This window comes from Anabaena sp. UHCC 0399 (assembly GCF_034931465.1).
GTDB lineage: Bacteria > Cyanobacteriota > Cyanobacteriia > Cyanobacteriales > Nostocaceae > Trichormus > Trichormus minutissimus.
Window position 1 is genome coordinate 1 of record NZ_JAYGGZ010000018.1, and the last position, 87,241, is coordinate 87,241.

71 protein-coding genes and 3 pseudogenes are annotated in these 87,241 nt (G+C 41.0%); 30 read left to right on the forward strand and 44 right to left on the reverse strand.

Translation table 11 applies throughout. The features are described from left to right. Positions 1–120 precede the first annotated feature (120 nt). The 3 genes from VB693_RS11850 to VB693_RS11860 form a co-directional block, all read right to left on the reverse strand. Positions 121–321, reverse strand: coding sequence for a hypothetical protein (locus tag VB693_RS11850; protein ID WP_323266446.1), 201 nt, complete (start codon positions 319–321; stop codon positions 121–123). Between the two features lie 458 nt (positions 322–779). Then, positions 780–2,555: a WD40 repeat domain-containing protein gene (locus VB693_RS11855; RefSeq protein WP_323266447.1), complete on the reverse strand. Its 1,776-nt coding sequence runs from the start codon at positions 2,553–2,555 to the stop codon at positions 780–782. A 393-nt stretch (positions 2,556–2,948) separates the two neighbouring features. Continuing rightward, entirely contained in the window at positions 2,949–3,314 is a 366-nt protein-coding gene (locus VB693_RS11860) for a hypothetical protein (RefSeq protein ID WP_323266448.1), read from the reverse strand. Between the two features lie 139 nt (positions 3,315–3,453). Here VB693_RS11860 and VB693_RS11865 point away from each other — a divergent pair, with 139 nt between their 5' ends. Together VB693_RS11865 and VB693_RS11870 are read left to right on the forward strand one after the other, a co-directional pair. Beyond that, positions 3,454–4,131, forward strand: coding sequence for an SDR family oxidoreductase (locus VB693_RS11865; protein WP_323266449.1), 678 nt, complete (start codon positions 3,454–3,456; stop codon positions 4,129–4,131). A 45-nt stretch (positions 4,132–4,176) separates the two neighbouring features. After that, a complete protein-coding gene (locus VB693_RS11870) occupies positions 4,177–4,932 on the forward strand; it encodes an ABC transporter ATP-binding protein (RefSeq protein ID WP_323266450.1) in 756 nt (251 codons plus the stop codon). A 200-nt stretch (positions 4,933–5,132) separates the two neighbouring features. Here VB693_RS11870 and VB693_RS11875 read toward each other — a convergent pair whose 3' ends face one another. Together VB693_RS11875 and psbP are read right to left on the reverse strand one after the other, a co-directional pair. Beyond that, positions 5,133–5,726, reverse strand: a complete 594-nt coding sequence (locus VB693_RS11875) for a nucleoside triphosphate pyrophosphatase (RefSeq protein WP_323266451.1) — start codon at positions 5,724–5,726, stop codon at positions 5,133–5,135. Positions 5,727–6,005: 279 nt separating this feature from the next. Further along, positions 6,006–6,551, reverse strand: coding sequence for a photosystem II reaction center PsbP (psbP, locus tag VB693_RS11880; protein WP_323266452.1), 546 nt, complete (start codon positions 6,549–6,551; stop codon positions 6,006–6,008). A gap of 122 nt (positions 6,552–6,673) precedes the next feature. On the opposite strand from psbP, the gene VB693_RS11885 reads away from it, so the two are divergent. Continuing rightward, positions 6,674–7,309 (forward strand): hypothetical protein, encoded by a 636-nt coding sequence (locus VB693_RS11885; protein WP_323266453.1) that lies wholly within the window; start codon positions 6,674–6,676, stop codon positions 7,307–7,309. On the opposite strand, the gene VB693_RS11890 is transcribed toward VB693_RS11885, so the two are convergent. The 20 genes from VB693_RS11890 to gloA form a co-directional block, all read right to left on the reverse strand. Then, the gene (locus VB693_RS11890) at positions 7,310–8,701 is read right to left on the reverse strand and encodes a PP2C family protein-serine/threonine phosphatase (RefSeq protein ID WP_323266454.1); all 1,392 of its coding nucleotides are present in this window, start codon (positions 8,699–8,701) and stop codon (positions 7,310–7,312) included. 666 nt (positions 8,702–9,367) lie between these two features. After that, the gene (ftsY, locus tag VB693_RS11895) at positions 9,368–10,939 is read right to left on the reverse strand and encodes a signal recognition particle-docking protein FtsY (protein WP_323266455.1); all 1,572 of its coding nucleotides are present in this window, start codon (positions 10,937–10,939) and stop codon (positions 9,368–9,370) included. 253 nt (positions 10,940–11,192) lie between these two features. Beyond that, the gene (gene nusB, locus VB693_RS11900) at positions 11,193–11,822 is read right to left on the reverse strand and encodes a transcription antitermination factor NusB (protein ID WP_323266456.1); all 630 of its coding nucleotides are present in this window, start codon (positions 11,820–11,822) and stop codon (positions 11,193–11,195) included. A 113-nt stretch (positions 11,823–11,935) separates the two neighbouring features. Beyond that, on the reverse strand, positions 11,936–12,709 hold the full coding sequence (locus VB693_RS11905; protein ID WP_323266457.1) for a DUF502 domain-containing protein: 774 nt from the start codon (positions 12,707–12,709) through the stop codon (positions 11,936–11,938). A 743-nt stretch (positions 12,710–13,452) separates the two neighbouring features. After that, positions 13,453–14,349, reverse strand: coding sequence for a glycosyltransferase family 2 protein (locus tag VB693_RS11910; RefSeq protein ID WP_323266458.1), 897 nt, complete (start codon positions 14,347–14,349; stop codon positions 13,453–13,455). A gap of 126 nt (positions 14,350–14,475) precedes the next feature. Next, positions 14,476–15,315, reverse strand: a complete 840-nt coding sequence (locus VB693_RS11915; RefSeq protein WP_323266459.1) for an HpsJ family protein — start codon at positions 15,313–15,315, stop codon at positions 14,476–14,478. A 206-nt stretch (positions 15,316–15,521) separates the two neighbouring features. Further along, positions 15,522–16,181 carry a TIGR04282 family arsenosugar biosynthesis glycosyltransferase gene (locus VB693_RS11920; protein WP_323266460.1) on the reverse strand — a complete coding sequence of 220 codons (660 nt, stop codon included), beginning with the start codon at positions 16,179–16,181 and terminating at the stop codon, positions 15,522–15,524. Positions 16,182–16,210: 29 nt separating this feature from the next. Continuing rightward, positions 16,211–16,768, reverse strand: coding sequence for a type II secretion system protein (locus tag VB693_RS11925; RefSeq protein ID WP_323266461.1), 558 nt, complete (start codon positions 16,766–16,768; stop codon positions 16,211–16,213). Between the two features lie 27 nt (positions 16,769–16,795). Next, entirely contained in the window at positions 16,796–17,758 is a 963-nt protein-coding gene (locus tag VB693_RS11930; RefSeq protein ID WP_323266462.1) for a glycosyltransferase, read from the reverse strand. After that, positions 17,755–18,753 carry a hormogonium polysaccharide biosynthesis glycosyltransferase HpsE gene (gene hpsE, locus VB693_RS11935; RefSeq protein WP_323266463.1) on the reverse strand — a complete coding sequence of 333 codons (999 nt, stop codon included), beginning with the start codon at positions 18,751–18,753 and terminating at the stop codon, positions 17,755–17,757. Before hpsE (VB693_RS11935) ends, VB693_RS11930 begins: the two co-directional genes overlap by 4 nt. 43 nt (positions 18,754–18,796) lie before the next feature. After that, positions 18,797–19,750, reverse strand: a complete 954-nt coding sequence (gene hpsE / locus VB693_RS11940) for a hormogonium polysaccharide biosynthesis glycosyltransferase HpsE (RefSeq protein WP_323266464.1) — start codon at positions 19,748–19,750, stop codon at positions 18,797–18,799. 191 nt (positions 19,751–19,941) lie between these two features. After that, a complete protein-coding gene (locus VB693_RS11945; RefSeq protein ID WP_323266465.1) occupies positions 19,942–20,652 on the reverse strand; it encodes a pilus assembly FimT family protein in 711 nt (236 codons plus the stop codon). 38 nt (positions 20,653–20,690) lie between these two features. Continuing rightward, positions 20,691–21,710 (reverse strand): hormogonium polysaccharide secretion pseudopilin HpsC, encoded by a 1,020-nt coding sequence (gene hpsC, locus VB693_RS11950; protein WP_416233385.1) that lies wholly within the window; start codon positions 21,708–21,710, stop codon positions 20,691–20,693. Between the two features lie 60 nt (positions 21,711–21,770). Continuing rightward, the gene (hpsB, locus tag VB693_RS11955; RefSeq protein ID WP_323266466.1) at positions 21,771–22,487 is read right to left on the reverse strand and encodes a hormogonium polysaccharide secretion pseudopilin HpsB; all 717 of its coding nucleotides are present in this window, start codon (positions 22,485–22,487) and stop codon (positions 21,771–21,773) included. A gap of 30 nt (positions 22,488–22,517) precedes the next feature. Next, positions 22,518–27,023 carry a hormogonium polysaccharide biosynthesis protein HpsA gene (gene hpsA / locus VB693_RS11960; protein WP_323266467.1) on the reverse strand — a complete coding sequence of 1,502 codons (4,506 nt, stop codon included), beginning with the start codon at positions 27,021–27,023 and terminating at the stop codon, positions 22,518–22,520. Positions 27,024–27,623: 600 nt separating this feature from the next. Further along, on the reverse strand, positions 27,624–27,860 hold the full coding sequence (gene rpmB, locus VB693_RS11965) for a 50S ribosomal protein L28 (protein ID WP_190703272.1): 237 nt from the start codon (positions 27,858–27,860) through the stop codon (positions 27,624–27,626). 281 nt (positions 27,861–28,141) lie between these two features. Continuing rightward, positions 28,142–30,109, reverse strand: a complete 1,968-nt coding sequence (gene htpG / locus VB693_RS11970; RefSeq protein WP_323266468.1) for a molecular chaperone HtpG — start codon at positions 30,107–30,109, stop codon at positions 28,142–28,144. Positions 30,110–30,243: 134 nt separating this feature from the next. Continuing rightward, a complete protein-coding gene (locus VB693_RS11975; protein WP_323266469.1) occupies positions 30,244–31,596 on the reverse strand; it encodes a glycosyltransferase in 1,353 nt (450 codons plus the stop codon). A 101-nt stretch (positions 31,597–31,697) separates the two neighbouring features. Continuing rightward, positions 31,698–34,340, reverse strand: a complete 2,643-nt coding sequence (clpB, locus tag VB693_RS11980) for an ATP-dependent chaperone ClpB (RefSeq protein ID WP_323266470.1) — start codon at positions 34,338–34,340, stop codon at positions 31,698–31,700. 558 nt (positions 34,341–34,898) lie between these two features. Further along, entirely contained in the window at positions 34,899–35,333 is a 435-nt protein-coding gene (gene gloA, locus VB693_RS11985; protein ID WP_190703284.1) for a lactoylglutathione lyase, read from the reverse strand. A gap of 349 nt (positions 35,334–35,682) precedes the next feature. Between gloA and eno the strand changes: the two genes are divergently transcribed. Further along, positions 35,683–36,975: a phosphopyruvate hydratase gene (gene eno, locus VB693_RS11990; RefSeq protein ID WP_323266471.1), complete on the forward strand. Its 1,293-nt coding sequence runs from the start codon at positions 35,683–35,685 to the stop codon at positions 36,973–36,975. A 65-nt stretch (positions 36,976–37,040) separates the two neighbouring features. Here the strand turns inward: eno and argC are convergent, their stop codons facing one another. After that, complete coding sequence (argC, locus tag VB693_RS11995; RefSeq protein ID WP_323266472.1) at positions 37,041–38,099, reverse strand: N-acetyl-gamma-glutamyl-phosphate reductase; 1,059 nt, start codon at positions 38,097–38,099, stop codon at positions 37,041–37,043. 455 nt (positions 38,100–38,554) lie between these two features. Here argC and ribBA point away from each other — a divergent pair, with 455 nt between their 5' ends. Next, positions 38,555–40,210, forward strand: a complete 1,656-nt coding sequence (gene ribBA, locus VB693_RS12000; RefSeq protein ID WP_323266473.1) for a bifunctional 3,4-dihydroxy-2-butanone-4-phosphate synthase/GTP cyclohydrolase II — start codon at positions 38,555–38,557, stop codon at positions 40,208–40,210. 68 nt (positions 40,211–40,278) lie between these two features. Here the strand turns inward: ribBA and VB693_RS12005 are convergent, their stop codons facing one another. After that, entirely contained in the window at positions 40,279–41,472 is a 1,194-nt protein-coding gene (locus VB693_RS12005; protein WP_323266474.1) for a site-2 protease family protein, read from the reverse strand. A 304-nt stretch (positions 41,473–41,776) separates the two neighbouring features. On the opposite strand from VB693_RS12005, the gene VB693_RS12010 reads away from it, so the two are divergent. Beyond that, positions 41,777–44,044 (forward strand): FdhF/YdeP family oxidoreductase, encoded by a 2,268-nt coding sequence (locus tag VB693_RS12010; protein ID WP_323266475.1) that lies wholly within the window; start codon positions 41,777–41,779, stop codon positions 44,042–44,044. A 163-nt stretch (positions 44,045–44,207) separates the two neighbouring features. Here VB693_RS12010 and VB693_RS12015 read toward each other — a convergent pair whose 3' ends face one another. The 3 genes and pseudogenes from VB693_RS12015 to VB693_RS12025 all read right to left on the reverse strand — a co-directional run bounded on the left by VB693_RS12015 (position 44,208) and on the right by VB693_RS12025 (position 48,460). Next, a complete protein-coding gene (locus VB693_RS12015) occupies positions 44,208–44,426 on the reverse strand; it encodes a hypothetical protein (RefSeq protein WP_323266476.1) in 219 nt (72 codons plus the stop codon). A 204-nt stretch (positions 44,427–44,630) separates the two neighbouring features. Next, a pseudogene (gene nrdJ, locus VB693_RS12020) lies at positions 44,631–45,701 on the reverse strand (ribonucleoside-triphosphate reductase, adenosylcobalamin-dependent); the annotation flags it as partial. A gap of 305 nt (positions 45,702–46,006) precedes the next feature. Continuing rightward, positions 46,007–48,460 carry an LAGLIDADG family homing endonuclease gene (locus VB693_RS12025; RefSeq protein WP_416233386.1) on the reverse strand — a complete coding sequence of 818 codons (2,454 nt, stop codon included), beginning with the start codon at positions 48,458–48,460 and terminating at the stop codon, positions 46,007–46,009. A gap of 347 nt (positions 48,461–48,807) precedes the next feature. Between VB693_RS12025 and VB693_RS12030 the strand changes: the two genes are divergently transcribed. From VB693_RS12030 to VB693_RS12040, 3 genes are all read left to right on the forward strand, one after another. Then, positions 48,808–49,389 (forward strand): Npun_F5749 family FMN-dependent PPOX-type flavoprotein, encoded by a 582-nt coding sequence (locus VB693_RS12030; protein ID WP_323266477.1) that lies wholly within the window; start codon positions 48,808–48,810, stop codon positions 49,387–49,389. A gap of 65 nt (positions 49,390–49,454) precedes the next feature. Then, on the forward strand, positions 49,455–50,036 hold the full coding sequence (locus VB693_RS12035; RefSeq protein WP_323266478.1) for a Crp/Fnr family transcriptional regulator: 582 nt from the start codon (positions 49,455–49,457) through the stop codon (positions 50,034–50,036). Between the two features lie 70 nt (positions 50,037–50,106). Continuing rightward, the gene (locus tag VB693_RS12040; RefSeq protein ID WP_323266479.1) at positions 50,107–50,538 is read left to right on the forward strand and encodes an ester cyclase; all 432 of its coding nucleotides are present in this window, start codon (positions 50,107–50,109) and stop codon (positions 50,536–50,538) included. A 159-nt stretch (positions 50,539–50,697) separates the two neighbouring features. On the opposite strand, the gene cysE is transcribed toward VB693_RS12040, so the two are convergent. Further along, complete coding sequence (gene cysE, locus VB693_RS12045; protein WP_323266480.1) at positions 50,698–51,459, reverse strand: serine O-acetyltransferase; 762 nt, start codon at positions 51,457–51,459, stop codon at positions 50,698–50,700. A gap of 224 nt (positions 51,460–51,683) precedes the next feature. On the opposite strand from cysE, the gene VB693_RS12050 reads away from it, so the two are divergent. Continuing rightward, a complete protein-coding gene (locus VB693_RS12050) occupies positions 51,684–52,952 on the forward strand; it encodes an FAD-dependent hydroxylase (RefSeq protein WP_323266481.1) in 1,269 nt (422 codons plus the stop codon). Between the two features lie 44 nt (positions 52,953–52,996). Here VB693_RS12050 and VB693_RS12055 read toward each other — a convergent pair whose 3' ends face one another. Together VB693_RS12055 and VB693_RS12060 are read right to left on the reverse strand one after the other, a co-directional pair. After that, positions 52,997–54,076: a HaeII family restriction endonuclease gene (locus VB693_RS12055; protein ID WP_323266482.1), complete on the reverse strand. Its 1,080-nt coding sequence runs from the start codon at positions 54,074–54,076 to the stop codon at positions 52,997–52,999. A 2-nt stretch (positions 54,077–54,078) separates the two neighbouring features. Further along, positions 54,079–55,122, reverse strand: a complete 1,044-nt coding sequence (locus tag VB693_RS12060; protein ID WP_323266483.1) for a DNA (cytosine-5-)-methyltransferase — start codon at positions 55,120–55,122, stop codon at positions 54,079–54,081. A 353-nt stretch (positions 55,123–55,475) separates the two neighbouring features. Between VB693_RS12060 and VB693_RS12065 the strand changes: the two genes are divergently transcribed. Beyond that, positions 55,476–57,677, forward strand: coding sequence for a transglycosylase SLT domain-containing protein (locus VB693_RS12065; RefSeq protein WP_323266484.1), 2,202 nt, complete (start codon positions 55,476–55,478; stop codon positions 57,675–57,677). Positions 57,678–57,935: 258 nt separating this feature from the next. Here the strand turns inward: VB693_RS12065 and VB693_RS12070 are convergent, their stop codons facing one another. Continuing rightward, positions 57,936–58,790, reverse strand: a complete 855-nt coding sequence (locus tag VB693_RS12070; protein WP_323266485.1) for a M48 family metallopeptidase — start codon at positions 58,788–58,790, stop codon at positions 57,936–57,938. A gap of 250 nt (positions 58,791–59,040) precedes the next feature. On the opposite strand from VB693_RS12070, the gene VB693_RS12075 reads away from it, so the two are divergent. Next, a complete protein-coding gene (locus tag VB693_RS12075; RefSeq protein ID WP_323266486.1) occupies positions 59,041–59,571 on the forward strand; it encodes a DUF4330 domain-containing protein in 531 nt (176 codons plus the stop codon). Positions 59,572–59,729: 158 nt separating this feature from the next. Here VB693_RS12075 and VB693_RS12080 read toward each other — a convergent pair whose 3' ends face one another. Both VB693_RS12080 and VB693_RS12085 read right to left on the reverse strand, forming a co-directional pair. Further along, positions 59,730–60,056: a hypothetical protein gene (locus VB693_RS12080; protein ID WP_190703334.1), complete on the reverse strand. Its 327-nt coding sequence runs from the start codon at positions 60,054–60,056 to the stop codon at positions 59,730–59,732. Positions 60,057–60,087: 31 nt separating this feature from the next. Continuing rightward, positions 60,088–61,806, reverse strand: coding sequence for an NFACT family protein (locus VB693_RS12085; protein ID WP_323266487.1), 1,719 nt, complete (start codon positions 61,804–61,806; stop codon positions 60,088–60,090). Between the two features lie 204 nt (positions 61,807–62,010). Here VB693_RS12085 and VB693_RS29040 point away from each other — a divergent pair, with 204 nt between their 5' ends. The 3 genes and pseudogenes from VB693_RS29040 (at position 62,011) to VB693_RS12095 (ending at position 64,200) form a co-directional block, all read left to right on the forward strand. Then, positions 62,011–62,175 carry an element excision factor XisH family protein gene (locus tag VB693_RS29040; protein WP_416233387.1) on the forward strand — a complete coding sequence of 55 codons (165 nt, stop codon included), beginning with the start codon at positions 62,011–62,013 and terminating at the stop codon, positions 62,173–62,175. 22 nt (positions 62,176–62,197) lie between these two features. After that, positions 62,198–62,704: pseudogene (locus tag VB693_RS12090) on the forward strand (IS1 family transposase); the annotation flags it as partial. A 725-nt stretch (positions 62,705–63,429) separates the two neighbouring features. Further along, positions 63,430–64,200 (forward strand): hypothetical protein, encoded by a 771-nt coding sequence (locus tag VB693_RS12095; RefSeq protein WP_323266488.1) that lies wholly within the window; start codon positions 63,430–63,432, stop codon positions 64,198–64,200. On the opposite strand, the gene VB693_RS12100 is transcribed toward VB693_RS12095, so the two are convergent. Next, positions 64,184–65,050 carry a phosphate/phosphite/phosphonate ABC transporter substrate-binding protein gene (locus tag VB693_RS12100; RefSeq protein WP_323266489.1) on the reverse strand — a complete coding sequence of 289 codons (867 nt, stop codon included), beginning with the start codon at positions 65,048–65,050 and terminating at the stop codon, positions 64,184–64,186. The genes VB693_RS12095 and VB693_RS12100 overlap by 17 nt on opposite strands. 286 nt (positions 65,051–65,336) lie before the next feature. Between VB693_RS12100 and VB693_RS12105 the strand changes: the two genes are divergently transcribed. Together VB693_RS12105 and VB693_RS12110 are read left to right on the forward strand one after the other, a co-directional pair. Next, the gene (locus VB693_RS12105; RefSeq protein WP_323266490.1) at positions 65,337–66,236 is read left to right on the forward strand and encodes a Tll0287-like domain-containing protein; all 900 of its coding nucleotides are present in this window, start codon (positions 65,337–65,339) and stop codon (positions 66,234–66,236) included. Between the two features lie 216 nt (positions 66,237–66,452). After that, positions 66,453–66,833 (forward strand): hypothetical protein, encoded by a 381-nt coding sequence (locus VB693_RS12110; protein ID WP_323266491.1) that lies wholly within the window; start codon positions 66,453–66,455, stop codon positions 66,831–66,833. A 288-nt stretch (positions 66,834–67,121) separates the two neighbouring features. Here VB693_RS12110 and VB693_RS12115 read toward each other — a convergent pair whose 3' ends face one another. Next, positions 67,122–68,513: a serine/threonine-protein kinase gene (locus tag VB693_RS12115; protein ID WP_323266492.1), complete on the reverse strand. Its 1,392-nt coding sequence runs from the start codon at positions 68,511–68,513 to the stop codon at positions 67,122–67,124. A gap of 258 nt (positions 68,514–68,771) precedes the next feature. Between VB693_RS12115 and VB693_RS12120 the strand changes: the two genes are divergently transcribed. Further along, on the forward strand, positions 68,772–69,026 hold the full coding sequence (locus VB693_RS12120) for a hypothetical protein (protein WP_190703351.1): 255 nt from the start codon (positions 68,772–68,774) through the stop codon (positions 69,024–69,026). Further along, on the forward strand, positions 69,026–70,276 hold the full coding sequence (locus VB693_RS12125) for a murein transglycosylase A (RefSeq protein ID WP_323266493.1): 1,251 nt from the start codon (positions 69,026–69,028) through the stop codon (positions 70,274–70,276). The genes VB693_RS12120 and VB693_RS12125 overlap by 1 nt, the downstream gene beginning before the upstream one ends. A gap of 91 nt (positions 70,277–70,367) precedes the next feature. On the opposite strand, the gene VB693_RS12130 is transcribed toward VB693_RS12125, so the two are convergent. Continuing rightward, positions 70,368–71,237: a DUF5895 domain-containing protein gene (locus VB693_RS12130; RefSeq protein WP_323266512.1), complete on the reverse strand. Its 870-nt coding sequence runs from the start codon at positions 71,235–71,237 to the stop codon at positions 70,368–70,370. A gap of 199 nt (positions 71,238–71,436) precedes the next feature. Next, a complete protein-coding gene (locus tag VB693_RS12135) occupies positions 71,437–71,964 on the reverse strand; it encodes a WD40 repeat domain-containing protein (RefSeq protein ID WP_323266513.1) in 528 nt (175 codons plus the stop codon). A 288-nt stretch (positions 71,965–72,252) separates the two neighbouring features. Here VB693_RS12135 and VB693_RS12140 point away from each other — a divergent pair, with 288 nt between their 5' ends. After that, positions 72,253–73,527, forward strand: coding sequence for a sulfite exporter TauE/SafE family protein (locus VB693_RS12140; protein ID WP_323266494.1), 1,275 nt, complete (start codon positions 72,253–72,255; stop codon positions 73,525–73,527). Next, positions 73,502–74,119, forward strand: a complete 618-nt coding sequence (locus tag VB693_RS12145; RefSeq protein ID WP_323266495.1) for a hypothetical protein — start codon at positions 73,502–73,504, stop codon at positions 74,117–74,119. The genes VB693_RS12140 and VB693_RS12145 overlap by 26 nt, the downstream gene beginning before the upstream one ends. 151 nt (positions 74,120–74,270) lie before the next feature. Here VB693_RS12145 and VB693_RS12150 read toward each other — a convergent pair whose 3' ends face one another. Further along, positions 74,271–75,527 carry a WD40 repeat domain-containing protein gene (locus VB693_RS12150; protein WP_323266496.1) on the reverse strand — a complete coding sequence of 419 codons (1,257 nt, stop codon included), beginning with the start codon at positions 75,525–75,527 and terminating at the stop codon, positions 74,271–74,273. 155 nt (positions 75,528–75,682) lie between these two features. Between VB693_RS12150 and VB693_RS12155 the strand changes: the two are divergent. The 3 genes and pseudogenes from VB693_RS12155 to VB693_RS12165 all read left to right on the forward strand — a co-directional run. Next, positions 75,683–75,886: pseudogene (locus tag VB693_RS12155) on the forward strand (transposase); the annotation flags it as partial. Between the two features lie 370 nt (positions 75,887–76,256). After that, entirely contained in the window at positions 76,257–76,823 is a 567-nt protein-coding gene (locus VB693_RS12160; RefSeq protein WP_323266497.1) for a DUF6658 family protein, read from the forward strand. An 80-nt stretch (positions 76,824–76,903) separates the two neighbouring features. After that, a complete protein-coding gene (locus VB693_RS12165) occupies positions 76,904–77,497 on the forward strand; it encodes a hypothetical protein (RefSeq protein ID WP_323266498.1) in 594 nt (197 codons plus the stop codon). Between the two features lie 113 nt (positions 77,498–77,610). Here the strand turns inward: VB693_RS12165 and larC are convergent, their stop codons facing one another. Next, a complete protein-coding gene (gene larC, locus VB693_RS12170; protein WP_323266499.1) occupies positions 77,611–78,912 on the reverse strand; it encodes a nickel pincer cofactor biosynthesis protein LarC in 1,302 nt (433 codons plus the stop codon). A gap of 355 nt (positions 78,913–79,267) precedes the next feature. On the opposite strand from larC, the gene VB693_RS12175 reads away from it, so the two are divergent. From VB693_RS12175 to VB693_RS12185, 3 genes are all read left to right on the forward strand, one after another. Continuing rightward, positions 79,268–79,927, forward strand: coding sequence for an L-threonylcarbamoyladenylate synthase (locus tag VB693_RS12175; protein WP_323266500.1), 660 nt, complete (start codon positions 79,268–79,270; stop codon positions 79,925–79,927). A 356-nt stretch (positions 79,928–80,283) separates the two neighbouring features. Beyond that, positions 80,284–81,498: a HetZ-related protein gene (locus VB693_RS12180; RefSeq protein ID WP_323266501.1), complete on the forward strand. Its 1,215-nt coding sequence runs from the start codon at positions 80,284–80,286 to the stop codon at positions 81,496–81,498. 366 nt (positions 81,499–81,864) lie between these two features. Further along, positions 81,865–82,335 (forward strand): PD-(D/E)XK nuclease superfamily protein, encoded by a 471-nt coding sequence (locus VB693_RS12185; RefSeq protein ID WP_323266514.1) that lies wholly within the window; start codon positions 81,865–81,867, stop codon positions 82,333–82,335. On the opposite strand, the gene VB693_RS12190 is transcribed toward VB693_RS12185, so the two are convergent. Then, positions 82,332–83,165, reverse strand: coding sequence for a DNA adenine methylase (locus tag VB693_RS12190; RefSeq protein ID WP_323266502.1), 834 nt, complete (start codon positions 83,163–83,165; stop codon positions 82,332–82,334). The genes VB693_RS12185 and VB693_RS12190 overlap by 4 nt on opposite strands. A 291-nt stretch (positions 83,166–83,456) precedes the next feature. Here VB693_RS12190 and VB693_RS12195 point away from each other — a divergent pair, with 291 nt between their 5' ends. From VB693_RS12195 to VB693_RS12205, 3 genes are all read left to right on the forward strand, one after another. Then, positions 83,457–83,663, forward strand: coding sequence for a DUF751 family protein (locus VB693_RS12195; protein ID WP_190703384.1), 207 nt, complete (start codon positions 83,457–83,459; stop codon positions 83,661–83,663). Between the two features lie 206 nt (positions 83,664–83,869). Continuing rightward, entirely contained in the window at positions 83,870–84,268 is a 399-nt protein-coding gene (rbfA, locus tag VB693_RS12200) for a 30S ribosome-binding factor RbfA (protein WP_190703386.1), read from the forward strand. Positions 84,269–85,208: 940 nt separating this feature from the next. Next, a complete protein-coding gene (locus tag VB693_RS12205) occupies positions 85,209–85,445 on the forward strand; it encodes a DUF4327 family protein (RefSeq protein ID WP_011319422.1) in 237 nt (78 codons plus the stop codon). A 357-nt stretch (positions 85,446–85,802) separates the two neighbouring features. Here the strand turns inward: VB693_RS12205 and VB693_RS12210 are convergent, their stop codons facing one another. Then, complete coding sequence (locus VB693_RS12210) at positions 85,803–86,519, reverse strand: hypothetical protein (RefSeq protein WP_323266503.1); 717 nt, start codon at positions 86,517–86,519, stop codon at positions 85,803–85,805. Positions 86,520–87,241 lie beyond the last annotated feature (722 nt).

Below are 87,241 nucleotides of genomic sequence, written 5' to 3' on the forward strand. Positions count from 1 at the left end.
TTGTCCCTTATCCTTGCGCCCAAAAGCTAGAGTTGCAACTCCTACCTGTTCAACTTTCTCTATCATGCGCTGGATCGTTCGAGTGCTTTTACCCAGAGCTTTCGCTGCATCTGCGATCAGCTATGCGGGGCGGAACGCCATCGCCTCCCTACGAGCTGCTTTGTTAGGTGCTTGACGAATAGCATCTATCAAGTCCACTTTTTTGAGATATTCTGGTGATTCTTCGTTAACTAGCAGATACTCTGTTTCTTTTTCCTCAGTTTGTGCTGTGTCTTCAGTCTCAAATACTGAAAAGGCTTGACTGGTAGACTTTCTGGGCATAAGCTATTCTTGAAAAATATGACATAATTTACTTTAAAATTTTACACTATTTATGACATCATTTGATTTAAAAATTTTGATTGAGTGATTTGATGACAAAAATTCTTTAAAGTGGACAATAATTATTTAATGGACATCTCGGTTCATTAACAAACTTATTAAACTAGATCAAAATATACAGCAATTCCCATTTACCTACAATACACAACAGGGACACAACATATTGTGTCCCCATAAAGTCGCCTACTTGAGCAGCAACACGGAAAATAGGTTGTTTCATTGTCTACATTCAAGACAAATTTGAGAGCAACGGAGTTCTGAGTTAGATGAACGAGTATCAAAGGCTCGTCAACGGAGTTCTGAGGTAGATGAACGAGTATCAAAGACTCGTCAACGGAGTTCTGAGGTAGATGAATGAGTATCAAAGACTCGTCAACGGAGTTCAGAACCGGATAAGTCTAACTCCTTTGCCAAATTTTAATGGTTTTATCCAAACTCCCACTGACCAACATCTCGCCCGAACTGGTAAAAGTCAGCGCGGTGACAATATCAGTGTGACCTGTAAAGGTAGCTAATAACTCGCCGGAGTCAAAATGCCATAACTTGATAGTTTGGTCAGCACTGCTACTAGCAATAATTTGTTCATCGGGACTAAGCGCGATCGCATACACTTTATCTGTATGTCCCTTAAGAGTGCGAATTAATTTACCACTCTCCAGATGCCAAATTTTAATAGTCTGATCCCAGCTACCACTGGCCAGCCATTGACCATCTGCACTAATTTTCAAAGCACGGACAATGTGACCGTGACCCGTGAGGGTATGTAGGGGTTCTTTGTCTTTGAGATTCTTTGTATTCCAGGGTTCTGAGGTGTGCCAGACTTTGATTTTACGATAGCTACCGGTTACTAAAGTTTGACCGTCACGGCTTAACGCCAAAGAATGAGCAGCCGTATCATCTAAAGACAGGATGGCTTTTACCTGACGACTCATCAAATCCCAAAAGAAGATTTTCCGGTCATCCCCACCAGTGGCTAACATTTGTCCATCGGGAGTGAAAGCAACGCAGCGCACCACGCCATGATGTTTGTGCAGAATATCTATTAAATCTAATGCGCCTGTATGCCAAATTTTAATTGACGAATCTGCACCACCACTCACCAACATCTGTCCGTCTGCACTAAAAGCTAGGGAACTAATTTCATCTATTAGTCCAGAAAACACCCAAGGATATTCTGACAAAGTATCGATTAAATCGCCCTTGCTTAAATCCCATAACTTAGTCTCTCCATGACTACCACTAGCCAATATCGGTGTAATTATGCCGTTGTCATACTTAGAATTAAAAGCTAAACAATTAATTCCTTTAGTATGTCCTTTTAACGTCTGCCAACATTCCCAATCACCAATAATTTCTTTTTTAGGATGGTCTGATGATACAGTTTTAATTGTTTCAGGGATGGTTCTTTCAACAACTATTGGCAAGATATCTTTTTTAATATCTTTTTTAAGACTTAATGATTCTAAATACCAACTTAAACCCCCTGCATACAACAAGTTACTAGGAGCAACATACATTTTGGGTTCTGTTAATCCGATTTGATGGGTGGGTAAAAAGCCAGCAATCACAGCTTGTTTTTCACAACCCAACTTACCCGTAGATGGATAAAATAGACACAGAAAAACTAATACTTGGTGATGTCTTAAATCATCTTGAGTGACTGACCACCTGATTTTATCTTTCTTAATGCCATTAAAACTTTCACCATCAGCAACATAAACTTGTACACTCAATTTAGGGTTATCTGCTAACAAGTAAGTAAACTTACTTTCACCCCGCAAGTTCCCTTCATCGTCTAGCACCATATTCTGCGCGGTGTCTTGGGGAATTTTCTTTAGTAGCTTCCCTAGACGCGTGCTGATAATGCGATCAACAATTTGCTCGCGCAAAATATAATCTTCCGCTTGCTGCTGGAAATATGTCGGAAAAGGGATCGTCCAGTCAGGGGGTTCGGGATATTCGGGGGGTATGGGAGGCGGATTTTTCGCCAGGATTTTGGCTTGTTGGCGAGAAAATTCGATAATTTTTGCCAACGGCTCTCCACAAAATGCCATCACTTCGCTGTGACACCCTCTAACTTGACTTTCTAACAAAGATAGATCGTAAGTTTTGGGTTTTTTCACACGTTGAAGGAAGTCAGCCTGTTGAGCTTTGAGTAAGCTAATCCAATCCATCTGCATTCCTGCGGCACAATGTTGCATACTTAAGGTAAGCTATACCAATGCAATGACTCAAGTTTATAACTTCTAGTTAATTAAAAATTCCGTAATCCTCGCAGTCTAATAGAACACAATCAAAGGCAGAATTTGCAGAGAGTATCCACCATAAAGGATGAAGACCCTTGATTGAGAACGGGACTGAAGTATTGAGAATTTAAATGATGTCCGTCAATTCTAACTAACCTTAACAATAAGATACTGTTGCCCTAGAAACAGTTATATTTCTAAAGACAATTATTCTTGAAGATGATTAAGCCTCAACATAAAAAGCTGATTTAAAAGTAACCTAATGTTACAAAAACAAATAGATATACTAATTTGTTATGTTGTGATACATTTTCATCAATTTTAAGTTTTATGTTCCGGCGTAGAGGATTGAGTACCTGCGTTGTAAGTGTTATTCGATTCTAGTTGTTTAATTTTTCTGTGCAAATCAAACTCTTCACTACTGACTATTGTTTCTAGATTGGCGATTCTTTGCTCTAATATCTCTATCGGTTGGCCTGATAAAGATTTGGATGGTGATTTTTTATCATCAGAACGCCAGACAGCGACAGTACCAGCAACTGCACCGCCAATAGCTGCTAACGGGAGGATGGGGCCACTTCGAGTCACAGCCGATAGTGGAATACAAATGGCGAAAAGACCAACTGTCATTCCCCAAATTTTCGAGGTAGCAGCAACCCTGATATCTTCCTGTGGTTGTTTAGCCATAAATTTTGCCAAGAGGATTTACTTAACTAGATTCGCACAATCGCCGATAAAAATACCTCCCACATTAGGGTTAAATATAATTACGCCTCCACCTCTGATACAATCCTTTGAGCGTAATTGATTTTTATTCAAAATTCCTATGACAAGTACATCTCACATTTTCCTTGTAGGAGCTAGTCGCGGTGTTGGTAAAGAAATTGCCAATTACTTGAGTAAACAGAATATTCAAGTCACCGCACTGGTCAGAAACGAAACATCTCGTGCTGAACTCGAAGCAATGGGAGTTGAGGTAGTTGTAGGAGATGCCTTAAATATAGATGACTTAGAAAGTTCTATTATTACAGACAAACCGATTCACGCTGTTATCAGTACACTAGGCGGTTTACCTACAGACCAAGAAAAACCAGATTATTTAGGAAATAAGAATATCATTGATGCCGCAGTAAAAGCTGGCGTAGAGAAGTTTGTTCTAGTAACTTCCATTGGGACTGGTAATAGTGTCGGTGCTTTGTCTCCCCAAGCTTTAAACGCACTGCAAACAGTTTTAGTAGAAAAGGACAAAGCAGAACAGCATTTAATTGCTAGCGGACTCATCTACACGATTATCCGTCCTGGTGGGCTAAAATCAGAGCCAGCCACAGGTAACGGTGTGTTAACGGAAGATACACGCATTGTTGGGAGTATCCATCGCGCAGATGTAGCAGAGTTAGTTTGTCGCTGTTTAAGTTCCGAGAGTGCTAATAATAAAATTCTGTCAGCAATAGATAAGAAGATGCTCTTTACACAAACAGAGTTTGTTGAGTTTAAACTAGATTAGTTGGGGACTGGGGACTGGGGAATAATAACTAATAACTATTGATCTATGCCAAATACTATTTCAATTACTGATTCACTAGTTCCTAATCCTGTACCGAAATCAACAATCATTCGGTTAGAAAACATCTTTAAAATTTACGGTAGAGGAGAAACTGAAGTTAAAGCCCTCAATGATGTAAATCTTGTCATTAATGAGGGTGAATACTGTTCCATTATGGGGCCTTCAGGTTCAGGTAAATCTACAGCTATGAATATTATTGGTTGTCTAGATCGTCCTACCACAGGACATTACTATTTAGATAACGTCGATGTGGCGCAAATGAATGACGCAGACTTGGCACATATCCGCAATAAAAAACTGGGGTTTGTCTTCCAACAATTCCACCTATTACCCCAACTCAGTGCATTAGAAAACGTGATGCTGCCAATGGTGTATGCTGGTGTCAATCCTAGCGAAAGAAGCGATCGCGCCGCCGAAGCACTCACCAAAGTCGGTTTAGCCAATCGCATCAACAACAAACCCACTCAACTATCAGGCGGACAACAACAAAGAGTAGCGATCGCCCGTGCTATTGTCAATCGTCCCGTTGTCCTCCTAGCCGATGAACCTACCGGCGCACTCGATTCACACACCACCCAAGAAGTATTAGATATTTTTACCGAACTTAATACTAGTGGTATCACGGTAGTTATGGTGACACACGAACCAGAAGTTGCCCGTCAAACCCGGCGTATTGTCTGGTTTCGGGACGGTCAAGTTGTACATTCCCACCTCATACCTGAAGAATTAAGTAATTCGTAATTCGTAATTCGTAATTCGTAATGGACTAACGTCCCGCTACGCTAACGTAATTCGTAATACTCGCAAAGCGAGTTCGCGGAGCGTTACGCAGTAAAGCAAGCTACGTAATTCGTACTTAGACAGTATTAATTACAAAAATTTTTTCCTGTCACCTGTCACCTGTCACCTATCTACGCCAATAAAACTGAATTCTCTACTAATTATTGCCAATAGTCTGTGACTTCGTAACCTAGTTCTTCTAGCATTTGCCGGAGTAGGGGTAAACTAAGCCCGATAACGTTGCTGTGACAACCTTCTATTTTTTCTACAAATAGACTACCAAAACCTTCTAGAGCGAATGCACCAGCACACTTGAGGGGTTCACCTGTAGCTACATAGGCTTGAATAGCGCGATCGCTAATTTGAGCAAAATATACTCTTGTCACCTGACATTTAACTACAGTGCGGTTTTGGTCAACGTCAATCAAAACATGACCTGTGTATAAATCGCCAAAGCTACCCCGCATTAATTGCCAACGTGCGATCGCTTCGGCTGCATCTGCTGGTTTGCCGTGAATCTTACTATCGATTGCTAATACTGAATCACAACCCATAATCAACCCTGATGCAAACTGCGGTACTACAGTTTCCGCCTTGCGTTGAGCCAGAATTTGAACTAAATGTCCAGGTTCAGTGATTTGAACTTGTGACTCATCAAAATCACTAGGACTGACTATTGGTTCAATCCCAACAGTTTGCAGCAAGCGTCTTCGCGCTGGGGAAGCAGAGGCTAGTACGAATTGGGGAATTTTCATTAGATTTTTGGGTAAGAGTCAAACAATTTTAGATTTTGGATTTTAGATTTTAGATTGACTATCTTCTCTACGAGAGGCTCTGCGAACGCACCGCGTCTCGTAGAGACTATTTGAGATTTGTTACGACCACAAGGGACAGGGCTTTGACTCAAACTAATCCAAAATCCAAAATTTAAAATCTAAAATTCGGAGAGTCAACACTCATTAGTTACTCTACCTTAGTCTCCAATGCCCTATTCCCCATTCTCCATCCCCCATTCCCCATTCCCCATTCCCCATTTAATACACAGAAAAAGAATTGACTACATCTTTCATCATGTTTTTAACTTTTTGCCAGCGTCTTTCGGGAATAGAGGCATTAAAGGTAAAAAGTTTACCACGGCTCACAGCAACACTAGTCACGTTGTGCCGTTTTTGCTGATCGGGAAGTGTTACCAAATACTCAAGAATATAATATATTTTTCCATCAGATTCTTGTTCTAGGGCATTAACCAATTCAGCCGAACGTCCAGAATCAGGAGGTGCTAAAGCTGACTTACCCAACTTGTATCCTACTTCCGTTGGCGTTCCTAATTCTTTTAATGTTTTGTTCTCTGGCACAGGACTAATGATCACAGAGACATTTTCTGATATCTCAATTAAATCGTGAAACACAACATCAGGGCCATTGGCAACTTTCACCGGCAACCAGCCATTAGGATATAAAAATTCATAGCCATCAGTTGTGTCTACAAAGCTTTTGAATCCGGCAGCAGAGGCAACATCAGGATTACTGAAGCTGAAACTTAACACCAATAGCAAAATAAATACAAGTCTTTTCCACATTTTTACAGTTTCCTTTCGGCTGGAAGCAACACAAGCAAGCATAATTTCTCATTTTCATTGTCCCATCAACTGTGTCGCTTCGCATCATTTCGCTCTCTTAGTAGATGAGGATCACTAACTATATGCTTACCACTAACGAATTACGCTGGTTTCATCCTGGTACGCTCCCATCAGATATTCTGGTTTGGTTTCAGCAAAATTGTTTGATTAATCAATTGCAACCACCAGAAGTAAGAGAAGATGTGTATCTATATACCCCAGGATCTGATTTTTTGGGAATCAAACTCCGACAAGGTAAGCTGGAAGTCAAATGGCGCAAAGCAGAACTGGGTATAGTTGATTTTGGTAAATTAGTAAGAGGAAAAGCCGAAACATGGGCTAAATGCTCGTGTAGCGATTCCACGGGGGAAATTTTTCAGCCTGCAAGAGTTTTAGGAAATGCTGCTTGGGTAAGTGTGCGGAAAGTTCGCTATTTACAGCTTTATCAAATTTTGCCTGACTTTTCACTCATACCACTTACTAATCATGAAAATATCAATAACGGCTGTAGTGTGGAAATTACGCAATTAATAGTTCAAAATTCTCCCTGGTGGAGTTTAGCTTTTGAAGCTAATGGTGATGATGTGCGACTAATGGCAAATCTTCAAGCAACAGTTAATTCGGTATTCAATACTTACCAAAGTGTAGAATTACAGGCTGCTAATTCCTACGCTTACCCCCACTGGTTAGGACTTATTAAATCGCCCAATGCCCAATAACTAATAAATCTGCAACACCACTAGCGTCATATCATCAGTGTTTTGTCCATCGTGGCCAATAAATTGCTGTACCTGATCAAATAGGTAATCAACAATTTCCTGGGGACTATCACAAGACCTACAAGCTTTATGGAACGCAGCAACAAAATTTTCTTCGTCGAAGCGATCGCCACTAGCCGCCGCCGCATCAGTCAACCCATCTGTATAATAAATAACTGTATCCCCAGGCTCTAACTGTACTTGGGCATCTTCATATTGGCTATTGGCATCCAAGCCAATTAACATTCCCAATGTATCCAAACGGCTAATACTTTTCGTAGCTGCGTGCCACCACAACGGAGGGTTATGTGCCGCATTACTATAAGACAAAACGCGATTGTGCGGATTATATTCCGAGTAAAATAGCGTTATAAAGCGGTGAGAATTTTCTAAATCAGCATACATGACTCGGTTTAAGTTTTGCAGCACTCCCCCTGGAGAATTACCATGCAAAACCTCTCCTCGCAGCATTCCCCGCATCATCGTCATAATTAGACCAGCCGGGACACCTTTCCCCATGACATCCCCAATTACCAATCCCCAACGTCCTGCATTCTGACTACTGTTAATAATGTGTGGATAAATTTGACTGTGATTAGTGGGAATAAAATCATAGTAGTCTCCACCTACACGATTAGCCGGTTTACAGCGTGCCGCCAAGACAGCACCAGGAATAGAAGGACATTGACGGGGTAGAAGTCGCCTTTGAATCTCCGCACCAATTTCTAATTCTTGGTCTAAGCGTTCTTTTTTTCTCAGTTCTACTCCTAGTTCATCATTTTCAATTGCTACCGCCGTTTGATCTGCCACTAGCCGAACTAACTTTTGTCTGGTTTCTGTCCAGCTATATTCTGGGTCGCGGCTGAGTACATATAACCATCCCCGTTCTGTGTGCTTGACCAAAATTGCCGTGCCGAAAATCTGCACATCCGGCCCCAAGTGGCGGTGCATCTGCGCGTCCAAAATCCCTGTTGCTGTGGCTAGGGGTGCGCTATTGGCTGCTAGTGAGACTTGACTACTAGCGGTTTCTAAAGCTTTGCGGATGTTCTTGCGTTGGCGACTATCCTGCCAATGTAACTGCTCTAACCTAATTTGACCATTAGGCTTATAAAGAAACAGCGCACTACCATCAGCATCTGTAACTCTTGTCGCCATTAATGGAATCAGTTCCAAAAACTGATTCAAATTATTAAAGCTTCTGAGGGCAAATCCCAAGGAACTCAGCAAATCTTGAATTTTATTCTGTTCCCGGTGCAACCTTGCCACGAGTTCTTTGAGTGCTACAACTGGTGTGACATCGGTCGTCGTAGCACTAATATTATTGTCAGTAGGTTGAGATGACACTTGAGACACAGGTACAGTTACTATTGCACTGGAAAAATAGACATTAGATTACTTATACAATTTTTGCCTTGACATTGCTAAACCATATTGGGTCAAGATTTGTCACTTTAGCAAGAGTAAAAAGACGTAAGCCATAACTCGATACAAGTATTGCATTGGGTTATAAAACTTATATCTCAAGATAGGAATGTTAATAAATGCAGTTTTAGGCAAAAATTGCTCCGCAAAAATCAGCAATTATCCTTCTCTATGGGAAAAAAGTTTACCCTTACATATCACAATTAGCAAATCATACATCTTCAGACATAGAAATTCCGAACTATTCAGACGTTTTTTGATGAATTCAAAAAAGAACTATAAATGTTGATAACACATAAATGCAAAAAAGCACATCATGCCATATCTAACCCGCATTTCTCACAAACAGTAGGGGCGGGTTGAGCAAAATATTTCGTGAATGATTCGAGCATATCTGTGAACCCGCCCCTACAGACTCTGGACTGAGGTTGCAATAATCGGTGATAAATCCGGGCTAAGTACAGTATTAGTGGGAAATTTAGCTTTAACTAGAAAAATGGGGCATTGGGCATTGGGGTAGTATTATTTTGCCTTCTGCCTTCTGCCGTTCTTTTTGACTTTTGACTTCCGCATAGCGGTGACTTCCGCGTAGCGGTACTAGCCACTCAATAAGGCTTCGACAAATTCGTAACTAGAGAAAGGGCGTAGGTCTTCCATTCCTTCGCCTGCACCAATAAAACGGATGGGTAAGCCTAGCTGCTGTACTACTGCGAGGGCTACGCCTCCCTTAGCCGTTCCATCTAGCTTGGTTAAAACTACGCCACTGAGTTGAGCAGCTTGGGAGAAGACTTCAGCTTGTCGCAATCCATTTTGACCTAAAGTAGCATCTAAAACCAAAAGTGATTCTATTTTGGCATCAGGAGCTTTTTTGTCGATAATTCGCCGGATTTTACTGAGTTCATCCATTAAGTTTTTCTTATTTTGCAGTCTGCCGGCGGTGTCCACCAAAAGTAATTCGGTTTCTCTGGCTTGAGCAGCTGCGATCGCATCAAATACCACGGCTGCCGGGTCAGTATTCTTACCAGGGTTAGCAATCACTTCTACACCACTTCTAGCACCCCAAACTTTTACCTGTTCTACTGCGGCAGCCCGGAAAGTATCAGCTGCGCCAATTAAGCATCGGTAGCCAGATTTTTGGGCTAGGTGAGAAATTTTACCAATTGTGGTGGTTTTGCCTGCACCATTCACCCCGGTGATTAACCAAATATTCAGGGTATCTTTTTCCGGGGCAAAGCTGGCTGTATGGGTAGTCTTGAGGGGTGCTTCTAGCATATCCCGCAAGATTTTTTTCAAGTAGGCGATCGCTTCTTCTGGTGGTGTAACTTCTGAGCGCAGTTTTTTCTGGAGCGCACTGATAATATAATCAGTTGCCTCTACACCTACATCCGCTTGCAGCAGTAACGCCTCAATTTCTGTGACAGCCGCTTGGTTGAGTGGCCCTTGTCCAACAATTGCCTTCAGTTGGTTAAGGATATTTCGACGGGTTTTATCTAATCCTTCCCGCAGCTTTTTCAGCCAGGTAATTTCTTCAATAGAAATATCTTCCGGCCGCCTACCTTGTGATGCTAATACTTCTGCTGACCAAACAAATCCGTCATCAAAATCTAATCCAGGAATTACTTCTACCGCTTCCGGTGCAGTCGCTAATGGCTGCACTACTTCGGGTTCAGGTACTTCAATCGCACTGGCAATGAGTCGTTCCTGCTTGGCTGCTTGTTCAGCTGCTGCCCTTTCTAAAAATGATAAGGTTGCAGGCTTCGCCGTCTCTTGGGTAATTTCTGGCTCTGTTGAGGTTTCGACAACAGTTGCAGTTTCTTCTACTATTTCTGGTGTATTAACAATTATTTCTGGAGACTCTTCAGTAGCTACTTCTGCTTCTGGGGTAGTTTCTGTAACTTCAGTTATAGCAGTTGTAGTTGCTTCAACTTCAGGCGTTTCCTCTGGTGTGGAAACATCTGTTAAGTCTGGTTGAGGCTGTTGTTTCTCTTGGATATTTTTATAAGCAGCTTTAGCAAACGCCAACAAGTCGGCCGTTGAGTCTGGCGCAGCGTCTGCTGTTGTTGGTGACGTTGCGGCTGACTCTGGTTGGGGTTCTTGTATCGGAGGTGTTTCTGCTGGTTGTGTATTCGGGGAATTTTTATCTTGACGATTGAACCAATTAAAAACCATTGCAGCTAGCGGTGTTAGTTGTTCTGTGAGGTAGGAGCTATGCGTTTATGAGTTAGAATCTATGAGTTTAATTTAACTTGTTACTCTGATGTGGTGTGAAAACCTCCGGGTTATCCTCACTTTTTCGTCCTCCTCACTACCCACTCACAACTTACCACTCATGATGGTTCTTTTCGTTAACGTCTATGACTTTTGACTTCCCTCGTTCGCGTAGCGTCCCGTAGGGAAGCGACTTAACTTCTGCCCTGCGGGACTACGCAGGTTGTTTTTGCTCTGTGACTCGGCGCAGAACACCGTTAATAAACCGATGACCTTCATCGCCACTGTAGCGTTTTGCTAGCTCTACAGCTTCATTAATTGCTACTCTATCTGGGAGATTGAAGAAGAGCATTTCTGACACAGCAATTCGCAGAATATCCCGATCAATTTGGGCTAAACGGGTAACTTGCCAGTCTACTAAAGCCAGGGAAATTTGTTCATCAATAATAATGCGATTTTCGTTGATGATTTGGACAAGTTTGATAGCATATTTACCGACTTCCCGATCCTGATTGGCTAGCTGAATTAATTCGGGGAACTCTAGGGCTGCGCCTAATTGATTAATGGCGGTTTGAGTACATTCGATCGCCTCTTTAAGCATAGTTCTCGCACTATTGAGATCAGAAGCGCGAGTTTCACTGGTTAAAAGGCGATCGTGACTGCGTTGTAGCTCCCCAGTTGCATTATCCAAGCTATCTTGTACTTCTGCTCTAAGGGTACGTACTGTAGCTAACACCAGCTTAGGTAGGTGTTCTTCTGTCAATTTTTTGGGATTAACTGGTAACTGGCTCAGGCTTAAAAGTGCCAGTTCACGGGCTATTTGTTGTGGTTTGCGGTCTTGCATAAAAGTTTAACTGTTTCAGTAATAATGTAATTTCAGAGTTACAAATCTATCAATTTTAATTGAGCCAAACATCCATATTATTCTGTTTGGCTACAAATTTACCGGATTTTTTTTTAGGTTTCTTCGATAGGGATGATGGGATGTGGAATATCGCTATTGGATTTTTCTAGTTTGTGTTCTTTGGTGATCGCAAGAGGGGATAAAGGTGTGTTGGGGGTGACAATCCCTCCAGAGACTACGACTTTAAAGGCATCTTCAACCGATATGGAGAGGTTGACTACTTCATCTTCTGGAACTACGGCATACCATCCTGTGGTCGGATTGGGAGTGGTGGGGATAAAAATACTTAACATTGGTTGAGACATTTGGGCTTGAATTTCACTCCCAATGACACCTGTCACAAAAGCGATCGCCCATATTCCTTTGCGGGGATACTCTACTAAAATGACCCGCCGAAATTTGTTATTAGAGTCTTTGAGGAGAGTTTCCAAAAGCTGCTTCAGTGTTTTATATACCTGTCCAGCTAAGGGAATCGCCTGTAATAATCGCTCACCAAAATCTAGTAACCACCGCCCAGCAATATTGCGAGCCATTAACCCAATCAACAGAATACTGAGTAATGGTACAGCTAGCCCTACCGCTAAATTCAGGAAATTTACTAGAATCGGGTGTAATCCATCAAAGGGATTTAGTTGTTTAGGAACTTGAGTGAGAAAGTTGATTACCCAATTAGCAATGGTAATCGTTAGCCAGATAGTCGTTGCTAGTGGAATCACTACCAACAGTCCAGCAATTAAGTCATTCTTCAAGTCCTGTTTTAGACGATCAATTCTCAAGCCCCTATTCTCCTTCTTTAGAATAGTGGAAATTTCTTTATTCGTATTCATTCCATTAGATTTGTCCAATGATTAAGACATGACTTGTGATATTTTTTACCGCAAGTTACTGTCTACAACGACAAGTAGTTAAGTTATTGCCATGACATATGCCCTATTAACTAGGAAACTAGTTGTTTACCTGCAAAAGTGCAAATAGACACATCCCAACTAAGATCAAAGCCAGTTGGTTTTTGAGGTTGTTACTTTTCTTTGTACAAGTTGTAAACGATTGTTGCAAATATCGGAGATATTAATTATCCTATCGCGCTTATTTAAAAGCTGCTAATGCTGAAAAATTAGCAAAAAGCAGTAATTAGCGCAGTTTTTTATCCTGATTTGCAACCTAGGAGGGGTGATTTTTCTGAGAATGGGATTTAAAAATTTTAACTGATCGTCACGGCTAAATAAACTCACCCTGAATTAAGTGACTAAGACAGCTAGGAAATCTCAGTCACTGAGTCTAAGAGCAATTCAACACTCAAAATTCCAAATTCAAAATTAAGAAATAAGTAGAACAACTTGAAAATACCAAACTATGTTAAATAATGTAAAAAACCTAAGATTGAGTTCGTAGTAAGGACTTTAGTCCTTTTTTGTTCGCGGAGCGTCCCGCAGGGAACGGAGAGAACGCAGAGAGAACTAAAGTTCTTACTACAAACCTTTAATTATTTACCCTGTTCTACTTAGGCTTGGACATTGGTGTAACATTTCCCCCATCACCTATCACCTGTCATCTGTCACCTGTCACCTATTTACTTAGGCATTTCTGAAACTGTGTAGCTCACTTCTAATTGGCTTTGTTTTTCTTGAGCCACGGGTGCTGCTAGGCTAGGTGTGGGGATATTTTTCATCTCCCAAGCTTTCAACAGAATTAGGTATTCATAAAAAGCCTGTAAAGTACACCAAGCCAAACCAGCGCGTCCGTCTAAGCAACCACCCAGAAAAAAGTACATATACAAAAAGCGCAGTAAAGGTCTGGCGGGTAAACGCAAAGACAAATCTTTCAACGCTCGTCGTTTTTCAATTTCCGACTTACCAAAAAACAAATCTCGCCAGTCTACCTTGCCCTTTTCTAATTGATACAAAGTTTCTCTAGCTTCATCAGTAGAATAACGGTTGTGTTTTTCAATCCAACGGCTCAAACCCTTGCTACAAGTATAGTGAGGATAGGTTTCCTTGACGAAACTGGTTGCACCATCGCACACTTCCCGTTCAGTATGACCATAGTCTGTAAACCAAACTTTCCCATGACGGAAAAGACGCATTTGATAGCGGGGGTATTGAGTGCTGCGGCGAATCCATTGATTGAGGAAAATCACCCGTTCAGCAACATAGTAGCCGATATAGTCTGGGTTTTGCTTTGCCTGTTCGCATTCAGCGAATAGTTCTGGTGTCATCCGTTCATCGGCTTCAAGAATATACACCCACTCGTGTTTAGGGGGGATAGACTCTAACATCCAAGTGCGTTGTTGTCCGTGACTCTCAAAGGCGTGTTGAACAACGCGGACAGGATAGCGACTGGCGATTTCTACGGTGCGATCGCTACTGCATGAGTCTACAACAATAATGTCATCTGAGAGCATCGCCGATTCAATACAGGCGGCAATATCTAATTCTTCATTATAAGTCAGTATGTAAATTGAGAACATTGTCTAAAAGTATAGTAATTTTGCTAAATGCTAAGTATCTTTTTATTATCAGATTAATACTAGTAAAAGACAGTATAAATTATCAAAAATTGTTTAATATTTTATACTGCCCAAGTCAATCTTAAATTAACGTGCTGGTACTTTACCTTTAGGTTTACCACCTTGAAAAGCACCCATACCTCTTAAACCTGTCCAACCAATGATGATATAACCGATAGCTAGGAGTAAGCTGCTAATGCCAATTCGCAGTCCTGACTTCCAAGCGTTGTCTTTAGCCTGTTTAGAAGCATCGTCCCTGCGTTGGCGAATTTGATTCAATCTTTGATTAGCTAGTCCTTGAGGATCTGTTTGCTGGGCAATAAACTGATCAAGTTCTTTGGGATTGGCTTTAAACTTCTTGAGGAGTTCTTTTTGCGCGGCTGGAATTTGGGGACTATTGAGTGCTTGTTGATATTTTTGCTCGTCTTTGAGTAATTCGCTAAACTGAGCTCTTGCTTGGGTGCGTAATTGTTCTAACTGAGCTTTGCCCTGCTCATTATTTAATTGCGCTTGAAATTGGTTTAACTGATTTTTTAGTTGACTTTCCGCCTGTTCTGCATCTTGGCTAATTTGATTCACTGTTTGGGTGCTAGCTTGTCGCACATTGTTCAGGTGTAAGGGAAAAATTAGCAAGAATATTAACCCTAAGATGCTAGACAGTATTAAAACAGGAAATCTGAAGTCAAAACCTTTGGGGCCATCACTAGCTTCCTGCATCCAATAACCGGTAAATAATGCTCCTACACCAACCAAGGGTACGATACCTCGATCAACTAGTGCGGTTGCTACGTTGATTTGCCATATCCTATCTGTGGGTTGGAAAGGAAACAACAGAATCAAAAAATCTAGCAAAAAAGACACAATTAAAATGATTCCCACCACTTTCAGGGTAAGGGCGGCATTTGCAGAAGTAAAACGATTAACCATAGTTGTTCAAACTCTTACTCAAGTCAGAAATGATGATCCTATTTAAAGTTACTGGAATATTGTTCCCATAATGCTGTTTGTCATGTGAATCTGTCTGCACATATTAAGATGGAGTAGATATAATTTGCTTGCAAACTACACTACGGTAACATTTGTTATGCAAAGTGTACGATCAAAATTAGAGTATTTTAAGATACAAAGATAATCTATTGCCCATTACTTTTTTCAAAGTTAGCGTTTGTATCTAAGATTCTTTCCCAAATCCGTAAATCCTCTGGACGATCAATATCAGACAATGCAGGTAAGCAAACATACGAGATGTTAAGTTTTTTAGCAACATCTACAGTTTGTTGTAAAACTTGAGCAGTTCCCCAATTGATGTTAAGGAATAGTTCCGGGATGAACCGACGCAAGCCAATCAAGTAGTAGCCTCCGTCAAGTGCTGGGCCTAACACTAAGTCAAAAGTTTGCAGTTGTGCAAAAGCTTGAGCCAGAATTTGAGAGTTAGCGTCAGGGCAATCAGTACCTATGATAATTACTTGTGCGGCATTTTTCTCGAAAGACTCGAAGAGCGATCGCGCCATGCGATCGCCCAAATCCCCTTCACCTTGACACTGGTATAATAAGCTATATCCCAACCACTCTTGCATAAGTTGCAAATCACCCCCAGCAAATCGCACTTCTATAGATATGCTATTTTGCAAGGCTTGAGCCTGAGATAGTGTGTACTCAGTCATCTGTCGTTGCAAGTTGGCAGCACCAAGAGTACCCAAAGCTGGTATCATTCGGGTTTTCGTCTTCCCCGGTTCTGGATAGCGAGTAAAAATAATTAGGTGCTGTTTGGCAATTTTTAGTGATGTCAGCACACAAGACCTAGATAAGAACAGTAGATATTTTAATAGCAATAATCACCACTACCATTGGCTGTTTTATTTTCTTTTTCTTTTCGCATTGCCCCTAAAATTGTAGAAATATAAACACAACGCTTGGTTTTACTGCCATACCTACTAGACAAAGTTATCCTTCCTAGAGGCAGTTGCGGGACATTACCCTTATAATCAAATTGAATTTTTTTGACCCCATTTGATTCCTGTAGAGTTGTTTCTTCGTCAAAACGAACACTAGCATCAAGCTTGTTCCACTTAGCCACAGCAGGGTCTACACTAGCAGGATGAACTGCTAATTGCAAAGTACCATTTTGCTCGCGGAAACTAACTTGCCAAGTTAATTTTTCTTTACCCGCTTGGCTTTTAGCTTGTTGCATAGCATCGTAAACTTCATTTTGTGCCTGACTAAGACGTTGAGTATTGACGAAAGTTAACCAGCTAGGTGAAACCAACGCAGCTAAGATACCAATAATTAAAAAAACTACTAATATCTCTGGCAGAGTGAAACCACTTGTTGAGCGGTGATTAGAGATATTTTTTTTGTAACTGATAAATAGTAAACGCACCTGAAAGTAAGTTTATTAATGGTTATATTAACTAATTTGTACTTTTGTATTTATCTTTGTCAATAATTTGGTAGATATATCAATAGGTAAAATAATAATTACAACCGTTTTTAAGAATAATTTCAATATAAATTTTGTTCGTTTAAATCTAGAAGATTCGTTGAGAAAATAATTATAGAGAAATTTAGCAGCAACTAAACCTTTTTGTCTACTAAATGGTTCTTGCAAAGCTTTGCAGGTGAGGTACTTATATAGATTTGCGAGACTGAGACTCATATTATTAACAATCAAAGGTCTTCGTTGATAGGCAGATTTCATTACTTGCAGACAGGCTTTTTCTTGTCTTGCAAGATTAGTAGATAGGGAATTACTGCTGACTCTATACAAAATTTGCACAGATGGGACAGCTACAAACTCATATTTATCCGCTAATCGTAACCACATATCCCAGTCTTGGGCAGCATCAAGTGATTCATCAAACCCACCTAATTCTATTAACACTTCTCTACGAATTAAGGGATTAGATCCATTTTCTAAAAAATTGTTTACTAATAACTTATTATAAACATCTCCATTGGCAGTAATATGTGTACCTGAAACTAAAAAGTTAGCATTCCCATCTATATAATCAGTCCAACTATAAGCAACTTGAGCATCTAAATTATTTTGTAGAGCTTCTAATTGTAACTGTAGTTTATTCGGTCTCCAAAGATCGTCTGCATCTAAAAAGCTAATAAATTCACCAACAGCACATTTTAAGCCACGATTGCGACTAATATTTCCCCCGGCATTCCCGAAGGAAAATATTTTGAGCCGAGAATCTTGAAATTTTGAAATCACCTCCAGTGTTGAATCAGTTGATCCGTCATTGATAATAATTAATTCAAAATTATTAAATGTTTGATTGAAAACTGAATCGATTGTATCTGCAATTGTTTTTTCACTATTAAATGCTGGTATGATAATAGATATACTAGGTAATTTATTCATGCTGTAAAGTGTTTGTTTGTGCTTAATAAATTTTTAGTGTGATATTTTAAAGAATAAAAAGGACTTATCATGATACTGAAATAAAATTGCATCTCACAAGCAACTATCAGATTATTTTTGATATTGAAATTGTATTTAATTATATGCTGTAATAATCGACGTAAACCACCTATAATTGTTCTAAAAAATATTATTGGTTTTTGCCATTTTTTTGCATTTATAAAGCGTAATTCACAAGTAGATAAACCACAACCACGAGCTAGATTAATTAGGTAGTTTTTTTCCAATCTCCAAGATGGTATTTGATGATAAGTGTGCATTTTGGGGTTATACCAGATTTGCCAACCTGCTTTATGTATATACAGTAGTGGTTCTAAATCTTCACCTCCCACCATTGATTTACCTAATCTGCCACTAAATACCAACACATTAGGAACACTATCACACCATGCTTGTTTATTCACAACTAATGCTGCACCAGGCGGTAGTTTTAGATTTACAGGATCAAATAATTGCGGTTGACTACCTTGTTCTCTGATAGCAAGGAAAGCTTGTATTCTTTCAAAATTTTGAGGCGGTTTAACCTCAAACTCACCATGAATTTGACCACTCCAAGCACCAGCTTGAGGATGTTCTTTGCCAAAAGTATAAGCTGCCGCTAACCAGTCTGATACAGGTAAATTATCATCATCCAAAAATGCCACGAACTTCCCTTGAGCTTCACGAACTCCACTCAACCGTGCAAAAGCAGCACCTTGTTTAGTTTCCAAGAAGTATTTTAATGGACAAATATTATTAAATTTTTTTTGGTATTGCTGAACTATGATTTTTGTATCATCAATACTATTATTATCAATAATAACAATTTCCCAATGAATATTTTCTATACCTGTTTGGAATAACAGCCTTTCCAACAGTTTGGGTAACCGTTCTGCACCATTATAGGTAGGAATAGCTATAGTAATATCAAAATTACTCTCCCAGACTTTATTCATATAAACCATAATCTTGTATTTATTTATTTATTTATTTATTTATTTATTTATTTAGATAGCCATTTTTCCAAAGGTAAAAAGGGCTAATTAAAGTGCTAATAAATAGCTGCATTTCGCAACTAGCAACTAAATCCTTATTAACCCGATTACCATATTTAATTAAGTGTAGAATAAGTTTGCGGATGTCATTTATGAGATATGCTAAAAATAAAAATGGTTTGTATAAAGGTTGTATGTTTACCATTCTGGTAACATAACGACTCAAACCAATACCTCTAAAAAATGGGATTAAATATTCTTTTTGTAGCCTAAATTGGGAAATTTGATGATAAATTTCCATTTCTGGGTTGTACCAAATTTCCCATCCTGCTTTTTGAATGTAACTTAGCATTTCTAAATCTTCGCTTGTCAACACACTATTAGTCGTTCTACCAGTTAATATAGGTTGATCAGGTACACTTTTTAACCAAGCTTGACGACGAACAACAAGTCCGGCAGCAGGAGGAAGTAAATTATTTCTAGCATTATATAATAATGGTATATTTCCACGCTCTGTAATTGCTAAAAATGGGCTTATTTTATCAAAATTTTCTGGTGGTTTTACTTCCCAGGCTGGGTGAATTTGGCTACCATATGCTCCTGCTTTAGAGTGTTTTTGACTAAAAGCATAAGCAGCTGCTACCCAATTTGCAACGGGGTAGTTATCATCATCAAGAAATCCGATAAGACTGCCTGAAGCTACTTCAATAGCTCGTTTGCGAGCATAAGCTGCACCCTGTTTAGCTTCAAAACAGTATTTAAGTTGATACGGGCGTTCCCATTTTTCTTGGTAGCTTTGAATAATTTGAGATGTGTTATCAGTGCTGTTGTTATCTACTACAATAATTTCCCAGAGGAAATCCTCTGTACCTATCTGATTATATAGTCGTTCTAACAGTTCTGGTAAACGACTAGCACCATTGTAAGTTGGTATAGCTACGGTAAACTCACAAATCATACTCATCTCACTAGGCTATTGTTAACAATTAGCTAAACTATCTCAGTTCAAGTGTATGAAGTTACAAATAAACAAGTAGTGTTTCAAAATAAAAAAGCACTGCATATTACAATTTTGCTGTCAATATCCAGCGTAACGTACAGTGTTTTTACCCAATTTTAAAAAATTTTGCTAAATCTAGATATGTTCAGTTAATTTTCAATACACTTATCATCTTTTTCTGTCAAAACTGAGCCTAAGAGAGTTTTAACAATGACGCATCTCTTTGTGCTACTTGGAGATGTAGGACTGCTAGTATTGGGTATCGCCAACACAATTTTTAACCCAGGTGCTTCAGTTGAACCTGATGGTGGAGTGCCAAAATTGGCACTGGGTAGAATACCCATGTAGTCAAAAGTAATGGTTTGTTTATTAGTGCTGGAATTATATTCACCAGCATATGCAATTGAACTACCAGCTGTGTTTTGAGCAGTCAAATTTGTACCCAATAAGACTGAGCCTGATTGAATTTGCACATCCTCACCTAAATTCTTCCAGTAGCTATCGGGTGCAGAAGTGCTGGGATGAATAGCAACTTGTGCAATTTTGTCACTACTGGTGGTTGTAAAACTGACGCTGTAGCTGAGTTTAGTTTTTTGTGCTTGTCGCTGTGCTTCTTGGATAGCAGCTACTACAGTATCATTAGCTTTATTTAGTCGTTGTCGGCTTAAAAACCTAAACCAGTTAGGAGCTAAAATTGCTGCTAACACTCCTATCATTACTACTACTACAATCACTTCTATTAAACTAAAGCCAGCTTCTGGTTTAGCAAATCTCACAGCAAAGCGGCTCGCTAAATTTTGCTTTTGATTCTTTTGATTCTGTATGCAGGTATGCAATAACTTAAAACTTAGCCTGTTCATAATCAATTGCCGTGAATTTACGTTTTTGGTTTCAGTTTTTATTGAGTAAACAAGTATCCGCGTCCTTGGACTCTGATGCTTGCAGTTGGAAAATAAGCATTTCTATTAGTTGTATAGTCCAGATTATTTGTTTGTAAGCGAGCAATCGCATTACCTCGCAAAAATACCTCTGCTGTGGTGTTAGCTGTATCAACACAGGCAGAAAAACTCTTCATCTTAAAAGTGTTACGGGTATTAAAATTAGCTGTATCTGGAGGTAGGAAAGAGCTAGTAGGGCAGGTTTTTACTGGCGGAGCTGGATTATTTGTGCTTAAGGTTAAATCTACGTAATCAACCAATACTATGGGAGTAGTAGTGTAGTTAACTATCGTTGTATCTGTGGATTTTGTTCCGTCTGCGCCTGTAGTAGTTGTTTTATATTCGCCAAGTCTCTTCCAGTCATTCATTTTTTCTGTCAGAGTGCCTATACCATCAAGGTTAAACGGAGCATAACCACTACTGGGACAATAACCACTGACATACTTTCCTGAATATCCGTCACAAGATACACCGCTAGCACTGGCTACACCATCTCTAATTTGCCATCTAGCGATGCGAGCAGCATTAGACCAAGTAGCGTTACTATCTTTGATTAAATAATAGGCAACTAATGAATAAACATAAGTATCATCTTTTTCACTACCTATAATTGTAATTACGTTGCTAATTAATTCTCTTTTCCAAAAAACTAAAACTGGCACTCTATCTGTTGAGCTTGAGCTAGGTAGTTCAGCCCTGATAGCATCAACACCAGTAGCATCATAGATGTAAATAGCCTGTTGCAAATCACGGGCAATGTAATCTAATGCAGCTTGTATTTCTTGCTCTGTATTAGCTTTAGCTTGCTCTTGTCTATCTGTACTCATGACGCTGATCATGAAGCCTAGCAAGGGGGTGATGACTAGGAATGCGATGATCATGGCTACTAACAATTCAATTAGGGTAAAACCGCTAGATTGCTCTATGCGCTTAGAGCGTTTTAGTTGGCTACTGAGCAGGAATTTTAGTACCCTCATCATAACTTTGGTTTTCCCTAGAGTGAATAGATACACAGATGTTAAATAATGAGATTCTGCCCATTAATCACAGGCTTTATTCGTTGCTACACCCAGACGCTGACATAAAGCCCTAAAGGAAGTATTAGTGTTAGCAATGTCAGTTGTCATTTCAAGTAGAGGTGATTGCCGATCGCCTATTCCAGCAGTAAAAGGATTTTGGGTTTTCTTGTCAGTTTCACCTGTGCTGGCAGTACGAGTTTTGGTAAAGTCAACATCTGCCCGGTAAACCCGAATTGCCAAACGGTAGCCATCGTCAGAGGAACTACCTGTAACAGCAATTCGAGCAGCCTGAATGTAATATTCAAATGGCTTGTTTATGCAATCTGTCGTTGTGATATTGCCAGCTTTTGTAAAGCAGTACAAACCAGTCGCTGATGTAGGGAGTGCCATTTTAGTCAAAGTATTAACTAAATAGTCTCCAGGTTTGCCTGTGACGGCTGGTGTACCTGCAACATCTGAAACTCGTCTAGGATCAGTTGTACTTGAGGGATCGATCGGAATTGTTTCACTTGGTGCAGCGATCGCCCCAGTTCTGATACCATCAATGAAGGATTTGGCAGCTTGTGTTGCTAATTCTACACGTCGAGCCTGAACTCTAGTAGCTGTCGATAGGACTAGTACAGGTGCGATCGCTGCTAGTAATATAGCTGCTACAAGTATTGCTACTAGAGACTCAATAATCGTAAAACCGGAATCACTACAAAGAGGTTTTTGGTGATGTTGTTTGCGCTTAATCATTTCTCATTACCAACTTCTAAAATCTGCTTATTACGAGCAAGCATCAGTTGCATTAGTATCATCTGCGGCTTTCTTAGCACATAACAGAGTTTTCACCCAAGGATCATCTTTGCCAACTTCTCGGAAGAACTCATCTGGCAAATCATCAGGGATGGTGATTAACTTTTGGGCAAATAAGTCAGGTGATTGAGATAGCAGTGCCACATCATAACCCCATTGGCGTGTAGGAGCTAGATAGAAGGGTGTTCTATTGCCGTTACCCTGAATCTTATAGAAACCAGTGGATAATGATGCGCTAAATGGTGCAGTAGCGTAGGTACTACGCTTTATTTGATAGAAAGCACCACTAATCTTTGCTGGCGTTGCAGCACTACTGGCGTTCCAGTTTTCAATAAAGCGGACAAAGTTGTGCAAACCACCATTATCTTCAGCCGCACGACCAGTTACAGGTGAAGCTGCTGGGGTGTCTCCAGCTGCGGAAATTACATTGAAGGTAGTTTCTGTAGCTATTTGTAACCAATTTCCGTGTTTTCCGGCACTTATCAGATCCGAATATGTTTTTTCTAAAGTATCAAAGGGGCGATCAAATTGGAAATAAGGTTTATACACAATATTATTGCCACTTTGAGTACCTTCTAACCAGGGAATGAAATATGCTTTTTCATCACCAGTGGTTGGATCTTTAATGGTTGCATCTTTTGGTAGACTCGCCCCTGACAAAGGCCAGGGGAATGTTGCAACTTTGTCATCCGCACCAATGCCATAAACCTCAAGTGGTGTTTTTAGCGCACCAGTATCAATATTACGTACAAATGCAATTCTTGTTGGTGCTGTAAATTCACCGGTTGTTGCATCCACAAAATCCGTACAATCTTTTGGTGGTATACCAATCACTCCTGTTTTCAGTGAAGTTACAGGTTGACCAAGAATTTTTGATTCATATGGGTCTGAACCCTGCTTATCTCTCCATTGACTCTGTGCTTGGGCTTTAGTAGGACAGGCATTTTTAATTGACCAATTTTTAGGCTCACTGCATGGCTCTGCATAACATACTTCAATTGCTAGTGTCTTAGCCCGTACTTTCCTTACAATTGGTGTAACAAAGTTGTTGAGGTAAGAACTACCCTGAAATCCTGTTGCTGCATCTAGGTCTTTAGGATAGGCAGTAAAATAGCCATCACTGTTTTTCACCTCATGGTCATACCAATCAGCTTTTGGTACAAAGGAATTAACAGTTGAGAAAATATTGGTATAGGCTGCTGGAACTGTAGCAGTGTCAATCTGCCAATCGTAGTCTGCTTCGTCGCGGAAGCCAAATCTAAAGTTATTGGAAAGTACAGTCATTGAATCTGCCAATACAGTAGCAGACCGCCATTTATCACCTGTAGTACACTTAGGCAACCTGGGATCACCTGGACGACAAGCAAAATGAGAATTTAAGTCTGTGCGACTATAGAAATTGCCCCAAGTATCAGTCAGTGCGGTGACAAATTCTTCTTGAGTGTGCAGATTAAAGTCACCCTTAATATATGCAGGTACATTGGTAGCTAAAATTAAACCCTTTTCTGCGTCTCGATAAGTATTAATTGTACCGCGTCCAATCTCCTTCCCTTCGACTAACATGATGGCATTAGGACGACGATTTGGATCAAGTTTGTAGTCTACGGGACTCTCTAGTTTGCCTGCTTCGGTATTACCTGCACTTAAATCTAGCAGTGCATCATCACGAGAGGCATAAACAATACCGCTATTAGGTAGTAAATACTCTTGTGCTGGAGTGGAAGTACCAATTGTTTGTTTGCGAAGTTTTTCAATATCTAAGACAGTGGCACGAATTTCTAACGGTTGTCTATCTTTCTTGGCTAGATCGTAATTTGTACTACCAGCAGTAGCATGAATGTTTTTAATTTGTCTGGCATCCAAAAAGGCAGTTTCATAAATCGCGCCATAAGGAATGACAGTATCACTGGGAGTAAGAGTGCCATCGAAAATTGCCAGACCACAGATTGCCGCATCAATCGCAGACTTTTCTGACAGAGTGCGCTTAGTAGCATCTGTTTTATCTAAAGCCCTTCTTAGTAGTCCATCATCAATAGAACGTCCACTTGGGCTTGGGTAAGTTAAGTCCGCGAGGTAACTCAAGACATCTGAATAACTAGTTTCAGTCTTAGTTGTGGGAAAATCGTAGACTATACCGTTGTTGGATTTACCATCAGTAGCATTATTGAATGGTAATGTTGATATATTCTGAGCTGTAGTGCTGTTGGTAGGGTCGTAATAGCTACTAACACAAGCAATAGGCGTGGGACTAGTCTGGCTGTAACCCGTAGACTTATAGTGATATACTGCCGTGGCCCGCATCCGCAGATATGGTTGACCTGTAGCGGGTTGATTGAATTTATAGGCAATCTCTAAACCATAGTCATTGTAGTAAGGCTTAATTGGGCTAGGAACTGAACTAGTTTTTATAGGTAACAGATCAGGCCAAATAACTTTGTTGACGGAGGTATAGGTAGTGGAAGTTAAGTTAGCTGCGGTAACAGTCTCAGGTAAATAAATTCCTGCTCCGGTTACTACCCGCAAGCCACCTACAGGTTCTTGTGGGCTGGTTGGTATCTGAGCGGCTGCTAATTCCCAGTCGCCATCTCTATCAGTAGTACCTAAATCTTTTAGTGTTTCTACACGAGAGCGACGAGTGCGATCGCCGTCTCCATTATCCCATTTATAGTCTTTGATTGTTTGGGTATCTTCAGCATTCGGGCCAACAAATGCTTCTTTAGTTTTGTCCCACCACAGCTGAGGAAGGTTATTACCGATTAAAACTCTGTCCCCAAAGGACTGCTCTACACCTTGTAACTGTTTTGCCAGTTTAGTGGGTTCAGTTGCAGGCGGATTCAGTTTGTCTGTTCCATTTTTATTTAGATCCAACTTAGCGAAGTCAGTGGCTGTCAAACCATCAGCAGGATCAACAGGATATATCCACAGATCGGGAGGACGTAAAGTATCGCCACTACCTTGCAATACTTCATCTTTCTTGCTACCTACGACTGCGTAATCTCCCAGCGCATCACCACCAAAACCAATTTCTCCGTATGGTACTCGGCGGGTGCGTCTTTTAAAGTAAAGTTCTATTTGGTTGCGTCGTAGTTTATATTTCTCAGTAGTAGTTAAGTCAGCTAAAGTTCGTCCTTGTTTGGTGACTATAGCTTCCATCCCTTGGGTAACTTCCGATGGATCTGTAGCTTCTAGTTTTGCTATTTGGGCTTCAACTAAGCGGTTGATACGTTGTACATAGGCTAGGCTATTGTAGGCAATTGTTGTTGGTACATAATTAACTGATTTGTTATTGCTTGCAGGAATTGCACCAGATGCGGCTGCTTTAATTGCAACATTAGTAACAGCAGCCGTTTTACCTTTATACAAGTCAATAGTTGCGCTGGGAGACAAATCGCTACCATCTGTTAAACCACCAGCACCTAGATTACCACCAACTACTATTTTGGCGTTATCTGGGTCATAGAAACAAGATGAGTTACTACTAACTTGATACAATCTGATACCGCCACCACCTGGTGAACCAGTCAAGAAGTTACTATTAGTAAAAACCCGTCCATTTAACCTAAAGGCTGGCCCAGGAGAGAGTCCTATATCATCCTCATAAACAACAGCATTGTTAACTAAAGGTAGTTGTACTCTATCTTGCTGATACTCTAAAGCTGAGAAACCTTTATTACCCCTTTTAGTTTCATAGTTAGTGGTATCTGTTGGTTGTGTGGTAATGGGGACACTCGCTGTGTAAACAAAAAAGGCTTTTTTTAACTTAGTACCATTTCTAAACCAGCCTGTGTTACCAACCAGGGCTGCACTTGTATCTTGACCATCTCCACAAGCACCACTGACACTACCAACGGTCATAGGCGGGGTTCTCGCCTCTAGGGCGTTTCTTTTACGGGTATATGCACCGCCCGTAACTGGAGGATTTTTAAAGTAGATTCCATAAAGGGTATAACTATCAAATTTACCATTGTTATCGGTATCTACAGGGTACATCCACCCTGTTTTGAGTTCGTTTGCACCTTCGACCAGTTTTAGTTGTGTTTCATCCCCAAAAGTATATTGATTTAAAGACTCTTCGTTACTTGTTACAGTGCCATACAAAGCATCATCTGTGGGTGTAGCGCGAGGCAATTTTGGGTCTTGAAATAGTTTATTTATTTTTGCTCTGGCGCGGTCAAGTGCGGGGGTCGCGGCATTCAGTGCAATCTCATTTACACGCACATTACTGGCATTTTTCGCCCTTTCAAAAGACCGAAATAAAATTGCTGTGGTGAGTAACACTACTACTAGAGCTACCAGTGCTACTGTTGGCAAAACGAACCCAGCATTTGCAGAACTTCGCCGTCTCTTAGTTAAAAATAAATTCCGCAGCAGCCAAATAATTGGCTTTTTAATTGCAGATAAATACTTCTTAATAAGCCGTCCCAGCCTTTTAAAAAGCTGTCTTTTAGTTTTGAATAGCTGACGTTTTGGCGACATAGCTACTTTCCTGTGAAGTGTTTTACAAAAAATTAGAAAATGCTTTTGGTATTAGCAATCATGCCTGTTGAGTAATCTATCAGGCATGATTAGAGGCTAGACTCATTTAACAAATCACCCTGTGTTAGCAACACTAAACTCAGTAGCAACACAAAATATTACTATTTATCCAAGTTATATCATTGGATAAGTTGACCATCTTATTCGGAAAATACTGATTTTCATGAGTTTTTGTAATTTGTGATTATTCAAGTAAAACAACACCGTGAATTCACATAAATGTGGCAGATGTTTATTTGATTGAGCTATGATTTTATAAATATATTGTGAATAGATTGAACTTATGTTACCCATCTAGTAAAGAAAACATATCAGTTCAATCCCAATTTATTAAAGTAGGTTTAAAATTTACAACTTCCCCATAATGAAATATAGATAAACAAAAATTGAGAACCCCACTTTCTTCAAAAAAGCGGGGTTCTCATTTCTCAGGAACGATTTAGTATTGCTATACTAACTTTTGCAGCATTTAACTACCAATTTTTTAATAAAGCGCGGCTTGTGAGGTTGAAAAACCCTCACAATTTTGGCAACCTGGTATTAGTAATGATTCAGGTTAAGACCAGCTTCTTTAGCCATTGCTTCTATTCCTAGCTTATCTAAGGTTTTGATAGCTTTTGTAGATAGCTTTAGTTTTACCCAACGGTTACCACCTGGCCACCAAACGCGCTTGCTTTGCAGATTAACTTGCTGAAGGCGTTTGGTGCGGCGGTGAGAGTGAGAAACTGCAAAGGCGTTATTTGCTTTTTTACCGGTCAGTTCACAACGGCGAGACATAATTATTTATCTCCAGATTTGGAATTGAAGTACAACCTTTCTATTTTAGAAGCTCTAACGCAAATATTGGGGTTAGGGTTATCTTTTTAAGGGGGATTTATATCAATTCTATGAGAAACTGTACTTTATACATCCTGTAGAGACGTTGTATACACCGTCTCTACTAGGTTTTTTTAGGTACTGAAATGCCTATTATTGTGTCAATTTAGTTTTGACAGTTCGTAGTAAGGACTTTAGTCCTTAGCAAAATTAGGACTAAAGTCCTTACTACAAACGGATAATTACTTGCTAGCTTGTTCTGTTAGCTTGGTAAGTACCTCATTTGACCTCTCAACAAAGGATTTCATTCCTTCAGCGTCAAATCCTTTTTGAGACATCAACGCCAAATCATAAACGTGTTGGCAAATTAAGTTTACCAATGGATTTGTCGTTGATTGTCCATCACCTTGAATGATAGTACCTTGATTGAGGCTGGTGAGGTTTTGAATGAGGGGATGGGCAGTGTTTACCAGTAAGATGTGATCTTCGGGGAACTCTGCATTCTGCTGCTGCATCATGGCGTTCATTTCCCGCAGGCGGCGCAAAATTTCTGGTAACAGAACCATTGCAGGTGGTGTACCTTGGGGGTCATCTGATTTTAACGCCTCGGTGCGGATGTTGACTTTGGGTTTATTGAGGGCGTTCTCAAATAACTCCTTAACAACCTCACTCTTAGTTTTATTGGTTGTGGGGTCAACAATTTCCCCGGCTTTGTCTTGATCGAGTAGGGTATTATCTAGGTCAGAATCTACCCGTGTAAATTTGACATCCTGATATTCCCGTTCTAGGAAATTAATAAAATGGGTATCGATGAAGGAGTCCATAAACAGGACTTCCAAGCCTTGGTTTTTGTGCAGTTCTATATAAGTCGATTGGCTAGCTTCATCGGTGCTGTATATTACCCTATTTTCGTGGCGTTCTTTGTTGCGTTCTAAGTATTCTTTCAGTGTGGTGTAAGGACTACTGGATACAGCAGGTTTGACATCTTGCCAAGCATCCCCTTCTTCTGTTTGCACTTCGACGGCTGGAGTTTCAGCAGTTGATTCCCCAAATTTGGCTGTGCTGCGGAAAACAATGATGTCTTCGACTTGTTTTTTAAATTTTTCGTCGTTGAGAACACCAAACTTTACAAAAGTACCTAGGTCTTTCCATGCACTGATGTATTGTTCTCGGTCTTCCCGGTATAGTTCTTTGAGTCTGTCGCCTACTTTCTTAGCTATGTAATCGCCGATTTTGCGGACAGTGCGATCGCCTTGCAAGGCACTGCGAGATACATTTAATGGAATATCGCTGCTATCAATCACACCCCGCATGGGTACGAGAAATTGGGGAATAATTTCTTCGCAGTTATCGCTGACAAAAACTTGGTTACAAAATAATTTGATCTGTCCTTTTGCTACATCTACATCAGGACGCATTTTGGGGAAGTACAGAATCCCGTTGATAATAAAGGGATAGTCAGTATTTAAATGCACCCACAGTAGGGGTTCTTCCTGGAAAGGATACAAATAGCGGTAAAATTCCAAATAATCTTCTTTTGTCAAGTTACTGGGAGAATCCCGCCAAGGAGCTTTTTGTCTGTTTAAAACTTCACCATCCATTTTGATGGGAACTGGCATGAAGTCACAGTAAGTCTTGACCAGATTTTGAACCCGTGCTGCTTCTAAATATTCTTCCTCATCGGGTAACAGAGTCAGAATGATAGTAGTACCGCGAGTTGTGCGGGGTGACTCATCCAGGCTGAATGCTGGCGAACCATCACAAGACCAATGAACGGCTTGCGCTCCTTCTTTGTAGGAGAGGGTATCAATTTCTACTTTCTGCGCCACCATGAAGGAGGAATAGAAACCCAGACCGAAGTGACCGATAATCGGCTGGTCTGCTTTCCCTTGATATTTATGAATAAATTCTTCCGCACTGGAAAAAGCTACCTGGTTAATATACTTTTTCACTTCATCGGCGGTCATACCAATACCGTTATCGGTGATGGAAAGGGTCTTTTTGTCTTTATCGATGGCAATTTGAATTTCTGGTTCACCAACTTCTCCCGTATATTCACCTGCACGGGAAACCATGTTTAGCTTTTGAATTGCGTCTACGGCATTGGATACCAGTTCCCGCAAGAAAATTTGATGATCTGAATAAAGCGATTTCTTGATGATCGGGAAAATATTCTCAGTATGAATACTGATAGTGCCTTGTTCTAGCATGGTTATTTGTGTGTTTTAGTTAAAAAATAATTCTGAGGATCAATTTTCTGCGATTCTGGGTACTTATAGGTATGGAATGCCTCTCAAATTTTATTCGGATTTCACTACCCTCAATAGAAAGCACTATCGCAATTCTAGAGGCTGCTGTATATGTTAGCTAAGTCTGTAGCCTGCATACTCACAGTACGAATTTTTTGAATACCTTGACGGAGTTGATTAACTAAATTTATATCTGTTGCTAATTGTCTCAATGCTTCAGTCCAAGCTTTCGAGTCATTGGCTGGAACTAACCATCCATCAACGCCGTGTCTGACAAGTTCAGCGATACCTCCCAAGTCAGAACCAAGTACAGGTAAGGATAAAGCATGAGCTTCTAAGACAACTAATGGCCCAGTCTCCAGCCATTGTGAAGGTACGGCAAGGATATCGTAATTAGCTAAAGCTTGGGGTATTTCTTCCCTAGAGAGTTGTTTTTCTATGCGAATACGCGGATCTTGATCAACCAATTTTAAAACTTGTCGGCGATATTTTTCATCTTGAGCTATGCCATGAATTACCAACTCTATGGGACTATCTCCAGGTAAATCTCTTACTGCTTTGACTAAGATGTCTATACCTTTGTATTGATCCCAGCGTCCTAAAAAAACTACTTTTAATGGTTCATTTGCTAGCTTGAATTTTGGGGTTAAAGGTTGCTCTTGTTTAGTGTAAGCAATACCATGACGGCTAAGAACCAGTTTATCTTCAGGAATGCCATTGATGAGTAGTGCTTGATAAAGCCAATCACACACAGCTATGATGCGATCGCAAAATTTTGCCATTTCCAGTAGACTAGATTTTCTAGCCGCAACATAGCCAGGTACAACCAAGGGACGTACAAATCTGCCTAAATTGCCATTGTCTACAGAGTTGGGAAGATAAGCACTAGTAGGTAAAGGTAAACGGCTGAGGATAGATAGCGGTAAATGGCTGAAGGTATTCACCATTGCTTCTGGTAGCTGTTTACTTAAAGTGTCGGTACACTGTGAACAACGTATGGCATCAATCTTGCCATCACACACTTTTTGTCCATGTAACATCATGGTAGTGCGCTGGCAAATGGGTAGAGGATAATGAATTGTCATCACTGTCGCCATACCTAATTCTTTTGCCAAGCGCAAATGAGGTAAACCACAAGCGGCTTCCCAATGGTGCTGATGGTAGACATCTGCTTTTTGCTGAGATAGCCATTGAGCAAAATCTTCAAATTTTCCGTGGGGGAATTGTCCGTGATTAGGTTCTTTCTTGGGTGTAGGGAATACAGGATAACGGTAAACCTCTATATTGTCATACTTATAGGTGCTTGCCTTGGCTGAACCTGTGCTAGCAGCTGCTATCTTAATTTCGAGATCATCTAGTTGCAACTCTAGCAGCAATTCCTTGAGATTGACTTGAATACCACCACATTTATCGGGAAAATACCGAGCAAGGGCTTGAATTACTTTCATAATTTGTGCTGCCAAGAGATAGTAAAATTACCCTTGCTATTGTATGCGGTGTATTTTTAATCACTGTCTAATATTTGAGACAACGTTGCAATTTAACTTTTCTATGGTGTAGTTTGTGCTACTGTCACCTTAACTGGTGCTTTGTTACTAAAAGTTAGACCATTTTCACCCTTATCAATGTAAATGGTATCTCCAGCGATAAAAGTATTCTCCAATAACTTGGTAGCAATGGGGTTTTCAATTTCTCGCTGAATTGATCGCTTCAGGGGACGTGCGCCGTAAACTGGGTCATAACCCCTCTCTACTAATAAACTACAAGCGGCTGGGGAGATTTCAAAGGAGATTTTTTGTTCTCGCAGCAGATTTTCCACGCGCTTGAGTTGAATGCGGATGATTTGCTGCATTTCAGCACGGCTGAGGGTGTGGAACAAGATGATATCATCAACGCGGTTGAGAAATTCGGGGCGGAAGTGCGATCGCAAAGCTTCCATTACCCGCGTCCGCATTGTCTCATACTTGGAATCATCACCAGACACATCTAATATATGTTCGCTACCAATGTTACTGGTCATTACAATAACTGTGTTGCGAAAATCTACTGTTCTTCCTTGAGAATCAGTAATCCTACCGTCATCTAACACCTGGAGCAAAATATTAAATACGTCGGGGTGTGCCTTCTCTACTTCATCCAATAGCACTACAGAATAAGGATGACGGCGAACAGCTTCCGAAAGCTGACCGCCTTCTTCGTAGCCTACGTAACCTGGAGGCGCACCAACCAATCGGGAGACTGAATGTTTTTCCATGTACTCAGACATATCTAAACGCACTAAAGCATCATCCGAGTCAAAGAGAAACTGGGCTAAAGCGCGGGCAAGTTCGGTTTTACCGACACCAGTCGGTCCCATGAACAAGAATGAACCGATGGGGCGGTTGGGGTCTTTCATCCCCGCACGGGCGCGACGAATGGCGGCGGAGACGGCTTCCACTGCTTCCTGTTGACCGATGACGCGTTGATGTAAGTGGCTTTCCAGTTGCAGTAACTTTTGCCGTTCTGATTCCAGCAGACGATTTACCGGGATACCTGTCCACTTGGCGACGATTTCGGCGATATCGGCTTCGGTGACTTGTTCGCGCAGGAGAGTAGAACCTTGGCGTTGAACTGCTGAGAGTTCTGCTTCTTTGGCTTCAAGGTCACGCTTTACTATCTCTAATTTGTCATACTTCAACATAGCCGCTTTATTCAAATCGTAGTCACGTTCGGCTTGCTCAATCTGCACTCTTAAAGCATCTTCTTGTTTCTTTAAAGCACTGATGGCTTCTAAAAGCAGCTTTTCACCTTGCCATTGATTGGTTAAATCCTGCTGTTTTTCCGTTAAATTGCTGATTTCTAACTCAATGCGCTCTAAACGTTCCCTAGTTTGAGCAGGAACTTTCTCTTCCCCAGCTAGAGATAGCTTTTCCATTTCTAGCTGCATCAAGCGGCGGTCAATGGTTTCTAGTTCTGATGGTTTGGAGGTAATCTCCATTTTTAATTGCGCTGCGGCTTCATCTACTAAATCAATAGCTTTATCTGGTAAGAAGCGGTCAGCAATGTAACGTGCTGATAAAGTCGCCGCCGCTACCAACGCCGAGTCTGAGATTTTCACGTTGTGGTGGACTTCATAGCGTTCCTTCAACCCCCGCAAAATGGAGATGGTATTTTCCACACTGGGCTGATCAACATATACCTGCTGAAAACGGCGTTCTAGGGCTGCATCTTTCTCAATAAACTTGCGGTATTCATCGAGGGTAGTCGCTCCAATACACCGCAATTCTCCCCGCGCTAGCATGGGTTTGAGCAAATTACCTGCATCCATCGCCCCCGCTTGATTAGAACCAGTACCGACAACAGTATGCAATTCATCAATAAATAAAACAATTTGACCGTTAGATTCCGTAACTTCCCGGAGAACAGCTTTGAGACGGTCTTCAAATTCACCCCGATATTTAGCCCCAGCAATCAAACTACCAATATCTAAAGAGATGAGTTGACGGTTTTTCAGAGATTCGGGGACATCACCATTTACTATACGTTGTGCCAGAGCTTCTGCGATCGCAGTCTTACCCACCCCAGGTTCACCAATTAATACAGGGTTATTCTTACTCCGGCGAGACAACACCTGAATCACCCGGCGTATTTCATCATCTCGCCCAATTACCGGGTCGAGTTTTCCAGATTTAGCCTGTTCTGTTAAGTCTCTACCAAATTTTTGCAGAGCTTCATAGCGAGACTCTGGATTTTGATCTGTCACTTTTTGACTACCGCGCACTGCTTTAATACTCGCTTCTATTTTGCTATTGTCTGCATTAAAACCTTTGAGTACACGCTTACCAACACGTTCATCATCGGCAAAGGCTAACAGAATATGTTCTACAGAGATAAACTCATCTTTCATCCCTGTCCTAATTTCTTCAGCCTTATCTAGCAGCGTATCTAAGCTGCGTCCCAGATAAAGCTGATCACTTTTGCCCACTTTAGGTTGACGTTGAGTAAAAGCTTCTAATTGCTGCTGCAAACGCACTGGATCAATTTCCGCACGAGCTAAAAGCCTAATTGCTAAACTAGTTGGTTCTTCTAATAGGGCAATAATTAAGTGTTCAACATCTAATTGCTGTTGTTGATATCCACGAACTATATCCTGGGATTTAACAATTGCTTCCCAGGCTTTATCAGTAAATTTATTAGGATCTGTAGGCTGCATCTTTAAGATTTTGAATGTGAAACTTTCAGCGTTTGTAGTTTTAAGGTAAAAATTGCGTGATCAGGAAAGAAGAGTCTAGAGGTTAGTATTGTTACGCAGCACTTTTTCCAATTTCTACTCCCTAATCAGTAGTTCAAATATTTTCAGTGTGTATCCGCGTATTTATTTTGTGGCAGTTAGGGATAAAGCAACTAAGTTATGGTTTTACCGACTACCTATTCCCTAATTTAACGTAACGCGGAAGTCCCTAACCTCAGCGTAGCAGGTTGGGGAGTGGGGTCGGGGAGAAGTCGTCAATTTTTGCATTTGGCAGCCTATCAATCCAATCTTCAACTAACTGGGTAACTGTTTTTTCCTTGAGGGATGGGGGATAAGGAAGGGAGAATTACTTATGAGTCCCCAGTCCCCAATCCCCAGCAGTTATTTAATTAAGGGACTTCCAGATAAAAAAAATATCCAAACTGTAGGGTGCGTCAGTGCGATAGAACCTAACTATACTCAGAAATTATTCATACTGACGCACCCTACCCAACTGAGTCCCCAGTCCCAATCTGTGAATTACTGAGTTACAAGTTGTTCTGATGATTCCTGTTTCACTGTTGAGCCTTGAGTACCTAGTTGGATTAGTTCTATTTTGTATCCGTCTGGGTCTTCCACAAAAGCAATCACTGTAGAACCGTGTTTCATTGGCCCCGGTTCTCTCACTACTTTACCGCCAAGATTTTTAATCGCTTCACAAGTTCCATAGATATCATCTACCCCAAGGGCAATATGACCGTAAGCATTCCCTAATTCGTACTTGTCTACTCCCCAGTTGTAGGTTAGTTCTATGACTGCTGTGTCACTTTCATCGCCATAACCAATAAACGCCAGAGTAAATTCCCCACTGGGATAATCTTTCCGCCGCAGTAACTTCATCCCCAGCACGTCACAGTAGAATTTCAAAGACTCTTCAAGATTGCCGACCCGTAGCATTGTATGTAGTAAGCGCATATAGACCTTTTCTGTGAGTGTGTTCACCTGCCAACATTTTACAGAGAGAACTGGCGTTGGGGTTTTTACCGTTCGGCTGACGCGGAAATTGAGCTTGTCGAAACTCACGGCGGAAGCCTACCTTGAGAGGGCAAGATTTTGAATTTTGAATTCGGAGCGCAGCGACGTGACTATTGACTATTGATCAACAAATAATCCAAAATCCAAAGTCCGTCTATTAGACATCGATGACCTAATCTTTGGAAATCTTCATTTAATCTCAGCCGATAGTTCGCCTCAGAGCATATGCTAGCGATTGGGTTGAGCTAATAGATTTTGTGCGATCAACGGTAAGAAGGAGCAAAAACTAATGAGTAGTAACATTGTAGATACTTCTATTGAGGCAATTGTCGCCCGCGAAATTCTCGACTCGCGGGGTAGACCAACGATAGAAGCAGAAGTACATTTGCTAAATGGTGCTATGGGACTAGCACAAGTTCCTAGTGGTGCTTCTACAGGGACTTTTGAAGCCCATGAACTACGAGATAAGGATAAAAGCCGTTACGGCGGTAAAGGGGTACTCAAGGCAGTACACAACGTCAATGAGATACTTTCCCCGGAGTTAATTGGCTTGGATGCCCTCGACCAAGAACTGATAGACCGGACAATGATTGCTCAGGATGGTTCAGGGAATAAATCTAACCTGGGCGCAAACGCAATTTTGGCAGTTTCCCTGGCGACTGCAAAAGCTGGGGCGGAATCTTTGGGGATTCCTCTTTACCGCTATTTGGGTAATCCTTTAGCGAATTTGCTACCTGTGCCTTTGATGAACGTCATTAATGGTGGGGCGCACGCTTCTAATAACGTAGACTTTCAAGAGTTTATGATTGTCCCCATCGGTGCATCTTCGTTCCGGGAAGCGTTGCGTTGGGGTGCGGAAGTATTTGCTACCCTCAGCGAAGTGCTGCATGATAAGGGTTTACTGACTGGTGTCGGTGATGAAGGTGGTTTTGCCCCTAACTTGGAATCTAATCAAGTAGCTTTGGAATTGCTGGTAGCTGCTATTGAGAAGGCTGGTTACAAGCCAGGGGAACAAGTGGCTTTAGCTTTGGATGTGGCTGCTAGTGAGTTTTATAAAAATGGGCAGTATGTCTATGATGGTAAACCTCACGCACCAACAGAGTTTATTGATTATTTAGCGCAGTTGGTTGACCAATACCCGATTGTCTCCATTGAAGATGGTTTACATGAGGAAGATTGGCAAAATTGGCAATTACTCACCCAAAAGATTGGTTCAAAGGTGCAATTGGTTGGGGATGACTTGTTTGTAACTAATGCTACTCGTTTACAAAAAGGCATCCAAGAAAAAGCCGGTAACTCCATTTTGATTAAACTCAATCAAATTGGTTCTCTAACTGAGACTTTGGAAACAATTGACTTGGCAACTCGGAACAGTTTCCGGTCAGTAATTAGCCATCGTTCTGGTGAAACTGAAGACACTACAATTGCTGATTTAGCCGTCGCCACCCGTGCAGGTCAAATCAAAACCGGTTCTCTGTGTCGTAGTGAACGGGTAGCTAAATACAACCGTTTACTCCGTATTGAAGATGAACTAGGCGATCGCGCAGTTTATGCTGGTGCTGTAGGTTTAGGGCCAAAGTGAGTCCTGAGTAATGAGTAATGAGTAATTTTTTAACTCAGCACTCAGCACTCAGCACTCAGCACTGACTAAGGATAAAACCCCAACTTGGGTAATCCCAATGTCTCGTCCCAACCCATCATGATATTGAGACACTGAATTGCTTGACCCGCCTGTCCTTTGATTAAGTTGTCGATGGCTGACATCACAATCACTCGGCCAGTTCGCGGGTCAACTTCTAGACCCATGTAACAAATATTGCTGCCACTTGCCCACTTGGTATGAGGATATATCCCTATTTCACAAATTTTTACCCAAGGGCAATTACGGTAAAAAGCTGTATAAATTGTAGTTAAGTCATCTCCTACAAGACCGGGATCGCGGAGTGAGGCGTAGACTGTTGCTAAAATTCCCCGCACCATCGGCACAAGATGGGGGGTAAACTGCACCGTAACTTCATGACCAGCCAGTTCGCTACAAATTTGCTCGATTTCTGGAGTATGGCGGTGACGGGCAACGCTATAAGCAGCTAGGGAATTATCAGCTTCCGCTAATAATAAGTGAGTTTTGGCTTGTCTACCGCCGCTTGATGCACCAGATTTAGCATCAATAATTGCGGTATCGGGAACGATTAAGCCTTGCTTGAAGAGTGGTAATAGTGCTAAAAGACTTGCTGTAGGGTAAGCACCAGGACAGGCAACTAGTTGAGCATCTGCAATGCGATCGCGATAAAGTTCGGGTAATCCGTACACTGCATTAGCTGCTGTGGTGTGATCGCTTCTGTTATTGCCATACCAACTGGTATAGGTTGCCAAATTTCTAAATCTATAGTCCGCACTCAGATCCACTACCTTACATCCTTTTTCTAGTAATGTTGGGGTAATTTGGCAAGCTAGACCATTCGGCAGTGAAAGAAATATTACCTCACATCGCCGAGCAATGATTTCGGTATCTATTGCCTCAATTGGCAATTTCACTGCATTAACCAGATGGGGATAAACAGACGTAAAAGGCTTACCTGTACTGTTCTCGTCTCCTAAATAGACTAGTTCGACTTCTGGATGCTCCATTAGTAACCGTACTAGTTGCACTCCGCCATAGCCTGACGCGCCAACAATCCCAACGGGTACGCGCCTAAAATTACCCATGATCTCAAATCCTCATCCGCTTTTGGTTAATCCGTCGTTATCTATCAACTACTAGCTACCAGAGGCGAAACTGAACAAAACGCCACAGAAGACCAGCACCAGAGCATTTTCAAAATTCACAGCACTAAAGCCCAATTTTAATGGTATTGATGACTTATAAGAGTAGGGGACAGGGGACAGGTGACAGGTGACAGGAAATTAGCCCTATTCCCTATTCCCTCTTTCAAGACAGTAGAAATTTCTCTACGTCAACGAAACATTGCTAGTCTATATCTCTGCTGCACAAAGGAGCTAGAATTTACAATAAGAAATTATAAAAAAAATTTACGATTACTAATTAATTAACCCCGTGTACAACTTAATCTCATACCTTACCCCCGATTTCTTCCCTATCCTAACCCTACGGGAAGCAAGCTAGACTTATCCATCCACATCCCATTCCCTACTCCCTTTTTATGTTTGATTCTATTGATGCTGCCTTGACAGACCTCAAGGCTGGTCGTGCCATTGTAGTGGTAGATGACGAAAATCGAGAAAATGAAGGCGATTTGATTTGTGCGGCTCAATTTGCTACGCCTGACATGATTAATTTTATGGCGGTAGAAGCCAGAGGATTAATTTGTCTGGCGATGACAGGCGATCGCCTGGATGAACTCGATTTACCCTTGATGGTGACAAACATCACAGATCCTAACCAAACGGCTTTTACTGTCAGCATCGATGCGAGTCCGCATTTAGGCGTATCTACTGGGATTTCAGCCGATGACCGCGCCCGTACTATTCAGATAACTCTCAACCCAGCCACAAAACCTTCAGATTTACGCCGTCCTGGGCATATTTTCCCGTTGCGGGCTAGAACTGGTGGTGTCCTCAAACGCGCTGGACACACGGAAGCGGCTGTGGATTTATCTCGATTAGCAGGACTATATCCAGCTGGGGTAATTTGTGAAATTCAAAACCCTAATGGTTCAATGGCGCGGTTACACCAGTTAATTGATTATGCAAAACACCACAATCTGAAAATTATTAGTATTGCTGATTTAATTAGTTATCGCCTCAAACACGATCGCTTGGTATATCGAGAAGTGGTCACTAAGCTACCTAGTCAATTCGGTCAGTTTGATATTTACGCCTATCGTCACACCCTAGATAATACAGAACACGTTGCCATTGTTAAAGGCGACCCCGCTAACTTTCGAGATGAGGCGGTGATGGTGCGGATGCACTCAGAATGTCTCACAGGTGATGCTTTAGGTTCTTTGCGCTGTGATTGTCGGATGCAGTTACAAGCCGCACTAAAAATGATTGAAACTGCTGGTCAAGGTGTGGTTGTCTACCTGCGCCAAGAAGGACGGGGTATTGGCTTGATTAACAAACTCAAAGCCTACTCCTTACAGGATATGGGACTGGATACCGTCGAAGCCAATGAGCGTTTAGGATTCCCCGCCGACTTGCGGGACTACGGGATGGGGGCGCAAATCCTCATGGATTTGGGGATAAAAAAGATTCGCCTGATTACCAATAATCCTCGGAAGATTGCGGGGGTTAAAGGCTACGGATTGGAAGTTGTCGATCGCGTGCCATTGTTAATTGAAAGCAATGATTACAATTCCTATTACCTAGCGACTAAAGCCAAAAAGCTGGGTCATATGCTGTTACAGACCTATTTGGTGACAGTGGCAATTCACTGGCAAGATGACCCGCAATTGGTGACAAAACGCTACGAACGCCTAGAGAAACTGCGGCATTTAGCTAAAAGCTATGATTTATTGTTGCAGGAAGAAGCACGTCCGTTGGCGATCGCTTTATTTGATGAGCCATCGTTAACAGTACACTTAGGTTTTGACCAAGCAAAAGTAGCAGATGGTGATTGGTATCAGCAAGCTGGTCATCCTTATATACAAGCCATTTTGCCAATTCTGGATAACTTAGCGGCGTTACCTTACGTCCAGAAACTAGAATTTTTGATTTCTTCTGGTAGTGACCCCTTAAGTAACTTGCAAGTGCAGCTAGATCGGCAAATAATTCTAGATGGAGAATTACCATCTGTAGTAGGCGATCGTTTAGAGACTCAGCAAATTTATAGTTTTAGCAGAATCACCTCTATCTAGGTAGGAAATTCTTGTGAACTACCCACACTTGCCATCCGGGTAAGATGTGGGGCTTCTCTCGGTTCAAGCTAATTGATTGACTTAGCAATTCCCCCCAACTGCAACCCCGGCGGATAACTACCCTCTTCCTTAATGCGCTTGATTTCCGCATCAGTAATCCGTAAGCCTAACTTTTGTGCCAAAGTCTGTACAATATCTCCCCGATCAATCACCCCACCCACAGCACCCGCAGGTGTCAGAACAGTGACACGCGGTAAATTCTCATTTTCTAGCTTGTTGATGACCTCAGCCATAGAAGTTGATTCAGCAACCGTGGGTATTTCGGTCAGAGGATGGACAATACTGTGCAGAGTTTGGGTTTCCCATTGGCTTCTCTCTACCAAGCGCAAATCCTCAATGACGACCATTCCCCGATAACGTCCATCAGAAGCAGCAAAATAAACTTCTGGTACAGTGGTTTCTAATAAATACGCGTCAGCAAAGGAACGTAAAGTCTGGTCAGCATCAATAACACGAAAGTTCCGAGTCATTGCATCGGCGGCTGTCACCTTCAGCAAGGTTTCCTGTAATGTTGTCATCTGGTCATAGGTGTTGGCGTTACGCACAGCAAACCAACCTAACAACGCAATCCATAAACCAGTGACTAACTCTCTAGTCAAGAAATCTACCGCAAATCCTAGGGCGATCGCACCATAACCTAAAATTTGTCCTGCCCTAGCTGCCCAATGTACAGCTTGGAAGCGGTTTCCGGTAATTTGCCACAGTGCAGCTTTTAATACTTGACCACCATCTAAAGGCAACCCAGGAATCAAGTTAAACAAAGCTACAACCAAGTTAATTCTCGCCAAATCACCCACCATCATACTGATTGGGCTAGTATCAGGCACAACATTACTCCCTAATTGGAGGAGAAAAAACAACCCAATACTTACCAAAGGCCCGGCAATGGCTACCTGAAAGGCTTTCCCCGGCGTTTTAGATTCTTCTTCAATCGCCGCAATCCCACCAAACATAAATAGGGTAATAGAATTAACTTTAATCCCTTGCGATCGCGCTGCTAAACTATGACCCAATTCGTGCATTAACACCGAAGCAAACAGCAGCAACGCCATGATGATTCCCGCACTCCAGGCTGTGACAGTTCCCAATTCTTGGTAAGCTATACCAAAATTCAGAGTAGCTAACCCCAAAATTACGAACCACAGAGGGTCTAAAAATAGGGGAATGCCAAATAAAGACCCGATTTTCCAATTTGTTTGCATTACATTATCCTAAAATTAAATATTTTCAGCAGACATACCGACGATGGTATGGGTGTTTTTACATATGATTTTGTAATTTTTTGTGGGAATACACGACAAAAACAGCGATCGCTGCTTGATCTGCTCTCCATCCTAGAATAGACAATTGAATCGATTTGGGCGTTTAAAAAATAAAAAAATATAAATTTCCCATGCAATAGGGACTAGGGCGAAACTTTTTATTTCTATTCTGGAACAGCTTACGACACCAGATAATTTTAGCAATAATAGTTAGTTAGTTAAGTGAGTTGAGATTTAGCTAAGTATGGATAACTTACCTCAAAGCAAGTCTAGCTCCCCTGCTGGGGGTGGTTTACCTGTGATTCAGTATTGGGTAGAACAAACTCTCTCACCACAAGGATTAAAATTATGGCAAACTCTCAATCATAAAAGTGCGTGTTTATCCTGCGCCTGGGGTACGGGTGGACAAAAAGGGGGATTTGTTAATGAAGCGGGGGAATATTTACAACGCTGTGCTAAAAGCGTAGAGGCGATCGCTGCGGAATTGCAACCAGGAATTAAACAGTATTTTTTCCAAGAACATAGCATTAGTGAATTACAAAAACTGACTTCTCAAGAATGCGATCGCTTGGGTAGATTAAGTTATCCTCTGATTCTCAGATCAGGTTCATCTCATTATCAACGTATTAGCTGGGAAGAAGTTTATCACATTGCTACACAAGCCTTTAATTTACGCCCAGCACGGATTGCTAGCTATAGTTCTGGACGTTCATCGAATGAAGCTGCCTATTTACTACAATTACTAATGCGATCGCTAGGTAGTAATAATCTAGCAGACTGTTCAGATTTGTGTCACGCACCGTCAACAGTGGGTTTAAAAAAAGTTTTTGGCTCAGGCACATCAATGATCAGCCTAGAGAGTCTAAAACATAGTGATTGTATTCTTCTAATTGGTTCTAACGCACCTGCAAATCATCCGCGACTCATGAACGAATTAATCAAATTGCGGGAAAGAGGCGGTAAAGTAATTATTATTAATCCCCAAATTGAAATCGGTTTAGTTAAATTTGCATCTCCTGCATTTCCTATCAAATCTCTACTCACAGGTGGTTCAGATATATCCTCTTTATATTTACAACCAATTCCTGGTAGTGATGTTGCATTATTTGTGGGGTTACAAAAATCTCTAATCGAACAGCATTTGATCAAAACAGAATATCTGAAATCCCATACACAAAATTGGCAAGAAGTTATAAATTACGCTAATAATATATCCTGGGATAACATCACTAACACCTGTGGTTTATCCAAAGAAGAAATCACAGCAACAGCTTATATAATTGGTAAATCAACACGGGTAGTTTTTGCCTGGGCAATGGGAATAACTCAACACGCTAACGGTGTAGATAATATTTTTAGTATTGCTAATACAGCCTTAATTACAGGTAACGCTGGTAAAATTGGTGCTGGGACAATGCCCATTCGAGGACATTCTAATGTGCAAGGATTTGGTTCAATGGGTGTCACTGTACACTTGCGAGAGGAAATCAAACAAGCACTATCTCAACTATTAGGAAAACCTTTAAATGAAACACCTGGTTATCATACCCGTGACTTAATAACAGCAGCAGAATTAGGCAAGATAGATACACTGTTTTGTTTAGGAGGAAATTTGTATGCAGCCAACCCAGATTTACAGCAAGCAAAACAAGCATTATCGCAAATAGAAACCATTTTTTATATTGCTACTAAACCCAATTTAGGACATTTTCACGGATTAGCTAAACAGCAAACTTTAATACTACCTGTATTTAATCGCTTTGAAAATCCTCATAAAACAACAACCGAATCTGGTAATAACTTTGTGCGGTTAAATGATGAAGGTAAAAGTCATCTGCAACCACCTGATGCTGACCTAATTTCTGAAATAGAATTAATCACCGAAATTGCTCATCGGTTACGTGGTGAAACACCGATAAATTGGCGTAAATTGCAAGATACAGTTTATGTGAGAGAATTAATTGCTAAAACCATTCCTGGTTATGAAAAAATTGGCACAATTGACCAAACAAAACAAGAATTTATGATTGAAGGGCGGATTTTAGATGAACCTAAATTTCACACATCTGATGGCAAAGCGCAGATGTTTGTCACACCTTTACCGCAATTATCACTACCAACTAAAGCAGCATTTGGTGTAGCAGAAGATCAGCCAGGAATTGTGGTAATTTTAGGAATAGGACGCAGCTATGGTCAACATAATACTGTAGTTTATCGTAATGAAGATAAATATCGAGCAATGCCCCATCGTCACTGCATTTTAATGAATCCTCTGGATGTAAAAAAAGCAGGATTTGAGGAACACCAGCGAGTAACAGTGAAAGGAGATAGGGGAATATTAGAAAATATTGAAATTATTTGTGGGGCGATTCTTGAAGGTGTAGCTTTTATGTTTTATCCTGAAGCTAATGTTCTATTTAAAGCAAAAATTGATCCTCAAAGTGGCACACCTGCTTATAAAAGAGTTCCAATTTGTATTGTAGATCCGCAACTTCTAACAGGTGACAGGTGATAGGTGATAGGTGACAGTTAAGAGGAGAGAACACCGCGCTCATTTAAGCAAACGCGGTGTGCCTGAGAACTTGCGGTTCAGTTGGATTTGCTCTTCCAAAATAACAATCATGGCGGCAGAACCGCCTTCTTGTGAATATCCCAGCTTTCAGACGGGTAGAACGTCATTCAATAGTGATTGACTGAGGCCCAGTTGCTTTACCATTATGAGCTTCATTCCTTTGGAAAGAATTACTGTTAGCATCTACTTGTTTATCTAACCAACTTTTGACGGGATCATCTGCAAGGTTGAGTCGCAGCACACCAGAGACAAACCCCCCAAAAAAGGAAGCTGGGTGTTGAACCAGTTGCTTAAATATTGGTGATAATTCATCTATGAACATTTAGACTCTCCTGCAATATTTTGCGAAAATTAGTATTTATTCACTAATCGTAACGTGTAAATTTTGCTTTGTTTTAGAGCATCCTATGATTTGCTGAATAGTAAAGCTGAGTTTAAGTGTGAACATCCAGAAGATTTCAAATCCTAGAGTGTACCTTTGAAAGCAGTGGCATGAAATTTGCATCCCACTGCTTAGATTCGTGTATTAATTTGGACTTTGTTCAGGCATCATGCACTTATCAGAGTCACAACCTGCGGGGCCGACTTCCATTAAATCGCCGAAGTCGTAGCGACTTAAGACAGCATAGAAATCATCGGTTTTGCGGCGTGATGCTACTGCTTGCAACATCTGCTCATACTCCTGCTTGGAGATTGGCTCAAATGGCAAACGCGGGAAGGTTTGATGATCATCAAATCTAGCTAATAGTGCTGCACTCATGTAGCCTTCATCATTTTGAATCGCTTCCCAAATGCGAGTTCCTAGAGTTTCTACTTCATGTTCTCGCAACTCGATCGTGGCAGAGGTGTTGTGAGTGACGTAGAATTTCTGCACCTGCATATAGAAATCCATTTGCGCGATCGCATTAAATTTGCTGATATCAATCACATCAGCACCAGGTAAATCAGCCCAAGATACAGCCACAGGGATTTCCACTAGCCATTCAGTCACCCGTGGATCAAACGGATCATCGAGTAAATTCCCCTTTTCATCTTTATCTGATTGGGAGGGAATGATACTGTAACCGTATTCCAGACAAGCTAAAGCCACTGGGTCATTTTTACGGCAAGTGATGCGGCGAATAAACCGTTGCGCTTTGGGGGGATGCCATCCGGGACTAGCACCAGTTAACAGCGATTTTGTGCCACTGGGTTGGACTGTTGTACAACGATTTGGGCGTTTAATATTATGGCGATCGCAATAATCCCAAACTACACGCTGCACAATCTCTTTCCAATCAGTTAAGTATTTTGCTTCTTTGTATTTAAATTCCAATCCTTGAGGTGTTTCAGGTCTACCTGCTTCCCACCACCGCAGCCAATCCACACCAAAAGCATGGACAAAGAAATCAAATAAACCAGTAAAAGAAACCCCAACAATTGGGTCTAATTCCCGACTATATTGATAGCGTGGTTCTTGGAATTGATGATTTAAAAGTGCCGCTACAGATAATGCCCCAGCCGTGAAAGCTTCCTCCTGTTCTTTATGGTTTAATGGGTCAATTTGATTGAGATGTATCTCAGATAGATTACAGTGGAAGTCGCTACCAATAATTTCCATTTTTGTTAACCCAGAGGCTCTTTATCCTCTAGTTCTACGAGTTCTAATTCCTCGCAGATCCGACTATATTTTCTACTAATAATTAGCAATTTTATTAGTAGCCGGAGACTCGTGGAGCTGTTCTAAAAAACAGAGGTAAAACCCAGATTATATTCTTTATCAATTTATAATTTACTTTGAATTGATAAAGTGTTCACTCTCTAGTCTGTACGGTGTCAAAGGTGCTTGAATTCCTCTGATTACCTCGGTATTCCCAATCACAGGGTTCACCGATTTTCCCCGGTGTTTAACGTGAGGCAAAATTACTTACCACACGGATTTAAACCATAACGAGCCAAGCGATGTTCTAGCTCATTAGCATCAAGATCAGGATGTCGTGCTTGCAACCAGTCTTTAGCTGTTCCTTGTTCGTAAGCTTTTAAGAAATCAACTTTCAAAGCTTGTGTAGTTAACAAATCACAGTTAGCTCTAGCAACGGCTTCACCAGCCCACTGAATTGCACCTTCACCACTGTAATATTGTTTACGAACAGCATCAACGCACTCTTCTAATGTTGGCTTGCGGTGAAAAACTCTTGTGTGGTTCGCCATCCGTAAAGAATCACGCTCAGGATCAATGCGCCAGTTACCATTCTCATCTTGTTGCCATAGGTTATCTTTGGCAGATGCCCCTAATTGATCTTCAGATATGAACTGGCGCATACCTGCACTGTTATGCGTCAAATAGCCATCGCAGTAGAAACAATGAGCTTCTTCCACTTCAATATCATAAGTTTGGACATGATCGTAACTGCCCAATGCTTTAACAGTGACAGGAATATCTAAGGAAATATCCGCCTCAGCAATGTAACGTTCGTAATTGGCATCTACAGTCCGAGAACCTTGAAAACCCATCTCCCGTATTTCGCTGTAGGTGTAAGCTTCCCGCATGACTGCACCAGGAACGGTGAAACCATACATCTTTAAGCCTTGGCGTAATTCACCTTTAGTTGAGTGGGGCGCAATTAGACTGTTATAACGCTCCTTGAGTGCGGGAATTGTCAAGTTGTACTTAACTTGCCAAGTGGAATTTTGCGGATAAGTTGTGGTCAGTCTACCAGCAATACCCAAGCTGGATAGAACTACACTTACTTGTCTGATAAATGACCGATAAACTGAAGTCACTAAATGAGGCGGTCGGTTATTCACACCGCCATCGCTGTCCACTAAACCCGCAAGATAAGCAGCCCGGATATCTACTGAACCTTGCAAAATAAAGCTAGGCACTGTTAGAGGAACATTGGGCTGCTTGATGTAACGATGAAAATACTCAGCTAGGCGAATTGATGAACAGATGGATTTAGCTGTGTTTTCGCCTTTGGTTACGCTGTGAACCGCACTCAAGCCAAATAAAGCTAAAGCAGCATCAATTTTTGATTGAATTCTGCCGGTCACTTCGGAATCTAAGCTGTTCATCGACCACTCAACACGTCCGTAGGGCTTATCGTATTTATTGCGACCAAGAGCCACATAACCATCACCATGAGTCAACCCTATTAGCCAAGCTACTTCCGCAGTTAGTTCGGGAACAACAAAGGTCTTAGCTGTGCGACTTTGGGAAGGTCGAGATTCGGTAAAGTCAGGCGGTAGATGGGTAACTGTACCTGGTAAAACTTGCTTGCTATGGAGTAAGCGATCGCCTGCTACTAAACTGTTAACATATTTCCAAACAATGCCTCCCTGAGTATCTGCTAGCACTGCTTGCCGATGGTTTAAAGTTGCTCTGGGGTAAGTAGCATTGGTTTCAATTTCGTAGACATCTTGGAATCCTTGGTCAAATTTATCCACAACAGCCCGGAATCCCAAGGGCGTTTGCACCAAGTCACCCACTTGTACATCACGAATGGGAACTAAACCTTTGGATGTATGAACCAAAGCATCCTCTGGGAGACAACGCCGAATATTACCAGCGACTATGGTGACAGCAGCTTCGTCAATTAATAGACAGCATTCCACAGAATTTAATTGTCTACCAACAGCTTTATTGAGAATCGCTGCACAACGCTGATATAGTCCAGGTAATTTCACAGGATTCGCCACGCCACCAAAGCCTTTCAAGGTTTCCCCGGCTTGACGGACATCGCTAACATCAACCGTTATTTGGACTTCATCAGTAAATCTTGTATCTGTGGAGAGTTCTAAGATCGTTTGGTAGGATGCCACCCAACCTTCCCGGCTATCTCCGACATAAACCGTAACGCTGTTGCCTTCTATATGGGTTTGTGTATATTCACGACGTAAATCTTTAGTTGTATTACCAACATCTCCCTGTACAATTACATGAAGACGATTACGGATGGGGGGCAGTTGATTAATATACTGCGGTTCTATGACTGCTCCCGTCCCGCAGCCCATCATGGCTAGATTCATCATCAACCCAAAGGCTTTCCAATCCTGGAGATTGGTAGAGGTGCAATTATACGCACCAGAAAAGTTTTTTGGTTTGGTGATCCAATCTGTACCGCCTACCCACAACCAGCGTCCACTGGGTAAAGATTTAAGTTGGCGTTGAGTTTTTTCTAAGGTAGCTGCTTCTTGTGGAGTCAGTTTACCTAATTCCACTAAACCTTGGATAGTGCGATCGCACACTTCATCCCAAGTTTCTCTTAAACCTGCCGTTGTGCGGCGGCTATAAGTTCTAAAAAATACAGGATTAGCTGCTGGCGCGGTTTCGGGAAACCTTGCACCCTGACGTTTGATTTCCAGCTCTCGAACCATATCAAAAGTGTTGTTGCTTGTGAACAGATTACGACTATACGCCAAGTGGATGGAGGATAAAAGCTTGAAAAATTTTCCACTTTACGCTATGCCATGACTGTACAAATTGCCACATATATTTATGGTGTATAATGACTTTTCCTACCCAGAAAGCTTATATACTGAGTTGCAATTATTAGCAGTATTGAAATATAAAAATCATGGGTATGGGGAAAATTTAGCTTGTCCGCGATCGCAATTCAAATACACAATTGGGACTATCAAACAATTAGATTCAACGAAAAGATTGCTAATTGTCCTACTTTGCGCTAAATATTGGTCTGGATAAATTGCAACGAAACTTAATCATGTCACTAGCTCCTTGGCGAAGCGCGATCGCCCATGCACTGCACCGCAACCGTAGCCTTGTTTACGCCCGTTACCTGCAACTAGCAACAGTCAAAGCTAACGGTCGTCCAGCTAATCGTACAGTTGTTTTTCGTGGTTTTTTGGCAGAAAGCAATCAGCTAAAATTTATTAGCGATCGCCGTAGCCATAAAATTGACCAGATACAGCAGAACCCTTGGGCAGAAGCTTGTTGGTATTTTCCTAAAACACGAGAACAATTTCGGCTTGCTGGTAATTTGACTTTGGTGAGCAGTGATGAATCTCAGCCTCATCTCCAACTAGCCAGGATTACTATGTGGCAAGAGTTAAGTGATGCTGCACGCTTACAATTTGCTTGGCCTGATCCCGGCGAACCCAAAGCAGAAAAAGCAGCCTTTGAACCGCCACCACCAGATCCTGATCGACCATTGACTAATTTTTGCCTACTTTTACTAGACCCCATACAAGTAGACCACCTAGAATTACGTGGCGAACCGCAAAATCGCCGTATTTATGATTGTGATGAAAATCAAGCATGGTCTACCCAGGAAGTTAATCCTTAAAGAGTGAGACCAGCATTGAAAATTAAGGATGCACAAGTGCCAAAAGTTCAAGCCAGATTAAATAAATGTATGAACTGCTACACTCGTTTATTCAGCAACTTTTTCCACAATGCCAAATTGACTTAACACTTGTTGAACCTCTTTTAGAGTCAAGAAAAGTTCATCAAGGAGAATTTCTATTTCGAGAAGGTGATATTTGTGATTTCGTGGGGTTGACGTTGAAAGGCTGTTTAAGAACATTCTTCCTTAAAGACGGCAAAGAACTCACACTATTTTTTCACCCTGAACAGCACACGTTGGGCGATTATGAGAGTTTGCGAAGGAGAAGACCTGCTTGTTTTTCCTGTCAGGCGATCGCAGACTCTGAGGTACTCATCGTCAATACACAAGCGATCAAAGTTTTAGAAACGTTACCGGACGGTCAGAAATTACTAAGGCTTGTGGTGGAAGACTTGGCTTTTCAGTTGCGCGATTGCTTACTTTCCCTGTATAGAGATTCGCCTGAGCAGCGTTATGTCAATTTCTTGAAAACCGAGCCAAAACTCTTACAGCGCATTCCACAATATTATCTTGCCTCGCATCTTGGCATTGAGCCAGAATCTCTGAGCCGTTTAAAACGAAGACTTTATCACAAAGAAATCTCTTAACCCAAGTCAATGCAAATTATTAACTTGCACAGTAGAGTCACAAAAAGACACTTTTGTTGCAAAAAAAACTATGTCGCTAGAACAGAATAAGGCAATTGTCCGGAAATTCTATGAAGTATTTGACCAACAAGATGTTGAGCAAGCACGAGAATTAATGTCCCCTGATATTGTGAGCCGAGGGTTGAATGGACTCCCCCTCAAAGGCTTAGATGCGGTGATGCAATATGGAATGATGATGTTTACCGCATTTCCAGATGGTCGCCATACCTTGGAAGAAGTGATTGCAGAAGGCGATAAAGTTGTTACTTGCGGAATCTTCATCGGCACACATCAGGGAGATTTGATGGGTATTCCATCGACGGCTAAACAGGTCAAATTTTCAGTTGTTCACATTGATCGTGTTGTCAACGGTAAGATTGTAGAACATTGGGGACAAGGCGACACTTTTGCCCTCATGCAGCAGTTGGGTATAATTCCGCCATCCAATTCTTCAGAGGGATAAAGGAATACCAAAAAATAAATTATTATCCCAAATTGGCTGTTAGGGACTTGCATCAGTGAGAGAGAACCTATAAATATCGAGAAATTATTCGTAGGTTTAGGAGTTTAGGGATTTGGGTGAAGACAAAAGTGAAGTTTTACCCAATCCCTATTCCCCATTCTAAATCCCTGCTCCATCAAAGAACTGTTGTATTGCTTTATCTCTGAGGCTACATACAGGAGCTGCTTGTAATGCTTCACCGTCTTTAACTACGTAATTTACCAAGACTGGAGTTTTAGTAGTAGATTGTTGACGCTGTAGAGTTTGTATTTGGTCTTCTAATGCTTCAATACGATTAACCAACGCGCGGATGACTTCCGCCTCTGAATCTGGTAAATTACTGTGTTCTAGAGGTGCAACTCGCACTCCTGAACGATAAACGATCCGGCCAGGTATCCCTACAACAGTGCAATCTGAAGGAACATCCCGCAACACAACAGACCCAGCACCAATGCGGACACTATTACCGATGAGAATATTGCCTAATACTTTAGCACCTGCACCGACAACAACATTCTCTCCCAAGGTTGGGTGACGTTTGCCGCTTTCTTTACCCGTTCCTCCCAAGGTGACACCTTGATAAATCAGGGCATAATCACCGATGATAGCTGTCTCACCAATTACTACCCCCATTCCGTGGTCAATAAATACACCCTGTCCGATAGTTGCGCCTGGGTGAATTTCGATGCCAGTCAAAAACCGAGCGATGTGAGAAATCAGACGGGGGATAAAAGGAAGACCAATATTATGCAGCCAGTGAGCCAATCGATGCAAAATCAGGGCTTGTAAACCGGGGTAACAAAACAAGACCTCCAGCAAGTTACGAGCAGCAGGGTCACGTTCAAAGATGATACGAAAATCAGCACGTAGTGTAGAGAGCATTGGGATAGTACCCTCGGAAAGTACAACAAGCTACTTTCCCATCATATCGTTCTAGATGTCCACTCTAATAACGTAAGTTTTGGGCATTGGGCTATTCAATGAGTGGATTTTGGATTGGGTTTTAATCCAAAATCCAAAATTCCCTATTCCCTATTAATGTCACTTGCTCTAAACACAGCGATCGCGTCAGAATAGTAATTAAAATTGCTTAACTTCTCTTCACAATGCCACTAACCCAGCTTAATCAAATTACTACCCCTCAACCGACACCGCCAGACTTGCAGGTGTATGATTATGATTTGGTAATTGTCGGCGGTGGAATTGTCGGCTTAACCCTGGCTTCAGCTTTAAAAGATTCTGGCTTAAACATCCTACTAATTGAGGCTAAAGTCGCGTCTTTAGCAGTCACCAAAGGGCAAGCCTACGCAATTCATATGCTATCGGCGTTAATTTACCAAGGCATTGGCATTTGGGATAAAATCTTGCCTCAAATTGCCAAATATCGCCAAGTCCGCCTGTCTGATGCTGATTATCCTGATGTGGTGGAGTTTGCAACCACCGACATCAGTAAAGACACACCAGAATTAGGTTACGTAGCAGAACACCAAGCACTGCTAGAACCTTTACAGGAGTTTGTCCACAATTGCTCAAATGTGACTTATCTTTGTCCGGCTGAGGTGGTGAATACAAAGTACCAGGCAGATGAGGTAGTCATCAATATTAAAATTGGTGAACAAGTAAAAACCGTTAAGAGCAAATTACTTGTAGCGGCTGATGGATCGCGATCGCCCATTCGCCAAGGGGCTGGAATTAAAACTCACGGCTGGAAGTATTGGCAGTCTTGCATTGTAGCCTTTGTGAAACCAGAAAAAACCCACAATGATACTGCTTACGAAAGATTTTGGACAAGTGGCCCCTTTGCAATTTTACCCTTACCAGGAAATCGTTGCCGCATCGTCTGGACAGCCCCCCATGCAGAAGCCCAAGCCTTGTGTGCTTTAGATGACGAGCAATTTTTACAAGAACTTAGCCGCAGATTTGGACAGCATATGGGCAAATTAGAATTATTAGGCGATCGCTTTGTGTTTCCAGTACAACTCATGCAAAGCGATCGTTATGTCCTTCCGCGTTTGGCTTTGGTGGGTGATGCAGCACACAATTGTCATCCTGTCGGCGGACAAGGGCTAAATTTGGGCATTCGGGATGCAGCAGCCTTAGCGCAAGTTATCCAAACAGCGCATCAAGCAGGTGCAGATATTGGTAATCTTCAGATACTCAAGCAGTATGAACGTTGGCGACAAAAAGAGAATCTGACAATTTTAGGATTTACTGATTTGTTAGATCGGATGTTTTCTAATCAATTCCCGCCAGTGGTGTTTGTACGTCGTTTGGGTTTATGGTGTTTGCAGCGCGTACCTTTGCTGAAAGTCTTTATGCTCAAATTGATGATTGGGTTGAAAGGAAAGACACCAGCACTAGCAAGACGTTCATAAGTGCTGAATGCAATTAATTTTGCGGTCAATATTGTGTATGTATGCTAAGATTTCGCATCAATTTCTGTCACCCACATTGCATCCACAGGTATTGAAAGATACCCACGCTCTTCTAAGAAATTCACAATAGCATTAGCTTGTGGAAACTCTGATTTGAAGCTATCTGCTAGACGTTCAATCAGAGGATTTGCTAGTTGTTCGGCAAATTTACCGCGCAAGCAACGTTCATACCACTGAATTAATTCAGACTCGCACACAATTCCGCGCACGCGCAAGCCCCAACTGATTTGCTGAGTGACAACTTTAATTACTGCTGCGTCAGCATCACGACATACAATTACAATGTTGTCACATTCTACCTGGTCAATAATGGTTTGAGCCAATTTGTTATCAAGTGTCAGGTGTTTAACTTGAATTGCAGGTCCGAAATTAGCCCACATATCCAAACCCCTGTCTGCGGCATTAGTGACACCCACACGATACACATGAGCAGGAAATTCCCAACGTTCTTTTCCTGCTTCCAGACCAAGCAGAACACGCGTTAAATCAGAGAACTCGGCAAGCAATTCCTTGTTTTCAGGGGGAATACTGACTTTTATCGTTGTGCCAAGAGCAACCACGATTGTTTCAAAGAGGCTATAGGTGACAATTTCATAAGCTTTGTCAATGCTGCGTCTAATACCTTTTTGTTTGATGAATTTGTCAAGTAAAACACTTAACTGAAAATCATGTGGGGATGTAGTCTCCACGAAAGCGATAATGCTGGCAATAGTTTTTTGCCGTTCATTAAATCGTAAGTAGATATAACGCTCTACACCGCCTTGAGTTCGCTTGTTTTCAGTGTCAAGAACTGTGAGCAGTTCAGGATACATGGCGGTAATATTCCACACATCATGCTGGTATCTCGCTGAGGATGTGGAAACTTTGCCCAATAAGCACCTTGTCACTTCATCTCGCCAACGAACTGAGGGATTTTGATATGTGCTTGTGTCTTGGATGTTAATATCGCCATTTATTCGTGATCGTCTCAGCACTTCGGCAATTTGAATTGGTTTATAAAGGTCAACCCGTCCCTTGTTGATTATGCTGTCTAATCGTTCTTTGGCATCTTCAACTGTCGGCATATTCACGCTCCACTGGCTGTATATATGCTGGCAGCAGGCTCAAGCATCACATTCAATTCTCTATTTGTATTAGACTTGAGTATTTTGGATTCGGTGACAGTTTTTGTCATTGCATCTAGAACCGAGCGGATAACAGCCGCAACACAAGGAACAGCCACCGCATTCCCAGCTTGCTTTCTCACAGCTTGATAACTACCAACTATCTTGTAGGAATCAGGGAAGCCTTGAAGTCGTAACATTTCGCGTTCTGTCAGTCTTCTTTCACCATTGACTAATAGGTAATTATAGGATGCGCCTGCTCTTAAAGCGCAAGAATAGGGATATGCACTAATATTCCCGCCCTTGTTTTCATGCCAGATAGTCATCTCGCTATACTGCTGCTTCCCCTTTCTTTTTTCTATACGGCTATTCCTGATTTTTTCAGAAGCATAATAGAAATCTGGTACTTCATCTGCCAAAATTTGCAAAAGCGGCTTCATAGGAACACCACCTTCAGGCCAAAGGAAATCAACTGGGTTACGGAAGCCAATAATAAAAATGCGATCGCGCTTCTGTGGCACACCAAAATCCAGCGCGTTAAGAATGCGATAGTCAGTATAGTATCCTAAACTGCTAAGAGTCTCTATGATTCGCCTGAGTGTTTGACCTTGATTGTGTCCCTTTAGCTGTTTGACATTCTCAAGAATAAAGGCTTGAGGCTGTTTCGCTTGCAATATACGGGCGATTTCAAAAAATAGAGTACCCCGTATATCATCAAAACCTTTCATGTCTCCGCATATACTGAAGGGTTGGCACGGAAACCCTGCAAACAAAATATCATGTTCAGGAATTTCTTGAGCATCTATCTTGGTAATGTCGCCTGCGGGTTTTTCTCCGAAGTTAGCTGCGTATGCTTTTTGAGCATCAGGATCTATATCACTTGAAAAAACGCAGACTGGTTCAAAATTTCGCTCTTGACAAACAATTTCTGCTGCAATACGAAACCCGCCAATGCCACAAAATAAGTCTAGAAATTTGAGAGCGGTTTTTTCTTCGATATGCTGCATCTGTTTGGCGTTGACTGGAGGTTGGCAAATGATTATCTGATAATTATCGTTTATACATCAACTGTTGATGGAATTAGTTTATGGCAGTGGTTGGACGTTTCGTTTGGTTAGTGAAGAACTTTGTTAACCTTTATAGCTTTGAGCAACGATGCTCCGCCCTAACCTAGGCTATAGTATCTGATCAACGTTCGGCGAGCGCCATTACTAAGCAACTAAAAATAAAAACAACGCTAACATCGATAGATTGATATATTTTTCCGAAAATTAAAAATCTCTAGTGAAGAGGTGATTACACTCATGGCAAGGAATGCTAGAGTTTCAAGAAATTCATTGGCACTTCTCAGCGAGTATCCATGCTGAAGAAACTACAACAAAAACCAATTCCTTTAATCGCTGGCGCAGCACTGTTTGCCTTTTCTGCTGGGGCGATGGTATCAGCACCGCAGATTGGCAAATCTTTGGGGCAATGGCTCAATCTGTCGTCAAATCAGACAGAGCAGCTATCTGATGCCAGCAAGGCTAACTCATCTGTGTTCCCACTAATATCACAATCTGTACCAGAACGATCAGCAAAGTTAGCAGAAATCTCACAAAATGGTCGTTCACCAGACAGAGAACGGGCGCGTTACCTATTGGCGAGTGATTATATAGATACCAAACAAGGACAAAAAGCTCTAGAACTGCTAACAGGTCTAGAGAAAGATTATCCTGTCCTCGCGCCTTATATCTTGCTCAAACAAGCCCAAGCCCAGGATCTGTTAAATCAAGATGGTAAGGCTTCCGATTTAAGGCAACAGGTACTAAAACAATATCCCCAGGAAGCGGCGGTAGTCAAAGCCAAGTATCTGATTGCTCAACCAAAGCTACATGATTCAGCGATCGCTCAATTTCCTTCTAATCCTCTCACCTGGGAAATTATCAGGAAGCGTCTGCAAGAGAATCCCAATCAGCCCCCATTGCAGTTAATTTTGGCTAAATATGCCTATAACCAGCCGGGGATAGTGGGGGTATTAGATCAGCTAGTCAAACAGCCGAATCTCAAAGCAGCAGACTGGGAAACCATTGGCACAGCTTACTGGGACAACAATCAATTTACCAAAGCGGCTACTGCTTATGCCAACGCCCCTAAAACTGCCCGTAACCTCTACCGGACGGCGCGGGGATTGCAAGTAGGCGGCAAAGATAGAGAAAAGGCGATCGCCACTTATAATCAACTAGCAGAGCAATTCCCAGAAGCCAGAGAAACAGGTACGGGTCTATTGCGTCTGGCAGAGATGGCTAATCCGAGAAAGAACGCTCTACCCTATCTTGACCGAGTAATTGTTAAATTCCCAGAGCAAGCTAGTCAAGCCGTAGTTAAAAAAGCGGAAATTTTTCAAGCTCTTAACGACAATAAATCAGCCCAACAAACTTGGCAACAACTCATAACTCAGTACAGTAAGTCTGAGGAAGCGGCAGAATATCGTTGGAAGATTGCCCAAGAAAAAGCCAAAGCTAGAGATTATGCCACAGCTTGGAAATGGGCTACACCAATTGTCACCGAAAACCCAAACAGTATTTTAGCTCCCAGAGCCGGTTTTTGGGTGGGTAAATGGGCAAATAACCTAGGCAAAGAACAAGAAGCAAAAACAGCTTATGAGTATGTAATTAGCAACTTTCCTTACTCTTACTATGCCTGGCGATCGGCGAATATGTTGGGGTTGAATGTGGGTGACTTTAAAAACGTCCGCCAACTCAAACCCGAAGTAGTTCCCCATCAGCGTCCTATCCCGCCTGCTGGTTCGGACAGCTTTAAAGAATTGTATCTGTTGGGACAAGACCGAGACGCGTGGTTGCAATGGGAAACAGAATATCTCAATAAACAGCAGCCTACAATCCCAGAGCAATTTACAGAAGGCTTAATGCGCCTGGCACGGGGTGAAAATCTCTCAGGTATTAACCTCATATCCAAATTAGAAGATCGGGAAACGCCAGAAGAACAAGCCCAATATCAGGAATTTAGCAAACAGATTACCTACTGGCAAGCTCGTTATCCCTTTCCCTACCTGCGGGAAATTGAGAAATGGTCATCTGATCGTCAACTTAATCCTTTACTGGTGACAGCCTTGATGCGGCAGGAGTCACGATTTGAGCCGAAAATTAAATCTGTGGCTGGTGCGACTGGCTTAATGCAGGTGATGCCAGAAACTGGTAAATGGATAGTTTCTAAAATTAAGCTAGATAACAAGACCATTGATTTAGAAAATCCCAACGACAATATCATGCTGGGAACATGGTATTTAGATCATACCCATGAGCAATATAACAATAATTCCATGTTAGCGATCGCTAGTTACAATGCTGGCCCTGGCAATGTTTCCCGATGGTTGCAAACTATACCAAACCAAGATCCAGATGAGTTTGTGGAAGCCATTCCTTTTGGTGAAACCAAAAATTACGTCCGGCAAGTATTTGGTAATTATTGGAATTATCTGCGACTGTATAATCCGGAGATTTCCAACTTAGTGGCTAAATATTCAACCCAGCATCCCAGGCTACCGACGGCTGGGGAGTAGGGATTTTAGATTTTGCGGAAAGTTCTGTAGGCGGGTTTCCCAACCTAGGAACGCCACTTGCTACAAGCCGGGAAACCCGTCCAACGCAGTGGCTCAACTTTTCAAGACGGATTTTGGATTTTAGATTGAACTTAATCCAAAATCATAAATCCAAAGTTTCTGAGTAATTATGTTTGATGGTTTTGTAGGGTGGGCAATATGTTGGACATTACCATTCCCTACTAACCTGTCACCTGTCACCTGTCACCTTTTTAACAGCTACAAAACTGAACGGATATTAGCTCGATAAGCAGCAGTGTCTAATCCGTCACGTCCATTACTAGGTTGACGATTGATGGCATTTTGCAAAGTATTAATGCGATCACTAGTTGCTGGGTGAGTGCTTAAAACTGCTGGTACAGAACTGCTATTTTTCAGCAATTTTCTCATAAAGCTCACCATACCTGATTGAGCATAGCCAGCCCGTGTTAAGGCTCTTAAGCCACGCCTGTCAGCATCAAATTCATCTTGACGACTGCGGGGACGGTTAAGTGCTAGTTCTACACCAATTCCCACGGCGTTATTGCGATCTAAACCCGCAGCTGTAGCCACACCACTAGCTAGTGCTTTTTGCTGCATTTGTTTGACTAAATGTTTACCACCAATATGACCCCATTCATGGGCCATAACACTAGCTAGTTCCGCTTCATTGTCTGCGGCTTTCAATAAACCTGTGTTGACATAAATAAAACCCCCCGCAGTTGCAAAGGCATTGATAGAATTATCTTCAACTACCTGGAATGTTGCGGGAAGATTAGGGCGATCGCTATTTGCTACTATGCGCCTACCAATTTGTTCTACATAGCGGTTAATTTCAGAATTACGATTGAGTTTAATTCCGCTACGTAATTCCTGATTCATTTGTGCGCCTAGTTCTACTTCCTGGCGATCGGATATATTTGAGAGCTGAAGCACTTGCGCTCCCCGGAATAACAGTGGCAATAAATCTATAGCCCTTCCAGGTAAAGGTGTACTTAGACACAGACTCACAGCGACCACCACCGAAATTAACGGATAAAACCAGCGTCGCCGCCGTATATGATAATTTGCTACCAAGCCTTTCCTGTTAGTCATAATTCAGTTAGAAGATATTTTCGGGACACATCTAGTATTTAGGACGTACAGACGCCTTTCTAAGTTGCATTATTGACTCAGGGAATAGGGGCAAATCAAGTCCAAAATCAAAAGTCAAAATTAAATAACTCTTGAGGACTGGGGAGAAGGGACAATGTATTCTTAATTCCCAATCCCTAATCCCCAATCCCCTTGTAATCAAACTTGTTGCTAAAATCAATTACTTGAATCTGTTCTGGAAAAATTTCTTATGGCTATTTTAGATTCCAAAGGTCGCTTGTTCGGCAAAATCAATATACTTGACTTAGTTGCTGGTTTAGTTATTCTGTTAGTGATATTCGGGATTTTCGTATTTCCGGGTACTAGTGGTTCTGTAGCTCAAATTGGGGCTAAAAAAACGCCTATAGAGGTAGATTTAGTAGTGCGTGGCTTGAATGTGCGCGATCCTCAGCAGTTATCTGAGCAAGGTTTTAAAACAGGCGGCAAAACTAAAGTCATTATTCGCAATCAGCCTTACGGTGAGATTGGGATTAAATCTGTGCAAGTGCTGCCTAGAACTTTAACAGTTGGTCAACCAGATGGTTCGGTCAAAGAACTACCAGACCCCAGAACCAATAATTTTAGTACAGATATGCTCTTGACTTTACAAGATCAAGCAGAAGTTACCAAAGATGGCCCCGTTTTAGGTAACAGCAAGGTAAAAATTGGTATGCCTTTTGAGTTAGAAGGCTTTAATTACAACTTTAATGCCTCTGTGATCGATGTCAGATTACAGAAGTGATTGACTAGGGACTGAGAACTGGTTACAGAGTTGAAATTTGTTGAGTGTGGCTGCTACGATCGCTGATAACTCCATCCGGTTCAGATAAGTCTAAAACCCTGACTTAGAGACGCGATCAATCGCGTCTGACCAGACTAATTTGACGGTTGAGGGATAAATCAAGTAATCGAAATTCCAGCAACTTTGTCTTCATTAACAGCCATCCGTATGACAAACTCATCTCCCGCATCAGCAAAACTTAGTTTCCACAAATAGGTTTGATATTCCCGTTGTTTAAGTTGCCCAAAGTAAGTAATTGTATAACCCTCAGACATCCGTGGAGAAAGTTGGGAACTAACCGAGTCAAACATTTCCTTGGTAATACCCGCTTTGTAGTCTGCATTACCAACTCTTAGAAAAAGCTCATAATTTCCCGTAGCGATCGCATCTAAAATAATCTGCAAACAATCAATTACATTTTGCGGAGGATTGGTTTGAGTTACCATGACAATCTCCAATCAGTAGATGATACCGATATTATTCCACCATCTGGGGTTTCCCCCAAATAATGCGTTCTTGTTTGTAAATAGCAATTCCTGGTTTAGCACCTTTGGGTTTATAGACGTGTTTTGGTTCAGTGTAAACGACTGGTACTTGGTCACTCTGACGGGCGCGGCTGTAATACGCTGCGAGGTTGGCGACAAATTGTAAGTCTGTGGTTTCTGCTACAGTACCGGGTTCTAAACGCAATAAGACATGGCTACCAGGAATTTCTTGAGCATGAAACCACAAGTCATAATCTCCGGCTACCCGAAAGGTTAATTGGTCATTTTGGCGATTGTTACGACCAATTAAAACTTGAAAGCCGTTAGGTGTAGAGTAGTTACGAAAGTTGGTACTAGCAGTTTCATTACTACTGCGACGGTAATCTAATTCTTCTAGATATTTTTGTCCAATTAATTCGTCACGGATTTCTTCTAAGGCTTGTAAATCTTCTGTTGTTTGGTAGGTATCTATCTGAGTAATTGCTGCTTCTACTTGTTCTAAATAATCAATTTCTGCTTGTACCTCTTTGAGTAATGGTTCTACAGCTATGCGGGCGCGTTTGAGTTTTTGGTGCTGTTTATAGAGGTTTTGGGCGTTCTGCACCGCGTTTTTATCTGGCTGGAGGGCGATCGCCACAGGTTCACCAGTTTCAAAGTCATTCAGGGTAATATTTTTCATCCCCGGTTGCCATTCGTACAAGTGCGCCATCAATAAATCGGCTTTTTGGCGATAGTCATCGGCGTTGTCTGATTGTCGCAGGCGATCGCTAAATGTCTGGGCTTTATTCCGTAATTTGGTCAGAATGTTCATCAATTTCTGACTTAGTTGATGGCGTAACTGAGCAAATAGCTGTTGATTGAGTTGTCCTGTGTAATATTCACTAATTAATGTCTGAATATCTTTAGCTGGTGCAATTCCACCCCAACCCATCACTGTGTAACCGTTGGGAGTCCAAGCTGGCTGAAAGTTGCCATTTTCTAAAGTTTGCAGCCATACTTGCCAGTTGTGCCATAATCTTTGCCAATCATCTGGTGTTAGGTCATCAGTGCTAGTTTCCGGTGCTATATTCGCCGCCAGCAACATAGACTCAACCAATGCTGCACTCAAGCCTCGATAACTTTTGAGTAACTGCTTTTTAATCGCGCCTGGGACTAAGCTAATCCTTTCTTGCCAACGGACTGGAGATTCACTCAAACTAGGTGCTGGGCCAGTCAGTTGTGGTGGTGTTTCATAAGGTTGTCCCGTTTGGATGGGACGGACACTAGACTGCTGCTGACTGACTTGATGGGCGGCGGTAATAATGAGATTATTGGCTTCGGTGAGGATGGCATTGCTATATTTGCCCATAATCTCTGCATAGAGATGATATAGTGCCTCTTCTCCCGGACGACGGGCAAATTGTAAATCAATCACCCGTTCCCAAGGTGCGATCGCCTCAATTCCTACCAAGGCTAATCCACCCAACTGATGTATCAATTGTTGGCTAAAAGTAAAGGTATCTGGTGTGCGTGGTGGCGGGTTGCCAATGCAAATGTGTGTAGCTTGAGGATGCCAACAAACTTCTAGCCATCCTTTAGTTTTCAGGGTACGTAAAGCTATGGCAATAGTATAGCGATCGCGCTGATACACTTGCTCTAAACGTGATGGTAGCCAGTGCGTGCGGAGTTCGCTACAAGCGGCTTTCAGGGTCGTAAAGTCAACTGGTTGCACAACAAATAATCGTCCGCCTTGGGACTGCTAAGGTCGATGCTCAGTATATGCTATATCTTTTTCAGGGACACCCATCCCACAAGAATATTAAAAGGTTGAGTTGTGCAGATTTGGTATTAATGACAAAGTTCGTAGTTAGGACTAAAGTCCTGATTCTCTCTGATTCTGAGCTAGCGATCGCTTACGAAGATAGATAATATGTAGATAGAAAGCTCCGATAGAGCGAACAAATATCTTATGTCAGCAAAAGACAAATTTCATGAGACTTTTTTTAAGCTGCCATTTCCTCAGATGATAACTCAACAATATCAATTAATCCTGCTAATTTATGATATTGAGAATGAGGTAATTATCAGATGGATACATTAGACTGGTACGAACCAAAGCTTAGTTACAGAAATACGTTAATAACAAATATTCTCAGATTCCTGAAGAGTAAAGGTTTCAGAGAAACCTAAAGGAAAATTGACTATCGAATGCGATGAGGCTTGGTCATTCGTAGCTACTAAAAATAATAAGAAATGAATTTGGTTAGCTTTGGATAAAAAGACTAGAGAAATAGTTGGAGTCTACATAGGTGATGCCTACGGCGGCAAGCTACGCAGTGAAGATGGAGCTAGAGGATTATGGAATTCTCTACCACCAGTTTATCGTCAATGTGCTGTTTGTTATACAGATTTTTGGGCAGCTTATGCACAAGTTATTCCTCACAAACGTCATCAGGCAGTAGGGAAACAAAGTGGCAAGACTAACCATATTGAACGCTTTAACTCTTGCATTGCGTCAAAGAATTGCTCGTTTGGTTAGAAAGACTTTATCCTTTTCTAAAAAGTTAAATAACCACATTGGTTCTATCTGGTATTTTATTCATCATTATAATTCTTGTTGTAGTGTCTAAATTTATTTTCACTACATATTTACCACTACCAATATTTTAATTTTAGAATATCGCTTGTAAATTTGCTTCACTTATTAAAACTTAAAAATAAATTAGCATTTACTCAAAAGACATCATATTTTTCGGATATGTTAATTTAGCTCTCGAATGCATATAGTCTAAAGCTTGAGACTAAATTGTCAAGAGCAAAATAAGTAAAGTTTATTTACATCAACTACCAGACTAATATATAAATGCTAATCTATTAATTGAAGCTACAAAGCTTCCCTGGCAGATGTAACAGCTAGAGTGTAGTTAGTATAAGAGGTAAAAACGCTGTTTAATATCATATCTGTCTCGATCAAAACCAACAACACCCAACGCGAAAGTTAATATTTCCTCAAATATCCGAAAATGGGGGCGCTGTAATGGCTTTTCATTGCTTGATCTGAAGTCGTGAAACTGATTACATCCCTAGTTAAAATGAACAAGGAGAGGAAATGGTTATAACTAGTAGATGTTTGGGTGTTGTTGTTATAATTTGTAATTCCTAATGGCCAATGGCTTCGTGTAGGTAAGGCTTGCGCCTAAGTAATTAATTAAGAGATTTAGAATATCTTTAGCGTCAGCTTTTCCCTACGTTAGCAATGAAGTGATAAGGGTAGAGAGAATTTTTTTGACAGATGCTCGACTCCGTGTAAAATTATACGCAATGAAATAAACACAGACAGTTAAGATAGTTTCTTATGTCCATTATTGCGCTCAGAGCATGGTATCTCCAGGATTATGAGCCGATTTCAGAACTGGAAAAGCGTCCGCCAGACATTCGCCTCAGTAAAAAAAGCCTGCTGAGATCGGCGTTGCGTGCAGATTTTTTAGAAGATAGTGACGAAGTTAAAAAATCTACTTGGTTTAACCGCTATCTAGAGGGAGAAAACATAGAATTTTATGTTGAAGGTAGTGGTGGCTATTGTGTCGCTAACATTGACTTGATTAGCCATGAAATTTATTTTACCAAGCAGACGCTATTAGCGCAGTTAGAACCAACAATTTTTTTCTCCTATCAAATTGAGTATGCCGCAGCCAGTGATGCGCTGAAAGAGGGATTGCGGAAAAGTTTAGAAACTTTAAACTTGCGATCGCGCCTCCCCTTGACACTGGTAGAATCATACCGTCCTAGGAATGCACCAATCCGACTCAACCGCACAGTGATGCGAAAAATCCGGAGAAGTTTGTTGTTTATTGCTGACACTACACCAATTGCTAGCATGGATGGTGAAGAAACTCAGCAATTAATTCCTAGTTCTAATGTGTGCGTAGAAGTTGGTTATGCGATTCAAAGCAAGCGTTCTGAACAAATCTTGCTAGCACAGATGCAACGATCAGATATGGAAGGACAATTTCCTTTTGATTTACCTACCCAGCAAATTGTACAATTTCAAGATATTGACGAACTAAATACAATCCTTACCAAGTCAATGGAAACTCAACTGGCAAGATTTAAGTTGTTTTTTTGAATAATTGCACAGGTTTATTTTGCAGTTCAGTCGCAATTAGTTTTACCCGTTCTACTACATCAATCATGTATTTATAATCGGGTATTTGTCCATTAGGGACATAGCCAACTTCTTGCGCTAAAACACCAGGAAACTCACTCATGACTTTGCGGATATATTCCTGGCGATTACGTTCTACAGTGGGGCTAATTAAAACTACCCCTGGAGGGACGTAGTGAGGATCTGTGTAGAGGACACGCAAATCAGTTTGGCTGATTGGGGAACTGTAGAGATTCAATTCTGCCATTGAAATCGCACCAGCCACCGCTTTCCCTTCCACTACCCACTCTAGAAGCGTTTTAGGAGTGGGTGCAAACATGATTTCTGCTAGTGTTAAGCCGTAAAGATTATAAAGCGGTAAATAATATCCTGTAGCTGAACCTGGTTGACCTAAAGCTACTGTTTTACCCTGTAACTGCTTTAAATCGTTGATGGGGTTATCTTTACGAACCACGAATATTGAGCGTAAATTACTCACACCCACCAAAGGAAAAATCGGTACATATTGAGAGCGTGCGATCGCCACTGCGGCTAACCCTGGAGGTGCAAACACCAAAGACCAAGCTTGAGCCTCTAAACGCTCAATCGCTTTATTTTCATTAAAAGTAGGCTCTAATTGAATACTCGCTTTGGTTTTCTCTGCTAAGTAACGATTGAATTTTGCATATTGGTTAATTATTTCTGCTCCTCCATCATAATCAATCACACCAATGGTTAACTTACCTTGAGAAGTTGGTGCTGACGAGCATCTAGCAACTGTAAACCCTAGTAAATTTAAAAGAAATAAACGCCGTGAAAATCTCCACACCATCACTATTTATGTTTAAATAATTTGTTGTTAGAACCGCTTAGAGATTAAGCCTGGTTAAAATCATACCTAAGTTATGAACCAGAAAAAATTTAACATTTGTTTACTTGAGTTAGTTATATTATGACCGACAACCTGATAAAATATGTTATTCTTCTAGAGATTTTATGTTTAAATTGACATAATAAAAACAACTTCTATAAAAAAGACAAAATAAGATAAAAACCTCTATCTGTATAATTCCTGATTGATTTAAAATATCAAATTTAAGCCTAATTAATTATAAATCATGTTAAATAACTTAAAAATAGGTACTAAATTTAACTTACTTTTAATATTAGTTTTCATAGCCAGCATTTGCCTCAGTGGTGCTATCTTATCTAGCGTGTTACAACGAAGAGCGCAAAATGAAGTCAGTTCCCAAGCACTGATTTTAATGAAAACCATGAATTCCGTAAGAACTTATACACAAAATAGAATAAATCCTTTATTAGCTCCTCAGCTAGAAACAGCAACAGCATTTATCCCAGAAACAGTACCAGCTTTTTCTGCCACAGAAGTCTTTGAAAATTTTCGCCAAACTGAAGGAAATGAAAATTTTCTCTATAAAGAAGCCACACTTAATCCTACCAACTTGAGAGATAAAGCCGATAGTTTTGAAACTCAACTTGTAGAGCGTTTTCGTAGAGAATCCAAGATTAAAGAAATTGTCGGCTTTCGCTCATTACCTGAAGGCGATGTATTTTATATTGCGCGTCCCCTAGCAATTACACAACAGACTTGTTTGCGATGTCATTCCACACCAGAACTAGCTCCTAAAAGCCAGTTGACAACCTATGGAACAAAAAATGGTTTTGGATGGAAACTGAATGAAATTGTTGCGGCTCAAATAATTTCTGTCCCCTCCAAAGAAATCTTTAATTATGCCCAAAGTAGTTGGTCGTTGATTATGGGATTGTTAATTGCTATTTTTACTGTGGTGCTGCTTTTAATTAATTTTTTAATCAAAAAAACTGTTATTCAGAGAATTAAAAATATAGAAAGAATTGCTCAAAAAGTTAGCACTGGCGATATGAGTGCTGATTTTGATGAAGGCTCAAAAGATGAAATTGGTGGTTTAGCAGCAGCATTTAATCGCATGAAATCTAGTTTAAAAATAGCGATGGATATGCTTAATCAACAAGGATAGTCAATATAGCTTCTAGTCAATTTGGTTTCTCAAAAATCTAACATGAGTCCTATAAGTATAATTGCTCATTTTGTTGCGTCTCTACATGAAAGTTTTAGGTTTATCTGAACCATATTAGGGTACAAGAGTGTAGAGGAAGAAACATCAATGATAGACTTGATATTTGATTGGAAATCGAATAACGTAGACAATCAGTTATCTTGTTTGAGGTAGTTCATGAACAAAAAGCTAATACTGAATCTGTTTGCCAGTTCCTCAATTTTTACGTCGTTGATATCTACGCTGGGTGTAATCAATCCCGCTCATGCCAGTGATAACATTACCCAGCGACTAATACACACTAATGACAATCAGACCTGTATCACTAATCCTCATGGTATGAAAGATTTTGTGTGTATTAAGGATTCCGAGAGAGATTCAAAGGCTGCTCCACCTAAGTCGATGGTAGTATCAGCACAACCATCTGATAGTACAGTTACAGTCCTTGATTTTACTGAGGAAGAAAGTGATGCTGCAATTAGGATATTTGAGTGTGACTGTCCATTTTGCATCAACTCTTTGCGACAGTTACGTGGTACTGGTAGCTTAGTTTACTAAACTCTAAAAGTGCTAGTTGACATGAGTTTCATTTCGGTTTACGTATTTCGATTCTTGTTGTATTAGTAGCATTATTGTAACCAAATACTACCTTTTAACAGACAATTCGCTCGATTCCTCAGTCTTTTCCACGATTATTTAATCTAATTTTCTCTCAGTTTCAGTATTACCTAGAGAACTCCACAAAATAGTGAAGACAAAAACACATTCATCAGCTTTTTGACTTACCCTCCGGGTTAGCCGCTTGTGCATCTATCACTTTTGACTTCTCCGTGGCGGTATTCGCCTCTACTTTCCAGACAGTAACCGTTGCTGGAATTGTAAAGCTTTTTGAGGGTCTGGAATACTAGCCGCTAAAATTTTCACGAACTCTGTCCGAGAAATGGACACAGCCGCTAATTTAAGAGCTTTCTGCACTAGAAAAACACCCATTGGGCCAATTAAATCCACCAATTCGCGCTCACATTCACGTACAAAACTTTCACTAATTGTTGAGTTGATGGTGGGAGGCGTAATGCTTGGCGATGTCTGAGAGGAATTTTCTGGCTGAGGACTAGTAGATTCTTCTAATAACAGCGACATTGCCTTTTGCCGAAAATTAGCGCGTTGATTTTCTGTGAGGTGTAGAGACAAATTATCTATGAGTTCTTGGTAACTGGGTGCTGATGCTGCCAGCCTTAATAATGTCTTAGCTACAGGGCCAACTAATTCTAGCAGCAACTTTTCCAGGCGATCGCTCTTTTCTGCCGACAACATAGAACCAGTTTGATTACTAACTGCCTGTTGTTGAGATGATGTATTTGGGATCTGTAATGTCAAAATTGATGGTGTCTGAGTTAATTGAGTTTCCGCTTCCGGATGAAAATTCTGTTGAAGAGCTTCTAAAACCTCTATTGCGGACTGATAACGTTGTTTGAAGTTGTTTAGCACCATCTTTGATATCACAGATGCTAAAGTAGGACTCACTATTGCCCGATATTGCCAGAGAATTTCTCCTGTGTGGGGGTCTTCTTCAAATTCCCTGGGATGTAGTCCTGTGAGTGCTTGGATACAAATTACACCCAAAGAATAAATATCACTGTTGGAGTGCGGTTTTCCTCGCCCCTGTTCTATAGACATATATCCTGGTGTACCAATAGCCACAGTCATCTCTGTTTGTCCAGGGGTGGTAATCATTTGCGTGTGGACTTGTTTAACCGCGCCAAAATCAATCAGCACCAATTTACTATCATGAAAACGTCTGATGATATTTTCTGGCTTAATATCTCGATGGATGACGTTGTAACTATGAATAAATGTGAGGATATTTAATATCTGCTGCAACAGGAAGATAACTTTGTCCTCCGTCCATCTTTGACCGGATGTGATTTCAGCTTTGAGAGAATTTCCCTCAATATACTCTTGCACCAAAAAGAACTCTTGCTTTTCTTCAAAATATGCTAAAAGCCGAGGAATTTGCTCATGATGACCGAGTTTTTCCAGAGTTTCTGCTTCACTGGTGAATAACCTTCTGGCAGTTTCCAGAAATTCGGGGTTATGAGTGACAGGACGAAAGTGCTTGACAACACATCTAGGATAGCCTGGACGCTGGGTGTCTAGCGCAATATAAGTTTGACCGAATCCTCCTCCCCCTAAGATTTGGAGGACTTGATAACGACTAGCTAGTAAGTTTCCTAACATTTTATGACTTGTCTAAGTCCTCACTCTCATATTGACATAATCACCAATGTACGGAGAAATTATTCAGAAAACCTATACTGCTGCAATACTTTACGGTCAAAAATGCTTGGGAACTGATGAAAGCATTGAGCGTCTAGAGGGAAAGTAAAAGTGAAGAGTGAGTGATTAAGCTGCTCTTGCTCCCGTATGCTTACCCTTTTCATTCTGGCGTATCTTGGTTAACAATAGGTTGAACATTTTTCATAAAGATTCAATCTTATGCCTAGAACCCCAAATGAATACGCCGTCTACCTCTTACTAGAAAGTGGTCATCGAGAAGAAGTCAGGTTTCCTACTATCCAAGAATTTCAAAAGTGGTATAGTGGCGAACTTGTACCCAAATCTGCTTCTAGTGATTTCATTAGCGTACCAATCAAAAATATTCAAGGGGAGTATATGGTCTTGCGTCCATCCCGGATTGTGGCAATTCGGGTAGAACCTGTGTTTAGTTCTAGTGTTGAAAGATTTAACTAATGATGAGAAAAACCCTTGCTTTGCTTTCCTTGAGTCTGGGAATTGCCTTTATAAACCCAATTGCTGTTGCTCAGGTAATTATTAATGTACCGCCACCCAATTCCTCTACTTCTGAGTTACAACCACCAGTCAAGCCAAGCACTCCTGAGATTGAGCAACCCCTCAAATTAGTACAGGTCGGTAATTGTACTGCCCAAAATACTTGCTTGGGTTGGGATGAGCAAATTTTGGGTAGCAGGGGTAAACCAGGCGACCGCCAAGCACTTTTAGCATCAATTGATCACAGCCTCCGTTATCTAAACACGAATACGGCACAACGTATATATCAAAATTATCCCGTCCAGGGGATTACCCTAGATCGGGTGCGTCGAAGTTTGCTCCGGTTTCGTCAATTAGTCGTTAATTCCAAATCTACAGCCCAACTACAAGCCGCAGTCCAGCGAGAGTTTGCTTTTTACCAGTCTGTAGGCAACGATGGCCAAGGTAGTGTCAAGTTTACCTCCTACTACCAGCCTGTTTATAATGCCAGCAGAGTTAGGACTTCAGCATATAAGTATCCCCTTTATCGACTACCGCCTAATTTTGACAAATGGCCGACACCCCACCCCACACGCCTGCAATTGGAAGGTAAAAATGGGTTACTGGGAAATAAAAGCAAGTTGCGCGGTTTAGAATTGCTCTGGTTTCGCGATCGCCTCGATGCCTACATGATACATATTCAAGGTTCTGCTCAAATTCAGTTAGCTGATGGTACAAGAACTTCTATCGGCTATGCAGGCGCAACCGATTATCCTTGGACGAGTATCGGGGGAGAATTAGCCAAAGATGGTAAATTGCCATTATCAGGCTTGACAATGCCCAAAATGATCAGCTTTTTCAAAGCACAACCCCAGGAATTAAATAACTATCTACCGCGTTGGGAAAGGTTTGTTTTCTTCCAGGAAGCGAAGGGTAGACCAGCTACAGGCAGTATAAATGTCCCAGTAACTGCCGAACGTTCCATTGCTACAGACAAATCTTTAATGCCTCCAGGCGCACTAGCATTAGTTCAGACTTCGCTACCTTATCCGGCTACTGGTGGCAAGCTAGAGTATCGTCGAGTTAGTCGTTTTGTACTGGATCAAGATACAGGTAGTGCCATCAAAGGCCCAGGCAGAGTAGATTATTTTATGGGAACTGGTAAACTAGCAGGCGATCGCGCCGGTGTTACAGGCGGCAATGGATCACTATATTATTTACTCCTGAAATAATTGAGCAATTCAATGAGTGGATTTTAGATTTTGGATTGGGTTTCCATCTAAAATCCAAAATCTAAAACTCCCAGTCCCCAGTCCCCAATCCCTAATATGGCGGATAACCAAAATCATCTTCATCAGGATAAACATAAGAACTAGAAACCGCAGCCACTGCCATTTTTGGTGTTTCTGTTCTCACGGGTTCTTTTGCAAAATCTTTGTGATCTTCAAAGGCTTTACAAATAATTGCTGATTCTGGTGAATCTGAAGCAATCAAGTAATTAGTTAAAGTTCCCACTGTAGGATGTTCATAATCGACAGTGGAAGCTACTAAAACAGTATTTGGTTCAATTCCTCTTTCTTCACAGTCAATAATGGGACAAAAGATGCCGTGAGCATGGAATAGAGAACCTTTTGGCGTAATTGGCTGCTTACGGAATAAAGCATAAGCTCTTTCTAATTCCGCCACAAAACCGCTAACTACTTTACCCTGTTGAAAATCACAATAAGTTTTACTAAAACTTGCTCCTGCTACCCCGTTAAGAGTTAATTGCAGTGGAGATTCATGTAAGAAGTTTTTATTTTCACCTACTAAGAAAATCAGGTAACGAGTGAAGGTTTTAAATTTTAATTTATCTGCTAAAAACGCGTCATAATTATCTTTTAGTGTCCCCAGTTTTATGCCAGTCTCCCTATCTTTAACCGACAAAGGCCCCCGACGCACTATGACTATGCGGGGAGTCGCCGTCATAAAAACTGTTTCTACCCCAGAACTAAATTCGTGTTCTACTTGCTGCCAATTATCATCAGGCTGAAAACCCACAGCCTGGGCGTTATCCAGTTTAATAGCTAAACCGTGGGATTGTACTCCATCAGCACCATACCGAGGATTTATCATCTGACACCAGGGGATGACTTGAGAAGGCGGTGCGTTGAATTTTTCATCCTCAAAGTCGAACTTAGCAGATGCTTTCATCGTTTTAGGCACGGTGGTACTTTACTATACAAGTTTATCAATAAGTTGCTGATGAGCAAACAGGCGTACTGTTTTTCCAGATTAAAGCAGAATCAATCTTTGTTGCAATCCCTGTTTCCTTTTTTAACAACTCATCACCAGTGTGGGGTTGAGGGAATGGTGATTTTTCATGATTTTACGGGAAGCGATCGCAAAACGGCTAGCTGAAGTTCAATTTAGGGTAAAGTGTAATTTTCTTATCTCCACTACCAGCAGCTAATTTCTGACCATCGGGACTGAAAGCCACGGTATAAACTGCATCGTCAGTACCTTGATAGGTACAAATTTCTGTCCCAGTGGCTACCTGCCATAACTTCACCGTCTTATCTTTACTACCACTAGCTAATATTTTGCCATTTGGATGAAAAACTACAGAACAAACATCATTTTTATGGCCTGTTAATATACGAATTGCTTCACCAGTATTCATATCCCATAACTTAATTTTTTTATTTTGGCTACCACTAGCTAGAATTTTCCCATCGGGGCTGAAAGTTAGAGAATTAATATTGGCAAACCAATCATCATCTGTATTAATAGTTTGGACTTTTTTTTGATTTAAATACCAAAGTTTAATATTTTTATCTTTACTACCACTAGCTAGAATTTTCCCATTTGGACTAAATACAACACATAATACATCATCAGAAAATCCCTGGAATGAATTTATATAAGAATCTGATTTAATTTTTTAAATAATCTTGGAGGACTAAAGTCCTCACTACAAATTCATCAAAATTTAATGGGATGAATCACTATCTGACAAAGTTTGACGGATTGTCTTTTGACAAATTAGCAAATCTCACTTAAATTTCCCCATAAAATTAAGTAGCCTCGCAAGAAGCAGAGAGCAGGGAGAAAAGGGGAAAACCCCCTGCCTCAATTCCTCTTATCCCCATGCCTAAAACCCAATGCCCATTCACTAATAACTAATGACTATTAACTCAGCACTCTCCTTGAGTACCCATTACCACATATGCTAGATTTATCACTCATTACTATTCTGGGTTTTCTGGGTAGCTTTGGGCATTGCTTCGGGATGTGCGGGCCGCTAACGGTGGCGTTTTCCCTGTCTAGCCACCAGTCAAATTCACAGAAAACCTCTTCAGCAGGGGTATTAACTTTAGAAAAATCCTCTAATACTTGGCAGCAACAATTAACATTCCATGTCTTATTAAATCTAGGACGAATGTTAAGTTACGCCTTAGTTGGTGCTGGGATTGGGGCTTTAGGTTCGGTACTTTTACAAGGTGGACAGTTGGCGGGTGTAGGTAGTGACTTCCGTCGTGTAATGGCAATCATTACTGGTGTGATGCTGATTTGGTTTGGTTTAGGGCAAATTACACCCAACTTACTCCCCCACATTCCCCTCCTGCATCCTTTCTTAAAAGGTGGCTTACATAATCGGCTGAGTTCCGCAATGATGCAGCTATCTTTACAACGGCGATGGTGGACACCGATAACTTTGGGCATGACTTGGGGTTTAATGCCTTGTGGTTTTTTGTATGCAGCCCAAATTAAAGCGGCGGAGACTGGTAGTTTATGGTTAGGTATGGCCACTATGTTGGCCTTTGGTTTAGGAACAATGCCTACCATGTTGGGTGTCGGGGTTTCTACTGCCTTAGTAAGTCAAGATAAGCGTAGTCAGTTATTTCGTTTAGGTGGTTGGGTAACATTGACTATTGGTGCAATTACCCTGCTGCGGACTGGTGACACGATGGTAGATTATACCGGACACGCAGCGTTATTCTGTCTGATACTGGCGTTAATTGCTCGCCCCATTAGTAAATTGTGGGCATCTCCTTTGCGCTATCGTCGCGCTTTGGGAGTGGGGGCTTTTGTTTTAGCTGTAGTGCATACCACCCATATGATTGAACATTCCTTGCAATGGAATTTGGCTGCTTTTTGGTTTTTACCGCCAGAGTTTCAACTAGGGATGGGTGCTGGTGCTGTAGGATTGGTATTAATGACCCCCGCCGCACTCACCAGTTGGGAATCATTGCAGAAATCTTGGGGTAAAAGCTGGCGAAAAATTCATTTATTGAGTGTACCGGCTTTGCTCCTGAGTGTGATTCATGCGGTGTTGATTGGTTCTCATTACTTGGGTTCTTTACAATTAACTTGGGGGAATAAACTAGCAACGCTGCTATTGGGACTGATCAGTCTAGGTGTATTGCTAGTGCGATCGCACTTTTTTTGGTCAAAGTTAACTGTAGAAAAGTTTTATGTCCCACCAAGTAAATCACGGTAAAGCTATCACCTCTGTTTCTGTTTTGAGTTGCTTAATGCTGGGGTTAACTAACTTTCATCCGGCTTTAGCCCACAAGGTACAAGTAGCAGCAGATGTTGGTGCGACACTCCACATTGAACCGAATGATACACCCCGTGCTGGAGAAACAGCACAAGCTTGGTTTGCCTTGACGCGTAAAGGTGGTAAAGCTATTCCCCTGGCACAATGTAATTGTCAATTAGCAGTATATGCTGAACCCCACATCCCCGGAGAACCGGCACTGCTAGAGCCATCCTTACAACCAGTCAACGCCGAACGCTTTCAAGGCATCCCAGGCGCAGATATTACCTTCCCCAAACCAGGAATTTATCAGTTACAGCTAACAGGAAAACCCAAATCTGGGGAAACCTTCCAACCGTTTAAGTTTAACTTTAATGTGACTGTGGCGATTGGTTCTAGTAGTGCGTCAAAACAGGTACAAAGCCAGCAATCCATCAATGATGTTGTCGCCGAGAATAAATTATCATCATTTCCAGTATGGGCGATCGCTATCCCAGTTTTAGCAGTTGGCGGCGGATTATTTATGTTTGTACAAAAAACAAGGAAGTATTGAATGGTGAGTGCTGTAAAGCCCTGCGGGCATAGCTGCGCTTAGAGCGGTAGTGGGGCGTTTAGCCGATAGTGTGGCGTTGAGTGCTGAACCTTCCACTAGCGAGAAAAATTCATACTTCATAATTCGTGAAAAAATATCCCTGACTTTCAGTTTAGGGCAAGCGCCACATTTGAATATCTCCTTTGCGTCCCCCAGTGACTAGGGTTTTACCATCATTGCTAATGGCAATAGATAAACCTCTCACCTGGTCGCCAAAGCGATGTACCAATTCACCTGTACAGGCATTCCAAACTGTTACTGCATAGTTGCGTCCACTAAAGCCATCAGCAGTGGCAAACAGGGTTCTGTCATCTGGACTGAAGGTAATGGCAAACGGTTGTCCTTGGTGTCCTTGTAGCGTTTTAATGGGCTGATATATGTAAGGTCTGTCTTGCATATCCCAAAGCCGAATTCCACCACGAAGACCACTGGCTGATGCTAAGATTCGTCCGGTTGAATTAAAGGCGATCGCACTCACACTTTTGCCATGAATCGGCATTCCTACCATGTCACCCGTGGCAATAAATAGGATTTGCACTGCATTTGCCTGATCAGACCCTACTGCCACCATGCGCTGATTGGGAGTAATGGCCATGTGTTGAACCGAGAACCGAGTGCTAAGGCTGTTTGTGCTTCCTGTTTTCAGGTTCCAGCGTTTGATGGTTTTATCTATACCACCACTAAACAGAATGTTGCCATCAAAGCCAAATGTTAGCTGGTAGACCGTATCTCCATGAGACAAGGTTCGCTGAAGTTGCCCAGTGTTGAAGTTCCATAGAGCGATCGTGCCGTTTTTATCTCCAGTGGCGATTGTTTGACCATCGGGGCTAAGTGCCATCGCATAAACAAACTCGGTTTGACCACTAAGTGTCCGAATGCGGGTTCGCGTGGTCAAATCCCAGATTACAACCTGCTTTCCAGCACTAATGAGCGTATTGCCATTTGGTGTAATCACTAACGATGTCACACCAGAACCAGACGGTTGTTTGAGTAATGTTCCAGCACCGAGCGATCGCCATGCTTCAGGCGGTGGTGCAGAAGCAGAAGCTCGATTTAAGCAGGCATTGTCCACTTCTTTAGCAGGAATCAAGTTACCATCCAAATCCTTAATCGTGCCATCTGAATCTACGACAACTGCGCCTCCCTTTTGGCTAATCCAAATTAGATGATGAATATCCGCCCACTGGTTATGCAAATGCTCCGACAGTGGTTTTGAGCTTGATGTCATTCGATACCACAGATCCAATCCCCAAATACCCAACAAAATCAGCGTGATTAATGCCGCAATAATCCGGATTAATGAGCCTAAACGTCCCAAAACTGGGGATTTATTTAGGTGAAACTTCGCGGTTGGACTGGGTTTAGACATACTCTATAAGCAGTAATATTTAAAACTGGTGAAACAGGTTATAACACTTAGATTACCCAGTTCGTTCGCATTAGTCACAAGTTAAAAGTGAGTAAATTTTGTCAATATATCTTTGAATAGAAATAAGTCTGCATAAGCAAGAATTTTTAGGGAAGATTGCCTTGAGGAAAAATCAAATTCGTTTAGGTAAAACATGGCATTCTTATTTAAACAGTGTACTTGACCCTACTGTTTTACCACCCTATGTTGTGGCTGACTTATACCGTCGAAGAGGGGGAATTGAAGATGCCTTTAATACTGTCAAGCGACTTTTAGGTTTAAGTGATTTATGGACTGCTTCTCTTAATGGTATTCAATTATAAATTTGGAGAAATTGACCAATTAATCATAGTCCAATACAGTTCAGTCAAGCCTAAAAATTAAACCTAGATTAGGTTAGGTTGAGGAACAAAAACCAACATCATCAAGACTTTGTTGGGTTCATAAAACCAACGTAAGAATCTAATTATATTTAATCTGGTCTCTCTGGAGTTAGATAAATCTAGCACATTGGTGGACAAAAGAATGTGACTTACGCTAGAGGAAAAGTTAGTTTTTAGCATCTAATATGAGTAACTGTTGGTCAAATTCAGTATTGAACCAAAACCACGAAAATAGCACACAAGTCTCTGCTTATTTACTACATCTAAATAAGTGATCAAGCTTGTTATTAGTTAAAAGGAGGAATTGGTGAACAGTCTAATATCTTTAGGGAAAAAACTGCGACTGCGCCAAGTTTTTTCTGTATTTTTGGCTGGACTATTGTTAATCTTTAGCACTGCTTGTAGTCAAGCCAATCCCCAAGGTGCGAATCCTCAAAATCCTGCTGTACAGGCTGGCGGTGCTAATAATCCTTATAAAAATGGTGGAGACAAATATACCAAATATAGAATGTCTACAGATCCGAAAATCACTAACACAAAGACCCGTAAGGAAAATGACCAAGCTAGCCTACAAAGTAACGTACAGATATTGATTGCTGCTAATAGAGAATCCGAATTACTCTATCCCGGTGCAGAAACACCAACTGGAAGAGTTTTAAAAGAAGGGGAATTGCCAATCATTACTGAAAAAGACTACCAACAGCCAAAACCAGGTGGTTTAATTCAGCGTGAGCCAGATGTAGGAACTCGCATTCAAGAACGGATTGGAACTGTCCAAGAAAATGTGAAAGAAGCTTCTGGTTTTTTAAAAGAAAAAGCAGATGAAGCCAGTTCAAGACCTGAGTTACAAAAAAATCCCGCAGTTGGTAGATAACATTATTTGCCTTTTCCCATCATCAAAATTTCATTTTGGTGAACGTTTATATCGACTTACAAAATTCCAGGAGTACCCCTATGAAAAGAGTCATTGATTGGCTAAAAAACCTTCGTCCCTTAAAAGTTTTCACAGCTTTCTTAGCAGGAGTTTTTCTCTTAACAGCACAGGCTTGTAACCGTCCAGGTATAGCAGCACAACCATCACAGCCCGCCGGACAAGCTCCTAATATAGAAAGATACGACCCCACAAAGAGTTATCCTCTCAATCCACCTCAAGGTGGGATGAACAACTTTAGTGATGTAGATCCCAGAGCCAGAGCCGAGGAGAAAGCAGCAGAAGCCAAAGCTAAAGCTTTGCGAGACATGGCTAAAAGAAATGTCGAACAAAAAGGCGTTGATAGCACAGAACAATATGTCCGCAATTATCGCCAAGGCACACCTTTAGGTGAAAGAGTAAAGAACCTAGGTGAAGATGTGGGTAGTTCTGCTGAAGAAGTGCGTGAAGGCGTTGCTAAAGGAACTCAACGTGGATTGGAAAATATCAGAGAAAACACTCAAAATGCTGCGGAAGACTTAGTAAAAAATGTTCAGCGCGGAGCAACAGATACAGGAAAAAGCATTCAGCGACAAGCTGAAGATACAGCTGATGCAGTAAATAGAACAATTAGATAAGCTAGATTTATCTAGTTTTGGAGATTGGTAATAGGGCATTGGGCATGAAAAATTGTCCAAAGTTCAAAAATCTAGAACCCCGGTTTTTTCAAAAAACCGGGGTTCTGTGATCATCAACTCTCTTGATTTTCACCTTTTCTCAAGAATGAACCGTATTCCCAACTATGTAGAACTAGTTGGTGAACTTCTCGCCAGGGAAGATTATATTTACGAGCTAATTCCGCACAATCTTCATATTCTGGCTGGATATTGGCAATACGTTTATCTGTTGATTGTCCTTGCCATGCAACTTTAATTCTTACTGTGCCATATTTTGTTTCTACTTGTTGAATTTCTCGTTCTAAGATGGCGCGTTGTTGGGTAGTGCGACGGATGCCTAAAGTGGTGGTTTCGCGGAATATAACTGCTTCACAAGCAAGTAGTTTTTCTGGATGACAAATAACAGTTAGTAAAATCCCTGGACGAGATTTTTTCATGCCTATAGGTTGGGTAAAGACATCCACTGCACCAGCCTCAAACAAAGCCTCAAATACATAACCTATAGCCTGGGGGTTTAAGTCATCAATTTGAGTTTCTAGTACCGAAATGGTTTCTAACGTTGGGCTGGTTTCCCCAGAATCTATGAAATTTGGCTGTAAACTGGCACTTTCACCCAGCCACAGGCGTAGTATATTGGGAATAGGGAGATTGATTGTACCAGATCCTAATCCGATCTGTTTGATGGTGATTGGTGGTGGTGCGCCAAACTCTTTAACTAAGGTAGTAGCGATCGCAGCTCCTGTTGGTGTCACTAGTTCCCGATCAATCCCATTACTATAAACGGGACAACTCCGCATTTCCCATAACTTCAAAACTGCTGGTACTGGTACTGCCATTTGCCCATGCGCTGCCCGCACAGTACCCCCACCCGTAGGAAATGCTGAACAATAGAGTAAAGGGAATCCGGCTGCATCGCTAGCAATATCCAACCAATCCAATCCCAAACAAGTGCCAACAATGTCTACAATTGCATCCACAGCACCCACTTCATGAAAATGCACTTTCTCAGGAGCAATCCCATGTACCGCCCCTTCCGCGATCGCTAATTGTCGAAATACAGCCAAACTCCACGCCTGGGCCCGTGATGGCAACCCAGCGTGGAGAATTATTTGCTCGATTTCTGGCAGATGACGACCATGATGGTGTTCATGGTGATGGTGGTCATGATGATGCTCAATTAAATCCACATGGACTTTTGTCGCCTGCTGACCATTTTTTTGTACCAGTTCCGCCCTTAACTTATATTCCTGAGAAATACCCAAGTTATTGAGTTTTTCCGTTAAATATTCAAAGGGAACTCCCAGACTCACCAAAGCTCCCAAGCACATATCACCGGAAATCCCTGCCGGACATTGAAGATAAGCAATTTTGTTCATAAGCCAATAGTTATCAGTTATCAGTTATCAGTTACCAGTCACTTGATAACTGTTCACAGTTTACTGATTTAACTCCCTTGTCTTCATTTTGACTTTTGGCTTTTGACTTACCCTCCGGGTTAGCCGCTTTAGCGTCTATGACTTCACGGCGGTACTAGTCCCCAGTCCCCAATCACCTAATATATGAAGCAATTGCTTGTGTATGTAAATATGTGCAACGCTTAAGTTTACAGAACCTCTCTCGAAGAATTGATCCCTTCCTACTAGGGACATCACTATATAGGGCATCCATTTTATTATTCATGCCCAATGCCCAATGCCCCATACCTAATACTTAACCGCAACCCAACATTTTATGGCAAAAATTATCGCTGTCCATCCGGAGAATCCACAAACTCGGAGAATAGAGGAAATAAGGTCTGCGCTTTCTAGTGGCGCAGTTATGCTATATCCAACTGATACAGTTTATGCGATCGGTTGTGATTTAAATGTCAAATCTGCGGTGGAAAAAGTCCGAAAAATTAAGCAGCTAGCAAATGATAAACCACTGACGTTTTTATGTCCTTCACTGTCAAATGTAACTACTTACTCCTTTGTCAGTGACACAGCCTATCGGATTATGAAACGACTAATACCAGGAACTTATACATTTTTGCTACCTGCAACCAAACTAGTACCAAAACTGGTACAAAGTCCTAAACGTAAGACCACAGGTATTCGTGTACCCGATCATAGCGTATGTTTAGCATTATTAGAAGCTCTAGGAAACCCGATTATTTCGACTTCGGCACATTTACCACCTGATGAGATAGATGATGGCAAATTTACACTAGATTCAGAATTAAGATTGTCACGCGTGGAGCTATTTGATCGTTTGGATAAATTAGTAGATGTGATTGTAGATACCGATCAAGAACCAACATATGAAGTATCTACCATCGTAGATTTAACGGGAGATGAACCCATGATTACGAGGCGGGGATTAGGTTGGGAAGCAGTAGCTGCATGGGTTTGACAATTGAACTTCACAGGCTTCCTCGCCAATTTCGGAATTATGTCAGAAAAATACTCCAGTTTCCCTATCGTCATAGGTACAAGGATTGGGAGCGGATAGAACAGGATGGCAGTGATGGAGACATATTAAGCTTTTTAGCTATTTTGAGGGCAAAGCAAATATGCTTGTGTTAACCTCGATTCGGTTGCTTGTGAAAAAAGCGACACACTACCTTCTCTGTAACTTTTTTTGATCGCTTACAGTCATGTATATTAGCAGTGCTTGCAATAGGTATTGATGGGTTTTCCACTCAAACCTGACTTCAGGTACTGTTTGTGCATTGCCTTTAAGGTGCAACACCACACCCAGGAAAAGTCATGAAACTAAATCTTGCAAATCTACCAACCTCCACATCTGCTTTTGTCAACGAAGTTGTTACTGAGGAGTTCTCCGCTACAAGTGCTTTGATGCAACTGCTATGTCAGGAAATGCAAGCTCAAGTCAAAGCAACACCAAGGTGTGTAGAAGCTATAGCTGAACGCATTGCTAAGGAAGTTAAACGAATTTGTGATAAGAGTTCCCGAATTCAAACCTCTGGTCAAGTTCAGTCTTGGCAAATTACTTTATCTCGTCATCGCCTGCAAAAGTGCCTACATTATTATCAACTAGGTTCTAGACGGGGACGGGTGGAATTACACAGTAATTTGGGTGCGATGGTTTACCGTCATGTAACTATTGCAGGTTCGGAGTTGGGTTTTGATGGTCGCTACAGTCTGATTGAAGATTTTCTCCAAGCATTTTATATTGAAGCCATTAAAGCTTTTCGGCGGGAAAACGAACTACCAGAAGATTACACTCCGCGCACTCAGTTGCAATTAGCTGAGTATATGGCGTTTACTGAACAGTATGCCAAGCGACGGATTAATTTACCCGGTGGAAACAATCAACAGTTAGTTATTTTACGCGCTCAAGGTTTCGCTCGTCGTCAGCCCCAAGAGACAGCTGTAGACATTGAAATGGCAGTAGAATCTGCCAAAGGTGAGGAAGCCGAATCTTACCAACGGAACTCGGCGGTACAACAAATTAGAGCGCAAATGGTCGCTCAAGCTAATTTTGATCCCTCAGAAGAATCAGAACGCGATCGCATTATCTCAGAATTAGTTCAATATTTAGATTCTCAAGGACAATCTGACTGTGTAGATTACCTGACGTTGAAGCTGCAAGACCTACCGGCACCCGAAATTGACCAAATTCTCGGTCTTACTAGCCGTCAGCGTGATTATCTGCAACAACGCTTTAAATATCATGTGCAGAAGTTTGCCAAGCAACATCATTGGCAATTAGTACATCAATGGTTAGGCGCGGGTTTGGAGCAAAAATTGGGATTATCTGGTCAACAGTGGGAAACTTTAATGATTACCATATCTCCCCAACAACAGGAACTCTTACAACTAAAAATTGCTAAACATAGTGATCAGGCGATCGCTAAAACCCTGAAATGCACCCCTAAGCAACTACAAAAGCGTTGGACACAATTACTAGATATGGCGTGGGCTATCCGCAACGGTCATACTGAAATGCAAACAAGCTAAAACATTTAATCAGAAAGTATCTTTCTGCTAAGTTAAATCAGTGTTTCTTATTACCTACGCGACATCCCTCCTATTTATTTTCTGTTCTTAGCAAAATTATTAAGGAAGTTAAAATAACAACTGCAAGAATATTCAATTCTATTATTGGGTAATACTTTAGAACCCCGGTTTCTCAGCACCGGGGTTTTTGAATCTCGCAAATAATTGAGGATTGCTATATTTTTAGTACATTAATACTATAATAATCTCTAAATTTAGCCTTATATAATCTCAATTAAAAATACATATTAAGTAATTACTCATTTGCGCCCACTTCCGTGAAATCCTGGAATACGTGGGATTTGTGCAAAGGGATTGGGGATAATGATGACTCCAGGCGCACGGGCAAATCAGGCGGGGAAGATTTTAGAAAGTAATGTAGATGCAATATTAACTGGTTATGGATATTTTCAAATTGGCAATCATGTCACAAAAGAATATTTGCTCAATGCGAGTTTATTAAACAAACGTTATGCCAAACAGGTTTATATCGGTAATGGTATTTATCAATCATCTCTCAAAGTTGATTTCTATGTTATGGGATTGCCAGCCATCCCTTCTGGATTAATTATCGAATGTAAATGGCAAGAAAGTGGCGGATCTGTCGATGAAAAATTTCCTTATTTAAACCTGAATATTCAAGACTATTATCCAGCACCAACCATAATAGTAATTGGCGGTGAAGGTATGCGAGAAGGGGCGATTAAATGGTTAAAAAAACAAGTTGACTATAATCATAATTTACTAGCGGTACATACTCTAGATCGATTTATAGCTTGGTCTAATAAAAATTTCTAATATGATGTAATTAATAATTCTTTAACCATCCCTCTTTTTTGGATATTGGAATTAATAGAGCGTGCAGCTTCTATTATATAAATCTTAAATTCAATTTCTTTATACAAATTTCTAATAAAATCAGCATCTGAATTACAGATGACTACTTTTACACCACGACTTGCTAGCTCTGCACAGATATTTCTTAATTTTTCTTGCTCTTTTTCACTAAATGAACTTTGGTGATAACTCGTAAAATAACTAGTGTTACTGACAGGATGGTAAGGGGGGTCGCAAAATACAAAATCTTCACTGCCAGTGGCATAATTGAGGATATCTGTAAAATCTGCTTGTTTAATTTTAGATGTGGTAAGTGTGGCTGAAGCTGCTCGCAGCAAATCTTCTGGACAAATATTTGGATTTGTGTATTTCCCTAAAGGCACATTAAACTTACCTTGAGAATTAACGCGATATAGTCCGTTATAACAAGTTTTATTTAGATAAATGAATCTAGCCGCTTTCTCTAAATCATTGCCGCTAGAGTTAGCCCTAATACTATAATAATGATCTTTGCCATGCCTAAGTTTATGCTCTTTTAAAAGCAGAATTAATTCTTCAACATGATCACGAACACAGCGATAAACAGTAATTAATTCTGCATTAATATCAGTTAAAATAGCCTTCTGTGGCCGCAGATAAAAAAATAGCGCACCTCCACCTAAGAATGGCTCGTAATAATTTTGATAATTCTTGGGTAAATAGGGAATATATTGTTGTATTAATCTACCTTTGCCCCCAGCCCACTTTAAAAAAGGGCGCGGGCAAGTTTCCTTAGAGATTTCACTAACCATTGCACTGCAACTCAGCTATAAGCTAATAAATATAGCATCAGAGTTCAGAAAATATACAGGAGTCAGAGCAGAAAGAGAGTCAGGAAATAATTTGACTAAGGAATATACTCGTGATACCAAAACCTGAGCCAGCCTGAAATCTGAGTGCTGTGTTCTGAACTCTCACGATATTACTAATGAAGGATATTTTATATTAACTGAGTAGTTTTCTAGCACATATAGATTACAATAAGTAAGAATAAAGTACATCAAAACAAACTTCGAGTCTATAACAAGGCAGTTTCAATTAAAATGTTTGACGGATTTTGGGATAACGTTTTTCGCTACCCCCGCTACTTGATTACTATCGTATTAGGTCTTCTGCTAAACACCCTTGAGCCGTTGTTCCCACTATTAAAACGTCCAGTAACCTTAGTAGCTATTTTGGGTTTATTTATAGGTGGACTGGCATTCCTCACTTTCACATTACGGGCAATGCTGGGACTAAGTACCATCTAGACTAAAACTATATTATGGATTATGGATTGACGAAACTCAGTCCTGAGTCATGAGTGGTGATTCTCACTCAGCACGGGCTTACACCCTGCTACGCTAAAGGAACGCAGCACTTTTAACTCAGCACTTTTTATCCCCAGGGCAGTTACTGTTGTCCTATATTACTTATACTTGTTGTTGTCCAACCTCTGTGGAGAGGCATGATTTATATGGCTACAAATCGCCGCGTTTCCCGTGTTGCTGAATTGATTAAACGGGAAGTTAGCCAAATGCTGCTCAATGGCATTAAAGATGACCGTGTAGGCACAGGAATGGTTAGTGTAACTGATGTTGATGTTTCTGGTGATCTCCAACACGCCAAAATTTACGTCAGCATATATGGTACAGATGAAGCCAAGGAAGAAACAATGGCGGGTTTGAAGTCAGCCACTGGTTTTGTACGGAGTGAACTGGGGGCGCGGGTAAGGCTGCGTCGCACGCCAGAAGTGATGTTTATCGAAGACCGTTCTATTGAACGGGGAAATAAGGTGCTATCACTATTAAACAAACTGGAATATGAGCGATCGCAAGACACGAGCGATGAAAGTGATGAGCAACTTTTAGAATAAGTAGTCTCTACGACTTTGTCACCAGAGAACAATGGATCTCCGAAGAATCCGCCAAACGATTTACAGACGTGGTTAAAGCACGTCTGTTTTTATATGGGGACAGGTGACAGGTGACAGGGGACAGATGACAGGTGACAGGGGAGCAGAGGTGACTCAATTTGGAATTTATATGCCCAATACCCAATATTAGGGGTGATAGCCCCTAAAGCTTTTATAGGCAAAAATGTTACAATTTGGTAACAAAATTACTGTATTTTATGTTCTGATAACTTTACTGACAGCAAAAACCACTAACTAAATAAAAATTCATAATTCTGTTGCTATGTACTTACGTAACTATATGTTATTGAATGATGACTTAAGTGATAATTACAACATTTGCGGCATCCTAGCTACGCCGCAAGTCGGATATGACTTTTAATAGCTACTGCTACTCTAGAAACATCTCATTTCACCTGGCGACAGATGTTGATCTCCACCAATCAGTTAGTCAATAACACTGACCTTAATCCAGAAATTACGCTTTGCTTTAAGAAATTATTAACTTATGGCTCTTAATCAGCTTTCCTAGTGTAGGGTAGCCGTTATATCAATAATATTGGCAATAGTTTATACACTAACTTGACCTAGAAACTTCTAATTTTGTAGTTATGGCGCAATCTCGGTATCTCTAAAATATGGTTCTAATGTTCTAACCAGCTTTCTCACTGGTTGAATTTATCAGCCAGTTCTTTTCCAAATGCGGTGTCATGGGGATAATGTCAGGGAAAGTTGACATTCTTAACATTTATTTACATAATTTAGGAGTGTCTAGCGTCAAAATGGAATCAGTTCCGTATAGTAAACTACAAAATCTTCAGCGCAAGTCTAAATCCTTGTCATGTTTGTTCCCCATTATTAGTGGGAACACTATTTACGTGTAAATTTGTGAGTAAAAACCATGAGTGTGAATACGGTGCCCTCTATAAATTACTACTCTCTAGATGTAATTCAGGACGAAGCACGCCGACTGGTAGAAAAAGGAATGGTTAGCCGACAGCAGCCAATATATACACTCTGCCAATACATTCCTGCCAGAGAATGGGTTTGTGTAGAGTGCGAGTTAGAGAAGTGTGATTTCTTATTACGCGATCGCATCGGCGATCTGATTGGTCGTGAACAATGGGACAATGACTAATCCAGGATTATTATATGAATTTAGATTTTGGATTAGGATGTGACTGGATTTGGCTACAAATGATTGATTGTCCAAACTAAGGGGCAATCTCTGCTTTTGATAACTCTTTCCTGATCCAAAATCTGAGTATTTCCAATATCTCTAAAGTCTTTGACTCTGATGCGTAAAATTTTTCAGGTCAGTCACCCATAGAAACAAGCTTTTGTGTAAATCCAGTTTCATACATTAAGAATTTTTGTGTAAATTAATACAGGAGCAGCTTTACGTATAAAACTGCTCCTGTATTTTTTTCTACAGTTAAATATTGATTATTTACAGCCTCAACTAGAAATCTCTAAAACTTCCATAATTCATGATTCATTTAGTAATGTAAGATTTTATTTTCTGTTCTATTTGGTCGCTAATAACTTCTTTACCTATACTGGGTTGCTCAAGACTAACCCGAACAAAATTAGTCTTATCTGCGGCTGTAAATTTATTGTCATTATTAGAATCTTTGATAATTTTGATAAAAACTGCATTTTGACTGGGAAGAACAACCCAGCTGATCATTTTGGTATTGTTTGGCGTGACTTGCTGAAGATTCTTTCCCGATAAATCTGAAATATAGCCAATCACAGCATCTTGTTGATTGAGTTGTTTATCTTTGTTAGTATCTTGGTCAATAATTTGATAAAGCCAAACTCTTGTAGGTGGCTTTGTTGCTGCTTTTGTTTCTATTAAATCAAACGAATTTATAATTGCTTGTTTATCGAGGAGCAGATGAGTTTCACCATCTTGTTTACGATAAAATATTAAGTTATGTAAAGCTGTGCTATTTCGTTTACTGTAACTGTCGCTATCTAAAATATTTCCTTTTTCATACCTCTTTGTGGCATTCACAGGAATCATCAAATAATCTGACTGTTCTTTAATAGTGAAGTTACCATAGCTAATTTCTGGCTCTTTCTGTTCTTGTGCGATCGCTTTGCCTTGCTCTGTTTTTCTATCAAGACTAGCACTGCAAGACAAGCAGAAACTAGCTAAAAACAGGGTTAAGGTCATGTCTTTCAAAAAACTGTAATTATTTTTCATGCACTTCTCTAGCAGGATTTATTTGGGGATGTCCCATTTTATTGTCCCCTAGAAAATCACTAAGTAAAAAAATAGCCCAAACAAATGGGCTTTTTGAGAATATTTAAGGTATTTGAAGAACCCTAAATCAAAATGTCATTTCCTTGATTGTTGAGATGACACTCCTTGCATTATTGATCATATCTTAACATTCTTTGTGATTCAAATCACCTACAACATGAAAAAACCTGGTAAAGATTGACCAGGTTTTTTCATATTGTATTGATTTCAAATGTTTAAATTTAATCAACAAGTAATTGAGAAATTTTCTAACTAGGGTGGACTCTACAACTAGCAAATTCAGCAATCTTTGTTTTTCCGCTTTGGGATTTGGCTTGGCCTTTATTGGGGCTTTTTACCACATGACATAAATATGCCGAAATCTGCTGGGGCTGATGACGGGAGACACCGAGCCATTTGCCCGCTTGGTTTGGTTTACCTTATTTGGTGTCTTGATATTTAAGTTAGCACCGAGGTTGGTGATGATCAACGCTTGGTTTACTAAAGTTGATATTTCGTATATTTTTGCAATAACAATATAAAACTTTGATCCTCAACTAAGTAGAACAGGGTAAATAATTAAAGGTTTGTAGTAAAAACTTTAGTTCTCTCTGCGTTCTCTCCGTTCCCTGCGGGACGCTCCGCGAACAAAAAGGACTAAAGTCCTTACTACGAACTTAATC

Coding starts and splice junctions, on each gene's coding strand:
- ftsY (WP_323266455.1), bottom strand. CDS start 10,939: ATGGTTTTTAATTGGTTCAATCGTCAAGATAAAAATTCCCCGAATACA.
- VB693_RS12040 (WP_323266479.1), top strand. CDS start 50,107: ATGTCGCTAGAACAGAATAAGGCAATTGTCCGGAAATTCTATGAAGTA.
- VB693_RS12190 (WP_323266502.1), bottom strand. CDS start 83,165: ATGGTTAGTGAAATCTCTAAGGAAACTTGCCCGCGCCCTTTTTTAAAG.
- VB693_RS11850 (WP_323266446.1), bottom strand. CDS start 321: ATGCCCAGAAAGTCTACCAGTCAAGCCTTTTCAGTATTTGAGACTGAA.
- larC (WP_323266499.1), bottom strand. CDS start 78,912: ATGAACAAAATTGCTTATCTTCAATGTCCGGCAGGGATTTCCGGTGAT.
- VB693_RS11945 (WP_323266465.1), bottom strand. CDS start 20,652: ATGAACAGGCTAAGTTTTAAGTTATTGCATACCTGCATACAGAATCAA.
- VB693_RS12025 (WP_416233386.1), bottom strand. CDS start 48,460: ATGGTTCGAGAGCTGGAAATCAAACGTCAGGGTGCAAGGTTTCCCGAA.
- VB693_RS12195 (WP_190703384.1), top strand. CDS start 83,457: ATGTTTGACGGATTTTGGGATAACGTTTTTCGCTACCCCCGCTACTTG.
- VB693_RS12150 (WP_323266496.1), bottom strand. CDS start 75,527: ATGTCTAAACCCAGTCCAACCGCGAAGTTTCACCTAAATAAATCCCCA.
- VB693_RS12075 (WP_323266486.1), top strand. CDS start 59,041: ATGGCTATTTTAGATTCCAAAGGTCGCTTGTTCGGCAAAATCAATATA.
- VB693_RS12145 (WP_323266495.1), top strand. CDS start 73,502: ATGTCCCACCAAGTAAATCACGGTAAAGCTATCACCTCTGTTTCTGTT.
- VB693_RS12080 (WP_190703334.1), bottom strand. CDS start 60,056: ATGGTAACTCAAACCAATCCTCCGCAAAATGTAATTGATTGTTTGCAG.
- rbfA (WP_190703386.1), top strand. CDS start 83,870: ATGGCTACAAATCGCCGCGTTTCCCGTGTTGCTGAATTGATTAAACGG.
- VB693_RS12050 (WP_323266481.1), top strand. CDS start 51,684: ATGCCACTAACCCAGCTTAATCAAATTACTACCCCTCAACCGACACCG.
- VB693_RS11870 (WP_323266450.1), top strand. CDS start 4,177: ATGCCAAATACTATTTCAATTACTGATTCACTAGTTCCTAATCCTGTA.
- rpmB (WP_190703272.1), bottom strand. CDS start 27,860: ATGTCTCGCCGTTGTGAACTGACCGGTAAAAAAGCAAATAACGCCTTT.
- hpsB (WP_323266466.1), bottom strand. CDS start 22,487: ATGATTAAGCGCAAACAACATCACCAAAAACCTCTTTGTAGTGATTCC.
- VB693_RS11875 (WP_323266451.1), bottom strand. CDS start 5,726: ATGAAAATTCCCCAATTCGTACTAGCCTCTGCTTCCCCAGCGCGAAGA.
- VB693_RS12095 (WP_323266488.1), top strand. CDS start 63,430: ATGTCCATTATTGCGCTCAGAGCATGGTATCTCCAGGATTATGAGCCG.
- VB693_RS12175 (WP_323266500.1), top strand. CDS start 79,268: ATGGCAAAAATTATCGCTGTCCATCCGGAGAATCCACAAACTCGGAGA.
- VB693_RS11910 (WP_323266458.1), bottom strand. CDS start 14,349: ATGTTCTCAATTTACATACTGACTTATAATGAAGAATTAGATATTGCC.
- VB693_RS12105 (WP_323266490.1), top strand. CDS start 65,337: ATGTTAAATAACTTAAAAATAGGTACTAAATTTAACTTACTTTTAATA.
- hpsC (WP_416233385.1), bottom strand. CDS start 21,710: ATGATGAGGGTACTAAAATTCCTGCTCAGTAGCCAACTAAAACGCTCT.
- VB693_RS11855 (WP_323266447.1), bottom strand. CDS start 2,555: ATGGATTGGATTAGCTTACTCAAAGCTCAACAGGCTGACTTCCTTCAA.
- VB693_RS11885 (WP_323266453.1), top strand. CDS start 6,674: ATGCTTACCACTAACGAATTACGCTGGTTTCATCCTGGTACGCTCCCA.
- gloA (WP_190703284.1), bottom strand. CDS start 35,333: ATGCGCTTACTACATACAATGCTACGGGTCGGCAATCTTGAAGAGTCT.
- VB693_RS12110 (WP_323266491.1), top strand. CDS start 66,453: ATGAACAAAAAGCTAATACTGAATCTGTTTGCCAGTTCCTCAATTTTT.
- VB693_RS12030 (WP_323266477.1), top strand. CDS start 48,808: ATGTCACTAGCTCCTTGGCGAAGCGCGATCGCCCATGCACTGCACCGC.
- VB693_RS11905 (WP_323266457.1), bottom strand. CDS start 12,709: ATGAATACGAATAAAGAAATTTCCACTATTCTAAAGAAGGAGAATAGG.
- VB693_RS12005 (WP_323266474.1), bottom strand. CDS start 41,472: ATGCAAACAAATTGGAAAATCGGGTCTTTATTTGGCATTCCCCTATTT.
- VB693_RS12120 (WP_190703351.1), top strand. CDS start 68,772: ATGCCTAGAACCCCAAATGAATACGCCGTCTACCTCTTACTAGAAAGT.
- VB693_RS11915 (WP_323266459.1), bottom strand. CDS start 15,315: ATGGTTAATCGTTTTACTTCTGCAAATGCCGCCCTTACCCTGAAAGTG.
- VB693_RS11930 (WP_323266462.1), bottom strand. CDS start 17,758: ATGAATAAATTACCTAGTATATCTATTATCATACCAGCATTTAATAGT.
- VB693_RS12180 (WP_323266501.1), top strand. CDS start 80,284: ATGAAACTAAATCTTGCAAATCTACCAACCTCCACATCTGCTTTTGTC.
- VB693_RS12010 (WP_323266475.1), top strand. CDS start 41,777: ATGGATAACTTACCTCAAAGCAAGTCTAGCTCCCCTGCTGGGGGTGGT.
- VB693_RS12165 (WP_323266498.1), top strand. CDS start 76,904: ATGAAAAGAGTCATTGATTGGCTAAAAAACCTTCGTCCCTTAAAAGTT.
- VB693_RS12100 (WP_323266489.1), bottom strand. CDS start 65,050: ATGGTGTGGAGATTTTCACGGCGTTTATTTCTTTTAAATTTACTAGGG.
- VB693_RS12060 (WP_323266483.1), bottom strand. CDS start 55,122: ATGCAGCATATCGAAGAAAAAACCGCTCTCAAATTTCTAGACTTATTT.
- VB693_RS12125 (WP_323266493.1), top strand. CDS start 69,026: ATGATGAGAAAAACCCTTGCTTTGCTTTCCTTGAGTCTGGGAATTGCC.
- VB693_RS12070 (WP_323266485.1), bottom strand. CDS start 58,790: ATGACTAACAGGAAAGGCTTGGTAGCAAATTATCATATACGGCGGCGA.
- psbP (WP_323266452.1), bottom strand. CDS start 6,551: ATGTGGAAAAGACTTGTATTTATTTTGCTATTGGTGTTAAGTTTCAGC.
- VB693_RS11975 (WP_323266469.1), bottom strand. CDS start 31,596: ATGAAAGTAATTCAAGCCCTTGCTCGGTATTTTCCCGATAAATGTGGT.
- VB693_RS12035 (WP_323266478.1), top strand. CDS start 49,455: ATGTATGAACTGCTACACTCGTTTATTCAGCAACTTTTTCCACAATGC.
- hpsA (WP_323266467.1), bottom strand. CDS start 27,023: ATGTCGCCAAAACGTCAGCTATTCAAAACTAAAAGACAGCTTTTTAAA.
- cysE (WP_323266480.1), bottom strand. CDS start 51,459: ATGCTCTCTACACTACGTGCTGATTTTCGTATCATCTTTGAACGTGAC.
- argC (WP_323266472.1), bottom strand. CDS start 38,099: ATGGGTAATTTTAGGCGCGTACCCGTTGGGATTGTTGGCGCGTCAGGC.
- VB693_RS12065 (WP_323266484.1), top strand. CDS start 55,476: ATGCTGAAGAAACTACAACAAAAACCAATTCCTTTAATCGCTGGCGCA.
- hpsE (WP_323266463.1), bottom strand. CDS start 18,753: ATGAATAAAGTCTGGGAGAGTAATTTTGATATTACTATAGCTATTCCT.
- eno (WP_323266471.1), top strand. CDS start 35,683: ATGAGTAGTAACATTGTAGATACTTCTATTGAGGCAATTGTCGCCCGC.
- VB693_RS12210 (WP_323266503.1), bottom strand. CDS start 86,519: ATGAAAAATAATTACAGTTTTTTGAAAGACATGACCTTAACCCTGTTT.
- nusB (WP_323266456.1), bottom strand. CDS start 11,822: ATGCAAGACCGCAAACCACAACAAATAGCCCGTGAACTGGCACTTTTA.
- VB693_RS12055 (WP_323266482.1), bottom strand. CDS start 54,076: ATGCCGACAGTTGAAGATGCCAAAGAACGATTAGACAGCATAATCAAC.
- VB693_RS12205 (WP_011319422.1), top strand. CDS start 85,209: ATGAGTGTGAATACGGTGCCCTCTATAAATTACTACTCTCTAGATGTA.
- VB693_RS12130 (WP_323266512.1), bottom strand. CDS start 71,237: ATGAAAGCATCTGCTAAGTTCGACTTTGAGGATGAAAAATTCAACGCA.
- VB693_RS12015 (WP_323266476.1), bottom strand. CDS start 44,426: ATGTTCATAGATGAATTATCACCAATATTTAAGCAACTGGTTCAACAC.
- htpG (WP_323266468.1), bottom strand. CDS start 30,109: ATGCTAGAACAAGGCACTATCAGTATTCATACTGAGAATATTTTCCCG.
- VB693_RS11865 (WP_323266449.1), top strand. CDS start 3,454: ATGACAAGTACATCTCACATTTTCCTTGTAGGAGCTAGTCGCGGTGTT.
- hpsE (WP_323266464.1), bottom strand. CDS start 19,750: ATGATTTGTGAGTTTACCGTAGCTATACCAACTTACAATGGTGCTAGT.
- VB693_RS12115 (WP_323266492.1), bottom strand. CDS start 68,513: ATGTTAGGAAACTTACTAGCTAGTCGTTATCAAGTCCTCCAAATCTTA.
- VB693_RS11860 (WP_323266448.1), bottom strand. CDS start 3,314: ATGGCTAAACAACCACAGGAAGATATCAGGGTTGCTGCTACCTCGAAA.
- VB693_RS12185 (WP_323266514.1), top strand. CDS start 81,865: ATGACTCCAGGCGCACGGGCAAATCAGGCGGGGAAGATTTTAGAAAGT.
- VB693_RS12140 (WP_323266494.1), top strand. CDS start 72,253: ATGCTAGATTTATCACTCATTACTATTCTGGGTTTTCTGGGTAGCTTT.
- ribBA (WP_323266473.1), top strand. CDS start 38,555: ATGTTTGATTCTATTGATGCTGCCTTGACAGACCTCAAGGCTGGTCGT.
- clpB (WP_323266470.1), bottom strand. CDS start 34,340: ATGCAGCCTACAGATCCTAATAAATTTACTGATAAAGCCTGGGAAGCA.